At 53.3% G+C, this 90878-nt stretch carries 79 protein-coding genes (1 of these 79 cut by a window edge); 45 read left to right on the top strand and 34 right to left on the bottom strand.

Translation table 11 applies throughout. The features are described from left to right. Positions 1–92: 92 nt before the first annotated feature. From cmoB to lon, 4 genes are all read right to left on the bottom strand, one after another. On the bottom strand, positions 93–1061 hold the full coding sequence (gene cmoB / locus B3729_RS24090; protein WP_197873049.1) for a tRNA 5-methoxyuridine(34)/uridine 5-oxyacetic acid(34) synthase CmoB: 969 nt from the start codon (positions 1059–1061) through the stop codon (positions 93–95). Continuing rightward, positions 1058–1798: a carboxy-S-adenosyl-L-methionine synthase CmoA gene (cmoA, locus tag B3729_RS24085; RefSeq protein WP_074827558.1), complete on the bottom strand. Its 741-nt coding sequence runs from the start codon at positions 1796–1798 to the stop codon at positions 1058–1060. Before cmoA ends, cmoB begins: the two co-directional genes overlap by 4 nt. Before the next feature lie 49 nt (positions 1799–1847). Then, positions 1848–2249, bottom strand: coding sequence for a protease inhibitor I42 family protein (locus B3729_RS24080; RefSeq protein WP_074827557.1), 402 nt, complete (start codon positions 2247–2249; stop codon positions 1848–1850). Positions 2250–2344: 95 nt separating this feature from the next. After that, positions 2345–4732 carry an endopeptidase La gene (gene lon, locus B3729_RS24075; protein WP_074827555.1) on the bottom strand — a complete coding sequence of 796 codons (2388 nt, stop codon included), beginning with the start codon at positions 4730–4732 and terminating at the stop codon, positions 2345–2347. Positions 4733–5609: 877 nt separating this feature from the next. On the opposite strand from lon, the gene B3729_RS24070 reads away from it, so the two are divergent. The 4 genes from B3729_RS24070 (at position 5610) to B3729_RS24055 (ending at position 11037) form a co-directional block, all read left to right on the top strand. Further along, positions 5610–6287, top strand: coding sequence for a methylamine utilization protein (locus B3729_RS24070; RefSeq protein WP_286789196.1), 678 nt, complete (start codon positions 5610–5612; stop codon positions 6285–6287). Further along, positions 6271–8625, top strand: coding sequence for a putative bifunctional diguanylate cyclase/phosphodiesterase (locus tag B3729_RS24065; RefSeq protein ID WP_286789195.1), 2355 nt, complete (start codon positions 6271–6273; stop codon positions 8623–8625). The genes B3729_RS24070 and B3729_RS24065 overlap by 17 nt, the downstream gene beginning before the upstream one ends. 534 nt (positions 8626–9159) lie before the next feature. After that, the gene (gene putP / locus B3729_RS24060) at positions 9160–10644 is read left to right on the top strand and encodes a sodium/proline symporter PutP (RefSeq protein WP_010797651.1); all 1485 of its coding nucleotides are present in this window, start codon (positions 9160–9162) and stop codon (positions 10642–10644) included. Between the two features lie 219 nt (positions 10645–10863). Further along, positions 10864–11037 (top strand): hypothetical protein, encoded by a 174-nt coding sequence (locus tag B3729_RS24055; RefSeq protein ID WP_167517249.1) that lies wholly within the window; start codon positions 10864–10866, stop codon positions 11035–11037. A 287-nt stretch (positions 11038–11324) separates the two neighbouring features. Here the strand turns inward: B3729_RS24055 and B3729_RS24045 are convergent, their stop codons facing one another. Further along, entirely contained in the window at positions 11325–12320 is a 996-nt protein-coding gene (locus tag B3729_RS24045; protein ID WP_286789194.1) for a DctP family TRAP transporter solute-binding subunit, read from the bottom strand. A 183-nt stretch (positions 12321–12503) separates the two neighbouring features. On the opposite strand from B3729_RS24045, the gene B3729_RS24040 reads away from it, so the two are divergent. Continuing rightward, a complete protein-coding gene (locus B3729_RS24040) occupies positions 12504–12980 on the top strand; it encodes a VOC family protein (RefSeq protein WP_074827544.1) in 477 nt (158 codons plus the stop codon). After that, a complete protein-coding gene (locus tag B3729_RS24035) occupies positions 12977–13801 on the top strand; it encodes an aldo/keto reductase (RefSeq protein WP_286789193.1) in 825 nt (274 codons plus the stop codon). The genes B3729_RS24040 and B3729_RS24035 overlap by 4 nt, the downstream gene beginning before the upstream one ends. An 8-nt stretch (positions 13802–13809) precedes the next feature. On the opposite strand, the gene mnmC is transcribed toward B3729_RS24035, so the two are convergent. Both mnmC and B3729_RS24025 read right to left on the bottom strand, forming a co-directional pair. Continuing rightward, a complete protein-coding gene (mnmC, locus tag B3729_RS24030) occupies positions 13810–15774 on the bottom strand; it encodes a bifunctional tRNA (5-methylaminomethyl-2-thiouridine)(34)-methyltransferase MnmD/FAD-dependent 5-carboxymethylaminomethyl-2-thiouridine(34) oxidoreductase MnmC (protein WP_286789192.1) in 1965 nt (654 codons plus the stop codon). 70 nt (positions 15775–15844) lie between these two features. Continuing rightward, positions 15845–16051, bottom strand: coding sequence for a DUF6316 family protein (locus B3729_RS24025; protein WP_010797657.1), 207 nt, complete (start codon positions 16049–16051; stop codon positions 15845–15847). A gap of 363 nt (positions 16052–16414) precedes the next feature. Here B3729_RS24025 and B3729_RS24020 point away from each other — a divergent pair, with 363 nt between their 5' ends. Together B3729_RS24020 and B3729_RS24015 are read left to right on the top strand one after the other, a co-directional pair. Continuing rightward, positions 16415–18088, top strand: coding sequence for a VRR-NUC domain-containing protein (locus B3729_RS24020; RefSeq protein ID WP_286789191.1), 1674 nt, complete (start codon positions 16415–16417; stop codon positions 18086–18088). Beyond that, complete coding sequence (locus tag B3729_RS24015) at positions 18067–20364, top strand: helicase C-terminal domain-containing protein (protein ID WP_409567400.1); 2298 nt, start codon at positions 18067–18069, stop codon at positions 20362–20364. Before B3729_RS24020 ends, B3729_RS24015 begins: the two co-directional genes overlap by 22 nt. Before the next feature lie 92 nt (positions 20365–20456). On the opposite strand, the gene cyoE is transcribed toward B3729_RS24015, so the two are convergent. From cyoE to B3729_RS23980, 7 genes are all read right to left on the bottom strand, one after another. Continuing rightward, complete coding sequence (gene cyoE / locus B3729_RS24010; RefSeq protein ID WP_010797660.1) at positions 20457–21344, bottom strand: heme o synthase; 888 nt, start codon at positions 21342–21344, stop codon at positions 20457–20459. Between the two features lie 11 nt (positions 21345–21355). Next, positions 21356–21694: a cytochrome o ubiquinol oxidase subunit IV gene (gene cyoD / locus B3729_RS24005; RefSeq protein WP_010797661.1), complete on the bottom strand. Its 339-nt coding sequence runs from the start codon at positions 21692–21694 to the stop codon at positions 21356–21358. After that, positions 21694–22308: a cytochrome o ubiquinol oxidase subunit III gene (locus B3729_RS24000; protein ID WP_010797662.1), complete on the bottom strand. Its 615-nt coding sequence runs from the start codon at positions 22306–22308 to the stop codon at positions 21694–21696. The genes cyoD and B3729_RS24000 overlap by 1 nt, the downstream gene beginning before the upstream one ends. Positions 22309–22312: 4 nt before the next feature. Continuing rightward, the gene (gene cyoB, locus B3729_RS23995) at positions 22313–24292 is read right to left on the bottom strand and encodes a cytochrome o ubiquinol oxidase subunit I (RefSeq protein ID WP_286789190.1); all 1980 of its coding nucleotides are present in this window, start codon (positions 24290–24292) and stop codon (positions 22313–22315) included. A 3-nt stretch (positions 24293–24295) separates the two neighbouring features. Further along, positions 24296–25213, bottom strand: a complete 918-nt coding sequence (gene cyoA / locus B3729_RS23990) for a ubiquinol oxidase subunit II (protein WP_010797664.1) — start codon at positions 25211–25213, stop codon at positions 24296–24298. 1067 nt (positions 25214–26280) lie between these two features. Continuing rightward, positions 26281–26901 carry an NAD(P)H-dependent oxidoreductase gene (locus B3729_RS23985; protein ID WP_074827529.1) on the bottom strand — a complete coding sequence of 207 codons (621 nt, stop codon included), beginning with the start codon at positions 26899–26901 and terminating at the stop codon, positions 26281–26283. Next, complete coding sequence (locus B3729_RS23980) at positions 26894–28288, bottom strand: class II fumarate hydratase (RefSeq protein WP_286789189.1); 1395 nt, start codon at positions 28286–28288, stop codon at positions 26894–26896. The genes B3729_RS23985 and B3729_RS23980 overlap by 8 nt, the downstream gene beginning before the upstream one ends. A 288-nt stretch (positions 28289–28576) precedes the next feature. Here B3729_RS23980 and B3729_RS23975 point away from each other — a divergent pair, with 288 nt between their 5' ends. The 11 genes from B3729_RS23975 (at position 28577) to B3729_RS23925 (ending at position 38314) form a co-directional block, all read left to right on the top strand. After that, positions 28577–29104, top strand: coding sequence for a DUF2059 domain-containing protein (locus tag B3729_RS23975; protein ID WP_239383634.1), 528 nt, complete (start codon positions 28577–28579; stop codon positions 29102–29104). A gap of 13 nt (positions 29105–29117) precedes the next feature. Next, positions 29118–29432 carry a BolA family protein gene (locus B3729_RS23970; protein ID WP_010797668.1) on the top strand — a complete coding sequence of 105 codons (315 nt, stop codon included), beginning with the start codon at positions 29118–29120 and terminating at the stop codon, positions 29430–29432. A 137-nt stretch (positions 29433–29569) separates the two neighbouring features. Beyond that, positions 29570–30520, top strand: a complete 951-nt coding sequence (locus tag B3729_RS23965) for a rhodanese-related sulfurtransferase (RefSeq protein ID WP_286789188.1) — start codon at positions 29570–29572, stop codon at positions 30518–30520. A 3-nt stretch (positions 30521–30523) separates the two neighbouring features. Continuing rightward, positions 30524–31156, top strand: a complete 633-nt coding sequence (locus B3729_RS23960; RefSeq protein WP_286789187.1) for a DsbA family protein — start codon at positions 30524–30526, stop codon at positions 31154–31156. Between the two features lie 75 nt (positions 31157–31231). Further along, positions 31232–31648 (top strand): alternative ribosome rescue aminoacyl-tRNA hydrolase ArfB, encoded by a 417-nt coding sequence (gene arfB / locus B3729_RS23955; protein ID WP_074827520.1) that lies wholly within the window; start codon positions 31232–31234, stop codon positions 31646–31648. 269 nt (positions 31649–31917) lie between these two features. Then, entirely contained in the window at positions 31918–33879 is a 1962-nt protein-coding gene (gene acs, locus B3729_RS23950; protein WP_286789186.1) for an acetate--CoA ligase, read from the top strand. Positions 33880–34274: 395 nt separating this feature from the next. Next, positions 34275–35054, top strand: coding sequence for an ABC transporter substrate-binding protein (locus B3729_RS23945; RefSeq protein WP_010797673.1), 780 nt, complete (start codon positions 34275–34277; stop codon positions 35052–35054). A gap of 90 nt (positions 35055–35144) precedes the next feature. Beyond that, positions 35145–35834, top strand: coding sequence for an ABC transporter permease (locus tag B3729_RS23940; protein WP_010797674.1), 690 nt, complete (start codon positions 35145–35147; stop codon positions 35832–35834). Then, on the top strand, positions 35831–36529 hold the full coding sequence (locus B3729_RS23935; RefSeq protein ID WP_010797675.1) for an ABC transporter permease: 699 nt from the start codon (positions 35831–35833) through the stop codon (positions 36527–36529). Before B3729_RS23940 ends, B3729_RS23935 begins: the two co-directional genes overlap by 4 nt. A 57-nt stretch (positions 36530–36586) precedes the next feature. Further along, the gene (locus B3729_RS23930; RefSeq protein WP_010797676.1) at positions 36587–37351 is read left to right on the top strand and encodes an ABC transporter ATP-binding protein; all 765 of its coding nucleotides are present in this window, start codon (positions 36587–36589) and stop codon (positions 37349–37351) included. 3 nt (positions 37352–37354) lie between these two features. Further along, the gene (locus B3729_RS23925; RefSeq protein WP_286789185.1) at positions 37355–38314 is read left to right on the top strand and encodes a GlxA family transcriptional regulator; all 960 of its coding nucleotides are present in this window, start codon (positions 37355–37357) and stop codon (positions 38312–38314) included. 18 nt (positions 38315–38332) lie between these two features. On the opposite strand, the gene B3729_RS23920 is transcribed toward B3729_RS23925, so the two are convergent. From B3729_RS23920 to B3729_RS23890, 7 genes are all read right to left on the bottom strand, one after another. Then, the gene (locus B3729_RS23920) at positions 38333–40846 is read right to left on the bottom strand and encodes a bifunctional diguanylate cyclase/phosphodiesterase (protein WP_286789184.1); all 2514 of its coding nucleotides are present in this window, start codon (positions 40844–40846) and stop codon (positions 38333–38335) included. Positions 40847–41128: 282 nt separating this feature from the next. After that, positions 41129–41818 (bottom strand): hypothetical protein, encoded by a 690-nt coding sequence (locus B3729_RS23915; RefSeq protein ID WP_010797680.1) that lies wholly within the window; start codon positions 41816–41818, stop codon positions 41129–41131. Positions 41819–41928: 110 nt separating this feature from the next. Beyond that, complete coding sequence (locus B3729_RS23910) at positions 41929–42630, bottom strand: ABC transporter ATP-binding protein (protein WP_010797681.1); 702 nt, start codon at positions 42628–42630, stop codon at positions 41929–41931. Further along, complete coding sequence (gene livG, locus B3729_RS23905) at positions 42630–43397, bottom strand: high-affinity branched-chain amino acid ABC transporter ATP-binding protein LivG (RefSeq protein ID WP_074827509.1); 768 nt, start codon at positions 43395–43397, stop codon at positions 42630–42632. Before livG ends, B3729_RS23910 begins: the two co-directional genes overlap by 1 nt. After that, positions 43394–44665 carry a high-affinity branched-chain amino acid ABC transporter permease LivM gene (locus B3729_RS23900; RefSeq protein WP_010797683.1) on the bottom strand — a complete coding sequence of 424 codons (1272 nt, stop codon included), beginning with the start codon at positions 44663–44665 and terminating at the stop codon, positions 43394–43396. Before B3729_RS23900 ends, livG begins: the two co-directional genes overlap by 4 nt. Beyond that, entirely contained in the window at positions 44662–45585 is a 924-nt protein-coding gene (gene livH, locus B3729_RS23895; RefSeq protein WP_010797684.1) for a high-affinity branched-chain amino acid ABC transporter permease LivH, read from the bottom strand. Before livH ends, B3729_RS23900 begins: the two co-directional genes overlap by 4 nt. A 141-nt stretch (positions 45586–45726) precedes the next feature. Next, positions 45727–46848 (bottom strand): branched-chain amino acid ABC transporter substrate-binding protein, encoded by a 1122-nt coding sequence (locus B3729_RS23890; RefSeq protein ID WP_286789183.1) that lies wholly within the window; start codon positions 46846–46848, stop codon positions 45727–45729. Positions 46849–47129: 281 nt separating this feature from the next. Between B3729_RS23890 and B3729_RS23885 the strand changes: the two genes are divergently transcribed. Then, entirely contained in the window at positions 47130–47444 is a 315-nt protein-coding gene (locus tag B3729_RS23885; protein WP_010797686.1) for a DUF2288 domain-containing protein, read from the top strand. 15 nt (positions 47445–47459) lie between these two features. On the opposite strand, the gene phnE is transcribed toward B3729_RS23885, so the two are convergent. The 5 genes from phnE to B3729_RS23860 form a co-directional block, all read right to left on the bottom strand. After that, the gene (gene phnE / locus B3729_RS23880; protein WP_074827505.1) at positions 47460–48224 is read right to left on the bottom strand and encodes a phosphonate ABC transporter, permease protein PhnE; all 765 of its coding nucleotides are present in this window, start codon (positions 48222–48224) and stop codon (positions 47460–47462) included. A 2-nt stretch (positions 48225–48226) separates the two neighbouring features. Beyond that, positions 48227–49048 carry a PhnE/PtxC family ABC transporter permease gene (locus B3729_RS23875; protein WP_286789182.1) on the bottom strand — a complete coding sequence of 274 codons (822 nt, stop codon included), beginning with the start codon at positions 49046–49048 and terminating at the stop codon, positions 48227–48229. Next, the gene (locus tag B3729_RS23870) at positions 49042–49842 is read right to left on the bottom strand and encodes a phosphonate ABC transporter ATP-binding protein (protein ID WP_019365897.1); all 801 of its coding nucleotides are present in this window, start codon (positions 49840–49842) and stop codon (positions 49042–49044) included. Before B3729_RS23870 ends, B3729_RS23875 begins: the two co-directional genes overlap by 7 nt. Continuing rightward, complete coding sequence (locus tag B3729_RS23865) at positions 49839–50687, bottom strand: putative selenate ABC transporter substrate-binding protein (RefSeq protein ID WP_122043080.1); 849 nt, start codon at positions 50685–50687, stop codon at positions 49839–49841. Before B3729_RS23865 ends, B3729_RS23870 begins: the two co-directional genes overlap by 4 nt. 146 nt (positions 50688–50833) lie before the next feature. Continuing rightward, complete coding sequence (locus tag B3729_RS23860) at positions 50834–52762, bottom strand: transglycosylase SLT domain-containing protein (protein WP_286789181.1); 1929 nt, start codon at positions 52760–52762, stop codon at positions 50834–50836. Positions 52763–52979: 217 nt separating this feature from the next. On the opposite strand from B3729_RS23860, the gene B3729_RS23855 reads away from it, so the two are divergent. Beyond that, positions 52980–54899, top strand: a complete 1920-nt coding sequence (locus tag B3729_RS23855) for an ATP-binding cassette domain-containing protein (protein ID WP_074827500.1) — start codon at positions 52980–52982, stop codon at positions 54897–54899. 32 nt (positions 54900–54931) lie between these two features. Here the strand turns inward: B3729_RS23855 and B3729_RS23850 are convergent, their stop codons facing one another. After that, on the bottom strand, positions 54932–55366 hold the full coding sequence (locus tag B3729_RS23850) for a universal stress protein (RefSeq protein ID WP_010797693.1): 435 nt from the start codon (positions 55364–55366) through the stop codon (positions 54932–54934). Between the two features lie 491 nt (positions 55367–55857). Here B3729_RS23850 and fadB point away from each other — a divergent pair, with 491 nt between their 5' ends. The 6 genes from fadB to B3729_RS23820 all read left to right on the top strand — a co-directional run bounded on the left by fadB (position 55858) and on the right by B3729_RS23820 (position 63272). Further along, positions 55858–58005 carry a fatty acid oxidation complex subunit alpha FadB gene (fadB, locus tag B3729_RS23845; protein ID WP_019365902.1) on the top strand — a complete coding sequence of 716 codons (2148 nt, stop codon included), beginning with the start codon at positions 55858–55860 and terminating at the stop codon, positions 58003–58005. A 27-nt stretch (positions 58006–58032) separates the two neighbouring features. Continuing rightward, a complete protein-coding gene (gene fadA / locus B3729_RS23840; RefSeq protein WP_010797695.1) occupies positions 58033–59208 on the top strand; it encodes an acetyl-CoA C-acyltransferase FadA in 1176 nt (391 codons plus the stop codon). Between the two features lie 60 nt (positions 59209–59268). After that, positions 59269–59520 carry a DUF1653 domain-containing protein gene (locus B3729_RS23835; RefSeq protein ID WP_010797696.1) on the top strand — a complete coding sequence of 84 codons (252 nt, stop codon included), beginning with the start codon at positions 59269–59271 and terminating at the stop codon, positions 59518–59520. A gap of 144 nt (positions 59521–59664) precedes the next feature. Further along, on the top strand, positions 59665–62277 hold the full coding sequence (gene topA, locus B3729_RS23830; RefSeq protein WP_286789180.1) for a type I DNA topoisomerase: 2613 nt from the start codon (positions 59665–59667) through the stop codon (positions 62275–62277). 93 nt (positions 62278–62370) lie between these two features. Further along, on the top strand, positions 62371–62889 hold the full coding sequence (locus B3729_RS23825; protein ID WP_125888970.1) for a DUF6586 family protein: 519 nt from the start codon (positions 62371–62373) through the stop codon (positions 62887–62889). Positions 62890–63035: 146 nt separating this feature from the next. Then, on the top strand, positions 63036–63272 hold the full coding sequence (locus B3729_RS23820; RefSeq protein WP_010797699.1) for a hypothetical protein: 237 nt from the start codon (positions 63036–63038) through the stop codon (positions 63270–63272). Here the strand turns inward: B3729_RS23820 and sulA are convergent, their stop codons facing one another. Together sulA and lexA are read right to left on the bottom strand one after the other, a co-directional pair. Continuing rightward, complete coding sequence (gene sulA, locus B3729_RS23815; RefSeq protein WP_010797700.1) at positions 63273–63743, bottom strand: SOS-induced cell division inhibitor SulA; 471 nt, start codon at positions 63741–63743, stop codon at positions 63273–63275. It lies immediately after the preceding gene. Between the two features lie 30 nt (positions 63744–63773). Then, the gene (lexA, locus tag B3729_RS23810) at positions 63774–64385 is read right to left on the bottom strand and encodes a transcriptional repressor LexA (RefSeq protein WP_010797701.1); all 612 of its coding nucleotides are present in this window, start codon (positions 64383–64385) and stop codon (positions 63774–63776) included. 170 nt (positions 64386–64555) lie between these two features. Between lexA and B3729_RS23805 the strand changes: the two genes are divergently transcribed. The 3 genes from B3729_RS23805 to B3729_RS23795 all read left to right on the top strand — a co-directional run bounded on the left by B3729_RS23805 (position 64556) and on the right by B3729_RS23795 (position 67114). Then, complete coding sequence (locus tag B3729_RS23805; RefSeq protein ID WP_074827489.1) at positions 64556–65263, top strand: TetR/AcrR family transcriptional regulator; 708 nt, start codon at positions 64556–64558, stop codon at positions 65261–65263. 105 nt (positions 65264–65368) lie between these two features. After that, complete coding sequence (nagZ, locus tag B3729_RS23800) at positions 65369–66367, top strand: beta-N-acetylhexosaminidase (protein WP_286789179.1); 999 nt, start codon at positions 65369–65371, stop codon at positions 66365–66367. Between the two features lie 9 nt (positions 66368–66376). Continuing rightward, entirely contained in the window at positions 66377–67114 is a 738-nt protein-coding gene (locus B3729_RS23795; RefSeq protein ID WP_286789178.1) for an S-methyl-5'-thioinosine phosphorylase, read from the top strand. A 46-nt stretch (positions 67115–67160) separates the two neighbouring features. On the opposite strand, the gene mfd is transcribed toward B3729_RS23795, so the two are convergent. Then, positions 67161–70610, bottom strand: coding sequence for a transcription-repair coupling factor (gene mfd / locus B3729_RS23790; protein WP_197873073.1), 3450 nt, complete (start codon positions 70608–70610; stop codon positions 67161–67163). 139 nt (positions 70611–70749) lie between these two features. On the opposite strand from mfd, the gene B3729_RS23785 reads away from it, so the two are divergent. Then, positions 70750–72210 (top strand): glyceraldehyde-3-phosphate dehydrogenase, encoded by a 1461-nt coding sequence (locus B3729_RS23785; RefSeq protein ID WP_174588319.1) that lies wholly within the window; start codon positions 70750–70752, stop codon positions 72208–72210. Between the two features lie 207 nt (positions 72211–72417). Next, positions 72418–73812, top strand: coding sequence for a Si-specific NAD(P)(+) transhydrogenase (gene sthA / locus B3729_RS23780; RefSeq protein ID WP_010797707.1), 1395 nt, complete (start codon positions 72418–72420; stop codon positions 73810–73812). On the opposite strand, the gene B3729_RS23775 is transcribed toward sthA, so the two are convergent. From B3729_RS23775 to B3729_RS23765, 3 genes are read right to left on the bottom strand one after another with little or no spacing between them, the layout of a single operon-like run. Then, positions 73809–74552, bottom strand: coding sequence for a glycerophosphodiester phosphodiesterase (locus B3729_RS23775; protein ID WP_286789177.1), 744 nt, complete (start codon positions 74550–74552; stop codon positions 73809–73811). The two genes, sthA and B3729_RS23775, sit on opposite strands and share 4 nt — an antisense overlap. Then, complete coding sequence (locus B3729_RS23770) at positions 74549–74842, bottom strand: hypothetical protein (protein ID WP_010797709.1); 294 nt, start codon at positions 74840–74842, stop codon at positions 74549–74551. The genes B3729_RS23775 and B3729_RS23770 overlap by 4 nt, the downstream gene beginning before the upstream one ends. Further along, a complete protein-coding gene (locus B3729_RS23765) occupies positions 74842–75417 on the bottom strand; it encodes a PilZ domain-containing protein (protein WP_286789176.1) in 576 nt (191 codons plus the stop codon). The genes B3729_RS23770 and B3729_RS23765 overlap by 1 nt, the downstream gene beginning before the upstream one ends. Positions 75418–75658: 241 nt before the next feature. Here B3729_RS23765 and B3729_RS23760 point away from each other — a divergent pair, with 241 nt between their 5' ends. From B3729_RS23760 to murB, 12 genes are read left to right on the top strand one after another with little or no spacing between them, the layout of a single operon-like run. Beyond that, positions 75659–76915, top strand: coding sequence for a lipoprotein-releasing ABC transporter permease subunit (locus B3729_RS23760; RefSeq protein ID WP_037030120.1), 1257 nt, complete (start codon positions 75659–75661; stop codon positions 76913–76915). Then, positions 76908–77591, top strand: a complete 684-nt coding sequence (lolD, locus tag B3729_RS23755; RefSeq protein ID WP_019365915.1) for a lipoprotein-releasing ABC transporter ATP-binding protein LolD — start codon at positions 76908–76910, stop codon at positions 77589–77591. The genes B3729_RS23760 and lolD (B3729_RS23755) overlap by 8 nt, the downstream gene beginning before the upstream one ends. A 34-nt stretch (positions 77592–77625) precedes the next feature. Beyond that, complete coding sequence (locus B3729_RS23750) at positions 77626–78870, top strand: lipoprotein-releasing ABC transporter permease subunit (protein WP_286789175.1); 1245 nt, start codon at positions 77626–77628, stop codon at positions 78868–78870. Next, positions 78863–79546, top strand: a complete 684-nt coding sequence (lolD, locus tag B3729_RS23745; protein ID WP_286789174.1) for a lipoprotein-releasing ABC transporter ATP-binding protein LolD — start codon at positions 78863–78865, stop codon at positions 79544–79546. The genes B3729_RS23750 and lolD (B3729_RS23745) overlap by 8 nt, the downstream gene beginning before the upstream one ends. Positions 79547–79602: 56 nt before the next feature. After that, positions 79603–81834, top strand: a complete 2232-nt coding sequence (locus tag B3729_RS23740; protein WP_286789173.1) for a DNA internalization-related competence protein ComEC/Rec2 — start codon at positions 79603–79605, stop codon at positions 81832–81834. 49 nt (positions 81835–81883) lie between these two features. Further along, a complete protein-coding gene (locus B3729_RS23735; RefSeq protein ID WP_019365918.1) occupies positions 81884–82522 on the top strand; it encodes a MotA/TolQ/ExbB proton channel family protein in 639 nt (212 codons plus the stop codon). Continuing rightward, entirely contained in the window at positions 82519–82959 is a 441-nt protein-coding gene (locus tag B3729_RS23730) for an ExbD/TolR family protein (RefSeq protein WP_286789172.1), read from the top strand. The genes B3729_RS23735 and B3729_RS23730 overlap by 4 nt, the downstream gene beginning before the upstream one ends. After that, entirely contained in the window at positions 82956–83954 is a 999-nt protein-coding gene (lpxK, locus tag B3729_RS23725) for a tetraacyldisaccharide 4'-kinase (RefSeq protein ID WP_010797718.1), read from the top strand. Before B3729_RS23730 ends, lpxK begins: the two co-directional genes overlap by 4 nt. A 25-nt stretch (positions 83955–83979) precedes the next feature. Then, entirely contained in the window at positions 83980–84165 is a 186-nt protein-coding gene (locus B3729_RS23720) for a Trm112 family protein (protein ID WP_010797719.1), read from the top strand. Next, positions 84162–84929, top strand: a complete 768-nt coding sequence (gene kdsB / locus B3729_RS23715) for a 3-deoxy-manno-octulosonate cytidylyltransferase (RefSeq protein WP_286789171.1) — start codon at positions 84162–84164, stop codon at positions 84927–84929. The genes B3729_RS23720 and kdsB overlap by 4 nt, the downstream gene beginning before the upstream one ends. Then, complete coding sequence (locus tag B3729_RS23710) at positions 84929–85408, top strand: low molecular weight protein-tyrosine-phosphatase (protein ID WP_122043060.1); 480 nt, start codon at positions 84929–84931, stop codon at positions 85406–85408. The genes kdsB and B3729_RS23710 overlap by 1 nt, the downstream gene beginning before the upstream one ends. Continuing rightward, entirely contained in the window at positions 85389–86414 is a 1026-nt protein-coding gene (murB, locus tag B3729_RS23705) for a UDP-N-acetylmuramate dehydrogenase (protein WP_010797722.1), read from the top strand. Before B3729_RS23710 ends, murB begins: the two co-directional genes overlap by 20 nt. A gap of 56 nt (positions 86415–86470) precedes the next feature. Here the strand turns inward: murB and rne are convergent, their stop codons facing one another. Continuing rightward, the gene (rne, locus tag B3729_RS23700) at positions 86471–89815 is read right to left on the bottom strand and encodes a ribonuclease E (RefSeq protein WP_286789170.1); all 3345 of its coding nucleotides are present in this window, start codon (positions 89813–89815) and stop codon (positions 86471–86473) included. A 566-nt stretch (positions 89816–90381) separates the two neighbouring features. Here rne and rluC point away from each other — a divergent pair. Further along, on the top strand, positions 90382–90878 hold the 5' portion of the coding sequence (rluC, locus tag B3729_RS23695; RefSeq protein ID WP_010797724.1) for a 23S rRNA pseudouridine(955/2504/2580) synthase RluC. It continues 457 nt past the right edge of the window; 497 of the gene's 954 nt are visible here — the first part of the coding sequence; it begins with the start codon at positions 90382–90384; the stop codon falls past the right edge of the window.

Genomic DNA, 90878 nt, shown 5'->3' with positions numbered 1-90878 from the left:
GAAATAAAGGCGATGGGCTTTCCTGCGTGGCCTACTGGCTAATTTGGTAAGGCGATAAGCAGCCGTATAGACAGCTGCTATACAAAAGCTTTCTATGGCTTTTCGGCTATGAATGTGGCACGCAGTGGGGCCGGAAGACCTTCTATAGTGCGGCTCATATCAGTAGTGTCAAGAAAGTCGGGCAAAGATTGAAATTTCATCCATTCAGTAGAGCGCTGCTCCTGAATAGAGGTTCTGCTAATATCCGCCAGTCTTATATTTTTGAATCCCGCCCGACGCAGCCATAGTTCTAATGCTGCAGGCGAGGGCAGGAACCAGACATTTCTCATTTGAGCATAACGATCTTCTGGTATCAGTACAGTCTGCTCGTTTCCTTCTACAACTAATGTCTCGAGTACTAATTCACCTGATGAGCGCAGACATTCTTTCAGTGCTAGAAGATGATCAATAGGCGAGCGTCTATGGTAAAGCACGCCCATCGAGAAGACGGTATCGAACCCGTTGAGAGAAGAGGGAAGCTCTTCAAGCGTTAGAGGAAGACTCCAAACTGGAATATCGGGCAAATACTTTTTCATGGCCATAAACTGACATAAAAAGAGCCAGTTAGGATCAATCCCGATTACTGTATGAGCGCCGGCACCTACCATGCGCCATGCGTAATAGCCGTTCCCGCAACCTACATCCAAGACAACCTTATTGTTCAGATCCAAGTGTTTGGACACGCGCTCCCACTTCCAGTCGGAACGCCATTCTGTGTCGATGTGAATACCGAAGACATCGAAAGGGCCTTTGCGCCATGGTGATAATTGAAGTAGCGCGTTTTTTAAGGTTTGTTGAGTCTCAACGTCTAAAGGCTTTTCTAGACAAAACCTATCCTTTAAAACAATCGAATCGGGTTTTAAGTCAGGCAGGGTCTTGAGAGCCGTTTGCCATCTCGCGAGGTCGCCATGACCTTTTTCAAGCTTTGCTGCAATCGCAGGTGGCAGACTGGCTAACCACTTTTCTAAGGGGCCTTCACCCAAGCGATTGGCAAGGCCTTCAATATTTAGTGTATTGATCATGGAAGAGCTATAAATGAAGCGAAGTTGAAGCATTGAAACCAAGGGATAACCGAGCTAAAGCCAGCCTCTTTCAAGCGCGCACGATGTGCTTCAATGGAGTCAATCATCATGACATTCTCCAAAGCGCTACGCTTTTGAGCGATTTCCATTTCGCTGTAGCCGTTAGCTCGCTTAAATGCAATGTGAAGGTCGTTAAGCAGTACTTGCTCTTCCTGAGATTCAAATCTGATCTTTTCCGATAGAAGCAAAGCGCCCTTTGGGTGAAGGGTACTGTGAATTTTACGCAACAGGCCTAGGCGTTTTTCAGGGGCGATAAACTGCAAAGTAAAATTCAAAGCCACTACTGACGCGGGCTGAAAATCCAGCGAAAGGATATCCGTTTCAACAATATCAATAGGTAGCAGTTGCTCATACATTGAGCTTTGCGCAGACATGTATTCACGGCAACGCTCAATCATGGCCGCTGAATTATCAACCGCAACAACCTTTGTTGATTCACTCTGAACGTGCCGTCTCAGCGACTGGGATACTGCACCTAGCGAGCAGCCTAGATCATAGAGAATCGTATTAGGCTGAGCGAATTGTGCAGCAATAACGCCTATATTTTCGACGATAGTGGGATAGCCTGGTACTGAACGCTTGATCATGTCGGGGAAGACCCGAACGACATCTTCGTTAAACGCGAAGTCGGCAACAGTAGCCTGTGGCTTGGCAAATAAACGGTCCTGCTCACTCATTAAGAGGTACCACTAGAAAATGTAAATGGTGTAGCCGAGCGGCGAGTGGCTATTTTACTTCGATACGACAAGTAAAGGCCTTTTCGGGAGCGCTATCTGCGTCCCATGGCTGCTGATATTGCAGCTTAAGCTCAGTCGCTCCTGATTGAATCGCTTGGAAGCGCCAGGAAGATATTCCTGCCGAGCCTATTCCATCTTCGCTCTCGTCAGAGGATGAAAATACCTCAGGCCCTAGGCTTTTCAGCACGGAAGGAACCGTGTTTTCGAGCTTCCATCTATAGCCTGTTGTAGGGTCGCTGGGAAGTGAGAGGTGTAGCTCTTGACCTTGTGTTAGTAAAAGAGGTTTACAGCGCGTGCGCTCGTTGATTGCGACGGTATGCTCGGGGCTGCTTGCACAGCCGGTCATTAGCAGCGTTGTCAATAAAGCGCAAAGCGTAGCTGATTTTAACATTCGTATCTCCAACCAAACTCTTCAACCGGCTGCAAGGATAACGAAGTTAAGGTAGGCAAGGGCAAGCTTGTACACAAACTGCCCTTGCTAATGGATTAAAAAAGGATTTTGGCTACATCTGCAAAACGCTTTGCAAAGTGGACAGTCAGCCCCTCCTTCAAGTACTCAGGAAGCTCTTCGAAGTCTCCTTTGTTGGCGTCTGGCAAAATAAGCTCAAATATTTTCTGCCGACGTGCTGCGATAACTTTTTCCCTGACGCCACCGATGGGCAAAACCTGGCCAGTTAAAGTCAGCTCGCCTGTCATGGCTACGTTTTTCTTGGGTGCCTGATTTCGTGCCAGAGATAACAAGGCGCTGGCCATGGTAATACCGGCACTTGGTCCGTCTTTAGGAGTAGCACCCTCTGGAACATGCAGATGTACAAAGGCTTGGTCGAAGAACGTAGGATCTCCCTTGAATTCCTTCAGGTGGGAGGTAACGTAGCTGTATGCAATTTCAGCAGACTCTTTCATGACCTCGCCCAATTGACCGGTCAGTTTGAATCCACGGTTTAAGGTATGAATGCGCGTAGCTTCTACAGGTAAGGTAGCGCCTCCCATGCTGGTCCAAGCCAGGCCGGTGATAATGCCTACGCCGTTTAGAACCTGTTCCTTACGGAAAACAGGCTTCCCTAGATAACTTTCGATGTCACTCGCCCCAACCTTTATTCGGAGCTCAGGTTCCTCAATGAGCCTTAGAACAGCCTTACGCACCAACTTACCCAACTGTTTTTCAAGTTGGCGTACGCCAGCCTCTCGAGCATAGCCTTCAACGATACTTTTCAACGCACTGTCGCTGATGATCAGGCGCTCTTTAGGCACACCGGCTTTTTCCAATTGCTTGGGCCACAAGTGGCGTTTGGCAATCGCTTGCTTTTCTTCCGAGATATAACCTGAGAGGCGAATGACTTCCATGCGGTCCAGAAGAGGCCCAGGAATGGAGTCCATGGTGTTTGCGGTGCATACGAACAATACATTAGATAGGTCTAGCCGCAGATCCAGATAGTGATCCAGGAAATCTACATTCTGTTCAGGGTCCAGCGTTTCCAGCAAGGCAGATGCAGGGTCACCTTGATAGCTGGCTCCCATCTTGTCTATTTCATCCAGCATAATGACTGGATTCATTACTTTCACATCACGTAAAGCTTGAACAAGCTTGCCCGGCATGGCTCCGATATAAGTGCGACGATGCCCCTTAATCTCTGCTTCGTCTCGCATACCGCCTACGCTGAAGCGATAGAAGGGGCGGCCCAGTGATTCAGCAATTGACTTGCCGATACTGGTTTTACCTACGCCGGGGGGGCCTACCAGTAGCACGATAGAGCCAGATACTTCTCCTTTGAAAGCGCCAACAGCCAGAAACTCAAGAATGCGACTTTTGATGTCATCAAGACCGGCATGGTGACGATCCAGTACCTTGCGTGCACGTTTCAGATCAAGATTGTCCTTGCCCTGAATACCCCAGGGTAAATCGGTTGCCCAATCCAGATAGTTGCGCGTGACACCATATTCAGGCGAGCCGGTTTCAAGGATAGACAGCTTATTAAGTTCGTCGTCGATGCGTTTACGTACCGGTTCCGGCAGAACTTTGCCCTCCAGGCGCTGCCTGAAGCTTTCTAGATCGCTGCTGCGATCATCTTTCGTTATACCCAGCTCTTGCTGGATCAGTTTGAGCTGCTCTCGAAGGAAGAACTCTCGTTGCCGCTCATTGATTTTTCGGTTGACCTCAGCAGACAGTTCTTTCTGCAGGCGTCCGACCTCAACCTCTTTACGCAGCAATGGCAAAACCTTCTCCATGCGCTTAAGGATCGGGACGGTATCCAAAACCTGCTGCAGTTCCTGGCCTGGTGCAGTTGTCAGGGCGGCAGCGAAATCTGTTAAAGGCGAGGGGTCGTTGGGGCTGAAGCGGTTGAGATAGTTCTTTAGCTCTTCGCTATAGAGTGGATTGAGCGGAAGCAGCTCCTTGATGGCATTGATCAGCGCCATGCCATATGCCTTGACCTCATCGCTTGGGTCAGTCGGAGTCTTGGCATGCTCAACTTCAACAAGGTAAGGGTGCTTACGTCTCAGCCAACCGCTGATCCTGACGCGTGAAAGCCCCTGCGCTACGAATTGCAGCTTGCCGTTTTCCCGACTGGCATGATGGATACGAACCAGTGTGCCGTGCTCTGGCAGGTTATCAGGGTCGAAGCTGTTTCCATCCTCGGGAGGATTGTCCATATAGAACAATGCCAGACAGTGATGATCGGTTTTGGCCACCAGCTCCAACGTTTCGGCCCAAGGCTCTTCATTCACAATAACAGGCAATACCTGCGCTGGGAAAAAAGGCCGGTTATGGATGGGAATGATGTAAAGCTTGTCGGGAAGATTTTGTCCAGGCAGTGCAAGGCCGGTCTTTGAACCGTCGCCACTGATGATTTCGGGAGTATGTTCCTGATCGCTCATTGACTTACCTTAGAATGACTATTTGCGACCAACATGGGGAGGGCTTTGAAGCTTTTCAATGTGGTCGATGGCTACTCTAGACTTGACCGCAGATAAATAGGCAAGTGCGCTTCATTTGAGTAAGTGCACATAAACAAACTGGCTCCGTCCTATGTTGTTTGCTTGGCTATTATCTCTGTAAGGGCGAGGTAGAGAGCGTGCCGCCTGCAAGCCTGCACTGCTCTTGGCGAACGTGTTTATGCTTTTGCAAGGTTAGGCGATAACCAGACGTTGATTGTCTATCTTGATGAAGATGACATGACGGAAAACGTTTCTGATGTCATGGAAAGGTTGCGTGTTTTAGCGCGTTATCCTGCGCCGGACCCAGTTTTCAACACATGTTGTATTACGCCTGTGAAGAACTGTTCTCGTTACGGCAATGACCAGCCTCTTTCCAAAGCTCTGTTGACGGGCCTGCTTCAGGCGCTTTATGCCCTTTAGATCGATAAGTGATCATTTCCATTGCCGGGGCGTTGGATTTTGAGGCGATTGAGTACTATTTAAGTGTTCACCTTGATCGCCGAATCACGATGGCGAATTAGCCTGTCAAGTCTCGCTGAGCCTAGTCATTTCCATATCCAGTTTAGGACGTTACAGGCATGACGCCGTATTGATAGCTGTTGAAGGCTCGCCTGGGTTAGACGCTCCATCTGCTGAGCGAGACGGAGATACCCTTCAGGCGAGTAGCGGCCAGATGCGGCGTTTCCTGCCTATTGGGCTTCGCCTTGTCTAGAGAGCGCTAGATTCCGTTACAAACATCATAGCGCCTCAACTATCCCGACACTGTGCCGATAAGGACGAGTAGGTAATTGCCAAGCCGTGTTCGAAGGATAACCTCATGTCTTCATCTATGATGCGTATAGCGCGGTGGCTAACCGGTGGGCTTATGGCGCTCTCTGTTCCGGTATGGGCCACTCAAGTGCATATCGCAGTTATCGAGGGACAGGATAATCCGTCAACGGATGCGGTTGTTACGTTAAGCGGAGGCACTAATCCTGCTGTGCTCCAGCCTTCGGTCATGTATCAACGGGAACGTCGTTATGTACCGCATGTACTGGCGGTTCATACCGGAACGCAGGTCAGTTTCCCTATTAGTGATAATGTTCGTCATCAGGTGTATTCCTTTTCACCTGCCAAGCGATTCGACTTGCCTCTTTATCACGGCATTCCAGCTGATCCAGTAACTTTCGACAGACCAGGCGTTGTTGTGTTGGGTTGCAATATTCATGATTGGATGGTGGGTTATATCGTTATTACCGATGACCCATGGTTTGCTGTCAGTAACGAAAAAGGTGAAATAACGTTCGATTTGCCACCCGGCAAGTACCATGTCTCTTTATGGCACCCCTTTGCAAAGGCCAGACAGCTGCCTCATGGAGGGGATCTGATTGTATCGGCCACTGCGGGCACAGCTCGATACGCTATTGAGATAACGCCTGATAATGAACCCTCAGAGCCGGCGCCGAGTGCGTTGGAGCAAGCCTTTCGGAGCGCTGCCGATGACGCTGCGAAATAGCTTTCAGGCGCGCATCGCTAGCGCCATGTTCATCCTGGCGTTGCTAACCATCGGAACGGTTTATTTTGCCGTAAAGGCTGCTACCCAATCATCTGTACGGGCTGAGTCGCTTTCACAGCTCAATACCGGCGCTCGGGTATTCGAGCGTCTTGTGGAAATGCGCGGACGGCAACTGCATGACACGGTACAGGTTCTGACATCCGATTTTGCTTTCAAAGGAGCTGTCGCTTCTGGAGATGGGCTAACAATAACTTCAGCGCTAGCTAATTATGGCGCTCGGATCAAGGCGGATGAGGTGTTGCTGCTTGACCTGACGGGAAGGGTAATCAGTAGTACCGTTTCGCTCTATACAGTTGGGTCGATATTTCGCGAGGGTAATAAGGTCCAGGTAGACGGTGCGACTGATCAAGCGATGCGTATCGTTTCCCTGCAACGTGTTCCGCATCTGATGGTAGAGGCTCCTGTACTTGCTCCTCTACCAGTTGCGCGCGTGGTAATGGGCTTTGCCATGGATCAGAGCCTGGCGGGCGAATTGCGCTCGCTAAGCGGCCTGGATGTGTCTTTTATTGCGCAAGAGGGGGGCGTTCCAGGTGAGCCGATCAGTACCCTTTCGGATCAAGCCGCTGACGAACTGCTAAGCCATCCGGCCAATGAACTCAGGCTAGGCAAACCGTTGCCGCTCAGATTGGATGGTCGTAACTATCTGACGGAGCGGCTGACGTTAACTGATGCCGATACCTTCAAGGTATCCGCTTTTCTGCATCGCCCGCTCGACGAAGCTATGAAAGCGTTTTCTCCTCTGATGCATCAGTTGTTCTGGATAGCCGTACTGACGCTTGTCCTGGCGCTGGGTCTGGCTTTACTTATTGCAAGAGGGGTTGCTGAGCCTGTTCGACGATTGGCGGCTGCTACCCAGCGGATCGGTAACGGCGATTACACCACGCCAATTGCCCTGGCGCGAAGTGATGAGTTTGGCCGGTTAGCCAGCACACTTGACACCATGCGGATCGGAATCGCCGAACGAGAGCGGCAATTGAGCCATAACGCACTTCATGATGCGCTTACAGGGCTTCCCAATCGGGCGTTGGCCATGGAGCGACTGTCTCACGCCATTGCGGGGGAACAGTCTGTTGCGGTCATGTATCTGGGGCTTGAGCGTTTTCGAGAGGTCAATCAGAGCAGTGGCACTGCAGGTGGAGATGTGGTTCTGCAAACCATTGCAGATCGACTTAAACGTCGTGTAGGAAATGGAGATTGTGTTTCTCGTCTGGTTGGCGACGAGTTCCTGCTGCTGCTCAATCCAGGTACGCCTGATACTGCTCTGGCAGCCGCTGAAGAAATTCAGCAGGCAATTGCTTTGCCTATTGCTGTAGGGCTGAACGAATTCAAGATGAGCTGCCGCGTAGGAGTGGCTTGCTACCCTCAGGATGGTCATGAGGCCCATGAGTTGCTCCTGCGGGCCAGTATTGCAATGCGGGACGCAGGCAGCCAGGCCGGGCGTCTGCAGCTTTACGAGAATGGTCGGGATGATGCTTATTATCGTCAGATCAGTCTTATCAGAGATCTTCAGCATGCAGGCTCAAGGGGTGAACTGCTCTTGCATTATCAGCCCAAGCTGAGTCTGGATGGACGGGGGCCTTTCATGGCTGAGGCGCTTCTACGTTGGCAGCATACTCAGTTCGGTATGGTATCGCCTGGGGAATTTATCCCGTTGGCTGAGCGTACCGGCAGCATCACCCTATTGACGATTTGGGTAGTCGAGGAGGTGTTTCGGCAGTTGGAAGAGTGGAACGAGCAAGGCCTTACTGCACGAGTGTCTCTCAATATATCCGCTGCCGACTTGGTTGATGGCGATCTCCCCAATCGTTTGGAGCGACTACTTAAAGGTTCGACTGTACGAGCAGACCAGCTTGTTCTGGAGGTAACGGAAAGTGCCATCATGCAGGATCCTGAGCGAGCAGTAAGCATTCTGCAACGTCTCCGGGATCAGGGTATCAGTCTGTCCGTAGATGACTATGGCACCGGCTATGCCTCATTGGCTCACTTGAAACGTCTGCCGGTAAGCGAGTTGAAGATCGATCAGTCGTTTATTCGCGACCTGAGTGATAACAGCGAGGACGCTGTGATTGTTCGCTCCACTATCGATATGGGGCATAACCTTGATATGAAGGTTGTTGCCGAAGGTGTGGAATATGCTCAGGCGCTGGAGTTGTTGACGCTATGGGGCTGCGACATGGTGCAGGGTTACCTGATCAGTCGTCCGCTGCCGGCGCAGGCGTTTGAACATTGGATGAATGACCGCCGTGTTCAGACCCCTGTTGAGGCGCTAGCACTGTGACGCGCTCATAGATCGCCGTGGTCGCGATACTGCTTGTCATGAGCTTCCGACCCGCTTGGACGAATGATGGGTGTCTGCTGGCTACCCTGTTCCGACGTAAAACAGATTACTTGCGCGTCTTTCGCCTATGCGCAAAGACATTATTCATCAATGATAAGCGTGTGAGGCGCAACCAATCGGTTGCACCTGTCTCTTTCGTCGCTCAATCAATCCTGCTGACATAGAAGGTTAAGACCTTGTTTCAGGAAGCGTTTTTGATTGTCAGTGGCTATCCCAACTTGTTTGCCAATTCCGTAGAATGTTCATCCGGCTGCGGTTGCACTTCGTCTGATGACGCTTTTGTCGTCTGGTAGCCCAAGGTAATACCTAGTTTGATCCAAACACGCCAGGAAACTGGTAGTTCCAGAAGACAGAATGGAACTCTGTCTGGTGCATACCTGATGGGTTGCCCAACGGTGACGGCATGTGCGTCGCCCTCTGCCAACGTGGGAGCGATGAGTAATTGATCCCACAACAACAAATAATGAGGGAATAATGAGCGTCAATACTCCAACGTTGATCACTTTCCTGATCTATATCGCTGCCATGGTCCTGATCGGCTTTCTGGCATGGCGATCTACAAAAAACTTCGACGATTACATCTTGGGGGGAAGAAGCCTCGGTAGTGTAGTGACAGCGTTGTCCGCCGGTGCTTCGGACATGAGCGGCTGGCTGTTGATGGGCCTGCCAGGCGCTATTTTTCTCGCCGGTATTTCTGAAAGCTGGATTGCCATTGGCCTGATAGCAGGTGCCTGGCTGAATTGGCTTCTGGTTGCAGGTCGGCTACGTGTCCATACCGAGCACAACAATAATGCTCTGACACTGCCAGACTATTTTACGCATCGCTTTGAGGATCACAGTCGTGTCCTGCGTATTTTCTCGGCAATCATCATCCTGGTTTTTTTCACCATCTACTGTGCTTCCGGTATTGTGGCTGGGGCTCGTCTGTTTGAAAGCACCTTTGGCCTCTCGTATGGGACAGCCTTGTGGGCGGGTGCACTGGCGACCATTCTCTATACCTTTGTAGGTGGCTTTCTGGCAGTAAGCTGGACGGATACTGTGCAGGCTACGCTCATGATCTTCGCCTTGATTCTGGCGCCAGTCATGATACTCAATGCCACAGGTGGTCTTGAGCCAGCATTTGCTGCCATCGAAAGCGTAAACCCCGCCCATTTCGACCTTTTCAAAGGGGCTACCTTCGTTGGCGTTATTTCATTACTGGCCTGGGGACTGGGTTATTTTGGCCAGCCTCATATCCTGGCACGCTTCATGGCTGCAGATTCGGTCAAGTCAATGCGCTCAGCACGTCGAATCGGTATGACCTGGATGATTCTGTGTCTGGCGGGTGCGGTGGGTGTAGGCTTCTTTGGAATTGCTTATTTTGCCGCGCATCCTGAGCAGGCTGGCGCAGTGACAGAAAACCCTGAGCGGGTTTTCATCGAGCTGGCGAAGCTGCTGTTCAATCCATGGGTGGCCGGTGTTCTGCTGTCAGCCATTCTGGCAGCTGTCATGAGTACACTAAGCTGCCAGCTTCTGGTCTGCTCAAGTGCGTTGACTGAGGACTTCTATAAGGCTTTCCTTCGCAAGCACGCATCCCAGAAAGAGTTGGTGTGGGTGGGACGTCTCATGGTTCTTCTGATTGCAGTCATTGCGATCGCAATCGCTTCCAATCCTGAAAACCGCGTATTGGGACTGGTCTCCTACGCCTGGGCAGGTTTTGGTGCAGCCTTTGGTCCGGTTGTCCTCTTCTCGCTCCTATGGAAGGGAATGACACGTAACGGTGCATTGGCCGGCATGATCGTTGGTGCTGTGACTGTGGTGGTCTGGAAGCAGCTGGGATGGCTTGGCCTGTATGAAATTGTGCCTGGCTTTATTCTTGCGAGCCTAGCTATTGTTGTATTCAGCCGACTGGGTAGCGCTCCGAGCGCATCAATGAAGCAGCGCTTCGAGGTCGCGGAGCAGGAATACCGCAATAGCTGAGAGAAATGTCAGCTAAGCGTAAAGAATGGTGAGCAGGGGTAAAGTCGTTCGAGAAAGAACGATGTGCCGGGTAGTGTTAGCTTTAAAGGCTCCTTTGAGGAGGAGCCTTTAAATAAGCTGATCGACTCACGAGGTAAACCATGCGTCATCGTGTTTTGCTAGCGACTACTTTAGCGGTCAGTTTGCTGCTGAGCGGCTGCTGTGGATGGTGGGGGCCTCATGGAGGTCACCATAGAGGTTCCGGTGGGCCAGGGCCAGGATTTGAACAAGGGCATGGCCGTCCGTAAAAAAGCCGGAGCAATTGCTCCGGCTTTTTTATCGCTGCTTTGTAGCGTCAAACCTGGTACGTCATTTGCTCAACCGATGGTTATCGGTCAAGTATTTATCCAATAGTGTTCGGAGAATAATCATGCCATGGCTTTTTCGACATAGCCGCTGGACAACAGGCTTGTTGCTGATTGTGAGCCTAAGCGTAGCCGCAGCGCCTGCACCTTTCTTCAAATGGCGTAGCAAGTTCAACGGGCAGGTGGTATGTCAGAGGACATCGCCCGGCGATGGATGGGAACGACTGGCAGGGCCGTTTCGAGATATCGGCTGTCAGCAGTCTGGAGAGAAGCCGTTACAGCGATGGGACAGGGTAACTGCTTCCCCACGGTCCTGAGGAAGCAGTATTTATCAGGTCAAGGCGTCTCGTTGGTGTGCAGGGCGGCCTTGATCAAGTCCTGCCCGATCTGTTTCTCGAAGTGCTGCCATACAGGTTGCATGGCTGCTCTCCAGCGCTGACGCTGATCATTGGTTAACGTGATGACTTCATTGTTACCAGCACTCACGATCTTGGCCTTGTCTTTCTGATTGAGTGCGTCTGCCTGTCGATTCACCTCATAGGTCACTTCGCCAAGAATAGTTTCCAGCTTGATGCGAACGTTAAAAGGAATCTGGCGCCAGAAGCTGGCGTTGGTAATGAGCATGTAGTCCAGAGAGCCATGGTTGCTCTCAGTGATATAGCGCTGCTGCTCGTAAAGATGCTTGCTATAAAGGTTGGTCCAAGGGTTTTCTGCCGCGTTGATGGTCCCGTCAGCAAGTGCCTGGTTTACCTTGCTGAACGACAGCTTGACGGGCGTAGCACCCAACGACTGGAATTGAGACTCAAGGACGTCCGAATCCTGAATGCGAACCTTTAGGCCTCGCATGTCTTCCGGCTCACGCAGCGGCTTCTGAGCGGAAAGCTGCTTCATTCCGTTATGCCAGTAAGCCAGCCCTGCGATGTTCTGCTTTTCCATGGACAGGAGCAGCTGTTGTCCGGTTGGCTTGCTTTGGAACCGATCCAGTGCGGCCTGGCTGTCAAACAGGAAGGGTAGGTCAAACAGCTTCAGTTTGGGTGAATAAGTACCCAGTTTGGCCAATGCCACTGCCAGCATTTCTACCTTGCTATCTTGAAGCGCCTGAATTTCTTCCTTATCGCCATACAAGGATGAGTTGGGGTATACCTCTACCTTGATGGTCCCTCCCAGCTGTTCCTCTACCTTCTTCTGAAACAGTAGCGCACCCTGGCCTTTAGGCGTATCTGGCGCGGCAACATGCGAGAAACGGATAACGATAGGGTCGGCTGCCATGCTTATTACAGGAGAAAGCATGGTGAGCGTGCATACCAGGAGTTTGGAAAGAGAGCGGTACATGTAGAAGTCCTTGAGGCGCATCAAGTAATTGCCAGTTCCAGGTTTGGCGGGGGCGCCACTTTATCAGTGAGATCCGTCTCAATCGAGTGCCGACAGGCAGGCGACGTATGGTCATTCCGACCTTTTGACAGAACGCAAGACAAACACGGCGTCTAAGTTCAATAGACTTCAGGAGGATCGTTCATGACTTCTACCCCTTCGGCGGCACATGGCTTTGCCATTCCCTACCTTCGCTACCACGACGCTCCCGCTGCCATTGACTGGTTGCGCCTGACGTTTGGGTTCGAGGTAAAAAGCCTGATCTCGAATGAAGACGGCAGTATCGAATATGCACAGCTTGTTTATGGACAGGGAATGCTCATCGTAACGTCCGTGCTGCATAACGATGTGGATGCTTATATGGTCCAGCCGGAACAGGCCAGAGGCGTGACTCAAGGAGTGTATCTGGTAACCGATGAACCTGATGTCTTATGCGAGCGTGCCAAGGCATCGGGTGCCGATGTGATCATTGATATCCGTGAGGCGCCTTATGGAGGCCGTTCCTTTACTTGCCGGGACCGTGAAGGGCATCTCTGGAGCTTTGGCAGTTTTAATCCGTGGAGGGATAAGCCTGCCAAAACATCGGGTAACGGGTATGCCACCGAAGGGTACACGTCATGAAAACGGTTCGTTTACCTGACGGCACAACTGTCCCTGCGCTTGGCCAGGGTACTTGGCATATGGGTGAACAGGCATCAGCGCGCGAAAGAGAGATACGCGCTCTACGCCGTGGGATCGAGCTGGGTATGACCTTGATCGACACGGCTGAAATGTATGCCGAAGGAGGTGCTGAACATGTCGTTGGCGAAGCCATTCAAGGTCAGCGTGACAGTATTTTCCTAGTCAGCAAAGTCTATCCCCACAATGCGAATCGCGAGGGTGTTTTGCAGGCATGCGATCGCAGCCTCAGTCGTCTGCGTACAGATCGTATCGACTTGTATCTTTTGCATTGGCGGGGAAGAACACCGCTGAGCGAAACGGTAGAAGCATTCGAGACGCTGCGAGAACAAGGCAAGATTCTGCATTGGGGCGTGTCGAATTTTGACGTGGACGATATGCTTGACCTCGCGGACGATCGCTGTGCCGCGAATCAGGTCCTGTATAACCTGGAGGAGCGAGGCATTGAATTTGACCTCCTGCCTTGGTGCCAACGGCAGCAAATGCCTCTTATGGCTTATTGTCCGGTAGGGCAGGGTGGCGGCATGCTCCAGCATCCAGCTCTTCTGGCCGTCGCGGAGCGACTTGAGGTTACACCGGCTCAGGTAGCGTTGGCTTGGGTGCTTCGACAGCCTGGGGTGATCGCCATACCCAAGGCCGTCGGGCTTGATCATATCGAGCAAAATGCCAAATCTGCGACGCTTCAACTATCGGAGCACGATCTGGCATTACTTGACGCGGCGTTTCCTCCGCCCCAGCGAAGGCAGCGGTTAGCGATGGTATGAGTATGTCATCAGGTTTGGCCCCTGATAACGGCTCTCAGAGGAAACCGGTTGGGGTGACAGGCCTCTGCTACGGCACGAGGTAATGGCAGTGGCTCATTGTTCAACCAAGCCGCCAACAGCTCGCCGGAAAGTGGCGCGGTGATCAGGCCGCGAGAACCGTGTCCTGCGTTGACAAACAGGTTATTCAGCCAAGGTACCGGACTCTCCGGTACTTGCCGAGCATCTTTGCCGAGAATGGAATAAGTATGCGCAAAGGCGGCAGCATCAGCTATCGGGCCCACGACTGGAAGATAGTCAGGGGTCGTACAGCGAAACGCAGCCCGTCCTTCCAGTGTTGCTGGATCCAGTTGATCGGCGCCAAGTGCCTTGGCCAGCACGGGTGAGAGGGCATTAAGTAATGCAAGATTACCTTTATGTTCTTCAGTGCACAGCTCAAGATCGTCACGCTTGAAGTCGAAGCTGGCTCCCAGTGTATGGAGACGATTCCGTGAAGGAGCAATGTACCCTTCAGCGCAAACTACGCATTGCAGTGCCTGGCTTGCGCGTGTCGCTGGCAAATGAGTTATCTGTCCACGAATACGTTTGAGTGGTAGTTGGGCGTTCTCTATCAGTGTTGCCGTCTCGGTCGCGCTGGCCACCACAACAACAGACGCTTGAGCTAAAAGTGCTTCGTTGCCGTACACCTTCCATTGGGTGTGGTGACACTCGAGCCGAATAGCCTCCTGATGGGTCATCAGCGTGATATTGGGATGCTGCAGTAAAAATCGACAGAGCGCAGGTGGATGAACCCAGCCCGACTCCGGAAAGTGAACTCCCCCTTGGGAAAGCTCAATTCCAGAAAGCTTTGAGGCTTCATCAGCACTGACTCGGCGCAGTAAAGCTGATGGCAACCGTTCTGCCAGTTGCTGCTGACGTTTGTCCTCGGCAGGGTCAGTAGCCAGTTGTATCGTACCGCACCCATCCCAGTTCAATGTTTTGTCCAGACCCTCCAGCAGACGACGGGTATAGCCAAAACCGCTTAAGGCTAAGCGGGTAAGCGGTGTGAAGTGAGGGGAGAGTTTAAGGTATAGAACGCCTTGCAGATTGCCAGACGCCTCTGCTGCAGAAGTTGCATGGCGCTCCAGAACCGTTACCTGCCAACCGCGCATTGCGAGACTGGCCGCTGTCGAAGCGCCTGCCAGCCCTGCACCTATTACTATGGCTGTTCTAGGGCCAATATGGAGCGGCGGCCGCTCAAACCATGGTTTGGCAGAGCCAGGTACCGGCGCCACAAGACTGCCTTTGAGCATTTCCCGCTTATGTCCAAAACCTTGTACTTTCTTCATTGCAAAGCCCGCCTCTATCAGGCCGCGGCGAACAAATCCGGCACATGTAAAGGTAGCGAGTGTTGCATCATCAGCCGACAGCCGGGCTAGTTGCCCAAACAGAGCGCTTGTCCACATGTCCGGGTTCTTGGCTGGAGCAAATCCGTCAAGAAACCAGGCATTGCACCGAGCATCCAGCTCCGGCAGACAATTGAGTGCATCACCTACCAAAAGCGTTAGCGTAACTCGGCCATCATCTAAGGAGAAACGCTGAAAGCCAGCATGTACGGCAATGTATTGAGCCAACAGAGCGTCGGCGTAATCCACTAATTCAGGCCAAAGGGCCAGCGCTTTTTTCAGGTCTGAAGCACTCAGCGGGAATTTTTCAACGCTAACGAAGTGCAGCCTTGCCTCAGCGGGTGCTGTCTGTGTAAAGAGCCGCCAGGCACAAAGAAAATTGAGTCCCGTTCCAAACCCTGTCTCACCAATCGTAAAGACCTCACCTGCATGAAGCTCGGCGAAACGACGTGGGAGCTCATTTTGAGCCAGAAAAACGTAACGGGTTTCTTCAAGGCCACTCGCCTTGGAAAAATAGACATCGCCAAAGGAGCGGGAGATCGGTTGACCCTGATCGTCCCAGTCCAACTCAGCGTGAAAGGTATCTGACATCGACTGCACTGCTTATTTGGGCCAAGCAAAGCGCAAGTCTAGCCGATCCGAACGCGAGATTTTAGAGGAATTAGCCAGCTCGCTTTTGAATTTCAGCGGCCTGGGTCATTCTGGAGATATACCGTCCGATTTGGTGCTCGGCCTCTTCACGGGTAAAAAAAGGTCCTTCGAGCGTACCTTCTCGCGTTGTGAAGAAATAATTGCCATTAACCCAGCTAATGCGCTCGCTGCGAAAATGAGTGGCTGAAGTACTATCTTCAGTGCGCTTACCAAACATGACTGATCTCCGAACCGATTTACTTTCTGACCGCGCAAAACAGCGTTGGTTTGCTTTACCGTCAACTATTTTGGCTATGGATATATTGCCAAGCGTTTCCAGAATGGCAGGGTTACAGCGCGAGTCGTATCACTAAAGGTGTAGGTGATAATTCGCTACCTGAAAAGCTTGAGATATAACCACTGAACATTAGAGTTCAGTTTTTAGGTATCTGTTGCATCCATTCATCCAGACACGGTTGATTGGTAGTCGCCTCGCTGTTATCTGTATATACATCCACCCTGTGCTCGAAAGACCTCCTTCATTCAACTACGCAAAAACGGGTTTCTTTTGTTAAGGCCCGTAGCGGTACTGTGACCCTCCATGCACGCTACTCGAATTCTGGAAGATCCGTTTTATTACCTGAATAATTTCCACACGGTACTGGCCTGGACCAGCGAGCGTTACAGTGATCTTCTGAATGAGACGGAGAGGGTGTTTCTCCAGGTTTTTCCTTCGCTTCCTAAAGCCTCGCAGGCCCTGTTGGTTAGAATGGTCATGCGCAAAGGGGCGCTGTTCCGAGGCAGCAAGCTGTGCTACCAGGAGATTGGCTGCCCCCATCAAGCAGTGTTGCCACTGGTTGAGCTGGGCTGGGTATCGGATAGGCCAGTACTTTCTCTAGAGCAACTGTTCGGGTTACTGAAAAAGGCAGAATTGGCTCAGGTCTTTCCTGAGCAGTTATCTCGCTCATCTTTAAAGAAGTCAGAGCAGCTTGAAATGCTCAAGGCTGACTTTAATGATCCGAGGCTGCTGACGGTATGGTGCAGCTCGCTGGATGACCGCGTCTATGAAATTACCGTCACAAACATATGTGACCGATTAAGGCTTATGTTTTTCGGTAATTTACATCAGGACTGGAGCGAGTTCGTCTTATCGGATCTCGGAATTTTCCGTTATGAAAAGGTGGAATTTTTTGATTCATCACGAGGCTTCCGTGTCCGCAAAGACATCGATGATTACGTAGCACTGTATGACTGTCGTGAGCGCTTTCGTGACGGAACTGCATTGGACGACATTCTAGATGTGCTCCCCAGATTACCGTTAGATAATGATTGGCTGGAGGCACGCAGAGGTAAACTGACTTATGAGGTTGCCTACTGCTGTGAACAGCAGGGTAACTTTACTGCCGCCCTGGATCTCTATCAGAGTTGCCGGCATCCTGGCGCAAGAATTCGCGCTATCCGTGTACTCGAAAAAACCGAGCAGTATAAAGCCGCTTTCGAACTGGCCTGCCAGGCAGAGCGAGCTCCAGAAAGTGACAGTGAAGCCCAGCTATTGGCCCGTATGTTACCCCGGCTGCGGCGTAAGCTGAGTATGCCCAAGTTGCCCAAGCGCATCGAACGCTGCGTTGAGCGTATCGACCTGACGTTACATCGTCTGGATGCTTGTCGTCCCGTTGAGTTATGTGTTCAAGAGCATCTGTCGGAACCTGATGCGCCGGTCTTTTATGTTGAAAATATCCTGATCAATGCGCTACTTGGTCTTTTATGCTGGGACGCAATTTTTGTTCCTTTGCCTGGAGCCTTCTTTCATCCTTTTCATCGCGCTCCTGCCGACATTCATATGCCGCAATTCGCAACCAGGCGTGCACAGCAATTTGAAGCATGCCTGTCTCAGCTCGAAAATGGTTGTTATAAGGAAACCATCAAACGCAACTTCCTGGAAAAGCAGGGTATCCAGGCCCCTTTTATTGCATGGGGAGCCGTAACGGCAGAAGTATTGGAGCTAGCATTGCAGTGCTTGCCTCCCCAGCATTTACGCGTGTGGTTCGAGCGAATACTTCAAGATGTAAAGGTCAACCGGACAGGATTTCCAGACTTGATCCAGTTCTGGCCCCACGAGCGACGGTACCGCATGATCGAAGTGAAGGGGCCGGGCGATCGTCTCCAAGATAATCAGGTTCGCTGGTTGGATTACTGTATGGCTCATGAAATGCCGGTATGTGTGTGTTATGTGCAATGGGAGGAGTCTGTTGCGTGCAGTACAGCGTTGCTGTAAGGGCTCTGTGTGAGTTTGTTGCTAAGCAGGGAGACCTTGATCTACGTTTCACGCCATCACCGACAGCCCTTGAGGGCATTCAAGGACATGGCATCGTTACCTCGCGTCGAAAGCAGTCTTACCAGCGGGAGGTAGCGCTGGAGGGTGAGTACAGGCATCTTCGCATCAAAGGGCGGGCCGATGGATACGACCCGGAGCTGAACCGGCTCGAGGAAATAAAAACTTACCGGGGTGACCTGACTCACATGCCGCCCAATCATCGTCACCTGCATTGGGCGCAAGCGAAGATATATGGATGGCTGTTATGCCAAAAATTGTCGCTTCATGAGCTCGAGCTGGCGTTGGTGTATTTTGATGTAGGCAGTCAGAAGGAAACTACTCTGCTTGAGCGGTTTACATCTGGAGTGCTTAAAGAGTACTTCGAACGGCAGTGCAGCCTGTTTCTGGACTGGGCTGAGCAGGAACTGACTCATCGCGAGCACCGCCAGCGTTACCTGGAGGCGTTACCCTTTCCACATGCCTCCTTTCGTACGGGGCAGCGTGATCTTGCCGAGGCTGTCTATAAAGCGGCCCACGTAGGCTGTAGCCTCATGATCCAGGCGCCCACGGGGATAGGCAAAACCATTGGCACCTTGTTTCCATTGCTCAAGGCTATGCCACGGCAAAATCTGGACAAGGTCTTTTTTCTTACCGCAAAGAATTCTGGTCGGCAGTTGGCTTTCAATGCGATGGGCGCTATCACCCAGGCCGCACCAGAGCTTTCGCTGCGTATTCTGGAGCTGAGGGCACGCGACAAGGCATGTGAACACACGGATAAAGCATGCCATGGTGAATCCTGTCCTCTGGCCAAGGGGTTCTATGACCGTTTGCCCCAAGCCCGGCAAGCCGCCTTGAAGGAAAAGGTACTGGATCATGACTCGCTACGCACCATAGCGCTTGGGTGGCAGGTTTGTCCCTATTACCTGAGTCAGGAGATGGCGCGCTGGTGCGATGTCATTGTAGGGGATTACAACTACTACTTTGACAGCAGCGCTATGCTTTTTGCCTTAAAGGAGCAGAGTCAATGGCGGATCGGAATCCTCGTTGATGAAGCTCATAATCTATTGGAGCGTGCGCGGGGGATGTATACCGCCTCTCTGGATCATGCTGTAGTAGCGTCACTTCGCAAAGAAAGACCTCCAGGGCTGAAGCAGCCACTGGATCGGATCAATCGTTGCTGGAATGCCTTAATCAAGGTACAACCCTCAACCTATCAGGCATACGACGAAATTCCCGCGAAGTTGTTATCCGCGCTGCAAAAAGCGATTTCAGCTATAAACGACCTGCTTAACGAGACGCTGGCTCCACTGGATGCTACGCTTCAGCGTTTCTATTTTGATGCAATTCAATTCGTTCGGATGGCTGAAAGTTTTGGTGAGCACTCACTGTTCGAATTACTGAAAAAAAATGAGCTGTCACGTAAACCAGCCGTGCAACAGTCCGTTGTAACCATACGGAATGTAGTCCCGGCACCTTTTATCGGCCCGCGATTCAACGCAACCCATGCCGCTATTCTTTTTTCCGCGACCTTAAGTCCGCCTCACTTCTTGCGGGATACGCTTGGGCTTGCAGCGGGTACACCTTGGGTTAACGTAAAGTCCCCGTTTGCGGCTGAACAGTTATCGGTTCGCCTCGTAGACAACATTTCGACGCGTTATCAGCACCGAGAGCAATCCCTGCGGCCCATTGCAGAGTTAATGGCTTGGCAGTACAGACAGGAGCCAGGAAATTATCTGGCTTTCTTTAGTAGCTTCGACTATCTCGAAAAGACTGCATCGTTATTTTCCAATCTTTTCCCGGACATTCCGCTTTGGCTCCAGGCACGGCAGATGAATGAGGCAGACAGGGTCCAGTTTCTGCAACGGTTTACAAACACCAGCAGCGGTGTTGGTTTCGTAGTACTAGGGGGGAGTTTTGGCGAGGGTGTCGATTTGCCAGGGCAGCGGCTGATAGGAGCTTTTATCGCAACACTTGGCCTTCCTCAGATCAATCCTGCCAATGAACAAATCAGGACGAAGCTCGACCGACAATTTGGTACTGGTTATGACTATGCCTACTTTTATCCAGGTATGCATAAGGTCATTCAGGCAGCAGGTCGCGTCATAAGGACAACCTCTGATCGTGGTGTGCTGTACCTGATTGATGACCGTTTTGCTCAGTCCAAGGTCAGACGGCTATTGCCTGAGTGGTGGAAGGCGCAGACCTTTCGATGGCCTTACAGCGTTAACCAGAAATAAGTCTGAAGGAAAAAGCGTAGGCTGGAGAGGCGGTAGTAGGGGAGGGGACTCAGGGCCTGAACGAGTTGTCCAGGCCCTGAGGTGAGGCACTGTTAGCGAGCCATCGCTACCAGTACTTCAGAGGCAGGAACATTGAAGTCTACTGACATCATCACGCTCAGCGCAGTGATCGTAACGATGGAGAAGACGAACAATTTTCTTGCCCAGGCATTGTCATCGTTGGTCTTGTAGCCCATTAGAGCCATGCGCAACCAATAAACGCCCATGGCTGCTGCAACCACCAAGTACTTATAACCGGCGTAGCCCCCAATCGTGAGCGCTAGCGTAGCGGCCAGAAAGGCCAGGATATAGACCGTAATATGGCGCTTGGTTACAGGGATACCCTTCATGACTGGCAATACCGGAATTGAAGCTGCCCGATAGTCGTTCAGTCTGAAGATTGCAATAGCGTAGGAGTGCGGCATTTGCCAGAGGCAGAAAATCAGCAGAAGAATAGCGGCACCCATATCGAACTCATTGCTAACGGCGCAATAGCCGATTACAGGAGGAGCCGCACCCGACAGGCTACCCACTAGGGTGCCATACACAGATTTACGCTTCAGGCACAGGCTGTATAGACCCACATACACAACGAATCCCATGAGCCCAAAGGCTGCGGATAGCGCATTTACCTTGAAGTAAAGAAGCGCGATACCCGCAATGCCCAAGAGCGTGGCATAGGACAATGTGACACTTGGAGAGATAAGTCCTTGGACGAGGACACGATTTTTCGTCCGTTCCATGACCTTATCAATGTCACGGTCAATATAGTTATTGAAGACGCAGCCGGAAGCGATGACCAGAGACACCCCTACTGCGGTAGCTAAGAAAAGTGCTAAGTCGATGCTTCCTTTCGAAGCAAGGAAAAAACCTCCGGCAACCGAGATCAGGTTGCCGAAGATAATGCCTGGCTTCGTTATAAGTAGGTATTTCTTGATCATCGAAGCGACTCTTAGTGGGCCAGCATGTTGCTATGCATGCCGTGAATAATCCACAGCGAGCCCGCGACCACGATAACAGTAATCAGAATAGTGAAAGCAAAAGCGATCACATTCCAGCGCTGCTCGGACGACGTGTTCATGTGCAGGAAGAACACTAGGTGTACAAAGATCTGCACAAGTGCCATCACCCAGATCACGATCAGCGTAGCCGACTGTGACAACACCGGGTTCATGACAATGCCGAATGGGATCACGGTCAGGATAACGGACAGAACGAAGCCAATGATGTACGACTTCACAGTGCCGTGGCTGGAGCCCGCGTGGACAATATGTCCGTGTTCGTGAGCCATTACATAACCCCCATCAGATATACAACGGTAAACACGCAGATCCAGACGATGTCCAGGAAGTGCCAGAAGAGGCTCAGGCACATCAGGCGGGTCTGGTTGGTCGCAGTCAGACCTTTCTGGCTAACCTGAATCATCAGGATTGCCATCCAGATCAGACCGGATGTGACGTGCAGACCGTGAGTACCGACCAGGGTAAAGAACGCAGATAGAAACGCGCTACGCTGAGGGCCAAAGCCTTCAGCAATCAGGTGATGGAATTCGTTGATTTCCATCACGATGAAGCCAAGGCCGAGCAGGAAGGTAACAGCCAGCCAGCCCAGCGCCTTGCTCTTTTGCTCCTTGTGTGCAGCGATCATGGCAAAGCCATACGTGATACTACTGAACAGCAGCAGGAAGGTTTCTACCAGAACATAAGGCAGTTCAAAAATTTCTTTACCGGTAGGACCGCCGGCAAAGCTACCGCTCAGAACAGCGTAGGATGCGAAGATAGTCGCAAACAGAATGCAGTCCGTCATCAGGTACAGCCAGAAACCGAATACAGTCATGGATCCGGCATCGTGGTGCCCATGCTCCTCAGCATGGGCAACTTGGTTGTGAAGAACTTGACTAGACATAAGTTTAAGCCTGACTCGCTGCTAGTTTCTGGAGATGTTCATTCTCGATACGTGCCACTTCAGCGGCAGGTACGTAGTAGTCGATGTCATCGTCGAAGCTGCGAACGATAAAGGTAGCGATCATGCCGACGAATCCAACAGCAGCTAGCCACCAGATGTGCCAGATAAGAGCAAAGCCGAGGGCTAGACTGAACATACCCATGATGAATCCAACGCCTGTATTGCGCGGCATGTGAATGTCTTTGTAGTCAGCAGCTTTACGCTCAGCCAGACCTTTTTCCTTAGCTCCCCAGTACGCGTCGATATCATCAACAACCGGCTGCTCTGCGAAGTTATAGAAAGGTGGCGGAGAAGAAGTAGACCATTCCAATGTACGGCCACCCCATGGATCACCGGTTACGTCCTGGTTCAGCTTGCGATCACGGATGCTGACGTAGTACTGCAGCAGCTGGCATATAACGCCACACAGAATGATGGCAGTACCAATAGCCGCCACGATCAGCCAAGGATGCCAGTCCGGGTTGTCATAGTGGTTCAGACGACGAGTCATACCCATGAAGCCCAGTACATACAGCGGCATGAAGGCAAGGTAGAAGCCAACCAACCAGCACCAGAAAGCATATTTGCCCAACTTTTCATTAAGCGTGAAGCCGAATGCTTTCGGGAACCAGTAAGCCACACCCGCAAAGTAACCGAAGACGGCACCGCCGATGATCACGTTGTGGAAGTGAGCGATCAGGAACAGGCTGTTATGCAGCACAAAGTCAGCGCCTGGAACAGCCAGCAGAACGCCGGTCATACCACCGATACTGAAAGTGATAATGAAGCCAATGGTCCACATCATCGGAGTGGTGAAGCGGATACGGCCTTTGTACATGGTGAAGAGCCAGGTAAAGATCTTCACACCAGTCGGGATGGCAATAATAGTCGTAGCGATACCGAAGAACGCATTGACGTTAGCGCCGGAGCCCATGGTAAAGAAGTGGTGCAGCCATACGATAAAGGACAGCACGGTAATAGCCAGCGTAGCCCATACCATGGATACGTAGCCGAACATGCGCTTGCCGCTGAATGTAGACGCCACCTCAGAGAACACGCCAAAGGCGGGCAGAATGAGGATATATACTTCCGGGTGACCCCACGCCCAAATCAAGTTGACGTACATCATGGGGTTGCCACCAAGCTCGTTGGTGAAGAAGTGCATGCCCAGATAACGGTCAAGCGAGAGCATAGCCAATGTGGCGGTCAGAATCGGGAAAGCTGCAACGATCAGAATACTGGTGCACAGGGCGTTCCAGGTGAAGATCGGCATTCTCATTAGAGTCATGCCAGTGGTACGCATTTTTAAAATGGTTACCACAAAGTTCACACCTGTTAACAACGTACCCAGGCCCGAAAGCTGCAATGCCCAGATGTAGTAATCTACCCCTACGCCCGGGCTATATTGAATACCCGATAGTGGTGGATAGGCTACCCAGCCGGTTGCTGCGAATTCACCTATGGCTAGAGACAGGTTGATGAGGATCGCACCTACCGCGAACACCCAGAAGCTGAAGGAGTTCAGGAAGGGGAAGGCAACGTCCCGCGCGCCAATTTGCAGCGGCACGACAAGGTTCATCAGGCCAGTCACCATCGGCATGGCCACGAAGAAGATCATGATCGTGCCGTGTGCGGTGAAAATCTGGTCATAGTGATGCGGAGGCAGATAGCCTTCTGCACCGCCGGCTGCGATAGCCTGCTGTGCACGCATCATAATGGCGTCGGAGAAGCCGCGGAGCAGCATGATGAGCGCCACCAGGATGTACATCACCCCGATTTTCTTGTGGTCAACTGTCGTGATCCATTCGGACCACAGGTAACCCCATTTCTTGAAATAGGTGAGGCCGATAAATACGGCTATCACACCCAGAATCATGGCACCGACCGCACCTACGATGATCGGTTCATGATAAGGAATGTCTGCGAGACTTAATTTTCCGAACATGATTTACTCCGCCGCACCTTCGTGCGCACTCTTATTCATTGCCTGATCCATTACCTGATCTACACGCTTGCTGTAATCGCCTTTCAAGTATTTATCGATGATGTCCTGGAAAAGGTGAGGAGCCACGGATGAGTAATACTCGATCGGGTGCTTCTCGCTGGGCATGGCCAGGTCTGCATAGACCTCAGAGCTCAGTGTCTTAGGAGAAGCCTTGACCTTGTCGACCCACGCGTTGAACTCTTCAGGTGTCGTAGCGTGTGCGATGAACTTCATATCCGAGAAGCCAGCGCCGCTGTAGTTGGCCGAGCCACCGCCATACTGGCCAGTTTCATGAGCCATCAAATGCAGTTGGGTCTGCATGCCACCCATGGCGTAGACCATGCTGCCCAAGGCCGGAATAAACAGAGTGTTCATGACGGTATCGGAGGTGATGCGAAAGTTAACCGGCGTGTTGGCCGGGAATGCAATCTCGTTGACCGTAGCGATACCCTGTTCCGGATAAACGAAAACCCACTTCCAATCGGTAGCAATAGCTTCGATGGTAATCGGCTTGACGTCAGAGTCGAGTGGCCTGAAAGGGTCAAGAGAGTGGCTGGTCTTCCAGATGAGCACGGCCAGAATAGCCACGATCACCAGCGGAACACCCCATACAACCACTTCGACCTTGGTCGAGTGCGCCCAGTTGGGTGCGTAATCGGCATCCTTATTGGAGGCGCGATATTTGATTGAGAAAAGGATCGCCATGACGATGACTGGGATAACGACAATCAACATCAGGCCAGTGGCAGTCAATATAAGGTGTTTTGATTCTAAACCTACTGGGCCTTTAGGGTCTAAAAGCGTCATGTTACAACCACTGAGTAAACCAGTGGCACCTAAAGCCAATAGGCTAGAAAAAATACTATGTTTCTTTTTTCTCATCTCACGACCTCGGTTGAGGGGCACTCTTCGTTTCAGGGGGACAGCCAGTAATCGGTACCATCACTTATTTAAGTGCGGCGCAGAAATAGGTCAGGCTGATGAAGCTTTGGGTGTCACGGTCATTACAAACGTGTCGATGACGTCGTGCGTCATTGAGTCACATGTAAGGATATGTTACGACCGAAATCCATTTGAGCCAAGCTGAGCCAGTCTTGGGCCTACGTCTGGATTGCACGTTTCACCAGTCCTCCTTACCTAGCCTGCGTAGAGTGCGGGCTTGTTCGGGCCTTAATGTTGAAATCGATCGCAACTGGAAAACAGGACTCTCCCAGACAGGCTACGCGCTCGTGGTATTACCAAGCATAGCAGGGGATACATTTAAGGCTTGGCCGTGCCATGAATCTTATTCACGTCAGTGCCGTGTACCAAAAATAACGCTGCAACTTGGGTAGCGTAAGCTGTACCAATAAGCACGAGGCCTATGCGGACGCGCTAATGGGCAGCATCCGGACCAATCTCGCTTGCTTACCAACCCGGTGGACTTGAAGCCATCTGCTTGCGAGCGAGCATATTGTTGCAAGTTGAAAATCACCCTGCCTTATGTAGGCATATTGCTATCAATCAGGTGTTTTTTCTCTCTCAAGAGCGCTTCAAGGCACGCCTTATCGGGCCGTGCGCAGTTTAAGTTCATCTAGGGTTCACGTCTATCATTGAGTCGCTTTTAGGCGATACAAGGAGCTAGCTAAGTCCTTGATTTTTCAATGCCTGCTTCAATATGTCGCACCTTGATTGAGAGATTGTTGATTGTAGGGAATTGACAGCAGGCAAGTACTACAAAAAGAAGCGGAAAAGGAGTCGAAGCGAGAGTGCTAAAAACAAAGATTGTTACATAATATGAAATTATGTTTTGTCATGAAAGGGCGCTGACAAGCATGCGCCAGCGCAACTCAAATAAGGTTTGGTTTCTACGAAGTCAGTTCTGTTATGCATATTGGGGCTTTCTTATTAAAAGACTATTTATCAAGTTCGAGTAATTAATTTAGCAGCATACCTTTTAATAAAGGTTTCTAGTTCAAGTGCGACCCCATTCTTTGCACATCTTGAAGCCATCTCAATCGTTGTTCCTCGCTACTTGCTCTTATTGGTGCGAATTCCAGATGATCACGAATCTGTATGCCACACACATCCAAGGCCTCTCGCATCATGAGGCGATGCGGAGAAAGTCCTCTCAGGCGCTTCCAGGGAGTAGGCAGGCTGTCAGCAGTGACGATAAGGTCAGCGCTTCGGCCTGATAGAAGTTGTTCACCTCCCCAGATCTGATCGCGATAAGCGAATGCAAAGCCTGGCAAGAAAACACGCTCGATAAAGCCGCTTAAAAGGGCAGGTAGACCACCCCACCAGATGGGGTAAACAAATAGAAGATGTTCTGCCCAATGAATCAGTCGTTGAGCTTCCAGCAAATCTTCTTCAAGAATCTGGCTCTTATCGTAGCCTTCTCGAAGTACCGGGTCGAAACTAAGCTCTCCCAGTCGTAGTTCACGTACCACATGATTATGCTGGCGAGCCCCTTGTATATAGGCTGCGCTCAGCGCATGACAGAAGCTTTCGCTCTTGGGCGAGCCCTGGATAACCAGGACTCGTTTGCCATCGCCCTCTAGAGGTGTTGCGCCCGTTCTTGGCTCAGCCATGGCTGCCTGCTTCCAGCATGGTTTCAGGCCTTACCCACTCATCGAACTGCGCCTCGTTCAGATGACCAAGCTCAAGGGCTGCTGTTCTGAGGGTCTTATTTTCGGCATAAGCCTTCTTCGCAATTTCAGCGGCCTTGTCATAACCAATGTGGGGGTTCAAGGCCGTTACAAGCATCAGACCTTGCTCAAGGTGAGCTGCCATTTTCTCGGCGTCAGGCTCCATGCCGGCTACGCAATGTTTGTTGAAATTGCGGCAGCCGTCGGCCAGTAAGCGAATGGATTCAAGAATGTTATGGGCAATGACAGGCTTGAAGACGTTCAGCTGCAGATGCCCCTGGCTGGCAGCGAAAGTGATGGTGGTATCGTTCCCCATTACCTGGCAGGCCAGCATGGTCAAGGCTTCCGCCTGGGTTGGATTGACCTTGCCGGGCATAATGGAACTGCCAGGCTCATTGGCTGGTAGCTTGACCTCGGCAAAGCCTGCCCTGGGGCCGGAGCCCAGCAGGCGCAGGTCGTTACCAATCTTCATGAGGGCTACGGCCAGCGTTTTCAGTGCGCCTGACAGTGCGCTAAGTGGTTCGTGACCTGCCAAGGCAGCAAACTTGTTGGGTGCAGTGACAAAGGGTAGGCCGGTAAGTGATGCAATTTCTTTTGCAATAGCCTCGTCGAAGCCTTTGGGAGAGTTGAGGCCAGTTCCTACTGCCGTTCCGCCCTGAGCAAGTTCATAAATGGCTGGAAGGGCTGCACGAATGGCGCTCTGAGCGATGTCGAGCTGAGCGACGTAGGCCGATACTTCCTGGCCGAAAGTAATAGGTGTTGCGTCCATCATATGGGTACGGCCAGTTTTGACCAGACTCATATGGCGTGCGGCCTGCTGGGCCAGACCTCCGGAAAGCTCATCGATAGCAGGCAACAGATCTCCCAGTACGGCTTGTGCGGTTGCGATGTGCATTGCAGTCGGGAAGCAGTCGTTGGAGCTTTGGCCGCGGTTGACATGGTCGTTAGGGTGCACAGGCTTCTTGCCACCCTTGCCCTGGCCTGCAAGTTCATTGGCGCGCCCCGCGATCACCTCATTGACGTTCATATTGCTTTGGGTGCCGCTGCCGGTTTGCCAGACAACCAAGGGAAACTGATCATCATGACGCCCTTCAAGCACCTCATTGCTTGATTGCTCGATAAGGTCCGCTATCTCTTGCGGCAATTCGCCTAGCTCTGCATTCACCCGAGCCGCTGCTTTCTTGATCAGCGTAAGTGCATGCACGATCGCCAGCGGCATTTTCTGGCCACCAATGGCGAAGTTTTCCATGGAGCGCTGTGTCTGAGCTCCCCAATAGGCATTTTCGTCGACTTCTACAGGGCCTAGGCTGTCGGTTTCGGTACGGCTCATGATGCTCTCCTGCATGCAAATTTGGGTGGTCGGCGCGCTGGCCAATGAAAGGCTTTCAAGCAGTAATGGGAAACCAATAGGGCCAAGGCTAGCGCTTATCGGTGATTAGTCTATTCAGATGTGGGGTGGGTTCCGAAAACATTAGGCGGGTCAGATTTCAGCTGGATTTACCATTGAAGATGCTGAAGCTTGCCTGAACGGAGCCGGAATACGACTTGAGTCATCGGGAAACACGTGGGCAGAATACAGATCTTTTAGCTATCGCTATTCATGTTTAAAGGATGTCCGATGAAGACTTTTCGTGCTGTCTGCACCGCTGTGATGCTCTCTGGTGTCAGTGGCCTGGCCCTGGCTGATGCGGCTAGCCATGCTGCCCAAGCCGAGCGGTTTCTAAAGCTGGCCAACGCCGACAAGCTCACTACACCGGTTTATGCCCAAGTGCATGAATTGTTTGATCAGCATTTCGCCCAGGCCAAGGCTCCGGGCAAGAAGGCTGTTCTTGAAAGCTACGTTGCGCGTGCTAATGCAACACTGGACAAGTCGATTGGTTGGGACAAGGTTAAGCCTGATCTGGTCAAGCTCTATACTCAGAACTTCAGTGAAGCCGAGCTGAAAGACTTGATCGACTTCTACCAGTCTCCACTGGGTAAGAAAATGATGAACACGCTACCGCAGATCTCCATGCAGTCTGCCCAGCTGACCCAGGGCAAGCTCGAGCAGGCAGTTCCCCAGGTCAACAAGCTGCTGAGTGATATGGATAAGGAGCTGGGTGTTAAGCCACAGGCTGCTCCTGAAGGTAGCGGTTCTAAGAAATAAGCGAGACCTATCCATGAGTATGCGCGACCGTATTCTTTCAACGTTAAGCATGCTGCAGCCGCAGCATCTTGATGTTGTTGACGAAAGCCACATGCACAGCCGTGGTCAGGAAACCCATTACAAGGCTGTAGTGGTCAGTGAACAATTTGAAGGGTTGAATGCCGTTAAGCGGCATCAGAAGGTCTACGGGGCGCTGGGTGGGCTGATGGGTGAGTTTCATGCCCTGGCGCTTCATACCTACACACCCGAAGAGTGGGCCAGACAAGGAATGGCACCTGAGTCGCCGACATGTCGTGGTGGCAGCAAGCATGACGGACTGCACGACTAGAAATGACTGTGATCCGCTTGAGGGCTCTGTTCAAGCCCGCCGCGCTTCCTTAGACTTATCGCTCCAGCGCCGGCCTTTGCCGGCGTTGTGCATTAACCGGTCCGTCCCTTACGAGGACGACCACTGGAGAAGTCGACATGTCTGGTTCTATTGTTGTAGCTGCACTGTATAAATTTGTCACCCTTGAAGATTACGTCGAGCGCCGTGAGCCCTTGCTTACTGTCATGTTGGACAATGAGGTAAAGGGCACCCTGCTACTGGCGCAAGAGGGCATCAATGGCACCATTGCTGGCTCTCGGGCCGGAATTGATGCGGTTCTGGCTTTTTTGAAGGCAGACTCGCGTCTGGTTGATCTTGAGCACAAGGAATCCTATTGCGATGAGCAGCCGTTCTATCGGACCAAGGTCAAGCTCAAGAAGGAAATTGTCACCTTGGGCGTGCCGGGCGTCGATCCCAACAAGAAGGTTGGAACCTACGTAGATCCGAAAGACTGGAATGCGCTTATTTCAGACCCTGATGTTGTATTGATTGATACGCGCAATGATTACGAGGTCGGTATCGGGACCTTTACCAATGCGGTGGATCCCAAGACCAAATCCTTCCGCGAGTTTCCTCAGTATATCAGGCAGAATTTTGATCCTTCCCGTCATAAAAAAGTGGCCATGTTCTGCACTGGTGGTATCCGCTGCGAGAAAGCATCGAGCTTCATGCTCAATGAGGGCTTTGAAGAGGTCTATCATCTTAAGGGTGGTATTCTGAAATATCTGGAAGAGGTGCCGCAGGAGGACAGTCTTTGGCAGGGGGACTGTTTTGTGTTCGATAACCGTGTAACGGTCAGGCACGATCTGAGTGAAGGGGAGTATGATCAGTGTCATGCTTGCCGGACGCCCATATCAGCTGCAGATCGGGAATCTGAGCACTACGTGCCTGGTATTAGCTGTCCTCATTGCTGGGACTCATTGCCAGAAAAAACACGTATCAGCGCACGTGAGCGTCAGAAGCAGATTGAGCTGGCCAGGCAGCGGAATCAGCCGCATCCCATTGGCCGGGATCCCCGACAGGTTTCCAAGCTATCGCAGGAGGCTTGACCTATGAAGGCGCGATTGCTCTATGTGATGGATCCTATGTGTTCCTGGTGCTGGGGGTTCGCGCCTGTCATGGAAGCACTGGCTGAGCAGGCACGTCTCTATGGCGTGCCTATGCATCTTGTCGTAGGTGGGCTGCGTAGAGAGCGAGTCGCCATGGATGCCGCCGCTCGTGTACGTACCCTGTCCTATTGGCAGGCAGTCGAAGAAGCTACAGGTCAACCCTTCACAATTGACAATGCACTGCCTGAAGGCTTTGTCTACGATACAGAGCCAGCCTGTCGTGCGCTGGTTGCAGCCAGAGGATTGGATGAGCAGGCGGTATGGCCGCTGGCAAAGCTTATCCAGCGTGCTTTTTATGTAGAAAACCGCGATGTTACCCAGCCGGCTGTTCTTGTTGAGATGGCGGAGAAGGCAGGACTGCCTCGCATTGAGTTTGCTCCGGCTTTCGATGCCCCAGAAACAAGAGCCGCAACCCAGGCGGACTTTGACTGGGCTCTCAATTTAGGCATTGCAGGCTTCCCAACCTTGCTGGCGGAGCGTGAGGGTCAGCTAGCGCTTGTCACCAATGGTTATCAGTCCCTCGATAACCTCTCCGAGCTTTTGGGCATGTGGTTGGTGCGCGGTACTGAGTTCTAGTCCGCCTATTGTCTTTAAACCCTCATGATCCCTTGAGGTCTATCAAGGTACGTCCTTGCCTATGGCTGCATATCAATGATTAGTATATCCAATACTGTTTCCCTGCCAGATACTGAAGTGGAATTGACGGCGGTGCGTGCTCAGGGGGCAGGCGGCCAAAATGTAAACAAGGTGTCCAGCGCCATTCATTTGCGTTTCGATATTCGGGCTTCGTCGCTCCCGGATTTTTATAAGGAAAGGCTGCTGGCTCTGCAGGACACGCGTATTACGCGTGAAGGTGTTGTGGTACTCAAGGCGCAGCAATACAGAACGCAGGAGCAGAACCGTGAAGATGCATTAACGCGTCTTGCTGAGCTTATTCAGAGTGTTACCCGCGTTCAAAAAACACGCCGCCCAACCAAGCCAACGCTGGCGTCCAAAAAGAGACGACTCGAAGGAAAGACCAAGCGCAGTGCAGTCAAGGCAGGGCGTGGCCGGGTTGATTTTTCATAGAGGAGCTTGTACAGGCATTTGATTTGTCTGCAGTGTTTCCTGAGCATGACTCCCTTCTTTTGATGTAAGTCTGTCTTTTTGATGGTAATCAGATTATCTGGCGCCTCGGCTGTCTTTCACCGGGACATCAGCGATTTACGTTCCTGTCCATGATCAAGCGGCATCAGTACTGAGATAGCCGTTAAGACCTTTGTCGAATAGTTACCAAGGCGCTCAGCCAGTAAAACGGAACTACAAAAACAACAAACTTCTCCGTTGAGGTAACCGCCATGAGTGCCGCATCCCTCTATCCCGTACGTCCTGAAGTAGCCGCCCTGACGCTGACTGATGACGCTAGCTATAAGGCTCTATATCAGAAGTCCGTGATTAATCCAGACGGATTCTGGCGGGAGCAGGCCCAGCGGATCAGCTGGACAAAGCCATTTACTCGCGTCAAACAAACTTCATTTGACGATCACCATGTCGATATCAAGTGGTTTGCCGATGGAACGTTGAACGCGTCTTACAATTGCCTTGATCGCCATCTCGAAACGCGGGGTGATCAAGTGGCTATTATCTGGGAAGGTGATGATCCTTCCGAGCATCGTCACATTACCTATCGTGAATTGCACGAAGAGGTCTGCAAGTTTGCTAATGCACTGCGTGGCCAGGATGTACACCGTGGCGACGTAGTCACCATCTATATGCCGATGATTCCAGAAGCAGTGGTGGCCATGTTGGCGTGCGCTCGCATCGGTGCGGTGCACTCTGTCGTCTTTGGCGGCTTTTCTCCCGAGTCATTAGCGGGTCGTATCAGTGACTGTCGCTCTAAAGTCATCATCACTGCGGACGAGGGTGTCCGAGGCGGCAAGAAAACACCTCTGAAAGCCAACGTTGACGAGGCCTTGGCCAATCCGGATACATGCTGTGTTCGTAAGGTCATTGTATGCAAGCGTACGGGTGCCCCCATTGCCTGGCATGCGCACCGCGACGTCTGGTATCACGACGTAACTCAGGTTGCCTCCGCGCACTGCGAGCCCAAGGAGATGGATGCCGAGGCGCCACTGTTCATCCTGTATACCTCAGGCTCTACCGGTAAACCCAAGGGCGTCATGCATACTACTGGCGGCTATATGGTTTATGCGTCACTCACGCATGAGCGGGTGTTCGACTATAAGCCAGGCGAGGTTTATTGGTGTACGGCTGATGTAGGCTGGATTACCGGTCATAGCTACATTGTCTACGGGCCTTTAGCCAATGGGGCTACCACATTATTGTTCGAAGGGGTCCCCAACTACCCGGACGTAGCCCGTGTCGCCCAGATTATCGACAAGCATCAGGTAAATATTCTGTATACCGCTCCGACGGCTATCCGGGCGATGATGGCCCAGGGGGATGCGGCTGTTCGAGGGGCCGATGGTAAAAGTCTGCGCCTGCTGGGGTCAGTAGGTGAGCCGATCAACCCTGAGGCGTGGCACTGGTACTACAAAACCGTAGGACAAGAGCGTTGCCCGGTTGTTGATACCTGGTGGCAGACCGAGACGGGCGGAATTCTGATCAGTCCATTGCCTGGCGCTACGGCCTTGAAGCCTGGCTCCGCTACACGGCCTTTCTTTGGTGTTCAGCCAGCGCTTGTTGATAATGAAGGCAATATTATTGAAGGGGCTGCGGAGGGCAATCTGGTTATTCTAGATTCCTGGCCGGGACAGGCGCGCACGATCTACGGTGACCACGATCGTTTCGTGGATACCTATTTTAAGACATTCAAGGGTATGTATTTCACCGGGGACGGCGCCCGTCGTGACGAGGATGGTTATTACTGGATTACTGGTCGCGTTGATGATGTCCTTAATGTTTCGGGACACCGCATGGGTACGGCAGAGATTGAAAGCTCAATGGTTGCACATCCCAAGGTGGCCGAAGCTGCTGTGGTAGGAATGCCTCACGATCTCAAAGGGCAGGGGATCTATGTTTACGTTACCCTCAACTCAGGTGAAGAGCCTTCGGAAGCGTTACGTCAAGAGCTCAAGCAGTGGGTGCGTAAGGATATAGGGCCTATCGCAACGCCTGACATTATTCAGTGGGCGCCGGGGCTGCCCAAAACACGCTCCGGAAAAATCATGCGTCGGATCCTGCGCAAGATTGCTGTAGGTGAATATGATGCGTTGGGCGACATTTCAACCTTAGCCGATCCAGGTGTTGTTCAGCAGCTTGTTGATACCCATCGTGGCATGACTCAGGCTGTAGCATGAGTGCGTAACAATGGATGCGCCGAAATGAGGCCATGAGTAACATCTAGGCTTCATTTCGGCGCATTCTCTCTTCCCTCTCTCTACACGGTTTGAGCTAAGCAGCGGTTTCATAAGGAAATATTGTCCTTGGGCGCGCTTATTGCTTCGTATATCTATTTTTAATTTTTTTCAAGCATGCTATCGTATAGCCTGTCAAGACTGTTTAGGTCTGTCTAAAACCCTTCTGTAATTACTTGTCGCATAGACGAAATAACCCTTACTAGGCTGCCGCTAGAATGCCGCTACCCACGCTGCTGCATTGCTGGTGCCATGCATGTGCATAGAGTATTGCCATGCGTATTGGTAGCCTGGGCTATTAACTAACGTCCGCAGCCCATTCCTTCGTAGGAGCTTGCATGAAAAAGCTGGCATTGCTTGGCGCTCTCGCGCTGTCTGTACTCACCAACGTATCTGTAGCGGCCGATGGCAAGCCGGTTCGCATCGGAATTGAAGCAGCGTATCCGCCCTTTGCCTCGAAAGCAGCCGACGGCAGCATTGTGGGTTTTGACTATGACATCGGTAACGCGCTATGTGCCGAAATGAAGGTCAAGTGCCAGTGGGTTGAGCAGGAGTTTGATGGTCTTATCCCTGCACTCAAGGTACGCAAGATCGACATGATCCTGTCATCGATGTCCATCACCGATGAACGTAAGCGTTCCGTTGACTTCACCAATAAGTACTACAATTCGCCAGCCAAGCTGGTGATGAAGGAAGGCGCTCAGGTCAACGATATCAAGACTGACCTGAAGGGTAAGAAGCTGGGTGTACAGCGTGGCAGTATTCATGACCGCTTTGCTACTGAGGTGCTGGAGCCTGCCGGCGTGAGCATCACCCGCTATAGCTCTCAGAATGAAATCTATCTTGATCTGACTGCGGGCCGTCTCGACGGCACATTGGCCGATGCTACCTTGCTGGACGACGGCTTCTTGAAAACTGATGCAGGCAAAGGGTTTGCCTTTACCGGGCCTGACTTCAATGATCCCAAATATTTTGGCGAAGGTATCGGTATCGCTGTACGCAAGAACGACGGTGAGCTGAAAGAAAAGCTGAACACTGCAATCAGCACCATTCGCGAGAACGGTACGTATAAGAAAATTCAGGACAAATACTTTAATTTCAATATTTACGGAAATTAACGAATCCTGATGAGGCGTGGTGGCTTCACTGCCATCGCGCCTGTTTTGTATCTGGGCGCTTGATTTTGTTGCGCTGAGGAGTTGTCCACTATGCTCAACGGCTACGGGGCGAATATTGTCGATGGTGCCTGGCTTACCATACAGCTGGCCCTGATATCCATGGTGTTGGCCTGCGGCCTGGGTCTGGCTGGCGCTGCCTTTCGCCTTTCACCGGTACGCTGGCTGGCTTGGCTGGGCGATCTTTATTCGACAGTCATCCGGGGAATTCCCGACCTGGTATTGATTCTGCTGATCTTCTACGGTGGTCAGGATTTGATCAATCGTCTGGCTCCTATGGTGGGGTATGACGATTACATAGATATCAATCCTTTTGCAGCAGGTGTTTTTACCCTGGGTTTCATCTTCGGCGCATATTTGTCCGAAACCTTTCGAGGCGCTTTTTTGGGTATTCCAAAAGGGCAGGCTGAAGCGGGTGTTGCCTATGGCATGAGCGGCATCCAGGTATTTTTCCGAATTCTTGTCCCGCAAATGATTCGACTGGCCATCCCTGGATTTACCAATAATTGGTTGGTACTGACCAAGGCAACCGCGCTGATCTCTCTGGTGGGACTGCAGGACATGATGTTCAAAGCCAAGCAGGCGGCCGATGCTACCCGCGAGCCCTTCACGTTTTACGTGGCTGTTGCGGCGCTTTATCTGATTATCACCAGCGTGTCGCTTCTGTTGTTGAGGCTTGTTGAAAGACGTTATTCCGCAGGCGTTAAGGTGGCTGACCTATGATCTTTGACTACAACGTCATCTGGGAAAATTTGCCGCTTTATTTTAACGGGCTTCTGGTTACCTTGAAGTTGCTGGCTGTTTCTCTGGTCATTGGGCTGGCCGCTGCCATCCCGCTGGCGTTTATGCGGGTATCCAAGCGTATTCTGATCAATTTTCCTGCCTGGCTTTACACGTATGTAATTCGAGGAACACCAGGCTTGGTGCAGCTTTTCCTGATCTATTACGGCTTGGCTCAATTCGAGGTGATAAGGGAAAGCTGGCTCTGGCCTTGGCTCTCGAACGCCACGTTTTGTGCATGCCTGGCCTTTGCCATCAACACGAGCGCTTATACCGCCGAGATCATTGCGGGTAGCTTGAAGGCAACGCCGCACGGTGAGATCGAGGCGGCTCAGGCGATGGGAATGTCCCGTTCGCTCATGTATCGGCGGATCGTATTACCTTCTGCATTGCGTCGCGCACTGCCTCAGTACAGCAATGAGGTCATCATGATGCTGCAGACGACTAGTCTGGCCTCGATCGTAACCCTGGTCGACATTACCGGCGCAGCCCGTACAGTCAACTCCCAGTTTTATCTGCCTTTCGAGGCCTATGTCACCGCCGGCGTGTTCTACCTTGCGCTGACGTTTATTCTGGTCCGGCTATTCAAACTGGCCGAGCGGCACTGGCTCGCCTATCTGGCGCCTCGTAAACATTAAATATCGAGTACGAGCCGGGGCCTGTGCACTGGCTAGACTAATCAAGGCTTTGAAACCATGTTCAAACTTGAAATACAGGATCTACACAAGCGTTACGGTGATCATGAGGTGATCAAGGGGGTTTCGCTTGCGGCCAAGGCCGGCGATGTCATCAGTATCATCGGCTCCAGCGGCTCGGGTAAATCGACGTTGCTGCGTTGCATCAATATGCTGGAACAGCCCCACGCGGGCAAAATCCTGCTTAATGGTGAAGAGCTCAAGCTGCAGTCCACCAAGCAGGGTGCGCTCAAGGCGGCAGACCCCAAGCAGCTGCAGAAGATGCGCTCGCGCTTGGCGATGGTGTTTCAGCATTTCAATCTATGGTCACATATGACGGTGATGCAGAACGTGATCGAGGCGCCAATTCATGTATTGGGTGTTCCCAAGGCTAAAGCCATCGAGCGAGCTGAGCGTTATCTGGCCAAGGTCGGGGTATCTCATCGTAAGGATGCATACCCTGCCCATATGTCGGGAGGCGAGCAGCAACGCGTAGCAATAGCTCGCGCGCTGGCCATGGAGCCTGAAGTCATGCTGTTTGATGAACCTACCTCTGCGCTGGATCCTGAGCTGGTAGGAGAGGTGCTCAAGGTGATGCGTGATCTGGCGCTTGAAGGGCGTACCATGGTGGTGGTTACCCATGAGATGGGCTTTGCCAGAGAGGTCTCCAATCAGGTTATCTTTCTGCATCAGGGGCGCGTCGAGGAGTCTGGCAATCCTCGTGAAGTCCTGGCTAATCCGAGCAGTGTGCGACTACAACAATTCCTGTCTGGCAGCTTGAAATAACATATGGCCATTCGTATAGGCTTTTTGATTTGGCCCGAAACCCGCCCTTTGACGGTAGCCCTGGCCGAAGAAGCCTTTCGAGTGGCTAGACGGCAGCAGACCAGCGCTGAATACGTGCTTGAATTGATACGCATCGATCAGGCCGAACAGCGCTTAACGCATATCTCCTGGCCCGCTCAACTGGAGCACTTCCAAAGAGTGTTTTTGTTGGCGGATGAGATTCCACAATCACTCTCGGTCCCGCTGAGTACGGCGCTAAAGCAGTGCGCTCGATCCGGAGTGCAGGTAGGGGCCATTTCAGCAGGCGTATTTCCGCTGGCGCAGTCAGGTCTGCTTGACGGGTACCGCGCTGCGGTGCACTGGCGCTGGCTGGATGATTTCACAGAGCAGTATCCCAAGGTTATCGCAACCAATCATCTGTTTGAGTGGGACCGTGACCGGCTCTCTGCCTGTGGTGGCCTGGCTATCCTGGACATGGTCTTGGCCATGCTGAGCCATGACCATGGGGCGGACCTGGCTGGTGTTGTTTCGGAAGAGCTGGTTGTCGAGCGAATCCGCGAGGGTAATGAGCGCCAGCGAATTCCGCTGAAAAACCGGCTGGGCTCCAGTCATCCAAAGCTGACCCAGGCAGTCATGCTCATGGAGGCCAATATTGAAGAGCCGCTTACCACTGATGAAATCGCACAGCATGTCTGCGTGTCACGTCGTCAGCTCGAGCGTATTTTCAAGCAGTACCTGTCACGTGTGCCAAGCCAATACTATCTGGAGCTTCGGCTGAATCGGGCACGCAAGATGCTGATGCAGACCAGCAAATCCATTATTCAAATTGGGTTGTCGTGCGGTTTTTCGTCGGGGCCTCACTTCTCCAGCGCCTACCGAAATTTCTTTGGTGTAACGCCGCGTGATGATCGTAATCAGCGGCGTGGGGCAGGACCGGATGTCGCGGTTGTTACCGAACGTTGAGCCGCGGCTTGGGCTTGCTCAGCCAAATAGTAGAGATAGTTCATGCGCAGGTAATGCCTTGCTGAAATGAAAGCCCTGTACCTCGTCGCAGGCATCGCCACGTAGGTGCTCAAGTTGCTCTGCTGTTTCTACGCCTTCAGCCGTAACCGTCATGCCAAGGGATTGGCCTAACGTAATGATGGCCTGGACGATAGCGCGATCGTCTGGGTTCGTACCGATACCAGCGACAAAGCTGCGGTCTATCTTGATGCCATCAAAGGGGTAGCTGCGCAGGTATCCCAGAGAAGAAAAGCCTGTACCAAAATCGTCCATGTGGAGACGTATCCCGAGCGCCTTCAGGCTGTTGAGTGTCTCCAGCGCTCCGTCAGCATCGTCCAGCATGACGCGCTCGGTAATTTCTAATTCAAGTCTGGAAGGGTCTAGCCTACTCTCGGTCAGCGCATTTTGTACCTGATTGATCAGGTCGTGGCGACCAAACTGTCGGGGCGAGAGATTCACAGAAATACCCACCGGTTGTGGCCAGTTGACAGCTACGTGGCAGGCACGTTTCAGTACCCAGTTTCCTATGGGAACGATAAGGCCGGTGTCTTCTGCCAGCGCAATGAAACTATCGGGTAGCAGCATGCCATGCTCAGGATGCTGCCAGCGTAATAGCGCTTCGAACCCGGTCAGCCGATTTCCCGTAAGCGAATAACGTGGCTGAAAATAGAGGCTCAATTCTTCTCTTTCCAACGCCTGACGGAGATCGTTCTCCAAGCGTCGACGGCTGGTAATCAGCTCGTTCATTTCGTGGGAGTAGAAGCGCCATGTATTACGGCCCGCAGCCTTGGACTGATAAAGCGCAATATCGGCGAGCCGCAGAAGCTCCTCTGCGTTATTTGTATCAGAGGGCGCTAGTGCAACGCCTATGCTTCCTCCGATAAACACGGTCTGGTCATCCACTTTGATAGGCTGATGGAGCTGATCAATGATTCGTGAGCTCAGTGCAGAGATTTCTTCATGGTTCTGAAGGCGGGTCATCACGACAATAAACTCATCACCACCGACCCGCGCGACTAGATCGGCTTCTCGAATGCAATTACGCAGGCGCTTGGCCACTTCCCTGAGCACTCTGTCGCCCGCTGCATGACCCAGCGCATCGTTGACCGGTTTGAAGCGATCCAGATCCACACTTAACAAGGCCACAGGGGCAACGCGTGTTGATGGGCTTACATGCTTTTTTAGAAACTCGTTCAAACGGTTGCGATTGGGCAGATCGGTTAAGGGATCATGCAGAGACAGGTGCCTTACCTGAGCTAGCGCCTTGACCTCGTCAGTAATATCGCTGGCCGTGCCGCGAAACCCTTGCGTGCCGTCTTTTATCGGTCGCGCCGAGACACGGCAGGTCCGCTGCTTACCTTGTCGGTCATGATAATGACAGACGAGTGGAGTAGATGTAGAGGCGTTCCTTCGATGGTTCAGCCATGTTGTCAATGACTCATGGTCTGCTGTCAGCAGTTCATTAAGGTTTTTGCCAAGCCACTGCTCAGGTGTAGTGCCTGTAACTTCCTCGAAGCGCCCTGAAAGATAGGTCAGGCGGTACTGAGCATCGATTTCCCACAGCCAGTCTGACGCGGCTTCTGCTACGTCTCTGAAGCGCTCCTCGCTAACCGCCAAAGCTTCCTTGCTCTGAGTCAATTCAACGTAATGAGCTTCCATGAATCGTGCCGTAGAAAGTGCATTACGCAGGACTAGCCAGGTTGACGCGATCAGCATGAGACCCGCGATACCGAAGTAGGGAAGAATCGAGTCAAGCAGCGTCTGCCCATGACGTGGCGGGTCCCAGGCCAAGTAGCTATCAGCGCCAGGTGCTAGACGAAGCGTGGACGAGCCTTCAATCTGAGGCGTCTGTGTAGTCCGCAGATTGACTAATCCATATTGCGTACCCAGCGCCTTGAGCTTGTCTGGTGTAAGGATATTGACGAAGAGAAGTACTGAGCGGGTACCGGGCCGCTCCTTAACGGTTGGGTCTTTTCCTGGCGTGATAGATCCAGCCGCAACGATGGCAGGTACTGAGTCGACTTTCAGGAGTTCACTGACTACCTCTTCCTTATTTTCAGGCGCGCGTGCCTTGTTCAGTAGAGCGTCAACATCGCCTTGTAACCATTGCCGGGCATCAAGAGGTGTTTGCTCACCCTCAAACAGTGAATAGACGGTTTTGTCCTGCGCATTTAGAACAAGTAATCCCTGAAAGCCATAGAGCTCATAAATCGACTCGCCCAGGTTTTCTCCGTCATACGCCCAGCTGATGTTGAGCTTAAGGTGCATGTTCTTGTAAAGCTCACCCCATTTGGAATAGTCAGATATATCCTTTTTTATGCTTGTATTCAGGTCTTCAAGGGCTTTTTGAGCAGCGTATAAGGTGTCTGCCTGAGCCTGTTGATCCTGGCTACGAGCGTTGTGGATCAACAGCCCACATGCGAGCGAAAACATCAGGAACAGCAATACTGTAACCAGAGGGAATACGCGACGGGTAAAAGTAGTACTGAGCATAGTAGGCAAAGGCGGCGCAGAGTGGTCTTGAAATATAGGCATTGATGGCAGATGGCCACTCTTAGGGAGGGGAGGCATCCTATAAGATGTCGACTGATGTGTGAAATAATTCAGCTAAAACAGATATTAAACTAGCAGGCCTAGTGAGCTTGGCGAAATAGATATTCGTCTGATGTAAGGCGGGCGCCCATGAGGCAGTAAACGAAGAACCTTGGATAAGAGGCTTTCATTGCCAATGCGTGCTGTTTGAGGCTTAGTAACAGCACGCAGGACTGGATTTCTTTAATGGGTGTCAGTAGCACCGCCATAGTGCGCGCAGCCTGACATGCTCTTGCCATTGACACGCAGCTCCGCCTGAAGGGATTGAACCGTACCAGTGCTTTCATCAACACAGCGCTGCGGACTGACCCATAGCTCGACACGCTCGCCGTTGGCTTCGGTAGACAGGCTACGACTACCGTCGGGTAGTTGCTCCTGCAAATATGGAAGAGCCTGCTGGCTGCGATCGGTCGAGGCTATAACCATGCCTTGGCCACTTACTACCACATTCCATTCTGGAGTATGACCGGCTGCGCGAAGCGTCAGGCGCTTGAAATTAGGGTCTGAACAGCCGGGCCCGGTGTACTGCATGCGATACACTTCGGAAACGGCAAATACGCCATCGCTTCCAGCCGGCCCTCCAGATTTCATCTTTCCGCGTAAATCTGCGAATAGGCTGCTGGCACCGCTATCGGCCGTCAACTCATGAGCATCGTTGATAATAGACGTGTTGGCCGCATCGTCTATTTGAAAGTAGCGATGCTCCTGACAGGGGCGAAAGAGTAACTGGTCATTCGCTAACCGCAAATCACCTTGCAGGCGTACGCCTTGAGACGCCTTGGACGAAGCGATGCTATCGCTCGGGGTGCTATGGCAGCCTGCCAGCAACGTGGCCAGCAAGGTCAGGGGCAGCAGCAAGCGTGGCGCTAACATCTAGAGCTCTCCATTGAAACAAGGGTGGCAACGTTACTGAGCTATATCCGTTAGGACAAGGCTGAAATGAACTTGTGCGCTCTTTTTGAACGGAGCGCACAAGCGATCCTTTAGCCTCCCAGGTAGGCCTTGCGTACGTCAGGGTTGGCCAATAGGGCTTCGCCGGTATCCTGCATGACGATATGACCATTTTCTAGAACGTAGCCACGGTCTGCTAGTCTGAGCGCCTGGTTGGCGTTCTGCTCGACCAGAAATACCGTTACGCCATCCTCGCGCAGTTGTTCGATGATATCGAAAATCTGCTGAATGATGATGGGGGCTAAACCCAGTGAGGGCTCGTCAAGCAGCAGGAGACGCGGATGACTCATCATCGCACGACCGATGGCCAGCATCTGTTGCTCCCCACCGGACATCGTGCCTCCGCGCTGGTGATAGCGCTCCTTCAAGCGAGGAAACAGGCCAAGAACCTTTTCAAGCTGACGATCATAGTCATGCTTGTCGGTAAAAAAACCGCCCATGGCGAGGTTTTCCTCGACAGTCAGGCGAGCAAAGACGCGGCGACCCTCAGGAACTACGGCGATACCCTTGCGCATGATTTCGGAGGAGTCTTTCCCGACCAGCTCTTCACCTTCGTAACGAATACTACCGCCAGCTGCCTTAGGAGAACCGCATAGCGTCATCAGGAGGGTAGACTTGCCAGCGCCATTGGCGCCGATGAGTGTCACGATCTCCCCTTTGTTGACGGACAGGCTGACCCCATGCAGCGCCTGGATCTTGCCATAGAAAGTCGAAACGTTTTCGAACTGCAGCATCACGCTTCTCCCAAATAGGCTTTGATCACGTCAGGGTTATTACGGATTTGCTCCGGCTTACCATCGGCCAGGGGAGTGCCCTGATTGATAACGACAATATGATCCGAGATGCTCATGACCAGGTGCATGTCGTGCTCAATGAGCAGAACAGTTACGCCATGCTCGTCTCGCAGCAGGGAAATCAGCGCTTTCAGGTCTTCCGTCTCGCGAGGATTAAGGCCAGCGGCAGGTTCATCAAGCATGAGGAGTTGAGGACGTGTCATCATGCAGCGAGCAATCTCAAGACGGCGCTGTTGGCCATAGGCCAGATTGCCGGCAGGTCGGTTGGCGACCTCGGTGAGGTTGACCTGCTCAAGCCAGTGGCGGGCAAAGTCCATGGCTTCAGATTCTGCGCGGCGAAAGTCGGGAGTTTTGAAAAGGCCAGCTAGAAAATTCGTATTCAGATGGCGGTGTTGAGCAACCAGCAGGTTTTCAACCGCTGTCATTTCCTTGAACAACCGAACATTCTGGAAGGTGCGTACGATGCCGCGTCGGGCGATCTGGTGACCCGGCAAGCCATGAATGGGCGTACCTCTAAGTAGAATTTCGCCTCCTGTTGGTTGATAGAAACCGGTCAGGCAGTTGAACACGGTCGTCTTGCCGGCGCCGTTCGGTCCTATCAGGGAAACGACCTGCTTTTCCTCGACGCTGATATTGACGCCATTGACTGCCAAGAGGCCGCCAAAACGCATGGTCAGGTCTTTAGCTTGAAGAATAGGTTGGCTCATTTACGCAGCTCCAAATGGGGGCGCTGCATCGGGAGCAGGCCTTGCGGCCGCCAGATCATCATCAGGACCATCATGGCGCCAAACATCAACATGCGATATTCACTGAACTCACGCATCAGCTCTGGAAGCAGAATCATGACAATGGCTGCCAGAATGACGCCCAATTGTGAGCCCATTCCACCCAGAACAACGATCGCCAAGATGATGGCTGACTCAATGAAGGTGAACGATTCCGGCGACACCAGCCCTTGGCGAGCCGCAAAGAAGCTGCCCGCGAAACCTGCAAAGCAGGCACCCAGCGTAAAAGCGGAGAGTTTGATAAGGGTCGGATTCAAGCCTAATGCACGGCAGGCGATCTCATCTTCACGTAAGGCTTCCCAGGCGCGACCGATGGGCATGCGCAGTAATCGATTGATCACGAAAAGCGTAAGCAGGACGAGCAGTAACGCAACCAGGTAAAGAAAGATCACCTTGTAGTTCGAGTTGTAGGCGATGCCAAAAAACTCATGGAATGTCTGCATGCCTTCAGGGGCACGCCGCTCAAACGTCAGGTTGAATAGCGTAGGCTTGTCGATTCCGCTAATGCCGTTGGGGCCGCCGGTGATGCTGGTAAGGTTGCGTAGCAGAATACGGATGATCTCGCCGAAGCCGAGCGTTACGATGGCGAGATAGTCACCTCGCAGGCGCAGCACGGGAAAGCCCAGCAAAAAGCCGAATAGCGCAGCCATCAAACCGGCAATGGGCAGGCAGATCCAGAATCCAAGGCCGTAATAGTGGGAGAGCAGGGCGTAACTATATGCCCCTACGGCGTAAAAGCCGACGTAGCCCAGATCAAGAAGACCCGCCAGGCCGACCACAATATTCAGACCAAGCCCCAGCATCACATAGATGAGAATCAGCGTAGCGATATCCACGGCCCCCCGTGAGCCGAAGAATGGCCAGACTAGCGCGACAAGAACCAGCCCGAGGATGACCCAGCGTTGAACAGATGGCTCGGTGAGCTGGGCGCCTAGTTTGGTCAGTGGTGAGGTGTGGGTGCCCCTGGTTCGGCGCGGCATGGGAATGCGATCACGTACCAACTGCCATACGAACATAAGGGCGGCCGCCCCAAAAATGATCGTCAGGGTGGTTGGGCTGGCGCCATGGACTTCGAGCCCGATACCCACTGTGGTCAGTTTTAGCCCCAAAACAGGGTAGGCCACTGCGAGTACGAGAAGCGCACTGAAAAAAGCCGTTTTAAGCTGTTTGTTGAAAGGGGTACTGCTCATACTTTTTCTACCTCCGGACGGCCCAGAATGCCGGTCGGCCGGAACAACAAAACGAGGACAAGAAGTGTGAATGCCACGACATCCTTGTACTGATCACCAAAAATATCGGCCCCGAACGCTTCGGCTACCCCTAGCACCAGTCCGCCCAGCATGGCGCCTGGAATACTGCCGATCCCGCCCAGTACTGCGGCAGTAAACGCCTTGATACCTGCCAGAAATCCCAGGCTCGGATTAATGACGCCGTATTGCATACCGAGCAGAACAGCCGCGATGGCTGCCAGGGATGCGCCGATAACAAAGGTCAGGGCGATAATGTTGTTGGTGTTGATGCCAAGCAGGTTGGCCATCTTGATGTCTTCGGCGCAGGCTCGGCAGGCGCGGCCGAGACGCGAACGTGAGATGAACAGTGTCAATCCGAGCATGGCCAGAAACGTGACTACGAAGATCAGAATCTGCATGTACGAAATGACGACTCCACTCATGGCATCATTGCCAAATATGATGTTGCCAGGCAGCAGGCTGGGAATGGCCTTGTCCTTGGAGTCCTGTGCCAATAGCACTTCGTTTTGCAGGAAGATGGACATGCCGATGGCTGAGATCAGCGGAATCAGGCGATTACTGCCACGTAGCGGACGGTAGGCAATACGCTCAATACTGTAGCCATAGGCACTGGCAACAATAATGCTGGCAGCAAAGGCCGCAATCATGATGATCGGCAAACTATGAATGCCCATGAGTGCTAATCCGGCGATGACAATGAAGGCTACATAGGAGCCAATCATGTATACCTCGCCATGGGCGAAGTTGATCATGCCAATAATGCCGTAGACCATTGTGTAACCAATGGCTATCAAGGCGTAGGTGCTGCCAACGGTCAAACCGTTTACCAGCTGTTGAAGATAGTGGTAGAGCTCAGGCATTACTTTCTCCTGAATAGCGGCCACAGTGCTTTTGGCGTCTTGGCACGCCTACTCATTTGGAATGAACAAAGCCCACGGAGGATACCGTGGGCTTTTGAGGACGTTTGCCAGACAACGTGCTGGCAAGTTCCTGCTTAACGGTTACTTGGCTTCGGTCTTGGTGCCGTCGGCGTGCCACTCATAGACGACAAATTCGAAGTTTTTCAGGTCGCCTTTTTCGTCAAACGCCAGGTCGCCTGTAGGTGTGCTGAACGTATTGCTGCGCAGGGCCTCTGCTACAGCATCGGTTTCAGTGTTGCCTGCCTTCTTGATGCCATCAGCAATAACTTGCACGGCTGCGTAGGAGGGGAAGACGAACGGGCCGCTCGGATCCTGCTTCTTGGCTTTGAATGCTTCAACCAGGGCTTTGTTTTTCGGATCCTGATCGAAAGAGCGGGGAAGGGTTACAAGCATGCCCTCTGAGGATTTGCCTGCAATGGCGGAAATTTCAGAGTTACCCACACCTTCCGGCCCCATGAAGCGAACTTTCAAGCCTTTTTCCTGTGACTGGCGCATCAGAAGGCCGAGCTCCGGGTGATAGCCGCCGTAATAGACGAAATCCACACCCGCCTGCTTCAGCTTGGAGATCAGAGAAGAAGAGTCCTTGTCGCCGGCATTGATACCTTCGAATACGGCAACTTTGACATTGGCGCCTTCAAGTGTCTGCTTGACGGCCGTGGCAATGCCTTCACCGTACTGCTGCTTGTCGTGGATGATGGCGACTGTCTTGGGCTTGATATGCTCGGCTATATATTTGCCGGCAGTAGGGCCTTGCATGTTGTCAAGACCAATGGTGCGGAAGATCAGTTTATGTCCGCGTGCCGTGAGATCAGGGCTGGTTGATGCTGGGGTGATCATCAGGATGCCTTCGTCTTCGTAGATATCGGACGCCGGCTGGGTGGAGCTGGAGCACAGGTGGCCAACCACGAATTTCACTTCGTCGTTGACGATCTTGTTGGCAACGGCAACCGCTTGCTTGGGGTCACACGCATCGTCATAGACTACGCCTTCGAGCTGCTGGCCATTGACGCCGCCAGCCTTATTGATTTGCTCGATAGCCATTTTGGCGCCGACAAATTCCATTTCCCCATATTGCGCTACAGGACCGGTAACCGGGCCGGCCAAAGCGATTTTTATTGTATCGGCAGCGACGCTGTAGCTGGTGAGTCCAGCCAGGGCCATGGCGGCGAATAGTCGGGAAAGACGCTGAGTTGCCTTATTCATAGTGCTCCACTCGAAATGCTTATTGGTTTTGGCAGATCACAAACGTTTATTGCAGTATTTATTCTTATTGCTGGCTTTCTTGTTATGACGATAAATCGGCATCGCAACGTGCGGAGTGTAGAGTGCCGATCACGGAATTGAAAAGTGGCACATCGACTGTATCGATACACTTTGTCGCATCATGTATCGGATACGAGCCGAAACCGGGCTGAAGACATGTCAATCCTGTCGACAATAAGCGGCAGCCGCTATCATGTCGCTTTATTTTTAGGGGTGACGTGATGTCCGAAACCAGCACTCTGTACGCTACGCTGTTGGGCCAGACCGCTGAAATCACATGGCAAGAGTTACAGCCGCACTTTGCCAAGGGTTCGTTGCTTCGGGTGGATGCCGAGATAGACTTGATAGAGGCGGCAGAAGCCATTGTTCAGGACAATACAGGCAAGGTTTCTGCCTGGCTGACGTCCGGGCAAATGGCCAAGGTGACCGAGGATGAGGCACGGGGGTTTTTGGTAAGCGATCCAGTCTTTTGGGCAGTGGTCGTTGCGCCCTGGGTGCTTATACAGGCTAGAAACGGTAACAGCGGCGAGGCATGAGACCGCCAGGGTGGATCAATGATTGATCCACCGCTGACGGATCCAGGCACTAAAAGCGTCCACCAGCAGTACCAGGGTCAGCATGGCCAGGATAATGGTTGCAGCCTGAGCGAGTTGAAACAGGCTGAGGCTGATTTGAAGCATTTGTCCTAGGCCGCCAGCGCCCACGAATCCCAATATCGTCGCCATGCGGATATTGTTTTCCCAGCGATAGAGAATATAGGCAAGCAGCTGAGGCCAGACGCTTGGCAGAATGCCATAGGCGAAGGCGGCAAGGCGTCCGCCGCCAGCCAGTCTGATCGCATCGCTGGGGGCGGACGGAGTGTTTTCCAGCGCCTCGGCAAACAGGCGACCCAGTACACCCGCCGTATGCAGTGCCAATGCAAGCGTGCCGGCGTTGGGCCCTAGCCCTGCAGCCAGTACCATCAGTGCCGCCCACACCAGTTCCGGGACGGCGCGGAGGGCATTGAGCAAGAACCGCGCAACTGCTTTGAATAGAGTACCGAGTCGGCCTGCCGCAGGCAGGGCCAGTATTATGCCAAACAGGGCTGCCAATAGGGTTCCCATGGCTGACATGGCCAGTGTTTCCAGGCAGGCCCAAGCGATGGCGTATAGGTGACTGCGGGAGAAGTCCGGGGTAAGAAATCCGTTGGCAAACTTCGCCATTTGCGCAAGAGAGGTCCGCGAAAACAGCTCGATAAAATTCGTCTCAAGGTAAGCAAAGGACGAGGCAATGGCGGCTAGTACTACGATAACGGCGGCAAGACCCTTGATTTTCATCGTTACGGCTCTCGCAGCAAGCGGCTGATCAGGTCGGCCAGCATGACCAGTATCAGAAAGGTCAGCATCAGGCTGGCAACTTCTCCGCCAGCAAACATTCGCAGAGACAGATCGACCTGTTGCCCCAGCCCGCCAGCGCCGACAAATCCCATGACGACCGATGCACGGATAGCACACTCCCAGCGGTAGATCGTATAGGAGATCATTTCGCCGCTGGCGGCCGGTAGCAGTCCATATGCGAATGCCTGAAGTCGCGAGCTGCCACCCAAGAGCAATGCTCGCGTCGCGTCAGCAGGTACGGATTCGAAAATCTCGGCGTACACCTTACCCAGCATGCCACCATACGTGATGGCAATGGCCAGGACGCCCGCGGTTGGACCCAGGCCTACCGCTCGTACAAATAACAAGGCCCAGACAATTTCGGGAATGCTGCGCAGAATTACAAGAACGATACGTACCGTATTGCGAATCGTCTGACCCAGCCACGAAGGGCGTCCTTGCCGATGAAGCGCGGAGATGGAAAGCGAGCGTGTTGCCAGCAGGGCTGCTGGAAAGGCGATCACCCAGGCGAGTGTCATGCCGGCCGTGGCAATGGCTAGGGTTTCCAGCGTGGCTTTGCCAACTATCGAGAGAAACTCCGAATCGTAGGCTAGCGGCCAGAATCCTGCCAGAAAGCTACCCATGATTCTGGCGTTCTCACCGGTGAGCAAACCAGGAATATCCAGCTCAGACAGGTGAAGCCCAGGCCAGAGCAGTATGATTGCCAGCAGGCTGATGCCTAGACGAGGCAGGGTGGCAGGATCATGCGAGGGGGCAGTCAGCATCGCGGTGGTGTGGCAGGCATGAAATAAACACTGGATGAGTTCTCTGGTGCCAATTGCTCATTGGCATACAACTGCTCCAGATCATCGGAGGTAACGGCTTGCGTTGCTTTGTCGAATACAATAACGCCTTGGCGTAGTCCAATGATTCGCGGAAAGTGTTTGAGCGCCAGCTCTACGCTGTGCAGGCTGGCGATCAGCGTTGCGCTTCGTGTTTCGGCCTCACGAGCGAGAATGGTTAGTGTATGGCTGGCAAGTACCGGATCCATGGCGGAGACAGGCTCATCCGCCAGTATCAGCTCAGGCGCCTGGTATAACACGCGGGCAATGCCGACGCGCTGGAGTTGGCCCCCCGAGAGCTGATCGCAACGCTGATACAGCTTTTCTGACAGGTCCAGCTTTGCCAGAGCCTGTTGGGCGCCCGGACGATCCAGTGGATAGACAAGGCTGACCAGGCTCTTCCATAAAGGCCATTGGCCCAGGCGCCCAGCCAGTACCGCCGTTACGACGCGTTGCCGCGCCGGGAGGGGAGGTGCCTGGTGAATCAGACCGATATGTGCACGAAGCGACTTCAATCGGGACACGCTCAATGACCACGGATCGGTCTGCAATACGGTGAGTTGTCCTGCCGTTGGCTTGTGGCTTGTCGCCATCAGGCGGAGCAAGCTGGTCTTGCCTGCTCCAGAAGGGCCAATCAGTGCGACGCGTTCACCTTTGGTGATCTTCAGGTCAAGCTTTGAAAGCGCGCGATGCCCATTGGCGTGAAGAAGCTCCACGCCAGCTAACTGGACGCTCACTTCAACAGACCGGCCGCACGTGCAGAGCCTTCGATGCCCTTATAGTTTTCAGGAGAAGTTTCTACAAAACGACTGGCTGCCTGTAGATCCAGAATGGCTTTGTCTTCAGGCTTCGAAGGATCCAGTGCAAGAAAGGCCGCCTTGATTTTGGCCGCTAGTTGCGGATCCAGATTGCCTCTGACGGTCCAGTTGTAATCGTAATAGGGCGGAGTGGTCGCGAAGACCTTGACCTTGCTTGTGTCTACTTTCTTGGCATCAACCAGCTTCTGCCAGACCGAAGCGTTCAAAACGCCTCCATCCACTTTTCCAGCCTGTACCCAGGCGGCAGTTGCATCATGGGCTCCAGAATAGGCTACACGTGAGAAAAACTGCTCCGGTACTACCCCTTCCTGCTGCATGAAGTAACGGGGCATCAGGCTGCCGGAGGTCGAAGAGATCGAACCAAAGGCGAACGTTTTGCCTTTCAGGTCTTGAACCGATTTGACGTTTGGATCAGCTGTAATGAATTTGCTGGTGAACTTCTGATCTTCTTCCCGTTGTACCAGCGGATTCATGGGCGCTTTGAGTTGGGCCTGGACAAAGGTAAAGCCACCCAACCATGCCATGTCCAGTCTGTCAGAGGCCAGCGCTTCGACCACGCCTGCATAATCGGAGACCGGCACGAAGGTAACAGGCATGCCAATCTGCTTTTCCAGGTACTCTCCCAGCGGTTTGAACTTGCGAAGCAATTCGGTGGGTGCTTCATCCGGGATAGCCGAGACGCGTAGTGCATCTGCTGCCTGGGTAAGAAGGGAAGTGGCGCACAGGGTAAGACCGGCCACGAGGGCCAGGGAACGCTTCAACATGAGTTTCTCCGGTTCAATAGCGGAAAAAATAGAGCCGCGAAGTATACGGAGATTGACGAAATTTCACAGCCGCTTAGTGGCACCCTGGCGTGGCGACGTGTAACGAGGCAGGAGCTGCAAAGCTATTGCAGCTCCTGCTCAAGCCATCAAGTTTCGTCAAAGAAGCGTTCGTGCCACTCTACCAGTGGCTGAGGCGTATTGAGTTTTTGGCCGTAGATGACAGCATACGCCAGCACGTTTTGGACATATTGACGGGTTTCGTCAAACGGAATGGTTTCTACCCAGACATCGAACGCCAAGTGCCGGGCGTCCTTCAGCCATCTTTTTACACGTCCGGGACCGGCGTTATAAGCCGCTGAGGCTAGAACACGGTTACCGTTGAATTGCGCATGAACCATGCTCAGGTAAGCGGTGCCCAGCTGGATGTTCGTGTCCGGTTGCAGGGCTGATTGAGGGCTCGCCAATGGAATGGAAAACTTGCTGGCTGTATGTTTTGCCGTCGCAGGCATCAACTGCATCAAGCCCATGGCTCCCACGCCTGAACGGGCATCGGACATGAAGCCGCTCTCTTGCCGGGTAATAGCGAAGACCCAGCTGCTATGCAAGCCTCGCTGGCGCGCTTCACGAACGAAACTGTCGCGGTAGGCGATAGGGAAGCGGATGTCCAGATCGTCCCAGTACTTGGCTTGGCTAATTGAGCGAATAGCCGGGAAATACCATTGCATGTCGTAGGCCATGCGGGCCTGGGCAACCAATTCGTCCCGGTTGAAGCTGCGGCTGACATGAAACCACTCGCGCCGCGCATTTACAAATTCACCACGTGCATAGAACTCGAGCGCGCGCTGAATACCAGGCGTGGTGCGCACGCGGTTGCGAAGGCTATTGCTCAGTACGAGCGGACGATTGTTCAGCTGATAAGGTGCCTTGATGCGGTCGGCTGCTAGAAAGCCGTAGAAATCGCGCTCACGCGAAACTGGCTGGTAATCGGCCTGTACGCTTGAGCTTTGCGGCTGAGACAGCTCCAGGGTACGGGCGCGCCAGTATTGCCAGCGGTTGGTTTCCAGAAGCGATGGGGGAAACCGCTGGATTAACTGGTAAGCCTCTTTCCAGCGGGCCAGGCGCAGTAGAAGGCGCGCACGCCATTCGCTGACCGTGTCATCACGGAGTTCTGGATCGTAACGCTCCATGAGCGGAAGGGCTCGTGGGTCAAAGTTCTTGGCCAGGGTCAGCCCGATCTCACGCGCAATGGATACTTTTTCGTCGCGCGAAAAGGGTAGGCGCTGACTATAGGTATCGAGTAGGCCCAATGCTTTCTCGGGATCCTGTTTGGCAAGGCGTCGCAAACCCAGACCAACCACATCGGCCATGGGCTCGCTGGCAGGTGTGAAGCGCTGCACATCGGCTAGCTGTTGGGGTTTCTGAGCGATATCGCTCATCAGGTTAGCAAGTGAGCCCAGGGTGGGCATCTGCTTTCCCAAATGGGTGACCAGCCCGTAATTACGCGCTTCGGCCGCCAGCTTGGCACGTTTCCAAACCATGCTTTCAGGCATCTGGCCGCGAGCAGCCCAGGCACTGAAAAGGCCATCACAGGCGGCTGGTTGTGACTTGCCTACCAGCCAGAGCTTTTCCGCTGTTTTGAAGGGTTGTGTTGTCTGACCTTCCTGAATCTGGTGCTGGGCATTCAGGCAATCCAGCTCGGTAAAGTTGAGCTTGGAGTCATAGTAGCGGTCAAAGGTACTCCAATCGCCGCGCTCGGAGAGCCAGCGCAGCCAGCGCAGCTTCATCCAGCTTGCCTGCGGAAGATCGCCATGCTCGGCAAGAAAGGCTTCTATTTCTGTATTGCTGGCGTTCTTGAGGCGTGCGGTCAGCTCGTCATATTGCAGGTAGGGCTCCAGGGGATACCCTTGCAACGCATTGCGTGACTGCAGATAGAGACTGGCATCTCCCTTGGCCAGCGCTGCCTTGGCTTGGTCATATAGGAGACGTTGTTGCTCAATGGGGGCCGCGTGAGCGGTTTCCAATCCAATGAGAGAAGCAAAGACACTGGTCAACAGCTTGAACAGACGGCCGCGCATGAGATTCCCGGAGAAGACTGCTGGTACATGCGGCTCGGCCGCACAAAGGCGATTACTTTAGCTTGTCGGCCATTACGACGAAAGCGTATGAGCTACCAACGGTCAGGCTAATAATCTTGTCGTCATATGTACGAAAACATTGAGTGCCGTCGGTAGGAAAACATGCAGTTCGTGCGGATGGGCACTAGAATGCACGTCCTTTTTCTTGGAGATGCCTATGACCTTGCTCAAATTCACCGGCGTATCCCTGGCTTTCGGTGCCATGCCATTGCTGGACGGAGTGTCCTGGCAGATTGCTCGGGGTGAGAGAGTCTGCGTGATCGGGCGCAACGGTACTGGCAAGTCCAGCATGCTGCGCCTGGTCAAGGGCGAGCAGATGCCAGACGATGGCGAGATCTGGCGTGCTCCGGCGCTGAAGATCGGAGAGTTGCCCCAGGAGCTGCCTCGGGCAGATGATCGTACCGTATTCGATGTTGTGGCCGAGGGATTGACTGGCGTAGGGGAGTTGCTGGCGGAGTATCATCGACTGTCCCAGAACATTCACACTGACGAAGACCTGACGCGTCTGATGCGCGTTCAGCAGGATTTGGAAGCCAAGGATGGCTGGCGACTGCAGCAGCTGGTCGAGAGCACGCTGAGCCGCCTTCAGTTGCCTGCAGAAAAGACCCTTGCAGAGCTTTCCGGTGGCTGGCGTCGACGTGTGCTATTGGCGCAGGCCCTGGTGGCCGAACCTGACTTGCTGTTGCTCGATGAGCCAACCAACCATCTGGATATCGGGGCTATTGCCTGGTTGGAAGAGGCCTTGAGTCAATATCCGGGTGCGATTCTGTTTATCACCCACGACCGAGCCTTCCTGCAAGCCCTGGCGACACGTATTCTTGAGTTGGATCGGGGCCATCTCATCGACTGGCAGGGCGATTACGCCAGTTTTCTGGTGCATAAAGAGCAGCAGCTTGCAGCGGAAGAGACCGCCAACGCACTGTTCGATAAGCGTCTGGCTCAGGAAGAGGTCTGGATTCGTCAAGGCATCAAGGCTCGACGTACCCGCAACGAAGGGCGAGTGCGTGCATTGAAGGCCATGCGCTTTGAACGCAGCGAACGACGCGAACGCCAGGGTAAGGCAAATCTGCAGCTGGAAACCGCCGACAAGTCTGGAAAACAGGTCATTGTTGTCGAGCACGTGGATTACGCCCATCCAGGCAGCGAACCCATTATCCGTGATTTTTCCCTGGTGGTGCAGCGAGGCGACCGGATGGGCTTGTTAGGCCCCAACGGCTCTGGAAAGACAACGCTGCTCAAACTGCTGCTGGGTGACCTTGAGCCGACAGCAGGAAAAATCGTGCATGGTACCAAGCTTGAAGTGGCCTATTTCGATCAGTTGCGACATGCGCTTGAGCCTGAAAAAACCGTCATCGACAATATGGCTGAAGGACGTGAAATCATCACGATCAACGGTCAGGATCGTCATGTCCTCAGTTATCTGGGGGACTTCCTGTTTAGCCCACAGCGTGCCCGGACGCCCGTGAAAGCGCTTTCAGGTGGCGAACGTGCCCGACTGCTGCTAGCGAAGCTGTTCAGCAAGCCGGCCAATCTGCTGGTGCTCGACGAACCTACCAACGATCTGGATGTGGAGACGCTGGAACTGTTGGAGGAAGTGCTTCTGAGCTTTGAGGGCACCGTGCTGATGGTCAGTCACGATCGGGCGTTTCTCGATAACGTCGTGACCAGCACCCTGGTATTTGAAGGCGAGGGCCTCGTGCGCGAGTACGTCGGAGGCTATCAGGATTGGCTACGTCAAGGTGGATCGCCTCGCTTGTTAGGTGCGACAGGGTCGAAAATGGAGGCCAAGTCGGATGCGGCGGCCACTCAAGCGACACCCGTAGAAGCATCCAAGGCAGCAGCGCAGCAGGCGCCGGCCCGTAAAAAGCTCAGTTATAAGGATCAACGCGAGCTGGATGCCTTGCCGACACAGATCGAGGCGACGGAAAACGAGCTGGCGAGACTGCAAAGCCAGATTTCCGATCCGGCGTTCTACCAGCAGCCGCTTGAAACGACGCGTGTCGTTGTTGAGCGCTTCGAGGCTTTACAGCGTGAGCTCGATCAGCTGCTGGAGCGATGGGCTGAACTAGAAGAATGAAAAAAGGGCTCCTGAGGGAGCCCTTTTTAGTATTACTTCCGGGTCAGGGAGACCGCTAAGGTGTCACACGGGGCACCATGTAACAGGTCATTGGCGGTCGAGCCCAGAAGAAGGGCAAGGCCATGGCGGCCGTGGCTGCCTACAACGATCAGATCACAGGCATTTTCGCGAGCAAAGCGGTGGATTTCCTGGCGAGGCTGCCCATAGGCCAACTGGCACTGGCCCTCCAGAAGGCTGTATTGCGCAACAAAGCTGTCCAGGCGTTCACGGGACTGTTCGATCTGCTGTTGTTGAAGGGAGGAAAGGTCCATGGGCACGTCACCGCCGAACGCCATAGCCATTGGTTCGACCACGTGGACCAGGGAAACCTTGCTTTGGAGGCCGGTAGCCAGATCGACAGCACGACGGATTACGGCATGGCATTCATCAGTCAGGTCGATGGCTACCAGAATGTGTTTATAAGACATTTTATTTCTCCTCCTTAAGGATGGCGAACATTTCAAGTATGGCCTGTCTGGTGCGGCTCGCACCTGCTATCCAGATACCGTTTGGACCGCATTTCGCGGTACTTGCTCCTTGCTGCGGGTGTTGCGCCTCGCTGTTGTTAACAGATCGCTGCGCCAATTGCACCTATCCTTTGTAGAGATTGACGATTTTTCAGTCCCATGCCGTCCGGGCTCAATGGGTTGTTATGCCACGTTAACGCATGGGTCGAATTGACATAACGCAGGTTTTGAATGATCGTGTAGGGGCTGTCAAACACTTGTATGAATCAGATGTTTGTCTTGCGGGCCCTGTAGTGCTCGGGCAGAGAAGAGAAGGTTGCCGCAAGGTATAGCTTTCGCGTTCCGCCCGGGCTTGACGAATCCTAGTATCACGCCATGCAGTTGGCTGCCTGCCTGAATGGGCAACAAGGCTTGGATGTGAGTGTTCCGCTTCCACGTATGGAGATCAGTTGATGATTTACGAAGGTAAAGCCATCACGGTTAAGGCTCTAGAAAACGGTATCGCCGAGTTAAAGCTTGATCTTACTGGCGAGTCGGTCAATAAATTTAATCGCCTGACCTTGAACGAGCTGCGCCAGGCTGTCGATGCCCTCAAGGCCGACGCTTCGGTCAAGGCCGTCATTCTCAGTAGCGGAAAGGATGTTTTCCTCGTAGGGGCAGACATCACCGAGTTTGTCGAAAGTTTCCGTATGCCAGACGAGGATCTGCTGGCAGGAAACCTCGAGATCAATCAGATCTTCAATGACTTTGAAGACCTCAACGTCCCTACTGTAGCGGCAATTAACGGCATCGCGCTTGGTGGTGGCCTTGAAATCGCCATGGCCGCCGACTTCCGGGTCATGAGCGAGACCGCAAAGGTTGGTCTGCCAGAAGTAAAACTGGGCATTTATCCCGGTTTTGGCGGGACTGTTCGGTTGCCTCGCCTGATCGGTAGCGACAATGCCATCGAGTGGATTGCTTCGGGCAAGGAGAACTCTGCTGCCGAGGCGCTCAAGGTCGGTGTCGTGGATGCAGTTGTTGCACCCGACAAGTTGCAGGCCGCGGCGTTGGATCTGGCACGTCGAGCTATTTCTGGCGAGCTTGACCACAAGGCCCGTCGTCAGCCCAAGCTTGAAAAGCTCAAGCTAAACCCCATTGAAGCCATGATGGCATTCGAGTCGGCCAAAGGCTACGTTGCAGGTCAGGCGGGTCCGAATTATCCCGCGCCAGTAGAAGCGATCAAGACCATCCAGAAGGCCGCTAATTTCGGACGAGAGAAGGCGCTTGAAGTCGAAGCCAAAGGCTTCGTGAAGCTCGCCAAGACAACTGTTTCGCAAAGCCTGATCGGTCTGTTCCTGAATGATCAGCTGCTCAAGAAAAAGGCTAAGGTTTACGATCAGCAGGCGGGTGAGATCAAACAGGCCAGCGTCTTGGGGGCAGGTATCATGGGCGGTGGTATCGCCTATCAGTCTGCGCTCAAAGGCACGCCGATTCTCATGAAGGATATCCGTGAGGAAGCCATTCAGCTCGGTCTTGATGAAGCGAGCAAGCTTCTCAACAAGCGCGTCGAGAAGGGCCGTCTCGAGCCGGTGAAAATGGCTGAAGCGCTCAATCGTATTCGCCCCACTTTGTCCTATGGCGACTTCAAGTCGGTGGATATCGTGGTTGAGGCTGTTGTTGAGAATCCCAAGATCAAGCAGGCTGTGCTGGCAGAGGTCGAAGATCAGGTTGGTGAAGAAGCCATTCTGGCGTCCAATACCTCGACCATCTCGATCAGCTTGCTTGCACAAGCCCTGAAGCGTCCTGAAAATTTCTGCGGTATGCACTTCTTCAATCCGGTGCACATGATGCCTCTGGTTGAGGTAATCCGCGGCGAAAAGACCAGCGAAAAAACGATTGCGACCACTGTGGCCTATGCCAAAAAAATGGGTAAGAACCCTATCGTGGTCAATGATTGTCCGGGCTTTCTGGTCAATCGGGTGCTGTTCCCTTATTTCGGTGGTTTTGCTGGCCTGATCGGGCAGGGCGCTGATTTCCAGCGTATCGACAAGCTCATGGAAAAGTTTGGCTGGCCTATGGGGCCGGCTTACTTGATGGATGTTGTAGGGATGGATACGGCGCATCATGCCCGTGATGTGATGGCGGAAGGCTTCCCTGACCGGATGAAAGAGTCCCGCAAGACCGCTGTTGATGCGCTGTACGAGGCTAAACGTCTTGGACAGAAGAACGGCAAAGGGTTCTATGTGTACGAGACCGATAAAAAGGGCAAGCCAAAGAAAGTCGCTGATGCAGAAACCTACGCCTTGCTCAAGCCTGTCGTGTATGAGCAGCGCGATTTCACGGATGATGAAATCGTTCAGCGCATGATGATTCCGCTGTGCCTGGAAACGGTTCGTTGCCTGGAAGATGGCATTGTCGAGTCGGCTGCAGAGGCGGACATGGGATTGATCTATGGCATTGGCTTCCCTCCCTTCCGAGGCGGTGCGCTGCGTTATATCGATTCCCTGGGCGTTGCCGAGTTCGTGGCACTGGCCGACCAGTATGCAGACCTGGGGCCGCTGTATCACCCGACTGAAAAGCTGCGCGAAATGGCCCGTAACGGCCAGTCCTTCTTTGGTTAACGCAGACAGTACAGAGCGAGAATTCTTATGAGCCTGAATCCAAGAGACGTTGTTATCGTCGACTTTGGCCGCACACCGATGGGTCGCTCCAAGGGTGGCATGCACCGTAATACCCGGGCAGAAAACATGTCTGCCCATCTGATTACCCAGCTTCTGGCACGCAATCCGCAAATCAACCCGGCAGAAGTGGAAGATGTGATCTGGGGGTGCGTAAACCAGACGCTCGAGCAAGGCTGGAACATTGCGCGAATGGCGTCCTTGATGACGCCCATCCCTCATACTAGCGCAGGGCAGACCGTAAGCCGGCTCTGCGGGTCTTCGATGAGCGCACTGCATACAGCGGCGCAGGCCATCATGACCGGTAATGGGGATGTGTTCGTGGTAGGTGGCGTCGAGCATATGGGACACGTCAGCATGATGCATGGCGTTGACCCTAACCCGCATCTGTCGCTTTATGCTGCAAAGGCCTCTGGCATGATGGGGCTCACAGCAGAGCTGCTTGGCAAGATGCACGGCATTACCCGGGAAGCACAGGATAAATTCGGCTACCGTTCGCACCAGTTGGCTTGGAAGGCCACTCAGGAGGGTGCGTTCAAGGACGAAATCATCCCCATGGAAGGACATGATGAAAATGGCTTCCTGAAGATGTTTGACTATGACGAGACTATCCGTCCTGATACAACGGTGGAAGGCCTGGCCGAACTCAGACCTGCGTTTAATCCAAAGGATGGTACAGTAACTGCAGGTACGTCATCCCAGATCACCGACGGCGCCTCCTGTATGATTGTGATGTCCGGTCAGCGGGCAATGGACCTTGGCCTGCAGCCACTGGCACGTATTCGGGCCATGGCGGTTGCTGGCGTAGACCCTGCGATCATGGGCTATGGTCCTGTTCCGGCTACCCAGAAGGCCCTCAAGCGTGCAGGGCTGTCGATGGGCGACATTGACTATGTCGAACTCAATGAGGCTTTCGCAGCCCAAGCATTACCGGTGCTGAAAGACCTCAAGCTCCTCGACAAGATGGACGAAAAGGTCAATCTTCATGGTGGGGCCATCGCGTTAGGTCATCCCTTTGGTTGCTCTGGAGCCCGTATTTCCGGCACGCTATTAAATGTCATGAAACAAAAGGGTGGTGCACTGGGCGTAGCAACCATGTGTATCGGCCTGGGTCAAGGCATTACGACGGTGTTCGAACGCGTCTGAGAATGGCGTTTATGCTACCGAAACCGGGGCCTGGCCCCGGTTTTTCTTTCTGGAGGGAACATGTCCTTACAACCTGGGCTCTATCGGCATTACAAGGGGCAGGAGTACCGTGTCCTGGGCGTAGCCAAACATTCTGAAACGGAAGAGGAGCTTGTTTTTTACCAGGCGTTGTATGGTGAATACGGCCTTTGGGCGCGTCCGCTCAGCATGTTTCTGGAAAGCGTCGAGGTGGACAGCGAGCGTGTTCCCCGCTTTGCTTTAGTAAAGGTTGAGGAGAATCCGTTAGGGCTTGCCGATAACGCGCAGCCTTGACCTTGCTCCAACAGCCACTATATATAGCGGGGCCGTACAGCCACGCTGTCATGGTTCGTCAGTCACTGCCTCACTGCCAAATGTCTGTCAGACTGTCTCGCCTTTCTCTTTACATCTTTTAATAACGCAGGAATCAACCGATACATGGGCAAATCGCTGGTCATCGTGGAATCCCCGGCCAAGGCCAAGACCATCAACAAGTATTTGGGCAACCAGTACGTGGTGAAGTCGAGTATCGGCCATATCCGTGACCTGCCTACCAGTGGGTCGGCAGGCGCGTCAAAAGAGTCCGCCACGAAAGGACGCAAGTCTGCTGCCGAAGCTCCAGCCCTTTCTCCAAAGGAAAAGGCCAAGCGCCAGCTTATCGCTCGCATGGGGGTCGACCCTGAGCATGGCTGGAAGGCGCACTACGAGATCCTGCCTGGAAAGGAAAAGGTGATCGAAGAGCTCAAGCGTCTGGCTAAGGAAGCTGACACTGTTTATCTCGCAACCGACTTGGACCGCGAAGGGGAAGCCATTGCCTGGCATCTTCGTGAGGCCATCGGAGGAGACGAAAGCCGATTCAAGCGGGTCGTCTTCAACGAAATCACTAAAAAAGCGATTCAGGATGCGTTCTCCAAGCCGGGCGAGCTGGATATCAATCGAGTCAATGCTCAGCAGGCCAGGCGCTTTCTGGACCGTGTAGTAGGCTACATGGTCTCGCCTCTGCTATGGCAGAAGATCGCCCGAGGGCTTTCGGCTGGACGTGTTCAGTCCGTTGCGGTCAAGCTGCTTGTGGAGCGTGAGCGGGAAATTCGTGCCTTCGTCCCTGAAGAGTACTGGGAAGTTCACGCCGATTTGGCGAACCCCAAGAATGCCAAGGCGCGTTTTGAGGTCGTCCGGCAAAACGGCGAAGCATTCAAGCCGTTGAACGAGGCGCAGGCAAGTGCTGCCGTCGAGAAGTTAAAGGCTTCCAGCTACAGCATTAGCAAGCGTGAAGACAAGCCTACCAGCAGCCGACCTTCCGCTCCGTTCATTACATCGACTTTACAACAGGCTGCCAGCAATCGGCTGGGCTTTGGTGTAAAGAAAACCATGATGATGGCCCAGCGTCTTTACGAGGCGGGTTATATCACTTACATGCGTACCGATTCGACGAACCTGTCCAGCGATGCCATTACCATGGCTCGGGCGTTTATCGAAAATGAATTTGGCGACAAATACTTGCCGGCCAAGCCTAATTTCTACAGCAGCAAGGAAGGTGCGCAGGAGGCTCACGAAGCAATTCGTCCGTCTGACGTAAACACGCGTCCTGACCAGCTGTCTGGCATGGAGCGAGACGCCGAACGCTTGTACGATTTGATCTGGCGTCAGTTCATTGCCTGTCAGATGCCTCCTGCGGAATATCTTTCTACGACCGTTACGGCAAAGGCCGGTGAGTTTGAGTTGCGCGCCAAAGGGCGAATCCTCAAGTTCGATGGCTTTACCCGAGTTCTGTCGCAACAGAGCAAGCCTGGCGAAGGCGACGTACTGCCCGAAATGAACCAGGGCGATGCCATGAAGCTGCTGAAGCTGGATCCCACTCAGCACTTCACCAAGCCGCCGGCACGTTTCTCTGAGGCCAGTTTGGTCAAGGAGCTGGAAAAGCGCGGTATTGGTCGTCCGTCTACCTATGCAGCCATTATTTCCACGATTCAGGATCGCGGCTATGCCACTGTGCATAATCGCCGTTTCTACGCAGAAAAGATGGGTGACATTGTTACTGACCGGCTGGGCGAGAGCTTCTCTGACCTCATGGATTATGGTTTTACCGCCAGCATGGAAGGTGATCTTGATACCGTAGCGCAGGGCGAGCTTGACTGGAAAAACCTGCTGGATGAGTTCTATAGCGATTTCAAGAAAAAGCTAGAAGCCGCTGAGAGCGCTGAAGGAGGAATGCGTGCGAATGTGCCGACTCTCACGGACATCCCTTGTCCGACATGTAGCCGGCCGATGATGATCCGTACCGCTTCAACGGGTGTATTCCTTGGATGCTCGGGTTATAGCCTGCCGCCCAAAGAGCGTTGCAAAGGAACGATCAACCTTGTTCCGGGTGATGAAATTGCTGAGGACGACGAAGGCGAGTCGGAATCGCGTGTGCTGCGTGGCAAGCACCGCTGCGATATTTGCGGAACTGCGATGGATGCTTACCTGATTGACGAGCATCGCAAGCTCCACATCTGTGGCAATAACCCCGATTGCTCGGGTTATGAAGTTGAAACCGGTAACTATCGCATCAAGGGCTATGAAGGGCCTTCACTGGAGTGTGACAAGTGCGGCAGTGAAATGCAGCTCAAGACGGGTCGTTTCGGCAAATTCTTTGGATGTACCAATCCTGAGTGCAAGAATACGCGCAAGCTGCTGAAGAACGGCGAGCCGGCTCCGCCCAAGATGGATGCCATTGCAATGCCTGAGCTCAAGTGCGAGAAAGTCAACGATACGTATGTATTGCGAGATGGAGCTTCAGGTTTATTCCTGGCGGCCAGCCAGTTTCCAAAGAATCGCGAAACTCGCGCACCGTTGGTCAGCGAGCTGTTGCCGCACAAGGATGAAATCGATCCGAAATACCATTATCTATTAAGTGCACCGGCCAAAGACCCGGACGGCCGTTCTGCTGTTATTCGCTTCAGTCGCAAGACGAAGGAGCAATATGTACAGACAGAAGAGAATGGTAAGCCGACCGGTTGGAAAGCCTATTTCGATAATGGGAAGTGGAAGGTAGAAGACAAGCGTAGTTGATGCGCTGTATCTGGTTGCCAGGTCTGCAAGCCTGGCAATTGGTGTCTGTGTAGCGGGGCAGTTGGCACCGCTTTGCCTTGGGAGGATTCAGGCATGTCTCATGAGATCTATACTCGTACCAACCAGAAGTTGTACTTCGCCGGTTTAAGCCTTGAATCGTGGCGCAGGGCGGAGCACGAGCAGAGCATGAATGCCCAGGGGCAGATTCAGGCCGAGCGAGAGGCGACGTTGTTTCATTTGTATGGTGCTGTTTTGGGGTTGTGTCATGAAGTGGCAGGTTATTACCGCCTGCCTAACGCCCAGGCTGCCTCAATCGATCAGTTTTTAAATCCACAAGCTTTGAAAGATTCGCCAAGTCCTGAGTTGGCTGAATTGTTTGAGTTGGCAAGTCATCAGCAAACATGGCTGGCTCAATTGCTGGATGGGTTCTCCGCATTGCAAAAACCACCGCAGCCTATCAAGCAAGCTAAGGTTGATCCTGGTCTGCCGCTGATTGAGTCGGTTACGCTTGATGAAGAGAAGAGGCTGCTGAGCCATACTGAGCTCGAGGCCTGGAGAAAAAATATCAAGGAGTTGGCGCTGCGCTTTCGTGGTTCATTGACCGAATGGTGAGGCACAGACGCCAAAAATGTGTAGATCTTCTTGATTGAAGAGCTGTCTTGCAACATTTTAGTCTTTATTGCATTACGTTAATCGATAGAGCCTAGGGAAGGGCAGGTGCGACTGCTACAATGCCAGCGCCTGCTGGAGATGCACATATGTCTACGTCTTATCTTGAAATTGTCGAACTGGCTGATGGCCGTATCGTTCTTCGCCGTGCCGATGGTGAAGAGGCACTGGTGACATTGGAGTTTTCTTCCGATGCAAAGGATTTTCTGCATGGCCAGCAAGTTGAAGTGGCTAAAGCCATGTTCAATTTGGGTGTGCAGATGGCGGGGCGTCTAGCCGAAGGGGATATGATAGAACGCGAAGATACTCCCCGCGTTCTTCATTGATCAGCCCAAGCGAATGTTAAGGCTTTGGGCGTTGCCTGTCTGAGCGGCCAAAGCCAGCTTTTTCTTCTCGGAAGTCTTCATGCCGTGGAGCCAGCTCACCACGGTATGGCTTCTTCCTGAACGTAAGGCTTCACAAGCAAGCTCTAGTGTCTGCATGCTCTGACGTGGTTGCAGCAGCAGGATTCTATTTAGATTCAAATCCCTTGAGCGCAGCCACTTTGTCGTTAGCAGCGTCGGAGGTGCTATCAGTGTCAGCCACCGGGGATCCTGTTCGTCACTCAACTCCCGCAGCATGGGTGCTAGCAAATGCAGGCAATGGTCTTGAGCGCCGTTTAGAGTCACTTCACTAAAGCAATCAGGCAAAGTCGCCGCCTGAATAGGTCCAGCCAAAAAAGGATTGAGCGACGGTTGAACCAGTGCGTCGTGAAACAACGGCAACTGTCCATGATCCGGCGGCAATAAAGATTGCACTGAACACCTCCTTATAGATACGTTGACTCGTTAACGCCTGATGACACCTACGCTCAGGCCTTCGATTACTAGATCCTGCTTATTGAGGTCCACCTCAATAGGCTGGAAATCAGGGTTTTCAGCAATCAGCCAAACCTTGTTGCCCTCACGTTTGAACCGCTTGACCGTAACTTCTTCTCCGACACGAGCAACCACGACTTGCCCGTTGCGTGCCTCACGAGTGACGTGAACCGCCAGAAGGTCACCATCAAGAATACCAATGTTCTTCATGCTCATGCCTTCTACCTTGAGAAGGTAATCCGCACGTGGTTGGAAGAAGTCAGGGTTAATATTGCAATTTTCTTCCACGTGCTGCTGGGCCAGGATTGGCGCGCCTGCAGCGACACGACCGATGACAGGGAGTTCACTGTCAGAAGGTTTCTGTGTTTCCAGTCCAGGAATGCGGATTCCGCGAGAGGCACCAGGCGTCATTTCAATAGCGCCTTTACGTGCAAGCGCCTTGAGGTGCTCCTCTGCCGCATTCGGGGATTTGAAGCCAAGCTCCTGAGCGATTTCCGCACGGGTGGGCGGGAATCCGTTTTCTTCAAGGCAGCGCTTGATGAAGCTCAGGATTTCAGACTGTCTCGGAGTTAGTTTTAGCATGATAGGTGTCTGGCTTTATATACAGTTCCTGGGATTATATACAGTATTGGTTTGAGGGCAACCGACTTTTTATCAGCCAAATGCCATTACGGCACTTAGCTATCCCAGGCATTGACTCAGGAATGTTTTAAACATATGTTTAAAACATTTTATGATCAGGTAGTTAAGCGATGGCTCAATCTGAAACGGTCGAGCGGATATTGGATGCCGCTGAACAACTTTTTGCTGAGCGTGGCTTTGCTGAAACATCGCTCCGCCTGATAACCAGCAAGGCGAATGTAAACCTTGCAGCAGTGAATTATCACTTCGGCTCGAAGAAATCCCTTATCCAGGCGGTATTCTCTCGTTTTCTGGACCCTTATTGCGCGTGTTTGGAAAATGAGCTGGACCGACGGTACGGCAAGTCTGGGGCCAAGGCAGACCTTGAGGAGCTTCTTTATCTGCTGGTAGATCAGGCGTTAGCCATCAAACCGCGTCACGGTAATGATCTTTCCATTTTCATGCGGCTTTTAGGGCTGGCATTCAGTGAGAGCCAGGGGCATCTGAAGAAATACCTCGAAGAGGCATACGGACGCGTTTTTCGTCGCTACATGGAGTTGGTTGCCGTGGCCGCGCCTGACATTCCTCCGCTGGAGCTGTTCTGGCGCGCCCACTTCATGATAGGGGTGGCTGCATTCAGCATGTCAGGTATCAAGGCTTTGAAGGCCATGGCTGATAATGATTTTGGTGTACATACGTCAACGGAGCAGGTATTGCGTTTGATGGTGCCTTTCATGGCCAGTGGCATGCTGGCGGAGAGTGCAATGACGGATCAGGCTCTGGCATCTGCGCAATTCAAGCCCCGCAAGCCTGTCAGTCAGGATGCTCAGCGCTTCTGAGTGAGGATATGCCAGCGCTTTCAGCAAAGGCATTACTGACACATTGATTGAAACGAGTTGAAAGGGCACCATGCCTCACTTGTTTTCTGTGCCTCAGGAATGCCTATGCAAGGCTCATTAATGGTGGACATTGGCGGCACATGGCTGACCGCTGAAGACCGACATCTCCTGCGCCAGCCCGAAGTGGGTGGGCTCATTCTTTTTGCTCGCAATATCGAGCATCCTCGCCAGGTGCGTGAGCTATGTGAAGCCATACGCGCCGAGCGGCCGGAGTTGCTATTGGCTGTCGACCAAGAGGGCGGCCGCGTCCAGCGACTTCGACAGGGCTTTGTACGTCTGCCTGCCATGCGGCGATTTGCCAATCATCCAGAGGCCGACCGCCTTGCCGAGGCATGCGGGTGGATAATGGCAACCGAAGTGCTGGCCGTCGGGCTCGACTTCAGCTTTGCTCCGGTTCTGGATCTTGATCATGGCCGTAGCGCAGTAATCGGTCAGCGAGCCTTTGAAGGAGCGCCGGGCAGGGCAACCGATCTGGCGGGTGCTTTCATTCGCGGCATGCATGCTGCCGGCATGGCTGCAACTGGCAAGCATTTCCCGGGACATGGGTGGGCAGAAGCCGACTCGCATGTGGCCATTCCCCGTGATGAGCGCAGCCTGGAAGACATCAAGGCCGTCGACCTTGTACCTTTCAAGCGCTTGAGTGGGCAGTTGGAGGCGATCATGCCTGCTCATGTGATCTATTCCTGCGTAGATGAGCAGCCAGCCGGGTTTTCGCGGCGGTGGCTGCAGGACGTGCTTCGCGGCGAGTTGGGTTTCAAGGGTGTTATTTTTAGCGACGATCTATCCATGGCCGGTGCGCATGTTGCTGGTGACGCGGCAGGACGCATAGAGGCTGCCTTGAGTGCTGGCTGTGACATGGGGCTCGTTTGTAATGACCGTGCCGCGGCTGAGCTGGCGCTAACCGCGCTGCAGCGCTTGAAAGCCAAGCCTTCGCAGCGGTTGAAACGCATGAGTGCAAAAGCATTTCCGTCCATTGAATATCGTCAGCATCCTCGCTGGCTTGCGGCTTTATCTACTCTGCGCCAAGCAGGTTTGATTGATTAAGGAGTTTATATGACCGTTTACGCCATTATCGGCGGGACTGGCCTGACGCAGCTGGAAGGTCTGACGCTGGATGAGTCCCTCAGAATAAACACGCCCTATGGCGCGCCTTCGGCGGACATTCTCAAAGGCCATTATGCAGGGCGTGAAGTATTGTTCCTGGCGCGCCATGGTCATCCGCATCGCATCCCGCCTCATCAGGTCAATTATCGCGCCAATATATGGGCGCTCAAGCATGCCGGTGCAGAAGCAATCCTGGCCGTTAATGCGGTAGGCGGTATCCATTCAGCAATGGGTAGCGGGCATCTATGTGTGCCTCACCAGATCGTCGACTATACATGGGGTCGTGAACACACCTTTTTTGAAGGGTCTCTGGAAGCGGTAACCCATATCGATTTCAGCTACCCCTATGATGAGGCGCTTCGCCAGCAATTGATCAGTGCGCTGCGTCAACACGGCTATGCCCACAGTGATCAGGGCGTCTATGCCTGTACACAAGGGCCGCGCCTGGAAACGGCAGGAGAGATCGTTCGCCTGGAGCGTGATGGCTGTGACATCGTGGGGATGACAGCCATGCCAGAAGCCGCACTGGCTCGGGAGCAGGATTTGGCTTATGCCTGTCTTGCGTTGGTCGTTAATCCAGCTGCAGGTAAGGTAACTGGCGTTATCACCATGGCTGAAATAGAGCAGGCGCTGCGTGAGGGTATAGGCAGGGTTAAAGCTGTACTGGCAACAGTACTGGCAGGTTAAGCCCGACTGGCCGGGCACCTCCTGAGTGCCCGGCCGGTTACCTGGACTAGACGTTTTCCGGGGTCAAGCGCTCGAAAAGTGCCTCAATGATATTGAAACGCTCTTCAGGACGCTCCATCGGTACCTGGAATTTAAAGATGGTTGCACCCTCAAGGCGATACTTGTTGGGCTGGCTTTGTATCATTTTGACCAGTACCAACGGATCAACCTTCGTATCATGAGTGAACTCGATACGACCGCCTTGCGGGCCGGCATCAACCTTCACAACACCTAGGGCTTCTGCCTTGATCTTCATAAGTGTCAGGCGGACCAGGTTTTTGACGGCATTGGGCAAAAGGCCAAAGCGGTCAATCATCTCGACCTGTAGCTCCTTGAGTGCATCTTCATCGGCTGCAGAAGCAATACGCTTGTACAGAATCAGGCGAGTATGGACGTCTGGTAGATAGTCCTCTGGAATGAGCGCAGGTACCCGCAGATTGATGTCCGGACCACCGCCAAGGGGCTGTTCCAGGTTCGGTTGTTCACCTTTGCGAATAGCCTTGACCGCCCGTTCCAGCATTTCCATGTACAGCGTAAAGCCTACAGCCTGGATCTGGCCGCTTTGACCTTCGCCCAGGAGTTCGCCGGCGCCCCGTATTTCAAGGTCATGGGTGGCCAGAATGAAGCCTGCGCCCAGGTCCTGCGCACCAGCAATCGCCTCAAGACGTTTTTCAGCATCAGGCGTCATGCTTTTTCGTGGCGGTGTTAGCAGGTAGGCATACGCCTGGTGGTGACTTCGTCCCACGCGTCCACGCAACTGATGCAGTTGCGCCAGGCCAAACTTGTCTGCACGCTCGATAATGATGGTATTGGCGCTGGGCACGTCGATACCGGTCTCGATAATAGTTGACGCTACCAGCACGTTGAAGCGCTTGTGGTAGAAGTCGCTCATGACCTGTTCCAGTTCCCGTTCGCGCATCTGTCCATGACCAATGCCAATACGGGCCTCCGGCACCAGCTCCGCAAGGTCCCGGGCGCACTTTTCAATGGTCTTTACTTCGTTGTGAAGGTAGTAGACCTGTCCGCCGCGTAGCAGCTCGCGAAGAAGGGCTTCCTTGATAACCGCGTTCTGCTGCTCCATGACGAACGTCCGGACCGACAAACGTCGAGCCGGCGGAGTGGCGATGATGGACAGATCGCGCATACCTGCAACAGCCATGTTGAGCGTGCGCGGAATCGGTGTGGCCGTAAGGGTCAGAATATCGACTTCGCTACGTAGCGCTTTGAATTGCTCCTTCTGACGCACGCCGAATCGGTGCTCCTCATCAATGATGACGAGTCCCAGATTCTTGAGCTTCACGTCGTCCTGCAGCAGTTTGTGTGTGCCGATAATAATGTCGATATTACCGTCAGCCAGTTCCTGTACGGCCTTTTCAACATCCTTGGCAGACTTGAAGCGAGACATCACCTCGACACGCACAGGCCAGTCGGCAAAGCGGTCGCGAAAGCTGTTGTAATGCTGCTGCGCCAACAGTGTTGTAGGAACCAGGACGGCCACCTGCTTGCCGCTGTGTACCGCTACAAACGCCGCCCGCATGGCGACTTCGGTCTTGCCAAAGCCTACATCGCCGCAGACCAGACGATCCATGGGCTTGCCTGACAGCATATCCTTGAGTACAGCATCGATAGTAACTTGCTGGTCAGGTGTTTCTTCAAACGGAAAGCCTGCTGCGAAGGTTTCGTAATCCGCCTTGGGATCAGTAAACGCAAATCCTTCCCGAGCGGCTCGACGGGCATATACATCCAGCAGTTCGGCGGCAACATCGCGCACCTGCTCAGCTGCCTTGCGTTTGGCTTTCTGCCAGGTTTCAGAACCTAGTTTGTGTAGTGGAGCAAGCGCGTCGTCAGCGCCTGAATAACGGGCAATCAGGTGCAGGTTGGCAACCGGAACATAGAGCTTCGCTTCGTCTGCATATTCCAATAGTAGAAATTCTTGCGCCTGGCCCTCCAACTCAAGCGTTACCAGACCCATATAACGCCCAACGCCGTGGTCAATATGCACGACCGGCGCGCCCTCGCGTAGCTCGGTCAGGTTCTTGACGACGTTGTCACCATGCTCGTTGCGCTTTTCCCGGCGACGACGCTGCATGATGCGCTGACCAAACAACGGACTTTCGGCAATGAGGGCTACATCGGGTTTTTCGAGTAGCAAGCCTTCGTCGAGCGGCGCGACTGTAATCGACAGGCGCTCGTCAGTTTCCTGAAAATCTTCCCATCCCTCGACCGATGTAGGACGCAGGTTGATACGTGCCAGCAACTCAAGCAGCACCTCCCGACGGCCGGCGGATTCTGCTGTAAACAGGATGCGTCCATCAAACTCAGCCAAGAAATTTTGCAAGGCCGCCAATGGCTGATTAGCCTTGGCCTCAATGGCAAGATTGGGCAGAGGCCGCGCTGAAAAACGCTCACGACCCACACCCGGCTCGATATCATCGCTACTGATAACAATGCGTGGCCATTGCTTGAGACGAGCGAAGCACTCTTCTACCGGGAGGAAAACTTCAGCCGGTGGTAATAGAGGACGCTCCGGGTCAACGCGACGGTCTTCGTAACGGGTCCGTACGTCCGTCCAGAACTGTTCAGATGCCTGCTCGATGCCTGGTAACGAAAAAACCTGTGCGCTCTGGGGCAGGTAATCAAACAGCGTCGACGTCTCATCAAAGAACAGCGGCAAGTAATACTCGATGCCCGCAGGCGTCAAGCCACTCGCCAGATCCTGGTAAAGAGGGCTGCGACGATAATCCACATCAAAACGCTCTCGAAAGCGCGCCCTGAACCCTGTGACGGCTTCTTTATGCAGCGGAAATTCTCGAGCAGGAAGCAGTCGGATCGAATCTACCTTGTCGATTGATCGCTGCGTCTCTGGATCAAATGTGCGTAATGTCTCAATTTCGTCATCGAATAAGTCGATTCGGTACGGGAGACTACTGCCCATCGGGAAGAGATCAATCAGTGCTCCACGGACTGTAAATTCGCCATGCTCGTAGACGGTATCGACATAGCGGTATCCGGCTGCCTCCAGGCGAGCCCGCGTAGCCTCTACATCCAGACGTTGTCCCACATCCAGCACAAGACTGCTGCCTAACAGGAAGCGTGTAGGTGCCATACGATGTAGGGCTGTTGCGATAGGCACTACCAAAATGCCGTGATCAAGCTCTGGTAGACGATAGAGCGCCGCTACACGTTGGGAAATAATGTCTTGATGCGGCGAGAAAATATCGTAAGGCAACGTTTCCCAATCAGGGAAATGCAGTACGGGAAGCCTCGGGGCAAAGAAGCGCAGTTCTTGCTCCAGGCGTTCGGCGCTCTGGCTGTCCGGCGTTAAAAGTAGGGTGAAGCGTTGGCTGGCAGCGCTTGCAGCCTCGGCAATAGCCAGACTTAGCGCGGCTCCGGGGAGATTTCCCCAATGCTGTCGTCCGGCGGTATCAGGAATTGATGGAATGCGCAAAACGGGCACGCTGGTTAGGCTCCGTTGAAAAAAATCTGAGTTGGGATTGTAACGACGGTCTCGTCTCGCTGTCAGTGCATCGACGCGCGAAGATTGCCGGTTCAGGCAGGTGCGGTCATAATGTAGTTCCTTTTGTTAGCCCCTACATATGGAAGGTATCACCGTGAGTCAGAACTCCGACCAGTGTCTTGGTGAATGGATCGATCGTGAGGCGATTGCGGAGGCAATGATTCCGCTGATCGGTCAGCTCTACCGTAATAATAATGTTGTGACCTCTATATATGGGCGTGGTTTGGTTAATCGTTCAGTGATCGCCATTCTCAAGGCGCATCGCTTTGCACGTCAGGTCGATGATGTCGCATTGTCTGTACACGATACCTATCCGCTGCTTAAGGCTATTAGTGAACTTGAGCTAGGTGCCGCTTCCATTGATTTGGCGCGTCTGAGCTTGAAATTCAAGCAGGCGGGGGCAGGGCGTGATCTAAAAGAGTTCCTACGCGAAGAACTGGCTGCCGTTGTAGGTAAGCAGGGCACCGAAAAGCGCCAGGGAACCGATGTGGTTCTGTATGGCTTTGGCCGTATCGGACGTTTGCTTGCACGTATCCTTATCGAGCACTCTGGAAGCGGCGATGGCCTGCGTCTACGTGCCATTGTGGTGCGTAAAGGCGCTGAAAACGATCTGGTCAAGCGCGCCAGCCTGTTGCGTCGCGACTCGGTACATGGCTCCTTTGAAGGCACCATCACCGTTGACGAGACCAACAACACAATTTGTGCAAATGGCACCTTGATTCAGGTGATTTATTCCAACGATCCGACCACAGTCGACTACACCCAGTACGGTATCAATAATGCGATCATTGTTGATAACACCGGTAAATGGCGTGATGCAGAAGGCCTGTCGCAACATCTGAAGTGCCCGGGTGCTGCGCGTGTTGTGCTGACGGCGCCTGGCAAGGGGTCGCTCAAGAACATCGTTCACGGTATCAACCACAACACTATCAGCCCGGAAGACAGCATTGTTACGGCGGCTTCCTGCACCACCAATGCTATCGTGCCCGTGCTGAAGGCCGTCAATGACAAGTACGGCATCATCAGCGGTCATGTAGAAACGGTTCACTCCTTCACCAATGATCAAAACCTGATCGACAACTTCCACAAAGGTGATCGTCGCGGTCGTAGTGCACCGTTGAACATGGTGATTACCGAGACGGGCGCCGCCAAAGCGGTCGCCAAGGCGCTGCCAGAATTGGCTGGCAAGCTGACAGGTAATGCCATTCGCGTTCCAACGCCCAACGTGTCGATGGCTATCCTGAACCTGAACCTTGAAAAAGGCACCAATAAGGAAGAGATCAACGATTATCTGCGTTATATGGCGCTGCACTCTGATCTTCACAAGCAGATCGATTTCGTCAACTCGCCTGAAGTGGTATCCAGCGACTTCGTTGGCTCTCGTCATGCTGGCATAGTAGACGCAGGTGCTACCATTTGCAGCGATAACCGTGTCGTTCTCTATGTGTGGTACGACAACGAGTTCGGCTATAGCTGCCAGGTTGTTCGTGTGCTTGAGGAAATGGCTGGTGTAAACCCACCGGCTTATCCAGCGGTTTAAGCATTGTTCATATGAAGACGGGAGCTTAGGCTCCCGTTTTTATTTATCGCTTTAAATTGAAAAAACTTTTCTAGTGTGACGAAAGGTCGCAACGAGAGGATAGGTGTAACCTATATAGAGATCATCGCTTAAATCGGGTTGCCGTAGAGCCGGTGATGATGTGCTCGACGCTCATGAGCGATCGGTTCGTTTTTTCGAGGAGTAATCATGGCTGTCTATAACTATGACGTAGTGGTGCTGGGATCGGGCCCGGCAGGCGAGGGGGCTGCAATCAATGCAGCCAAGCACGGACGCAAGGTGGCGGTCGTGGACAGTCGCCAGGTCATCGGTGGAAATTGCATTCACCTTGGCACCATTCCGTCAAAGGCTCTGCGTAACTCAGTCAAGCAGATCATCCATTTCAACAATAATCCGATGTTCCGCACGATTGGCGAGCCTCGCTGGTTTTCCTTTCCTGACGTGCTCAAGAGTGCTGAGCGCGTCATTGGAAAGCAGGTTAATTCACACACATCCTATTTTGCTCGTAACCGGGTCGATGTGTACTTCGGAACCGCAAGCTTTATCGACGAGCACACGATCAACGTCATAAATCCCAATGGCGGTACCGAACAACTGGTTGGCAAGCAGGTGGTTATTGCAACGGGCTCGCGTCCTTATCGCCCAGCTGATGTTGATTTCTCCCACCCGCGTGTCTATGACAGCGATACCATCCTGACCTTGAGCCATACACCACGGCGCCTGATCATTTATGGAGCAGGTGTCATTGGGTGTGAATACGCCTCCATCTTCAGTGGCCTGGGTGTGCTCGTCGATCTGATCGATACGCGCGATCAGCTGCTGAGCTTCCTGGATGATGAAATCTCCGATGCGCTTAGCTACCACTTGCGCACCAATAATGTGCTCATTCGTCACAATGAAGAGTATGAGCGTATTGAAGGCCTGGAGCATGGGGTCGTTCTTCACCTTAAGTCAGGCAAGAAGCTGCGAGCTGACGCGCTTCTGTGGTGTAACGGGCGCACCGGCAATACCGACCAGCTGGCGTTGGAGAATGTTGGTATCGAGGTGAACAGCCGCGGCCAGATTAACGTGGATGAGAATTACCGCACCAGTTGCCCCAATATCCTGGCGGCTGGAGATGTCATTGGTTGGCCTAGCCTTGCCAGTGCAGCGTTTGACCAAGGTCGTTCAGCTGCCGGTAATATTCTGGATGATGATTCAGCGCGCTATGTCGATGATATTCCTACTGGAATTTATACCATTCCCGAAATCAGTTCTTTGGGTAAAAACGAGCGCGATTTGACGCAGGCTAGAGTACCCTACGAAGTTGGCAAAGCGTTCTTCAAAAGCATGGCGCGAGCGCAGATTTCAGGCGAGCCGGTAGGCATGCTCAAAATCCTGTTCCATCGCGAGACTCTGGAAGTCCTTGGTGTTCACTGCTTTGGCGATCAGGCGTCCGAGATTCTTCACATCGGACAAGCCATCATGAACCAGAAAGGTCCTGGCAATAACATCAAGTACTTCATCAATACGACGTTTAATTATCCCACCATGGCTGAGGCGTACCGCGTAGCTGCCTTTGATGGGTTGAACCGGCTTTTCTAAGCCGGCTTAGCCTGTGGTTTGTGATCATCCAGCACGGTTCTGGCCAGTGCTGGATAATCCGTAATTAAACTGTCTGCACCGAAGTCGATTAGGCGTCGCATCAAGGAAGGCTCATTTACCGTCCATACCGATACATGCAGGCCTTGGCGCTGGGCCTTCAAGAGTCGCTCAGGGGTGCACAGCGTCCAATTGAGCGCAAGTAAATGGCAGCCGTAGTTAGCAGCCACTTTCAGCGGATCCAGCCAGGCATATTCTGCCACCAGCCCACGTTGAAGCCAGGGAGTATCACGGTTAAGCGCCCTTAATACTTCCCGTGAGCTGGACGTTACCGTAATGCGATCGCTGAGATTGAAACGTTTCGCCAGCTCATCGATGGCTTTGATGGTGCGTGCAGCCCGGACGCGTGAAGCGCTTTTGACTTCAAGCTGCCAATGCTCGAAATCCACTTGCTTGAAAAGATCCTCAAGGCGTGGAATAGGGCAGGGTCGAGGCCATGAGGGACCTGCCAAGCGTGCGTCGTAGGTAACCAGCGTATCGGCAGGCAACTCGACAACCTTACCTCGACGTCCCGTAGTACGCTTGAGGGTAGGGTCGTGAATGACCATCAATTCTCCATCACTGGACAGGTGGAGGTCCAGCTCGCAGCGGGTTACGCCCACCTGCAGGCACTGCTCAAAGCTGGCTAGCGTGTTTTCCGGGGCCTCGCCTTTGGCTCCTCGATGGCCGTAGATGACTGTCATGGCGTTTCCCTGCGATTAAGTGGCTGATGGTCACGAACCGCATCAATGACACGGTTATTCTCAAAATAGACGCTGAAGTCGCGATAGTCCCAGCGAGTAATGGGCGGCTTACCTACGGCTGGATGTTCTTCGTCCGGCAAACCAAATCGATTCAGCACCTCGGTGCGAAGTTGCCCAGGTTGGGGCAGGGCCGTGTGGGTGTCACCTTGACGACTAATAGGGATCGAGAGCGTATCGGCGAAAACAGCTGTTGGGCCGAGCAACAGTAAAAAACTCAGCCAGTAGTTCACTATTGCTCACCCTTGGGCTGTGCTCTGAGCGTACGGCGCTCATGGGCCTGCTTCTTGAAGATATGCCGAGCAAGCAGCTGGCGTTGTGCATCGCTGATGTCTACGAAGCTGGTGCCTATCTCATAACTGTCTGGCGTAGCCGGCTGGCAGTGAATCACTTCAGCTTTCAATTCAAGGCCCAGTGCCTGAGGCATCAGTATCATGCGCAGGCTTAGCTGGCTACCCAGTGAAAACGCCTCTGAATGTTGAAAGCTGATGCCACCCTCGGACAGCACGACAGGTCTGGGTTCTCCGACTTCATGAATCAAATTCCAGGTCAGTGCCTGACCCAGTAAATCGATTCGCTTGTTGAGCAGCTTTATACAGGCGGCAATTGGGCGGTCGCGCTCATTGACGCTACGCAGAAGGTGCTGTGATTCGAACTCCAGAAGATGCATTTCACTTAGCAGATCGAACAAAGGTGACACATTAGGCGTGGCGGATTGTTCTGTCCCGGCAAGTGGGGTGATTTCCAGTGCGATCGAGTCTGTGATGCGATAGTATTCGCGGCGTTCATCCGCGTCTAGTGCGGTCATGGTAAACCCACGGCGATGATCGAAGCGTTGAGTGTAATGCCTGCTGATGGGGGCTTGCCAGTCTGTAAGCTGGCGCTTCGTCAGGGCTGTGAAGCAACAGGGATTCGCTCCGCCTGAAGTGGCGAACGCTGCATATATGAGTGTAGTCGAGCTTGGGACTATAACGGCCAGTTCTGTATTGTTTGCCGTTTCCCTTGTCCATAAGGACTCGCTTGCGTCCCATTCCTGCTTAAGCTTGGATATGTTTAGACCACTACCTATCTACATCGGCATGCGTTATGTGCGTGCCAAGCGAAGAAATCACTTCGTTTCATTTATTTCCCTGACCTCCATGGTTGGGCTGGCGCTGGGTGTGCTGGTCATGATCGTAGTGCTTTCGGTCATGAATGGATTCGACCGTGAAATGCGCGACCGCGTCCTGGGGATGATTCCCCATGCCACTGTAGAGTCCTACCAGCCGATTAATGATTGGCGGACTATTGCCGATCAGGCCAGAAAAAACCCTCAAGTGGCCGCGGTTGCGCCGTTTACCCAGCTGCAAGGCATGCTGACCCAGGACAAGGCCGTTCAGACCGTACTTCTCAACGCCATTGATCCGGATGAGGAGCCGAAGGTTTCGATCATCAGTGACTTCATGCGTGAAGGTAAGCTGACGGATCTCAAACCGGGCGGTTTCGGCGTTATTATCGGAACGCTGGCTGCGCAGAAACTGGGCGTTAAAGTGGGTGATAAGGTTACCTATATCGCCCCGGAAGTAGCCGTGACGCCTGCCGGTATGTTTCCCCGGATGAAGCGGCTTACCGTCGTAGGTATTTTTAGCGTCGGGGCCGGAGAGCTGGATGGTTCGGTGGGTCTGATCCATGTTGAGGATGCGGCGCGCCTGCAGCGGTGGCAGCCCAGTCAGGTCCAGGGCATCCGCCTGAAACTGCACGATTTGTTCAAGGCACCCCAGGTTTCGTGGGATATTGTCCGGTCGCTGGCAAGTGACAACGAAGACTTCTATGCACGTGATTGGACTCGCACCCATGGCAACCTGTATCAAGCCATCGGTATGGAGAAGACCATGATTGGCCTTCTCCTTCTTCTGATCGTGGCGGTAGCTGCCTTCAATATCATCTCGACATTGGTCATGGTGGTAACTGACAAGACGTCCGACATTGCCATTTTACGGACGTTGGGTGCCACGCCTCGCCAGATCATGTTTGTTTTCATGGTTCAGGGTACTTTCATCGGCGTAATCGGAACCCTGCTTGGCTGCGCCTTGGGAGTTGTCGCTGCGCTTAATGTCAGCGGCTTCATTGCTTGGCTGGAACGTACGACAGGACATCAGTTCCTGAACGCTCAGGTGTATTTCATCAATTATTTGCCGTCCCAGTTGCAGCTCAATGATGTCTTGTGGGTGTGTGGTGCCTCGCTGCTGCTGAGTTTCCTTGCCACCCTGTACCCTTCCTGGAGTGCTGCTCGCACCCAGCCTGCCGAGGCGTTGCGTTATGAGTGATAAAGCCGTACTGCGTTGCCAGAACCTGGGCAAGCGCTACGAAGAGGGACCGCAAACGGTCGACGTCCTGACCGGCGTAGAGTTGGAGCTGCTTCCAGGCGAGCGTGTTTCGATCGTAGGCAGTTCCGGTTCAGGAAAAACTACGTTGCTGAACCTGTTGGGCGGACTGGACACCCCAAGTCAGGGCAGTGTATGGCTGGATGGGGAGGAGCTTTCGGCGCTCAATGAGAAGGCACGCGGCCTGTTGCGTAACCGTGCCATGGGCTTCGTTTATCAATTTCATCACTTGCTCCCTGAGTTCAGCGCACTGGAAAACGTCTGCATGCCATTGCTTATCGGTCGAACGTCGATAGCTGAAGCCCGCAGGAAAGCTTCTGCATTGCTGGAGCGGGTGGGGCTGGGACATCGACTAAGCCATAAGCCGGCTGAGTTATCCGGAGGCGAGCGCCAGCGGGTAGCCATCGCACGTGCATTGGTCAATGAGCCCAAGCTGGTTTTGCTGGATGAGCCTACAGGCAATCTGGATCAGCACACGGCCCATGGAATTCAGCAAATGATGCTTGAGCTTTCAACGTCCTTGCGTACGTCCTTTCTTGTAGTAACCCACGACCAGTCGCTGGCCGCTCAGATGGATCGTACGCTGCGCCTGGAAGATGGCCGCCTGGTTCCGGCCTGACGGCCATTCTTCTCCTGAAACAGTGTAAGGCGAAATGTTCAGACCTTTATCTCTTTTCATTGGATTGCGATATACACGGGCAAAGCGCCGTAAATCGTTTATCTCATTCTTCTCGCTGGTCTCCATGATCGGGCTGACGCTGGGCGTATTGGCCATGATTTTGGTGCTATCAGTCATGAACGGCTTTCAGCGGGAGATGCGTACCCGAATCCTGGGAATGGTGCCTCACGCAACCATTAATGCAGAGCAGCCATTCTCGGACTGGAAAAGCGTAGCGGACAAGGCGGTGCAGCAGCCTCATGTATTGGCTGCGGTTCCCTATACCCAGCTGCAGGGCATGCTATCCCAGCGCGGACGCATGCAGCCGCTGTTGGTGGATGGTGTTGATCCTGAGCTGGAGCCCAAGGTCTCGATCATCGGTGATCGCATGGTTCAAGGGCAGCTGGATAACCTGAGGGCGGGTGAGTTTGGCATCGTTATTGGCGAGATCACAGCTCATCGCTTCCAGCTGGGTATGGGTGACAAGGTCACCGTTATCGTCCCTGAGGTAACCTCTGCGGCAGGCAACATCACGCCACGGATGCGTCGCTTTACTGTGGTAGGTATCTTCAAGGTCGGTGCAGAGCTTGATGGTTCCCTAGGGATTATCAATGTAGCGGACGCCGCTCCATTGAAAGGATGGGAGCCAGGGCTCGTTCAGAGCGTTCGTCTGGCATTCGATGATCTGTTCAAGGCGCCACAGTATTCCCGTCAAGTAGCTAATGCCATGGGGCCGGGTTATCAGTCGCAGGACTGGACCAGTACTCAGGGAAGTCTGTTCCAAGCAATGAACATGGAAAAGACCATGATTGGTCTGCTGCTTCTACTGATCGTAGCGGTAGCGGCCTTTAACATCATCGCCACGCTGATCATGGTTGTTGCCGACAAGAAGGCAGATATTGCGATCTTGCGTACATTGGGCGCTACGCCTCGCCAGATCATGTTTGTTTTCATGGTGCAGGGGACGGTGATTGGAGTTATCGGCACGCTTGTTGGCGGTGTCCTGGGTGTTATTGCTGCGCTTAATGTAAGCCAGTGGATTTCAGCCCTTGAACGTATTGTCGGGCATAAGATATTTGGCTCTGACATGTACTTCATCAGTAACCTGCCGTCTGAGCTCCAGCTAGAAGATGTAGCGCTAATCTGTTGCGCCGCGTTGTGCATGAGTTTTTTGGCTACGCTTTACCCTGCCTGGCGTGCGTCGCGCACAGAGCCTGCCGAGGCATTGCGATATGATTAACGAGGCCGTGCTGCGTTGCGTTGATCTGGGTAAACGCTATGTCGAAGGCCCTGAGACCGTCGAGGTTCTTTCAGGGGTCAATCTGGACCTTCAGCCAGGTGAGCGCATTTCCATTGTAGGCAGCTCTGGTTCAGGCAAAACCACATTACTGAACCTATTGGGTGGCCTGGATACACCGTCTCAGGGCGGTGTTTGGTTGGCAGGCGAAGAGCTTTCCCGACTGAGTGAGAAAGCGCGCGGTCTATTGCGCAATCGTGCCATGGGCTTCGTCTATCAGTTTCATCACTTGCTCCCGGAATTCAGTGCATTGGAAAACGTCTGCATGCCGCTGCTTATTGGCGCTACGCCGATCTCGGAGGCGCGGGAGCGTGCCGCTCAACTGCTTAAGCGGGTGGGGCTGGGGCATCGGTTGAGTCACAAGCCTGCTGAATTATCGGGTGGTGAAAGGCAGCGGGTCGCGATAGCCAGGGCCCTTATCAATCAGCCCAAGGTTGTTTTGCTGGACGAGCCTACAGGCAATCTGGATCAGCATACTGCACACAGTATCCAAGAGTTGATGCTTGAGTTGAGTGACTCGCTGAGCACAGCCTTCCTCATAGTGACGCATGATTTGGCGCTCGCAGCGCAGATGGATCGGTGTTTGAAATTAGCTGACGGACAATTGGCTGACGTATAAGGTTGAACCCGGCAGGATGCCGGGTTGTTGTTCTTGGGCTTCGATGGAGCGGAGTCATGCGCACAGGGATCGTTGCGTTCATTGCAGGCCTATTGGTGCTGCGCTTTCTACCCGAATTGCCTGATCGAGAGGCTCTTGTTGCCTGCTTGATAGTGGCATTCGGTCTGATGTTCCTGCCCCGTGTCTACGTGGCAGGTGCCTTCTTGATAGGCTTTGGCTGGGCCTGTCTGTCGGCTCATTGGGCGCTGGATGAGCGACTGGATGATGGTCTGGACGGAAGAATAGTCTGGCTTGAGGGAACAGTTGTAGGGCTTCCTGAATTGCGCGAAGGTTCGACGCGTTTTCTTGTGGAAGATGCGCAGAGCCGTCGAGGGGCTTTACCAAGTCGTATCCGGGTCTCTTGGTCAAATGCGCCTGCCGTACGATCAGGTGAGCAATGGCGTCTCGCTGTAGAGTTGCAAAAGCCGGGCGGGCTCCACAATCTCCGGGGAATGGATGGCGAAGCCTGGATGCTGGCTCATCGAATCGGTGCAAGCGGTGTCGTTAAGGCAGGGCAACGACTTTCCCGTCAGGCCACCTTGGATGCCTGGCGAGACGCATTAAGGCAGCGGTTATTGCATCTTGACGCCTTTCAGCGAAACGGTGGGCTGGCTGCATTGGTTCTGGGCGACGGCTCAGGCGTTTCGACTCAGGATTGGCAGCTTTTACAGGCCACAGGCACTACGCATCTGATGGTTATTTCCGGTCAGCACATTACGCTGCTTTCGGGATTTGTATTTGCGCTGATCGCCGGATTGGCGCGTCTGGGCTACTGGCCTGTCCGGATACCGTGGTTTCCTGTTGCTTGCCTGTCTGCGCTTGTATCGGCGGTAGGATACGGATTTCTGGCAGGCTTTGACGTTCCTGTAAGACGAGCCTGCGTCATGATCGCGCTGATTACAGTATGGCGATTACGGTTTCGTCACCTGGGGGCATGGATACCGGTAGGTATTGCCTTGGCGGCTGTGCTGGTGGCTGAGCCGCTGGCAAGCCTTACGGCAGGCTTTTGGTTGTCTTTTATCGCTGTAGGTCTCTTGATATGGATCTTTGGCGGCCGTTTGGGTCAATGGAATCCTTGGCGCAGTTGGGGGCGGGCCCAATGGATGATGGCAGTCGGGCTAGCGCCGGTTTTACTGGCTCTGGATCTGCCTGTCAGTCTGTCGGGGCCGATCGCTAACCTTGTTGCCGTGCCTTGGGTAGACTTTTTAGTGGTGCCAGCCGCCTTGCTGGGTACCGTGTTTCTTCTGATCATTCCTCCCCTAGGCGAGTTGCTACTGTGGTGTTCAGGCGCGACCCTTGATGGTTTATTCGCATTTCTCGGGTACGTGTCGGCACTGGTTCCTGCGTGGCAGGGAGCATGGGTGCCTGCGTGGGCTGTCGCTTTAGGCATGCTGGGTGTGTTGCTATGGCTGGCTCCCGATGGGGTGCCGGTCAGGCCTTTGGCAGTATTTCTGCTGATTCCGTTGTTCTGGCCGCCAGTGACCCGACCAGCGTCAGGACTGGCAAAGGTAACCGTGCTCGACGTCGGACAGGGGTTGTCTGTATTCATACAGACCAAAGGCCACGCCATGCTATACGACGCCGGGCCGCTTAGCGGAAGCTATGATGCTGGCGAAAGGGTGGTAGTCCCCAACCTGAAAGCTACAGGCGTCAGTCATCTAGACATGATGTTGGTCAGTCATGGGGACGCAGATCATGCAGGAGGCGCCGCTGCTGTTTTCAGTGCCTTGAAGGTGGACAAGGTGGTGAGCGGGGAAGTGAAGCGGCTTCCTCCTGGCTTGCATCCGACACCCTGCGAAGATAATCAGCGCTGGGTGTGGGAGGGAGTCTTATTTACTGTCTGGCAGCCTAGCCCCTTGATGAAGGGAAACGCTGCATCGTGCGTGCTGATGGTAGAAGCAGCAGGCGAGCGCCTTTTGCTAACCGGTGATATAGACGAAAAGGCCGAGCGTCGCCTCGTTGAATCTGGGCGGGATATACGGGCTCAATGGTTATTGGCACCTCATCATGGCAGTCGAACGGCTTCGAGCGAGCGTTTCGTCAGTCTGGTAAAACCTGAATATGCCTTGATCTCGAGGGGAATTCACAACAACTTTGGCCATCCACATGCACAAGTGATCAGTCGTTATGAACGTCATGGCGTCCGGATTTACGATACAGCCTTGAACGGTGCAATATCATTTACCCTCGGTAAGCATGATTTGCCGCAAGGCGCTCGTCAGAAGCGTTATTTCTGGCAAGAAAAATAATTGGCGCTTCATGATAGAGTTGCGCACTTTTAAGGAAAGGGTTCAGGGCGTGTTCGAACTGGTCAAAGCAGGCGGCTGGATGATGCTGCCAATTATTCTGAGTTCTATTGTAGGCATGGCTATCGTAGCCGAGCGGTTATGGACACTGCGCCGTGCACGTGTCGTTCCGCCGCAACTGTTGGCTCAGGTATGGAAGTGGCTGCAAGATAATTCGCTCACAAGCGAGAAGCTTAAGGAGTTGCGCGCCAATTCGCCTTTGGGTGAGGTAATGGCTGCAGGGCTTGCCAATTCCCGTCATGGCCGTGAAGTCATGAAAGAGGCCATTGAAGAGGCTGGTAGCCGCATCGTGCATGATCTGGAGCGCTATCTGAATACCCTAGGTACGATTGCTGCCATGGCACCCTTGATGGGACTGCTAGGCACGGTGTTTGGCATGATCGAGATCTTCAGCTCTTTCATGGAAAGCGGTCTGGCCAACGCTCCGGTTCTGGCTGGCGGTATTTCCAAGGCCTTGCTGACCACGGCGGCTGGTCTGATCGTGGCTATTCCTGCCGTATTCTTCCATCGCTTCCTGCTGCGTCGTGTCGATGAACTGATTGTCTCTATGGAACAAGAGTCCATCAAGCTGGTTGAAGTCGTTCAGGGTGATCGTGAAGTAGACTTCGTCACGGAAGGTACCAAAGCGTGAAGTTTCGGCGTAGATCAGGCGGGGCAGCTAGAGACGAGGCCTACGTCAACCTGACATCACTGATCGATGTTGTATTCGTGTTGCTGCTGTTCTTTGTCGTAACCACCACCTTCAACAAGCCGAGCCAGTTGAAACTGGAGCTGCCTGAGGCGCAAAGTGCAGAACCTGCCGAAGCAGCTGCCAAGGACTTGGAAATCAGCATTTCAGCAGACGGCGTCTTTTCACTGAACGATCAAGCGTTGGCTAAAGGTGATCTGACTTCGCTCATGACTGCATTGCAGCGTGAGTCGGGTGGGGATAACAGCGTGCCACTGATCATCTCTGCTGATGGCCGCACGCCTCATCAATCAGTGGTGACGGCAATGGATGCCGCTGGAAAGCTGGGCTTTTCACGAATCCGCATCACAACGGTTGAGGCTCAGGCAGACAAACAGTGAGTATTTCCTCACGGCTTCTCAGGGCTTGGTATCGTGGTCATCCGGCCCTGAATGTACTGAAACCCTTGGAGGCCCTGTATTGTCACGTTGCTCGACGAAAGCGTAGGCGCTTTCTGGAGAGCGACAAGGGTGTTTTCGTTTCACCTGTTCCTGTGCTGGTCGTGGGAAACCTCACAATAGGTGGAACGGGCAAAACTCCGATGATCCTTTGGCTCATCGAGCACTGCCGCGGTCGTGGATTGCGAGTCGGTGTGGTAAGCCGGGGCTATGGTGCAAAACCTCCACATTTTCCCTGGCGGGTAATGCCGGAGCAGCTGCCTGCGGTAACGGGTGATGAGCCTTTGCTTATTGTTCAACGGACCCGGGTTCCGCTTGTCATCGCTCCGAATCGTCCTGCTGCGGTTCAGGAGTTGCTGCGAACCGAGTCGCTGGATCTCATCCTCAGTGATGACGGTCTACAACACTATGCGCTTGCACGTGACCTTGAGCTTGTCATGGTTGACGCGGCAAGGGGCTTTGGCAACAAGCGCTGTCTTCCGGCGGGGCCACTTAGAGAGCCTATTGAGCGACTGCTAAGCGTTGACGCCATTCTTTATAATGGTGGCACCAGCGATACGGAAGATGGCTACTCGGTTCAATTGAAACCAACGGCCTTGATCAATCTAGTATCAGGTGAGCGCCGGCCTCTCAATTATTTTTCTCCTGGCCAGGAGGTTCACGCACTGGCTGGGATTGGTAATCCTGATCGCTTCTTCAAGACGCTCGAAGCATTGCAGTGGCGACCCATTGCCCACCCATTCGCCGACCATGCAGTTTATACCTCTGAGCGACTACGCTTTCAGCCGGCTTTACCATTGATAATGACTGAGAAAGATGCCGTCAAATGCAGAGCCTTTGCCGCTCCTGATTGGTGGTATCTTGCGGTTGATGCTCAGCCTTCAGCAGCTTTTGTTTCGTGGCTGGACAGACGGCTAGACCTGTTACAGGCTCAATAACTTATTTACCCAACAAGGATTCCTTATGGATCTCAAGCTTCTCGACATCCTGGCTTGTCCTATTACCAAAAGTCCGCTCAAGCTAAGCGAAGACAAGACTGAGTTGATTAGCAAGGCCGCAGGGCTTGCGTATCCTATCCGGGATGGCATCCCGGTCATGCTGGAAAGCGAAGCCCGTGTCCTCAGCGTTGATGAGCGTCTGGATAAATGACTGTCTCCTATACCGTAGTCATTCCTGCGCGTTTTGCTTCGAGCCGTTTGCCCGGCAAGCCGTTGCAGGATATTGCAGGCAAGCCCATGATTCAGCATGTATGGGAACAGGCCAGTAAGAGCGCAGCCGGTCAGGTGGTTGTGGCTACAGATCATTCCGACATCATGGCAGCCTGCGAACGTTTCGGTGCACATGCGCTGCTGACGCGTACTGATCACGCTTCAGGTACGGACAGGCTGGCAGAGGTAGCCGAACTTATTGGCCTCCCGGACGATGCCATTATCGTGAATGTTCAGGGGGATGAGCCGCTTGTTCCGCCTGCCATTATCGATCAGGTTGCTCAGAATCTTGCCGCTCATTCCGAGGCGAGCATAGCCACATTGGCTGAGCCCATTCATAATATCGCCGCGTTATTCAACCCGAATGTTGTTAAGGTTGTCAGCGACAAGAATGGTCTGGCCTTGTCATTTAGTCGAGCGCCTATGCCTTGGGCGCGTGATGCGTTTGTCACAAGCCGCGATATCTTGCCCTCAAGTGTGCCGTACCGACGTCATATCGGTATCTATGCCTATCGAGTAGCATTTCTGAAGGACTTTGTGCGCTGGGGTGCATGCTGGCTTGAAAATACTGAAGCCTTGGAGCAGCTACGTGCACTTTGGCATGGCGTGCGTATCCATGTAGCAGATGCCATTGAGTCACCAGAGGCCGGAGTAGATACAGCTGAAGATCTGGAGCGGGTTCGCCGAGTCTTGGGAGGCGAATAATGCGTGTTCTGTTTGTCTGCATGGGCAACATTTGCCGCTCTCCTACGGCTGAGGCCATCTTTCGCGACAAGCTTGTCAAGGCTGGCCTACTTGACCGTATTGTTGTCGACTCGGCGGGAACAGGCGACTGGCATGTCGGTAAAGCCCCCGATCCTCGCTCGATCCAGGAAGGTGCTAAGCGAGGATATGATCTTTCAGGCCTGCGGGCTCGACAGATTACGACTGAAGATTTTCGCTCATTTGACCTTATCTTGACGATGGACCATGAGAACATGGCCTTTTTGTCCAGGCTTCGTCCTTCCAACGCTTCAGCTGAAGTGGATCTTTTGCTTCGCCGTTATGGTCTTGAGCAGGATGAAGTGCCGGATCCCTATTTTGGCGGAGTTGCTGGCTTCAAGCATGTTATTGACTTGCTTGAAAAGGCATGTGAAGCGCTTGTGCATGAGGTAAGGGGGCCACTTGAGCCTTACTGTACGTGAGTGGGTTTGTCTTAAACCTTTTAATACATTTGGTTTCGATGTGCGGGCACGCTTCTATGCAGAGGCTTACACGGATAATGATGTTCGTGAGGCTATGGCGTTTGCCGACAAGCAGGATGTGCCGCTCTATATCTTGGGCGGAGGCAGCAATCTGGTGCTTACGGAAGATGTTCAGGCTCTGGTGCTGCACATGCGTAGTCAGGGGATCCGACTTCTTGAGGAGGGCTCCTCAGGCCGTGTGATCGTTGAGGCTGAGGCAGGCGAGTCATGGCATGGGCTAGTCGAGACTTCATTGAGTATGGGGCTGAGTGGGCTGGAGAACCTGAGTCTCATACCGGGTACTGTGGGCGCCTCTCCCATGCAGAATATCGGTGCCTATGGTGTTGAGCTAAAGGATGTGTTTCATGGCTTAACGGCATTGGATCGCAAAACTGGCCAGACTTGCGAGTTTACCCTTGAAGAGTGCTGTTTTGGGTATCGAGAAAGCCGATTCAAGCAGGAGCCTGGCCGTTGGGTCATATTGCGGGTTCGTTTCAATCTAAATCGACACGGTACTTTGCGTCTGGATTACGGTCCTGTTCGCCAGCGCTTGGTGGAACAGGGCGTTGATGAACCGTCTCCCCAGGCAGTAAGCAAGGCCATTATTAGTATTCGACGGGAAAAACTGCCTGACCCTGCCATGTTGGGCAATGCGGGCAGTTTCTTCAAAAATCCTGTGGTTTCAAATCAATTGGCTACAAGACTTAAGGAGCGCTATAGCGATCTGGTCGTTTACCCTGTCACGGATGACCAGGTAAAGCTTGCAGCGGGTTGGTTAATTGATAAGGCAGGCTGGAAGGGCTTTCGGGAAGGGGACGCAGGCGTTCATGCGCAGCAGGCGCTTGTCTTGGTTAATTACGGTGCAGCGTCGGGTAAGGATATTCTTGATCTTGCTCAGCAAATTCGCACTGATATCGAGAGTCGGTTTTCTGTCCTGTTGGAGATGGAGCCCGGAGCGCTGAATTAGCGGTGACGGCATAATAAAAAGGGATGCATATGCATCCCTTTTTATTTGTTGAGGTATCAGGGCTGCGGTTTAGGCGCCTGCTTTTCCTCTTCGCTTTCAGATGGCTTTTGCTCTTCCACAGCATCCTGCTGAGGTTGTTGCTGCTCTACTGTTGGCTTTGGCAGGGCAAGCTCTGCAGGAATTTCGGCAGACTCAACCCTTTGTGCTGGCAGTTGATTCAAGCTTTCCGAGCTTGGCATAACAATCTCGGCCGTCATGGCAGGCTGGCTTTCTTTCGAGGGCTCATCCAGTGGTTTTTCCACATGTACATTCTCCAGGCGCTCTTGTGCCTGAGTAATGCCAGAGGGGAGGGCGGCTTCAACAACGGGTTCTGAGTCGGCAGCCAGGACCGGAGAGGCGTGCTCTTCAGGCGCTGGGGTTTCAGTTGGCAAGGAAGCTGCCGGAGGAGTAGTCAGGCTGACAGATGTTGCGGCCTGTGCTGCTGCAGCTTCCTCCTGTTCACGTGCCAAGCGCTCGGCCTCACGCTGACGGCGACGACGCTCACGGGGATCGTTAGGCGCACGTCCAACGGCCGGTGGGGTTAACTTAGGCTGTGCTCCAATGTCAGGCGTGTCTTCGCTTGCCTGAACGAGGGGCTGAGCCTCGGAAGAGGCCTCCGCAGGGGATGCGGCTTTCTCTTTCTGCACAGGCGCCGTTTCATTGACTGCTTGGGTAGGCTCCTCGGCTTGAGGAGCTTCAACCTCTACTACCGCTACCGTCTGATGAGTTTTCAAAGTAGTCTCGTGCGAGACTACTTCAACGACAGGCTGCTCTTCAGTGTGGTTAGGTGCAGAAACATGCTGGGCAACGACTGCTTCTGCTTCCGCCTGGGTCTGATTTTCCTGTTTGGGCTCGTTTCTTTCCGTTACGGTTGTGGCTTCAGCTGCTTGGGCATTGACCACTTCGGCAACCACAGCGGCGTTGGCAAGAGATTCAGTGTTGGATTCTCCCGTCAAGGCAACAGATTCGTTGTCGTTTGACTCGCCATGAGTGTCACGCTGACGTTCACGGCGATTGCTGCGACGACGCTGGCCGCGCGAGCGACGGCGTGGACGCTCATCGCTGTCTTGATCGTCATTCTGATCGTTCAGCTCTTCGTCGTTCAGTTGCTCGGCGTCAACTGTTGCATCCTGACGTGTTTCGGCCTCTTCTCTGGTCTGACGGCGTTCGGCGCGGGAAGGGCGTTCGCTGCGGCTGGGTTGTTCCTCGCGGGCAGGGCGCTCGTCCTTGTTTGCACGCTCTTCACGGGCAGGGCGCTCTTCACGTGGTTGGCGTTCCTCTCGGGCGGGACGCTCTTCGCGTGGTTGACGTTCCTCGCGAGCAGGGCGTTCTTCACGGCTCTGACGCTCTGCTCGTGGCTGACGCTCTTCACGTGGTTGGCGCTCTTCACGTGGTTGGCGCTCTTCACGGGTAGGACGTTCTTCTCGAGCGGCCTGGCGCTCTTCGCGTGGAGGGCGCTCGGTACGCGGTTGGCGCTCTTCACGGGGCGGACGCTCTTCGCGATTGTCACGGGCCTGCGACTGACGTTCTTCGCGAGGCTTGCGTTCTTCATCGCGACGGTTGTCACGGCGACGATTCTGCTGACGACCATTGCGGCGCTCATCAGTACGACGTGCTTCGCCATTGGGCTGAGTAGTTTCGGCTACAGCGGCAGGCTCTTCCGTCTTGCCAGCAAACAGACTGACCAGGGAGCGCACTAAGCCCTTAAAGAGGCTTGGCTCCGGCTGATGAGCAGGTTTGCTGGGTGCTTCGACCTGAGGTGCCGGAGTGCGCTCGGGTGCGACCTTGACTGCAGCTTCTTGGCGAACAAGGGTTCGTGTAGCGCTTGCGGGCTGGATCTCTTCGGCCTCGCTGTGAGTCATTTCATAGCTAGACTGGCCGTTCAGAAGATCCGGGTTGTCATCACGCAGGCGTATCACTTCAAAATGCGGGGTTTCGATGTGATCATCCGGTAGGATGATGATGCGAACCCGTGTACGTAGTTCAATCTTGGTGATGCTGTTGCGCTTTTCATTTAATAGGAACGAGGCGACCTGTAAGGGTACGCGTGCTCGAACCTCTGCTGTCCGATCCTTGAGTGCTTCCTCTTCAATCAGACGCAGAATGGCAAGCGACAAGGACTCGACGTCTCGGATAATGCCCTGACCGTTACAACGTGGGCAGACGATGCCGCTTGTCTCGCGCAGAGAGGGGCGCAGCCGCTGCCGAGACATTTCCAGAAGGCCAAATCGAGAAATGCGACCGATCTGTACTCGAGCGCGATCAGCCTCAAGCGCCTCCCGCATGCGATCTTCAACGGCGCGCTGATTTTTCACCGGTGTCATGTCGATGAAGTCGATAACGATCAAGCCGCCGATATCCCGCAAACGCAACTGGCGAGCGATTTCCTCGGCTGCTTCCAGGTTCGTTTGCAGGGCTGTCTCTTCAATATCGCCACCCTTGGTAGCGCGTGCAGAGTTGATATCGATCGAAACAAGCGCTTCAGTAGGGTCGATAACAATCGAGCCGCCAGAGGGCAGCTTTACTTCACGTTGAAAGGCAGTTTCGATCTGACTTTCGATCTGGAATCGATTGAACAGCGGTACGCTGTCCTGATAGAGCTTGATCTTGCTCTGGTACTGAGGCATGACCTGACGAATGAAGCTTAGTGCTTCTTCCTGAGCCTCTACGCTATCAATAAGCACTTCGCCGATATCCTGGCGAAGATAATCACGAATGGCTCGAATGATAACGTTGCTTTCCTGATAGATCAGGAAAGGCGCACTACGCTCGACAGAGGCTTCCTTGATAGCGGACCAGAGCTGCAGTAGGTAGTCCAGATCCCACTGCAGCTCTTCGGTGCTGCGGCCAAGGCCCGCTGTGCGGACAATCAGTCCCATGTCGGCTGGGGCATCCAGTCCATTCAGGGCTTCGCGCAGCTCGTTGCGCTCTTCACCCTCGATGCGGCGGGAAATGCCACCTGCACGTGGGTTGTTTGGCATCAGAACCAGATAGCGACCAGCCAGGCTGATAAAGGTAGTTAACGCAGCGCCCTTGTTGCCACGCTCTTCTTTTTCAACCTGAACAATGACTTCCTGCCCTTCGGACAGAACTTCCTTGATGTTGATGCGACCTTCTGGCGCTTTCTTGAAGTATTCGCGAGAGATTTCTTTGAGAGGGAGAAAGCCGTGACGCTCTGAACCGAAGTCGACAAATGCGGCCTCGAGGCTGGGCTCGATACGAGTGATGCGGCCTTTATAGATATTGGCCTTTTTCTGTTCACGAGCCCCTGACTCGATATCCAGATCAAATAGTTTTTGGCCATCTACTAACGCAACACGTAGCTCTTCAGGCTGCGTGGCATTGATGAGCATTCTTTTCATGTAATACCGTCGGTTTCCGGGCTACCGGAAACGGCGTTCGGCACACACGACTCGCCGAGGGTCGGTGCTTGGGGTCGTATCAAAGGCGGAGCCATCCGCCTTCGTGTCCAGCAGTACTCGGTTGTATGCCGAGCCGCGACTACGTCTCCTGCTTGCTGTCGTAACAGCAGCAACGTCAAACAGTCAGGAGGAGGAATAAGCTGTCAAAAGCGGACGAATAAGCGTCTAAGCCAGGCATTACCGGCTACACAGTTCAACAGCGGTACATCTCCACCCTTCACGTATCCTTCAGGAATCCTGGTGCCGCTCGCAGAATCCGGAGCGGTTGTTTTTTGTACTCACCTTCAACAGTGGGCACGGTGTTTTTATAAGGCTTTTGTTTTAAGTGGCACGTGTACTGCTTATAGCCATACGAACCACTCGAAGGACGGCCTGACGTCCACTGAACATGTTTATGACAGGGAGCTTATTTACAAGCGCTGTGTCATGCCAGGGTTATTGGCTTCCGGGACTATAACAGCAACCATTAAGTGCTTCAATTAAGTGGAAATTGCTATTATGTAGCAATGACTAATCCTACTTCTTCCAACAATGGCGTACAGCTCTTCGAAGTTTCTTCAGAGCTGGCTGGCCAGCGTATCGATAACTATCTGCGTACTTTGCTCAAAGGTGCGCCGAAAACCTTCATTTATAGAATACTTCGCAAGGGTGAAGTACGTGTTAATAAGGGGCGTATAAAGCCGGATTATCGGCTGCAAGCTGGCGATATCATTCGTGTCCCTCCTATGCGTTTGCCTGAAAAAGATGAACCTGCACCTGTCTCCCAGGCGCTTGCCGAGTTGATGGAGGCTGCGATTGTCTATGAAGACAAGACACTGATCGTTATCAATAAGCCTGCAGGTATTGCCGTTCACGGAGGGAGTGGTGTCAGCCTAGGCGTTATAGAGGTCTTTCGTCAGATTCGTCCAGATGCCAAAGACCTTGAGCTGGTTCATCGCCTGGATCGGGATACCTCGGGTCTGCTCATGATTGCCAAGAGGCGCAGCATGCTGCGTCATTTGCA

This window comes from Pseudomonas sp. UBA3149, assembly GCF_002364655.1.
Taxonomy (GTDB): Bacteria; Pseudomonadota; Gammaproteobacteria; order Pseudomonadales; family Pseudomonadaceae; genus Chryseomonas; species Chryseomonas luteola.
Note: the sequence above shows the minus strand (reverse complement) of the source record. Positions and strands in the feature narration are given on the sequence as shown.

What these genes read in the sequence shown, in the direction of transcription:
- B3729_RS23975 (WP_239383634.1), top strand. Translation starts at nt 28,577, where the DNA reads ATGAAGACTTTTCGTGCTGTCTGCACCGCTGTGATGCTCTCTGGTGTC.
- B3729_RS24000 (WP_010797662.1), bottom strand. Translation starts at nt 22,308, where the DNA reads ATGTCTAGTCAAGTTCTTCACAACCAAGTTGCCCATGCTGAGGAGCAT.
- cyoA (WP_010797664.1), bottom strand. Translation starts at nt 25,213, where the DNA reads ATGAGAAAAAAGAAACATAGTATTTTTTCTAGCCTATTGGCTTTAGGT.
- B3729_RS24025 (WP_010797657.1), bottom strand. Translation starts at nt 16,051, where the DNA reads ATGTTTGGTAAGCGCACTGAAGATAGTACTTCAGCCACTCATTTTCGC.
- B3729_RS23805 (WP_074827489.1), top strand. Translation starts at nt 64,556, where the DNA reads ATGGCTCAATCTGAAACGGTCGAGCGGATATTGGATGCCGCTGAACAA.
- B3729_RS23820 (WP_010797699.1), top strand. Translation starts at nt 63,036, where the DNA reads ATGTCTACGTCTTATCTTGAAATTGTCGAACTGGCTGATGGCCGTATC.
- mnmC (WP_286789192.1), bottom strand. Translation starts at nt 15,774, where the DNA reads ATGTCAGATACCTTTCACGCTGAGTTGGACTGGGACGATCAGGGTCAA.
- topA (WP_286789180.1), top strand. Translation starts at nt 59,665, where the DNA reads ATGGGCAAATCGCTGGTCATCGTGGAATCCCCGGCCAAGGCCAAGACC.
- sthA (WP_010797707.1), top strand. Translation starts at nt 72,418, where the DNA reads ATGGCTGTCTATAACTATGACGTAGTGGTGCTGGGATCGGGCCCGGCA.
- B3729_RS23750 (WP_286789175.1), top strand. Translation starts at nt 77,626, where the DNA reads ATGTTCAGACCTTTATCTCTTTTCATTGGATTGCGATATACACGGGCA.
- fadA (WP_010797695.1), top strand. Translation starts at nt 58,033, where the DNA reads ATGAGCCTGAATCCAAGAGACGTTGTTATCGTCGACTTTGGCCGCACA.
- B3729_RS23795 (WP_286789178.1), top strand. Translation starts at nt 66,377, where the DNA reads ATGACCGTTTACGCCATTATCGGCGGGACTGGCCTGACGCAGCTGGAA.
- B3729_RS23960 (WP_286789187.1), top strand. Translation starts at nt 30,524, where the DNA reads ATGAAGGCGCGATTGCTCTATGTGATGGATCCTATGTGTTCCTGGTGC.
- livG (WP_074827509.1), bottom strand. Translation starts at nt 43,397, where the DNA reads ATGAGCCAACCTATTCTTCAAGCTAAAGACCTGACCATGCGTTTTGGC.
- putP (WP_010797651.1), top strand. Translation starts at nt 9,160, where the DNA reads ATGAGCGTCAATACTCCAACGTTGATCACTTTCCTGATCTATATCGCT.
- B3729_RS24020 (WP_286789191.1), top strand. Translation starts at nt 16,415, where the DNA reads ATGCACGCTACTCGAATTCTGGAAGATCCGTTTTATTACCTGAATAAT.
- B3729_RS23785 (WP_174588319.1), top strand. Translation starts at nt 70,750, where the DNA reads ATGGAAGGTATCACCGTGAGTCAGAACTCCGACCAGTGTCTTGGTGAA.
- B3729_RS23710 (WP_122043060.1), top strand. Translation starts at nt 84,929, where the DNA reads ATGCGTGTTCTGTTTGTCTGCATGGGCAACATTTGCCGCTCTCCTACG.
- B3729_RS23720 (WP_010797719.1), top strand. Translation starts at nt 83,980, where the DNA reads ATGGATCTCAAGCTTCTCGACATCCTGGCTTGTCCTATTACCAAAAGT.
- B3729_RS23900 (WP_010797683.1), bottom strand. Translation starts at nt 44,665, where the DNA reads ATGAGCAGTACCCCTTTCAACAAACAGCTTAAAACGGCTTTTTTCAGT.
- lexA (WP_010797701.1), bottom strand. Translation starts at nt 64,385, where the DNA reads ATGCTAAAACTAACTCCGAGACAGTCTGAAATCCTGAGCTTCATCAAG.
- B3729_RS24035 (WP_286789193.1), top strand. Translation starts at nt 12,977, where the DNA reads ATGAAAACGGTTCGTTTACCTGACGGCACAACTGTCCCTGCGCTTGGC.
- B3729_RS23910 (WP_010797681.1), bottom strand. Translation starts at nt 42,630, where the DNA reads ATGCTGCAGTTCGAAAACGTTTCGACTTTCTATGGCAAGATCCAGGCG.
- B3729_RS23920 (WP_286789184.1), bottom strand. Translation starts at nt 40,846, where the DNA reads ATGCTCAGTACTACTTTTACCCGTCGCGTATTCCCTCTGGTTACAGTA.
- B3729_RS23945 (WP_010797673.1), top strand. Translation starts at nt 34,275, where the DNA reads ATGAAAAAGCTGGCATTGCTTGGCGCTCTCGCGCTGTCTGTACTCACC.
- livH (WP_010797684.1), bottom strand. Translation starts at nt 45,585, where the DNA reads ATGCCTGAGCTCTACCACTATCTTCAACAGCTGGTAAACGGTTTGACC.
- cmoA (WP_074827558.1), bottom strand. Translation starts at nt 1,798, where the DNA reads ATGAGTGAGCAGGACCGTTTATTTGCCAAGCCACAGGCTACTGTTGCC.
- arfB (WP_074827520.1), top strand. Translation starts at nt 31,232, where the DNA reads ATGATTAGTATATCCAATACTGTTTCCCTGCCAGATACTGAAGTGGAA.
- B3729_RS23935 (WP_010797675.1), top strand. Translation starts at nt 35,831, where the DNA reads ATGATCTTTGACTACAACGTCATCTGGGAAAATTTGCCGCTTTATTTT.
- lolD (WP_019365915.1), top strand. Translation starts at nt 76,908, where the DNA reads ATGAGTGATAAAGCCGTACTGCGTTGCCAGAACCTGGGCAAGCGCTAC.
- B3729_RS23925 (WP_286789185.1), top strand. Translation starts at nt 37,355, where the DNA reads ATGGCCATTCGTATAGGCTTTTTGATTTGGCCCGAAACCCGCCCTTTG.
- B3729_RS23965 (WP_286789188.1), top strand. Translation starts at nt 29,570, where the DNA reads ATGTCTGGTTCTATTGTTGTAGCTGCACTGTATAAATTTGTCACCCTT.
- B3729_RS23885 (WP_010797686.1), top strand. Translation starts at nt 47,130, where the DNA reads ATGTCCGAAACCAGCACTCTGTACGCTACGCTGTTGGGCCAGACCGCT.
- B3729_RS24080 (WP_074827557.1), bottom strand. Translation starts at nt 2,249, where the DNA reads ATGTTAAAATCAGCTACGCTTTGCGCTTTATTGACAACGCTGCTAATG.
- rne (WP_286789170.1), bottom strand. Translation starts at nt 89,815, where the DNA reads ATGAAAAGAATGCTCATCAATGCCACGCAGCCTGAAGAGCTACGTGTT.
- cyoB (WP_286789190.1), bottom strand. Translation starts at nt 24,292, where the DNA reads ATGTTCGGAAAATTAAGTCTCGCAGACATTCCTTATCATGAACCGATC.
- lon (WP_074827555.1), bottom strand. Translation starts at nt 4,732, where the DNA reads ATGAGCGATCAGGAACATACTCCCGAAATCATCAGTGGCGACGGTTCA.
- B3729_RS23760 (WP_037030120.1), top strand. Translation starts at nt 75,659, where the DNA reads ATGTTTAGACCACTACCTATCTACATCGGCATGCGTTATGTGCGTGCC.
- B3729_RS23835 (WP_010797696.1), top strand. Translation starts at nt 59,269, where the DNA reads ATGTCCTTACAACCTGGGCTCTATCGGCATTACAAGGGGCAGGAGTAC.
- B3729_RS23985 (WP_074827529.1), bottom strand. Translation starts at nt 26,901, where the DNA reads ATGGCTGAGCCAAGAACGGGCGCAACACCTCTAGAGGGCGATGGCAAA.
- B3729_RS23775 (WP_286789177.1), bottom strand. Translation starts at nt 74,552, where the DNA reads ATGACAGTCATCTACGGCCATCGAGGAGCCAAAGGCGAGGCCCCGGAA.
- cmoB (WP_197873049.1), bottom strand. Translation starts at nt 1,061, where the DNA reads ATGATCAATACACTAAATATTGAAGGCCTTGCCAATCGCTTGGGTGAA.
- kdsB (WP_286789171.1), top strand. Translation starts at nt 84,162, where the DNA reads ATGACTGTCTCCTATACCGTAGTCATTCCTGCGCGTTTTGCTTCGAGC.
- B3729_RS23940 (WP_010797674.1), top strand. Translation starts at nt 35,145, where the DNA reads ATGCTCAACGGCTACGGGGCGAATATTGTCGATGGTGCCTGGCTTACC.
- lolD (WP_286789174.1), top strand. Translation starts at nt 78,863, where the DNA reads ATGATTAACGAGGCCGTGCTGCGTTGCGTTGATCTGGGTAAACGCTAT.
- B3729_RS24065 (WP_286789195.1), top strand. Translation starts at nt 6,271, where the DNA reads ATGACGCTGCGAAATAGCTTTCAGGCGCGCATCGCTAGCGCCATGTTC.
- B3729_RS23915 (WP_010797680.1), bottom strand. Translation starts at nt 41,818, where the DNA reads ATGTTAGCGCCACGCTTGCTGCTGCCCCTGACCTTGCTGGCCACGTTG.
- B3729_RS23970 (WP_010797668.1), top strand. Translation starts at nt 29,118, where the DNA reads ATGAGTATGCGCGACCGTATTCTTTCAACGTTAAGCATGCTGCAGCCG.
- B3729_RS24070 (WP_286789196.1), top strand. Translation starts at nt 5,610, where the DNA reads ATGTCTTCATCTATGATGCGTATAGCGCGGTGGCTAACCGGTGGGCTT.
- phnE (WP_074827505.1), bottom strand. Translation starts at nt 48,224, where the DNA reads ATGAAAATCAAGGGTCTTGCCGCCGTTATCGTAGTACTAGCCGCCATT.
- B3729_RS23930 (WP_010797676.1), top strand. Translation starts at nt 36,587, where the DNA reads ATGTTCAAACTTGAAATACAGGATCTACACAAGCGTTACGGTGATCAT.
- acs (WP_286789186.1), top strand. Translation starts at nt 31,918, where the DNA reads ATGAGTGCCGCATCCCTCTATCCCGTACGTCCTGAAGTAGCCGCCCTG.
- B3729_RS23825 (WP_125888970.1), top strand. Translation starts at nt 62,371, where the DNA reads ATGTCTCATGAGATCTATACTCGTACCAACCAGAAGTTGTACTTCGCC.
- fadB (WP_019365902.1), top strand. Translation starts at nt 55,858, where the DNA reads ATGATTTACGAAGGTAAAGCCATCACGGTTAAGGCTCTAGAAAACGGT.
- B3729_RS23980 (WP_286789189.1), bottom strand. Translation starts at nt 28,288, where the DNA reads ATGAGCCGTACCGAAACCGACAGCCTAGGCCCTGTAGAAGTCGACGAA.
- B3729_RS24045 (WP_286789194.1), bottom strand. Translation starts at nt 12,320, where the DNA reads ATGTACCGCTCTCTTTCCAAACTCCTGGTATGCACGCTCACCATGCTT.
- B3729_RS23765 (WP_286789176.1), bottom strand. Translation starts at nt 75,417, where the DNA reads ATGACCGCACTAGACGCGGATGAACGCCGCGAATACTATCGCATCACA.
- B3729_RS23855 (WP_074827500.1), top strand. Translation starts at nt 52,980, where the DNA reads ATGACCTTGCTCAAATTCACCGGCGTATCCCTGGCTTTCGGTGCCATG.
- B3729_RS24040 (WP_074827544.1), top strand. Translation starts at nt 12,504, where the DNA reads ATGACTTCTACCCCTTCGGCGGCACATGGCTTTGCCATTCCCTACCTT.
- nagZ (WP_286789179.1), top strand. Translation starts at nt 65,369, where the DNA reads ATGCAAGGCTCATTAATGGTGGACATTGGCGGCACATGGCTGACCGCT.
- cyoE (WP_010797660.1), bottom strand. Translation starts at nt 21,344, where the DNA reads ATGATCAAGAAATACCTACTTATAACGAAGCCAGGCATTATCTTCGGC.
- B3729_RS23890 (WP_286789183.1), bottom strand. Translation starts at nt 46,848, where the DNA reads ATGAATAAGGCAACTCAGCGTCTTTCCCGACTATTCGCCGCCATGGCC.
- B3729_RS23860 (WP_286789181.1), bottom strand. Translation starts at nt 52,762, where the DNA reads ATGCGCGGCCGTCTGTTCAAGCTGTTGACCAGTGTCTTTGCTTCTCTC.
- B3729_RS24055 (WP_167517249.1), top strand. Translation starts at nt 10,864, where the DNA reads ATGGAGGTCACCATAGAGGTTCCGGTGGGCCAGGGCCAGGATTTGAAC.
- B3729_RS23740 (WP_286789173.1), top strand. Translation starts at nt 79,603, where the DNA reads ATGCGCACAGGGATCGTTGCGTTCATTGCAGGCCTATTGGTGCTGCGC.
- cyoD (WP_010797661.1), bottom strand. Translation starts at nt 21,694, where the DNA reads ATGGCTCACGAACACGGACATATTGTCCACGCGGGCTCCAGCCACGGC.
- B3729_RS23875 (WP_286789182.1), bottom strand. Translation starts at nt 49,048, where the DNA reads ATGCTGACTGCCCCCTCGCATGATCCTGCCACCCTGCCTCGTCTAGGC.
- B3729_RS23865 (WP_122043080.1), bottom strand. Translation starts at nt 50,687, where the DNA reads ATGTTGAAGCGTTCCCTGGCCCTCGTGGCCGGTCTTACCCTGTGCGCC.
- B3729_RS23850 (WP_010797693.1), bottom strand. Translation starts at nt 55,366, where the DNA reads ATGTCTTATAAACACATTCTGGTAGCCATCGACCTGACTGATGAATGC.